87 protein-coding genes and 1 pseudogene (1 of these 88 running past the window's edge) are annotated in these 95,631 nt (G+C 28.7%); 43 read left to right on the top strand and 45 right to left on the bottom strand.

From position 1 onward, the window contains the following. Both DAD81_RS05805 and DAD81_RS05810 read left to right on the top strand, forming a co-directional pair. Positions 1-771: the 3' portion of an aspartate kinase gene (locus DAD81_RS05805; RefSeq protein ID WP_111707287.1), read on the top strand. Its footprint begins 477 nt before the window's first position; 771 of the gene's 1,248 nt are visible here — the last part of the coding sequence; its start codon lies beyond the left edge, outside the window; it ends in the stop codon at positions 769-771. Positions 772-808: 37 nt separating this feature from the next. Next, a complete protein-coding gene (locus tag DAD81_RS05810) occupies positions 809-2,650 on the top strand; it encodes a GNAT family N-acyltransferase (protein WP_111707288.1) in 1,842 nt (613 codons plus the stop codon). Position 2,651: 1 nt separating this feature from the next. On the opposite strand, the gene DAD81_RS05815 is transcribed toward DAD81_RS05810, so the two are convergent. The 4 genes and pseudogenes from DAD81_RS05815 to panB form a co-directional block, all read right to left on the bottom strand. Continuing rightward, positions 2,652-2,939, bottom strand: a complete 288-nt coding sequence (locus tag DAD81_RS05815; protein ID WP_111707289.1) for a TM2 domain-containing protein — start codon at positions 2,937-2,939, stop codon at positions 2,652-2,654. Positions 2,940-2,957: 18 nt separating this feature from the next. Then, positions 2,958-3,401: a VOC family protein gene (locus DAD81_RS21230; protein ID WP_394340154.1), complete on the bottom strand. Its 444-nt coding sequence runs from the start codon at positions 3,399-3,401 to the stop codon at positions 2,958-2,960. Then, positions 3,375-4,307: pseudogene (locus DAD81_RS05820) on the bottom strand (2-hydroxyacid dehydrogenase); the annotation flags it as partial. The pseudogene DAD81_RS05820 and the gene DAD81_RS21230, both read right to left, overlap by 27 nt. After that, positions 4,307-5,125, bottom strand: a complete 819-nt coding sequence (gene panB / locus DAD81_RS05825; RefSeq protein WP_111707291.1) for a 3-methyl-2-oxobutanoate hydroxymethyltransferase — start codon at positions 5,123-5,125, stop codon at positions 4,307-4,309. The pseudogene DAD81_RS05820 and the gene panB, both read right to left, overlap by 1 nt. A 149-nt stretch (positions 5,126-5,274) precedes the next feature. On the opposite strand from panB, the gene DAD81_RS05830 reads away from it, so the two are divergent. The 5 genes from DAD81_RS05830 to DAD81_RS05850 all read left to right on the top strand — a co-directional run bounded on the left by DAD81_RS05830 (position 5,275) and on the right by DAD81_RS05850 (position 11,756). Next, positions 5,275-6,057: a sensor histidine kinase gene (locus DAD81_RS05830; RefSeq protein ID WP_111707292.1), complete on the top strand. Its 783-nt coding sequence runs from the start codon at positions 5,275-5,277 to the stop codon at positions 6,055-6,057. Between the two features lie 86 nt (positions 6,058-6,143). Then, complete coding sequence (locus tag DAD81_RS05835) at positions 6,144-10,184, top strand: PAS domain S-box protein (protein ID WP_111707293.1); 4,041 nt, start codon at positions 6,144-6,146, stop codon at positions 10,182-10,184. A 26-nt stretch (positions 10,185-10,210) separates the two neighbouring features. After that, a complete protein-coding gene (locus DAD81_RS05840; RefSeq protein ID WP_111707294.1) occupies positions 10,211-10,777 on the top strand; it encodes a sigma-70 family RNA polymerase sigma factor in 567 nt (188 codons plus the stop codon). A 12-nt stretch (positions 10,778-10,789) separates the two neighbouring features. Beyond that, complete coding sequence (locus tag DAD81_RS05845) at positions 10,790-11,038, top strand: hypothetical protein (protein WP_111707295.1); 249 nt, start codon at positions 10,790-10,792, stop codon at positions 11,036-11,038. A 76-nt stretch (positions 11,039-11,114) separates the two neighbouring features. Beyond that, on the top strand, positions 11,115-11,756 hold the full coding sequence (locus DAD81_RS05850; RefSeq protein WP_111707296.1) for an O-methyltransferase: 642 nt from the start codon (positions 11,115-11,117) through the stop codon (positions 11,754-11,756). Between the two features lie 2 nt (positions 11,757-11,758). On the opposite strand, the gene DAD81_RS05855 is transcribed toward DAD81_RS05850, so the two are convergent. From DAD81_RS05855 to mutS, 4 genes are all read right to left on the bottom strand, one after another. After that, a complete protein-coding gene (locus tag DAD81_RS05855) occupies positions 11,759-12,319 on the bottom strand; it encodes a phosphatase PAP2 family protein (RefSeq protein ID WP_111707297.1) in 561 nt (186 codons plus the stop codon). A gap of 2 nt (positions 12,320-12,321) precedes the next feature. After that, positions 12,322-12,639, bottom strand: coding sequence for a Sec-independent protein translocase subunit TatA/TatB (locus DAD81_RS05860; protein ID WP_111707298.1), 318 nt, complete (start codon positions 12,637-12,639; stop codon positions 12,322-12,324). A gap of 145 nt (positions 12,640-12,784) precedes the next feature. After that, positions 12,785-13,243: an RNA methyltransferase gene (locus tag DAD81_RS05865; RefSeq protein WP_111707299.1), complete on the bottom strand. Its 459-nt coding sequence runs from the start codon at positions 13,241-13,243 to the stop codon at positions 12,785-12,787. Between the two features lie 125 nt (positions 13,244-13,368). Beyond that, positions 13,369-15,978, bottom strand: a complete 2,610-nt coding sequence (gene mutS / locus DAD81_RS05870; RefSeq protein ID WP_218939668.1) for a DNA mismatch repair protein MutS — start codon at positions 15,976-15,978, stop codon at positions 13,369-13,371. Positions 15,979-16,235: 257 nt separating this feature from the next. Between mutS and DAD81_RS05875 the strand changes: the two genes are divergently transcribed. Next, on the top strand, positions 16,236-16,772 hold the full coding sequence (locus DAD81_RS05875) for an RNA methyltransferase (protein WP_111707300.1): 537 nt from the start codon (positions 16,236-16,238) through the stop codon (positions 16,770-16,772). On the opposite strand, the gene mgtE is transcribed toward DAD81_RS05875, so the two are convergent. The 4 genes from mgtE to DAD81_RS05895 are packed head-to-tail and all read right to left on the bottom strand — an operon-like array spanning position 16,773 to position 21,054. Continuing rightward, positions 16,773-18,125, bottom strand: a complete 1,353-nt coding sequence (gene mgtE, locus DAD81_RS05880; protein ID WP_111707301.1) for a magnesium transporter — start codon at positions 18,123-18,125, stop codon at positions 16,773-16,775. Next, a complete protein-coding gene (gene rsmA / locus DAD81_RS05885; RefSeq protein WP_111707302.1) occupies positions 18,115-18,891 on the bottom strand; it encodes a 16S rRNA (adenine(1518)-N(6)/adenine(1519)-N(6))-dimethyltransferase RsmA in 777 nt (258 codons plus the stop codon). The genes mgtE and rsmA overlap by 11 nt, the downstream gene beginning before the upstream one ends. A 4-nt stretch (positions 18,892-18,895) precedes the next feature. Next, a complete protein-coding gene (locus tag DAD81_RS05890; protein WP_111707303.1) occupies positions 18,896-19,228 on the bottom strand; it encodes a DUF4286 family protein in 333 nt (110 codons plus the stop codon). A 50-nt stretch (positions 19,229-19,278) separates the two neighbouring features. Further along, positions 19,279-21,054, bottom strand: a complete 1,776-nt coding sequence (locus DAD81_RS05895) for a tetratricopeptide repeat protein (RefSeq protein ID WP_111707304.1) — start codon at positions 21,052-21,054, stop codon at positions 19,279-19,281. 136 nt (positions 21,055-21,190) lie between these two features. On the opposite strand from DAD81_RS05895, the gene DAD81_RS20805 reads away from it, so the two are divergent. After that, complete coding sequence (locus DAD81_RS20805) at positions 21,191-21,331, top strand: hypothetical protein (protein WP_179950028.1); 141 nt, start codon at positions 21,191-21,193, stop codon at positions 21,329-21,331. Here the strand turns inward: DAD81_RS20805 and serS are convergent. The 3 genes from serS to DAD81_RS05910 form a co-directional block, all read right to left on the bottom strand. Next, positions 21,324-22,598 carry a serine--tRNA ligase gene (serS, locus tag DAD81_RS05900; RefSeq protein ID WP_111707305.1) on the bottom strand — a complete coding sequence of 425 codons (1,275 nt, stop codon included), beginning with the start codon at positions 22,596-22,598 and terminating at the stop codon, positions 21,324-21,326. The two genes, DAD81_RS20805 and serS, sit on opposite strands and share 8 nt — an antisense overlap. A 61-nt stretch (positions 22,599-22,659) precedes the next feature. Next, positions 22,660-23,181 carry a hypothetical protein gene (locus DAD81_RS05905; protein WP_157961085.1) on the bottom strand — a complete coding sequence of 174 codons (522 nt, stop codon included), beginning with the start codon at positions 23,179-23,181 and terminating at the stop codon, positions 22,660-22,662. Between the two features lie 9 nt (positions 23,182-23,190). Then, positions 23,191-24,138, bottom strand: coding sequence for a bifunctional riboflavin kinase/FAD synthetase (locus tag DAD81_RS05910; RefSeq protein WP_111707307.1), 948 nt, complete (start codon positions 24,136-24,138; stop codon positions 23,191-23,193). 154 nt (positions 24,139-24,292) lie between these two features. Between DAD81_RS05910 and DAD81_RS05915 the strand changes: the two genes are divergently transcribed. From DAD81_RS05915 to DAD81_RS05995, 16 genes are all read left to right on the top strand, one after another. Beyond that, positions 24,293-28,114 carry a reprolysin-like metallopeptidase gene (locus DAD81_RS05915; RefSeq protein ID WP_111707308.1) on the top strand — a complete coding sequence of 1,274 codons (3,822 nt, stop codon included), beginning with the start codon at positions 24,293-24,295 and terminating at the stop codon, positions 28,112-28,114. A gap of 78 nt (positions 28,115-28,192) precedes the next feature. Next, the gene (locus DAD81_RS05920) at positions 28,193-29,296 is read left to right on the top strand and encodes a CNNM domain-containing protein (RefSeq protein ID WP_111707309.1); all 1,104 of its coding nucleotides are present in this window, start codon (positions 28,193-28,195) and stop codon (positions 29,294-29,296) included. 170 nt (positions 29,297-29,466) lie between these two features. Then, positions 29,467-29,682 (top strand): 4Fe-4S dicluster domain-containing protein, encoded by a 216-nt coding sequence (locus DAD81_RS05925; RefSeq protein WP_111707310.1) that lies wholly within the window; start codon positions 29,467-29,469, stop codon positions 29,680-29,682. A 15-nt stretch (positions 29,683-29,697) separates the two neighbouring features. Beyond that, entirely contained in the window at positions 29,698-30,327 is a 630-nt protein-coding gene (locus DAD81_RS05930) for a ferric reductase-like transmembrane domain-containing protein (RefSeq protein ID WP_111707311.1), read from the top strand. Further along, on the top strand, positions 30,324-32,093 hold the full coding sequence (locus DAD81_RS05935; RefSeq protein WP_111707312.1) for an FAD-dependent oxidoreductase: 1,770 nt from the start codon (positions 30,324-30,326) through the stop codon (positions 32,091-32,093). Before DAD81_RS05930 ends, DAD81_RS05935 begins: the two co-directional genes overlap by 4 nt. Before the next feature lie 240 nt (positions 32,094-32,333). Then, positions 32,334-33,629 (top strand): Lcl C-terminal domain-containing protein, encoded by a 1,296-nt coding sequence (locus DAD81_RS05940; protein WP_218939669.1) that lies wholly within the window; start codon positions 32,334-32,336, stop codon positions 33,627-33,629. Positions 33,630-33,832: 203 nt separating this feature from the next. Continuing rightward, complete coding sequence (locus DAD81_RS05945; protein ID WP_111707314.1) at positions 33,833-34,240, top strand: hypothetical protein; 408 nt, start codon at positions 33,833-33,835, stop codon at positions 34,238-34,240. 441 nt (positions 34,241-34,681) lie between these two features. Then, complete coding sequence (locus tag DAD81_RS05950) at positions 34,682-35,953, top strand: Lcl C-terminal domain-containing protein (protein ID WP_111707315.1); 1,272 nt, start codon at positions 34,682-34,684, stop codon at positions 35,951-35,953. 176 nt (positions 35,954-36,129) lie between these two features. Next, positions 36,130-36,879: a polyphosphate polymerase domain-containing protein gene (locus DAD81_RS05955; RefSeq protein ID WP_111707316.1), complete on the top strand. Its 750-nt coding sequence runs from the start codon at positions 36,130-36,132 to the stop codon at positions 36,877-36,879. 54 nt (positions 36,880-36,933) lie between these two features. Continuing rightward, positions 36,934-37,488 (top strand): DUF4956 domain-containing protein, encoded by a 555-nt coding sequence (locus DAD81_RS05960; protein WP_245949184.1) that lies wholly within the window; start codon positions 36,934-36,936, stop codon positions 37,486-37,488. A gap of 118 nt (positions 37,489-37,606) precedes the next feature. Beyond that, positions 37,607-38,323, top strand: coding sequence for a DUF2490 domain-containing protein (locus tag DAD81_RS05965; protein WP_111707318.1), 717 nt, complete (start codon positions 37,607-37,609; stop codon positions 38,321-38,323). A gap of 459 nt (positions 38,324-38,782) precedes the next feature. Further along, on the top strand, positions 38,783-39,283 hold the full coding sequence (locus DAD81_RS05975) for a pyridoxamine 5'-phosphate oxidase family protein (protein ID WP_111707320.1): 501 nt from the start codon (positions 38,783-38,785) through the stop codon (positions 39,281-39,283). Between the two features lie 87 nt (positions 39,284-39,370). Then, the gene (locus DAD81_RS05980; protein WP_111707321.1) at positions 39,371-41,074 is read left to right on the top strand and encodes a carbohydrate-binding domain-containing protein; all 1,704 of its coding nucleotides are present in this window, start codon (positions 39,371-39,373) and stop codon (positions 41,072-41,074) included. A 191-nt stretch (positions 41,075-41,265) separates the two neighbouring features. Further along, positions 41,266-42,738: a CotH kinase family protein gene (locus tag DAD81_RS05985; RefSeq protein ID WP_111707322.1), complete on the top strand. Its 1,473-nt coding sequence runs from the start codon at positions 41,266-41,268 to the stop codon at positions 42,736-42,738. A gap of 95 nt (positions 42,739-42,833) precedes the next feature. Then, positions 42,834-43,940 (top strand): sensor histidine kinase, encoded by a 1,107-nt coding sequence (locus tag DAD81_RS05990; RefSeq protein ID WP_157961086.1) that lies wholly within the window; start codon positions 42,834-42,836, stop codon positions 43,938-43,940. Then, complete coding sequence (locus DAD81_RS05995; protein WP_111707324.1) at positions 43,937-44,650, top strand: LytR/AlgR family response regulator transcription factor; 714 nt, start codon at positions 43,937-43,939, stop codon at positions 44,648-44,650. The genes DAD81_RS05990 and DAD81_RS05995 overlap by 4 nt, the downstream gene beginning before the upstream one ends. 98 nt (positions 44,651-44,748) lie before the next feature. On the opposite strand, the gene hflX is transcribed toward DAD81_RS05995, so the two are convergent. Together hflX and DAD81_RS06005 are read right to left on the bottom strand one after the other, a co-directional pair. After that, entirely contained in the window at positions 44,749-45,972 is a 1,224-nt protein-coding gene (hflX, locus tag DAD81_RS06000) for a GTPase HflX (RefSeq protein WP_111707325.1), read from the bottom strand. 49 nt (positions 45,973-46,021) lie between these two features. After that, positions 46,022-48,055, bottom strand: coding sequence for a tetratricopeptide repeat protein (locus DAD81_RS06005; RefSeq protein ID WP_111707326.1), 2,034 nt, complete (start codon positions 48,053-48,055; stop codon positions 46,022-46,024). A gap of 164 nt (positions 48,056-48,219) precedes the next feature. Between DAD81_RS06005 and DAD81_RS06010 the strand changes: the two genes are divergently transcribed. Next, positions 48,220-49,194, top strand: a complete 975-nt coding sequence (locus DAD81_RS06010) for an endonuclease/exonuclease/phosphatase family protein (protein WP_111707395.1) — start codon at positions 48,220-48,222, stop codon at positions 49,192-49,194. Positions 49,195-49,451: 257 nt separating this feature from the next. After that, on the top strand, positions 49,452-52,157 hold the full coding sequence (locus DAD81_RS06015) for an endonuclease (RefSeq protein ID WP_157961087.1): 2,706 nt from the start codon (positions 49,452-49,454) through the stop codon (positions 52,155-52,157). 405 nt (positions 52,158-52,562) lie between these two features. On the opposite strand, the gene DAD81_RS06020 is transcribed toward DAD81_RS06015, so the two are convergent. The 10 genes from DAD81_RS06020 to DAD81_RS06065 form a co-directional block, all read right to left on the bottom strand. After that, complete coding sequence (locus DAD81_RS06020) at positions 52,563-54,182, bottom strand: hypothetical protein (RefSeq protein ID WP_111707328.1); 1,620 nt, start codon at positions 54,180-54,182, stop codon at positions 52,563-52,565. A gap of 12 nt (positions 54,183-54,194) precedes the next feature. Next, on the bottom strand, positions 54,195-56,738 hold the full coding sequence (locus DAD81_RS06025; RefSeq protein ID WP_245949178.1) for a TonB-dependent receptor: 2,544 nt from the start codon (positions 56,736-56,738) through the stop codon (positions 54,195-54,197). Positions 56,739-56,973: 235 nt separating this feature from the next. Continuing rightward, entirely contained in the window at positions 56,974-58,542 is a 1,569-nt protein-coding gene (pgi, locus tag DAD81_RS06030) for a glucose-6-phosphate isomerase (RefSeq protein WP_245949179.1), read from the bottom strand. Positions 58,543-58,568: 26 nt separating this feature from the next. Continuing rightward, on the bottom strand, positions 58,569-59,828 hold the full coding sequence (locus DAD81_RS06035; protein WP_111707331.1) for a peptidoglycan DD-metalloendopeptidase family protein: 1,260 nt from the start codon (positions 59,826-59,828) through the stop codon (positions 58,569-58,571). A gap of 54 nt (positions 59,829-59,882) precedes the next feature. After that, positions 59,883-60,686 (bottom strand): DUF3108 domain-containing protein, encoded by an 804-nt coding sequence (locus tag DAD81_RS06040; RefSeq protein ID WP_111707332.1) that lies wholly within the window; start codon positions 60,684-60,686, stop codon positions 59,883-59,885. 113 nt (positions 60,687-60,799) lie between these two features. After that, positions 60,800-61,048 (bottom strand): NifU family protein, encoded by a 249-nt coding sequence (locus tag DAD81_RS06045; RefSeq protein ID WP_111707333.1) that lies wholly within the window; start codon positions 61,046-61,048, stop codon positions 60,800-60,802. A 3-nt stretch (positions 61,049-61,051) separates the two neighbouring features. Then, positions 61,052-62,176, bottom strand: coding sequence for an Mrp/NBP35 family ATP-binding protein (locus tag DAD81_RS06050; protein WP_111707334.1), 1,125 nt, complete (start codon positions 62,174-62,176; stop codon positions 61,052-61,054). Positions 62,177-62,284: 108 nt separating this feature from the next. Next, positions 62,285-62,620 carry an MGMT family protein gene (locus DAD81_RS06055; RefSeq protein ID WP_111707335.1) on the bottom strand — a complete coding sequence of 112 codons (336 nt, stop codon included), beginning with the start codon at positions 62,618-62,620 and terminating at the stop codon, positions 62,285-62,287. Between the two features lie 10 nt (positions 62,621-62,630). Continuing rightward, positions 62,631-63,302: a tRNA (guanosine(46)-N7)-methyltransferase TrmB gene (trmB, locus tag DAD81_RS06060; protein WP_111707336.1), complete on the bottom strand. Its 672-nt coding sequence runs from the start codon at positions 63,300-63,302 to the stop codon at positions 62,631-62,633. A 47-nt stretch (positions 63,303-63,349) separates the two neighbouring features. Then, positions 63,350-63,547: a DUF6341 family protein gene (locus DAD81_RS06065; RefSeq protein WP_111707337.1), complete on the bottom strand. Its 198-nt coding sequence runs from the start codon at positions 63,545-63,547 to the stop codon at positions 63,350-63,352. Between the two features lie 40 nt (positions 63,548-63,587). Between DAD81_RS06065 and DAD81_RS06070 the strand changes: the two genes are divergently transcribed. Next, complete coding sequence (locus DAD81_RS06070; protein ID WP_111707338.1) at positions 63,588-64,511, top strand: hypothetical protein; 924 nt, start codon at positions 63,588-63,590, stop codon at positions 64,509-64,511. Here the strand turns inward: DAD81_RS06070 and upp are convergent. Beyond that, positions 64,506-65,156 carry a uracil phosphoribosyltransferase gene (gene upp / locus DAD81_RS06075; protein ID WP_111707339.1) on the bottom strand — a complete coding sequence of 217 codons (651 nt, stop codon included), beginning with the start codon at positions 65,154-65,156 and terminating at the stop codon, positions 64,506-64,508. The two genes, DAD81_RS06070 and upp, sit on opposite strands and share 6 nt — an antisense overlap. Before the next feature lie 124 nt (positions 65,157-65,280). Here upp and lysM point away from each other — a divergent pair, with 124 nt between their 5' ends. The 7 genes from lysM (at position 65,281) to DAD81_RS06110 (ending at position 71,090) form a co-directional block, all read left to right on the top strand. Next, on the top strand, positions 65,281-65,766 hold the full coding sequence (gene lysM / locus DAD81_RS06080) for a peptidoglycan-binding protein LysM (RefSeq protein ID WP_111707340.1): 486 nt from the start codon (positions 65,281-65,283) through the stop codon (positions 65,764-65,766). A 201-nt stretch (positions 65,767-65,967) separates the two neighbouring features. Then, the gene (locus DAD81_RS06085; protein WP_111707341.1) at positions 65,968-66,825 is read left to right on the top strand and encodes a YicC/YloC family endoribonuclease; all 858 of its coding nucleotides are present in this window, start codon (positions 65,968-65,970) and stop codon (positions 66,823-66,825) included. Beyond that, entirely contained in the window at positions 66,826-67,401 is a 576-nt protein-coding gene (gene gmk / locus DAD81_RS06090; protein WP_111707342.1) for a guanylate kinase, read from the top strand. Continuing rightward, positions 67,402-67,980: a nicotinate (nicotinamide) nucleotide adenylyltransferase gene (gene nadD, locus DAD81_RS06095; protein WP_111707343.1), complete on the top strand. Its 579-nt coding sequence runs from the start codon at positions 67,402-67,404 to the stop codon at positions 67,978-67,980. 88 nt (positions 67,981-68,068) lie between these two features. Next, positions 68,069-68,938, top strand: a complete 870-nt coding sequence (locus DAD81_RS06100; RefSeq protein ID WP_111707344.1) for a M23 family metallopeptidase — start codon at positions 68,069-68,071, stop codon at positions 68,936-68,938. A gap of 2 nt (positions 68,939-68,940) precedes the next feature. Beyond that, positions 68,941-70,434, top strand: coding sequence for a GH3 auxin-responsive promoter family protein (locus DAD81_RS06105; RefSeq protein ID WP_111707345.1), 1,494 nt, complete (start codon positions 68,941-68,943; stop codon positions 70,432-70,434). Between the two features lie 110 nt (positions 70,435-70,544). Beyond that, the gene (locus DAD81_RS06110; RefSeq protein WP_111707346.1) at positions 70,545-71,090 is read left to right on the top strand and encodes an MOSC domain-containing protein; all 546 of its coding nucleotides are present in this window, start codon (positions 70,545-70,547) and stop codon (positions 71,088-71,090) included. Between the two features lie 72 nt (positions 71,091-71,162). Here the strand turns inward: DAD81_RS06110 and mscL are convergent, their stop codons facing one another. Genes mscL through DAD81_RS06125 form a run of 3 tightly spaced genes read right to left on the bottom strand, consistent with a single transcriptional unit; the run spans position 71,163 to position 73,339 of the window. Then, positions 71,163-71,567, bottom strand: a complete 405-nt coding sequence (gene mscL, locus DAD81_RS06115; RefSeq protein WP_218939675.1) for a large conductance mechanosensitive channel protein MscL — start codon at positions 71,565-71,567, stop codon at positions 71,163-71,165. A gap of 58 nt (positions 71,568-71,625) precedes the next feature. Then, on the bottom strand, positions 71,626-72,735 hold the full coding sequence (gene alr, locus DAD81_RS06120) for an alanine racemase (protein WP_111707348.1): 1,110 nt from the start codon (positions 72,733-72,735) through the stop codon (positions 71,626-71,628). After that, entirely contained in the window at positions 72,725-73,339 is a 615-nt protein-coding gene (locus DAD81_RS06125; protein WP_111707349.1) for a thymidine kinase, read from the bottom strand. The genes alr and DAD81_RS06125 overlap by 11 nt, the downstream gene beginning before the upstream one ends. 172 nt (positions 73,340-73,511) lie before the next feature. Here DAD81_RS06125 and DAD81_RS06130 point away from each other — a divergent pair, with 172 nt between their 5' ends. Genes DAD81_RS06130 through DAD81_RS06145 form a run of 4 tightly spaced genes read left to right on the top strand, consistent with a single transcriptional unit; the run spans position 73,512 to position 76,752 of the window. Continuing rightward, a complete protein-coding gene (locus tag DAD81_RS06130; protein WP_111707350.1) occupies positions 73,512-74,357 on the top strand; it encodes a hypothetical protein in 846 nt (281 codons plus the stop codon). Between the two features lie 5 nt (positions 74,358-74,362). Continuing rightward, the gene (locus DAD81_RS06135) at positions 74,363-74,998 is read left to right on the top strand and encodes a hypothetical protein (protein WP_111707351.1); all 636 of its coding nucleotides are present in this window, start codon (positions 74,363-74,365) and stop codon (positions 74,996-74,998) included. 16 nt (positions 74,999-75,014) lie between these two features. Further along, positions 75,015-76,016: a DNA adenine methylase gene (locus DAD81_RS06140; protein ID WP_111707352.1), complete on the top strand. Its 1,002-nt coding sequence runs from the start codon at positions 75,015-75,017 to the stop codon at positions 76,014-76,016. Continuing rightward, entirely contained in the window at positions 76,009-76,752 is a 744-nt protein-coding gene (locus DAD81_RS06145; protein WP_111707353.1) for a glycosyltransferase, read from the top strand. Before DAD81_RS06140 ends, DAD81_RS06145 begins: the two co-directional genes overlap by 8 nt. Before the next feature lie 61 nt (positions 76,753-76,813). Here the strand turns inward: DAD81_RS06145 and DAD81_RS06150 are convergent, their stop codons facing one another. Together DAD81_RS06150 and DAD81_RS06155 are read right to left on the bottom strand one after the other, a co-directional pair. Beyond that, entirely contained in the window at positions 76,814-78,355 is a 1,542-nt protein-coding gene (locus tag DAD81_RS06150; RefSeq protein WP_111707354.1) for a glycine--tRNA ligase, read from the bottom strand. Positions 78,356-78,462: 107 nt separating this feature from the next. Beyond that, positions 78,463-79,350 (bottom strand): hypothetical protein, encoded by an 888-nt coding sequence (locus tag DAD81_RS06155; RefSeq protein WP_111707355.1) that lies wholly within the window; start codon positions 79,348-79,350, stop codon positions 78,463-78,465. Positions 79,351-79,536: 186 nt separating this feature from the next. Between DAD81_RS06155 and DAD81_RS06160 the strand changes: the two genes are divergently transcribed. Continuing rightward, the gene (locus tag DAD81_RS06160) at positions 79,537-80,223 is read left to right on the top strand and encodes a ComF family protein (protein WP_111707356.1); all 687 of its coding nucleotides are present in this window, start codon (positions 79,537-79,539) and stop codon (positions 80,221-80,223) included. 82 nt (positions 80,224-80,305) lie between these two features. Further along, complete coding sequence (locus DAD81_RS06165; RefSeq protein ID WP_111707357.1) at positions 80,306-81,907, top strand: Ig-like domain-containing protein; 1,602 nt, start codon at positions 80,306-80,308, stop codon at positions 81,905-81,907. A 105-nt stretch (positions 81,908-82,012) separates the two neighbouring features. Here DAD81_RS06165 and DAD81_RS06170 read toward each other — a convergent pair whose 3' ends face one another. Next, the gene (locus DAD81_RS06170; protein ID WP_111707358.1) at positions 82,013-83,248 is read right to left on the bottom strand and encodes a cation:proton antiporter; all 1,236 of its coding nucleotides are present in this window, start codon (positions 83,246-83,248) and stop codon (positions 82,013-82,015) included. Positions 83,249-83,252: 4 nt separating this feature from the next. Next, positions 83,253-83,708 (bottom strand): DinB family protein, encoded by a 456-nt coding sequence (locus DAD81_RS06175; RefSeq protein WP_111707359.1) that lies wholly within the window; start codon positions 83,706-83,708, stop codon positions 83,253-83,255. 76 nt (positions 83,709-83,784) lie between these two features. Here DAD81_RS06175 and DAD81_RS06180 point away from each other — a divergent pair, with 76 nt between their 5' ends. Together DAD81_RS06180 and DAD81_RS06185 are read left to right on the top strand one after the other, a co-directional pair. After that, entirely contained in the window at positions 83,785-84,120 is a 336-nt protein-coding gene (locus DAD81_RS06180) for an arsenate reductase family protein (RefSeq protein WP_111707360.1), read from the top strand. A 115-nt stretch (positions 84,121-84,235) separates the two neighbouring features. Then, complete coding sequence (locus DAD81_RS06185) at positions 84,236-85,117, top strand: outer membrane beta-barrel protein (protein WP_111707361.1); 882 nt, start codon at positions 84,236-84,238, stop codon at positions 85,115-85,117. A 71-nt stretch (positions 85,118-85,188) separates the two neighbouring features. Here the strand turns inward: DAD81_RS06185 and DAD81_RS06190 are convergent, their stop codons facing one another. The 10 genes from DAD81_RS06190 to DAD81_RS06235 all read right to left on the bottom strand — a co-directional run bounded on the left by DAD81_RS06190 (position 85,189) and on the right by DAD81_RS06235 (position 95,289). Beyond that, complete coding sequence (locus DAD81_RS06190; RefSeq protein ID WP_111707362.1) at positions 85,189-85,797, bottom strand: hypothetical protein; 609 nt, start codon at positions 85,795-85,797, stop codon at positions 85,189-85,191. A gap of 234 nt (positions 85,798-86,031) precedes the next feature. Continuing rightward, entirely contained in the window at positions 86,032-86,607 is a 576-nt protein-coding gene (locus tag DAD81_RS06195) for a hypothetical protein (RefSeq protein ID WP_111707363.1), read from the bottom strand. Between the two features lie 21 nt (positions 86,608-86,628). After that, the gene (locus DAD81_RS06200) at positions 86,629-87,357 is read right to left on the bottom strand and encodes a LytR/AlgR family response regulator transcription factor (RefSeq protein ID WP_111707364.1); all 729 of its coding nucleotides are present in this window, start codon (positions 87,355-87,357) and stop codon (positions 86,629-86,631) included. A gap of 2 nt (positions 87,358-87,359) precedes the next feature. Next, positions 87,360-87,995 (bottom strand): hypothetical protein, encoded by a 636-nt coding sequence (locus DAD81_RS06205; RefSeq protein ID WP_111707365.1) that lies wholly within the window; start codon positions 87,993-87,995, stop codon positions 87,360-87,362. A 67-nt stretch (positions 87,996-88,062) separates the two neighbouring features. Next, positions 88,063-88,533, bottom strand: coding sequence for a hypothetical protein (locus tag DAD81_RS06210; protein ID WP_111707366.1), 471 nt, complete (start codon positions 88,531-88,533; stop codon positions 88,063-88,065). Beyond that, a complete protein-coding gene (locus DAD81_RS06215; protein WP_111707367.1) occupies positions 88,533-89,072 on the bottom strand; it encodes a hypothetical protein in 540 nt (179 codons plus the stop codon). The genes DAD81_RS06210 and DAD81_RS06215 overlap by 1 nt, the downstream gene beginning before the upstream one ends. Beyond that, positions 89,069-91,783, bottom strand: coding sequence for a carboxypeptidase regulatory-like domain-containing protein (locus DAD81_RS06220; protein ID WP_111707368.1), 2,715 nt, complete (start codon positions 91,781-91,783; stop codon positions 89,069-89,071). Before DAD81_RS06220 ends, DAD81_RS06215 begins: the two co-directional genes overlap by 4 nt. A gap of 39 nt (positions 91,784-91,822) precedes the next feature. Further along, entirely contained in the window at positions 91,823-92,605 is a 783-nt protein-coding gene (locus DAD81_RS06225; RefSeq protein ID WP_111707369.1) for a hypothetical protein, read from the bottom strand. Positions 92,606-92,649: 44 nt separating this feature from the next. Next, positions 92,650-94,554 (bottom strand): PAS domain-containing hybrid sensor histidine kinase/response regulator, encoded by a 1,905-nt coding sequence (locus DAD81_RS06230; RefSeq protein WP_111707370.1) that lies wholly within the window; start codon positions 94,552-94,554, stop codon positions 92,650-92,652. 165 nt (positions 94,555-94,719) lie between these two features. Continuing rightward, positions 94,720-95,289, bottom strand: coding sequence for a hypothetical protein (locus DAD81_RS06235; RefSeq protein ID WP_111707371.1), 570 nt, complete (start codon positions 95,287-95,289; stop codon positions 94,720-94,722). Positions 95,290-95,631: the final 342 nt, after the last annotated feature.

The following is a 95,631-nucleotide window of genomic DNA, read 5'->3' on the forward strand; positions in this document are numbered from 1 at the left end:
AATTGGGAGGAAACAGCCTTAAAAATTAGTGAAATCAATGCTTCAGAATTAATAATAACACAAGGCTTTTTAGGTGCAAATTCTAACGGGATAACTACCACTTTAGGAAGAGAAGGTTCAGATTATTCCGCAGCAATATTTGCATATTGTTTAGATGCTGAAAGCGTAACAATTTGGAAAGATGTTGAGGGTGTATTAAATTCGGATCCGCGTAGCTTTGAAAATTCAATTTTATTGGAACAAATTTCATATAATGAAGCTATAGAAATGGCTTTTTATGGGGCTTCAGTAATTCATCCTAAAACTTTAAAACCTCTTGAAAATAAGAAAATACCATTGTTTGTACGTTCTTTTTATAATTTATCTAAAAAAGGAACTATTGTAAAATCTGGACTTAATTTATTTCCTGAAGTTCCCTGTTTTATTTTAAAAAAACAACAGATTTTAATAGCTATTTCAGCGCAAGATTTTTCATTTATGGTAGAGCATAATTTGAGTGATATTTTTAAAATTCTTCATAATTATAAATTAAAGGTAAATCTTATTCAAAATTCGGCTTTAAGTTTTTCTGTATGTGTTGAAGATAAGTTTAATAATTTTAAGTTATTTTTAAACGATCTAACAGTAAATTATTCAGTGAATTACGTTGAAAATGTGTCGCTTTATACAGTAAGACATGCCACTGAAAATGCCATTAAATTAGTTGAAGGAAAAGGTAAAATTCTTTTAAAGCAGGTTTCAAAGGGCACAGTACAACTAGTAATGCAATAATTTTATGTATTTTTGTAGTTACTTTAATTAAAAATGAATGGGTTTAGTAACGCCGAAGGAAATTTCGAAAGCTATAAAGCTTGATAAGTATGGATTTATAGGTACTTTTTTTGGGTGGGTATTGATGAAAATTCTTAGAATTTCTACTCTAAATAAAATTTATAATAGGCACAAACATTTAAAAGATTTAGAGTTTTTTAATGGACTATTAGAAGATCTTGATATAAAATTTGAAATTCCAGAAGAAGATTTAAAAAGAATACCAAAAGATGGTGCTTTTATAACAGTATCAAACCATCCTCTTGGAGGAATAGATGGAATTTTATTGTTAAAATTATTAATTGAAAAGAGACCAGATTATAAAATAATTGCAAATTTTCTATTGCATAGAATAGAACCTATGAAGCCGTTTATTATGCCTGTAAATCCTTTTGAAGACAGAAAGGATGCTAAGTCTAGTTTAGCAGGAATAAAAGGAGCTCTATCTCATATTAAAGAAGGTTTTCCGTTAGGTATTTTTCCTGCTGGAGAAGTTTCTACATGTAAAGAAGGAAAATTGATTGTTGACAGGCCTTGGGAAATAGGTGCTATTAAATTTATTCAAAAAGCCGAAGTACCAGTTATTCCTATTTATTTTCATGGAAAAAATACAAGACTATTTTATTTTCTATCAAAATTAAATTCTACTTTAAGAACGGCAAAATTACCTTCAGAGTTATTAACTCAAAAAGAAAGAACTATTAAAGTTAGAATTGGAAAACCTATTTCTGTTGCAAACCAAAAAGAGTATAAAGATCCTAAAGATTTTTGCGATTTTATTCGTAGAAAAACATACATGTTATCTAACCCTTTTGCAAAGAAGAATAAAACTTTAAGTGCACAATCTTTAAAATTAAATAAACTTCCTAAAGAAATTGTTGGACAAAAAAATCTTGATAAAATTATTGAAGAGGTTAATTCCTTAAGAGAGCAAAATGGAAGATTGCTCATAAGTAAAAATTATGAAGTATTTTTTGCTCCAAGCAAGAATATACCAAACATAAAATTTGAAATTGGAAGACTAAGAGAAATAACTTTTAGGGAAGTTGGAGAGGGAACCAATGAATCTCTTGATTTAGATACATTTGACAGTTATTATCATCATTTATTTTTATGGGATAAAGAGAAGGAGAAAGTAGTAGGTGCTTATAGAATGGGGCTTGGGAAGGATATTTATAAAGATCATGGTATTGAAGGGTTCTATATCCATACCTTATTTAAGTTTGAGCCAGAATTGTATTCAATGATGGAGAACTCAATTGAAATGGGTAGAGCCTTTATTGTAAAAGAATATCAACAACGCCCAATGCCATTATTTTTATTGTGGAAGGGAATTGTTCACGTTACGCTTAGATATCCAGAATATAAATACTTAATTGGGGGAGTGAGTATTAGTAATCAGTTTTCTAATTTTTCAAAATCATTAATGATTGAGTTTATGAAATCTCATTATTACGATCCATATATAGCGCAATATATCTATCCTAAAAAAGAGTATAAGGTTAAGTTAAGTGATGCTGATAAAGATTTTGTTTTTGATGCTACAAAAGCCGATATGAACAAATTTGATAAAGTTATTGATGAGATTGAACCAGGAGCGCTTCGTATGCCAGTACTTATTAAAAAGTATGTAAAACAAAACGCAAGACTTATTGCGTTTAATGTTGATCCTAAATTTAACGATGCCGTTGATGGTTTAATGTATATTAGGGTTTCAGATATCCCAGATAGTACAGTGAAACCTGTAATGGAAGAGTTTCAGGCAGAGTTGGAGAGTAGGTTAGATAATGAAAATATTGAAGATGAGGTTGAATCAACATCATCTTCAAATAAAATTTAATTTAGAACCACTCTTTTTTATTGGTTTGGTATAGGTATGTAAACTCTTCATCTGATTTTGTTAGATAAATTATTCCTTCAATTAAACCTATTATGTAAGTTATTGAAGCGCCTATACCACAAGTTAAAATTGTAATGGCAAGTAAAATTAGACCTTGAGTTGTGTAACCAAGTATAAATTTGTGAACACCAAAAGGCCCTAATAGAATAGCTAAAATACCAGCTAAAACTCTTTTACTTTCTTCAGATTGTTTAGGAATTACGTTTCCTTTTTCGTCAATTACATCCATAATAATTTGTTGTTTTATTTATAATAATTTAGAGTCAATTGGTTCCCAAAGTTCAATTTTATTTCCTTCAGGGTCTAATATCCATCCAAATTTTCCGTATTCAAATTCTTCAATTTCGCCTACAATGGTTACTTTTTCTTCTTTAAGTTTTTTTAATAATTCAACTAAATTATCTACCCTGTAATTAAACATATAGTCTTTAGTTGACGGTGAAAAATAAGTTGTTTCATTTTCAAATGGACTCCATTGAGTACTCGCAGGTTTTCCATTTTTAGTTTTCCACCAAAAAGTAGAACCCCAATCATCAACATTAAAACCTAAATGAGATTTATACCAGTCTTTAAGTTTGTTGGGATTTGATGTCTTAAAAAATATTCCACCAATACCTGTTACTCTTTTAAATTCAACGTTTTTATTTTCTTTTTTGTTTGAAAAAAAAAGTAAGTCAACTTTATCTACAATTGTTTGTGCTAATTTTATTTTAGATTCAACAGTCCACCCTGCAATATGTGGTGTTAACAATACATTTTCATTGTGAATTAAATAACTAAAAGCTTCTGGTAGATTATCATTTTCAAATAAATTTTCAAATGATAATTTTTCATATTCTAACACATCTAAACAGGCGCCTAAAACTTGTTTGTTTTTAAGTCCTTCAACCAAATCGTCTGTTACTACAGCAGAACCTCTTGCGGTATTAATTAAGTAAAATGGTTTTTTAAAGTTATTGATAAAATTATGGTTAACCATTTTGTGAGATAGCTCATTAAATGGAGTATGTAAACTTAAGACATCTGTTTTTTCTTGTAGTTCTTTTAAAGAAACTTGTTTGCAGTTTTCATCTTCAACACCTTCTTTAATATCGTAACAAATTAATTCAACATTAAAACCTTTCAGCTTTTTTGCAAAAGCTTTACCCATATTTCCGTAGCCAATTAAACCAATAGTTTTACCTTCTAATTCAAGACCTCTGTTTGCTTCTCTAAGCCATTTGCCATTTCTAATTTCTAAATCTGCTTTTTTTAAATTGTTAAAAAGAGATAAAATCATACCTAAAGCATGTTCTCCTACAGCGTTTCTATTACCTTCGGGAGCGGAAATTAGTTTAATATTTTTGCTTTCAGCATATTCAACATCAATGCTTTCAAGACCAGCACCTACACGTGCTATAAATTTTAAATTGGTAGCTTTATCTATAAAATGTTTATCTATATTAAATCTGCTTCTAATAACAATACCATTGTATTCGCTAATTTTTTCTTCAATTTTAATTTTGGATGATTTGTAATCTTCATCACAAACACAACCTAATTTTTCTAATCCTTTTTGAAGTAAAGGATGGTTTGTATCTATAAAAAGAACTTTCATTAATATTGTTCATTATCATTAGGGAAATCTTCACTTTTTACATCAGAAATGTAATTTTCAAAGGCGCCTTTCATTTCACTAAATAAATCTAAATATCGTCTTAAAAATCTTGGGTGAAACTCATGTGTCATTCCAAGCATATCGTGAGTAACTAATACTTGGCCATCAACTCCGTTTCCGGCACCAATACCAATAACAGGAATTGTTAAACTTTTAGCAACTTCTTTAGCTAATTTTGCGGGTACTTTTTCTAAAACTAAAGCAAAACATCCTAAGCTTTCTAGTAACAAGGCATCTTCTTTTAATTTGTCTGCTTCCTCTTCTTCTTTAGCTCTAACAGTATAAGTTCCAAATTTGTAAATAGATTGTGGCGTTAGGCCTAAATGTCCCATAACAGGAATTCCAGCTGTTAAAATTCTTGTAATTGAAGTTTCAATTTCGCTTCCACCTTCCATCTTTACAGCATGGCCACCTGTTTCTTTCATTATTTTAATTGCAGATTCTAAGGCGTTTCTGGAGTTGCCTTGATAACTACCAAAAGGTAAATCTACAACTACCAAACATCGTTCAATAGCTCTTATAACAGAGCTAGCGTGATAAATCATTTGATCTAAGGTGATTGGTAAAGTTGTTTCATGTCCTGCCATTACATTTGAGGCAGAATCTCCAACCAATATTACATCTATACCTGCATTATCAACAATTTTAGCCATTGTGTAATCGTAAGCGGTTAGCATTGCGATTTTTTCACCGTTCTTTTTCATTTCTACCAAAGTTTTGGTAGTAATTCTTTTATATTCTTTTTTTGCTGTAGACATTATTTCTAAATTTAATCTTAAAAAGGTAAAAGTAGTGAAAATAGAAATTGCATAAAAAAATATGATTCATTTTTAGATATCGTAAATCTTATCCTAAAAATTAGGATTTTATATTTAAATTTACCCCGAAAATGATTTAAGTGAAAAAGATGGGTCAAACAGAAAATGATTATATAGAAGTTTTAGAAGAGAAAATAGTTGAATTAAGTTTAAAACTTAAGGGTTGTACAAACAATAAAAATGAAGAAATTCTGGCATATGAAAATTTAGTTTCTAAATTATTACATGATGTTAAAAACCCAATTGGAGTTGTATATTCATTTTCAGAAATGATTTTGAATTCTGATGAGCAAATGGATCCTGATAAATTAAAACGCTACATTGGAATTGTAAATGAATCAGCTGGTTATTCTATAAAGATTCTAAACAGTTTTGCGACCTATAAACAAGTGCATTCAGTTAATTTTAAACTTAACTTAGAAAAATGTAATTATATAGAGCTGTTAAATGAGGTTATAGATAGTTTTAAAGAAATAGCCTCTAATAAAGGTATTTTGATAAAAAATTGTATAGCAGAGAATAATATATTTTTAAATATTGATAAAAATTATTTAAAAATTGCATTGTCTAATATATTAAACAATTCAATTCGTTATTCTAATGAAAATTCAGAAGTAAATATTGAAGTTGCTAAAAATAATGGAAATATTGAAACAATTATTTCCGATTTAGGAGTTGGTATTTCAGAAGAATGTGTTAATATGGTATTTGAACCCTTTTTTACTGAGAATACAAAATCTAATAATAATGAAAAATGTACAGGTCTTGGATTACCAGTTGCTCAGAAAATAATAAAATTACATAATGCAAAGGTGTCAATCATTAGCGAGAAGGATAAAGGAACCCAGGTGAAAGTAGTTTTTAGAGAATAAAAAGAGTGATTTTAGATTATCAAATTAAAAGTTTATAAAATTGCTTATATTTATATGTTTTCTAATCTACAATGAAAATAGAATAAATGGCTAAAAAAGATTTACCAAATAAAAAAGAGAACTATTTTAATAGTAGAGAATCGAATATTGACTTCGATAAATATTTTACATTTTTTGAAAATGCTCCAGTTTCATTGTGGATAGAGGACTTTTCAAAAGCAAAATTATATATAGATTCTTTAATAAAGGATTGCAAAACTGATATTAAAACTTATATAAATAATAATCCTCAAGTAATTTCTAAAATTGTTTCTTTAGTCAGCATAAATGAGGTGAATAAGATTACGCTTAAATTGTATAAAGCAGAAAGTAAAGAGCAGCTTTTAGATAATTTGAATATAGTTTTTACAGAAAAATCAAACGAAGGTTTTTCAAAGCTTTTGGTAGATATTTTACTAGGTAAAAAAGAAACCACAATAGAAACTGTAAATAAAACATTAAAAGGGGATGAATTTAATGTGCTTGTTAATTTTAAGGTTGCGGATGGAAGTGAAGAAACATTAGATAAGGTTATAGTTTCAGTTGAAGACGTTACAGAAAGACTGCAAATTAGAAACGCCTTAGCTGAAAGTGAAAGTAGATACAAAGAGTCACAATCAATAGCAAAAATTGGAAGTTGGTATTATAATTTTAAAGAAAAAAAATTAAACTGGTCTGATGAACTTTTTTATATGCTTGGGTTAGAAGCGCAATCTCAAACACCAAGTTTAGAGTATTACCTTTCAATAATTCATAAAGAAGATTTAAATTTAGTTAATAATTTTCAGGTTGAATATTTACTTAATAATCCTATAAAAATTATTAAATATAGAATTAAAACTAAAAAAGGTGAGCTTAAATATGTTTATGAGAAGAGAACTGTAATTATTGAAAACGGAAAAATTGTAAGAATTATAGGAATATGTCAGGATATAACTGAAAATGTAATTTCAGAAAAAAAATTAAACACTACAAAAAATTTATTATCAAATACCTTATCAAGTATTAAAGACGGATTTGTGATACTTGATCATAATTCTAATTATTTATATTTAAATAAAGAAGCCGCAGATATTTTAGGGAAACCAGTTGAGAGCTTAATAGGAAATAATATATGGGCTGAGTTTCCAGAAAAAGAGGGAGATGTATTTTTTGATGAATATCAGAAAGCTTTTAAGAGTAGAAAACCTGTAACTTTTGAAAATTATTTTTCACCTTGGGGAAGATGGTTTGAAAATAGAATGATACCATCAAAAGATGGGATGCTTATACTATTTAATGAAATAACACATGAAAAAATTTCAGAATTTAAAATAAGAGAAGCCTATAATATTATAAATAAAAGTTCTTCCGTGGCAATTTTATGCGAAAATGCCAAAAATTTTCCAGTTGTATTTGCATCAGAAAATGCTATTGATTTATTTGGTTATACTCATATTGAACTTTTAAATGGAAAAGTTAAAATTCATGAATTAGTTCATCCCGATGATTTGTTAGAAATGAGAATGAAGTTTTTTGAATTTAGAAAAGAATCTAATTCGGAAAGATTTAAAGCAAACCCGATTAGAATTTTAACTAAATCTGGGGAAATTAAGTGGGTAGAAGTAAACTATGATATAAATAAAAACGAGAAAGGTAAAACCACTCATATTCAAGGAGTTATTCAGGATGTTACAGGTAAGAAAAAAGCACAAGATTTATTTTTTGAGAGTAATCAAAGATTAGAAGATCAATTTAGAAACACTCCTTTGGCTTCAATTATTTGGGACCCTCAAATGAAGGTTTTAGAATGGAATAATTCGGCACAAAGAATTTTTGGTTATTCAGCTGAAGAAATTAAAGGAAAAAATGGTCTCGAATTAATTGTTCCAGAGAATATAAGACCAAATGTAAATTGCGTTGCAAAGAATTTGCTTGATGAAAAAGGCGGGTATAGAAATACAAATGATAATATTACAAAAAATGGAGATATTATTACCTGTGATTGGTATAATGTAGCTTTAAAAGATGCAGAAGGAAATTCTATAGGAATAGCATCATTGGCCGAAGACATAACGGAAAAATTAAATTCTAAAAAATTACTTGAAAAATCAGAAAAAAAATATAGAGATATTTTTGAAAAGTCTATAGATTCTGTAATGATTTTGAAAGATGGTTTTTTTGAAGATTGTAATGAATCTACTTTAAGAATATTTGGTTATGAGGATAAAAATTTATTGATTAAACTGCACCTTTCTCAACTATCTCCGGATTTTCAACCAGATGGAACTAGCTCTTTTTTAAAGGCCGAAGAACTTATTAAAATTGCGATAGAAAAGGGAAGTAATAGATTTAGGTGGTATCATAAAAGAAAAAACGGACAAGTATTTCCGGCTGAGGTTTCTTTAACTAAAATTGAAGAAAATGATGATAAAATTGCAATTCATGCAGTAATTAGAGATATAACAGAACGTGTAAAAAATGAGGAGCTAGAAGGTGTAATTTATAACATTTCAAAGGCTGCTTTAACAATAAATAACTTTCATGAGTTTGGTGAGTTTATAAAAAATGAATTACATAAGATTATAGATACCAATAATTTTTACATTGCTCTTTATAATGAAGAAAATGATACAATTAGCGCACCTTTTATTATTGATGAGTATCAATTTGAAGTACAAGATATTCCCGCAGAAAAAACCTTAACCGGTTATGTAATTAAAACGCAAAAACCTTTAAAAGTTAATACTTCAGAACATGAAAAATTAATAAAAGAAGGAAAAGTAGATATGGTTGGGCCAAAATCTAAAGTATGGATTGGCGCTCCATTAAAAACGCAAGAAAAAGTTTTTGGGGCAATAGTAGTTCAAAGTTATTTAAGTGAGGATTCATATTCTGAAAGCGATGTACAATTGTTAGAGTTTGTTGCAAATCAAATTAGTAGTTCTATTCAAATTAGAAATTCTCAGGCAGAGCTTAAAAATGCATTATTTAAAGCACAAGAATCAGATAGACTAAAATCTGCTTTTTTAGCAAATATGAGTCACGAGATTAGAACTCCAATGAATGGAATTATTGGGTTTTCAGAATTATTTTTAGATTCTAACTTAGCCGATAATGATAGGAGAGAGTATGCTAAAATTGTTATAAATAGTAGCAAGCAATTACTATCTATTGTTAATGATGTTTTAGATATTTCAAAAATTGAAGCTGGAGCAGTTCAACTTTACTATAGCAATGTAAATATTAATAAATTATTAGAAGATTTATTACAATTCTACAGTCCTATTGCAAAAGATAATAATCTTCAAATAAATTATAAAAAAGCACTTAGTGATGAGGATAGTATTATAAGCATAGATAAAACAAAATTAAATCAAGTACTTACAAATTTACTGTCAAATGCTTTTAAATTCACTGAAAAAGGTGGTGTGGAATTTGGATATGAATTTCATGATACTGAACTTAAATTTTATGTAAAAGACTCAGGAATTGGAATTGATAAGAAATTACAAGATAGGATATTTGATAGGTTTATTCAAGCAGAAGTAGAGTTGAATAGGCAAAATAAAGGAACTGGATTAGGTTTGTCTATATCTAAAAAATTTATTGAATTATTTAAAGGAAAAATGTGGATTGAATCTGATAAAAAAGGAACTACAGTATTTTTTACAATTCCATTTATAAAGGTGAAATCACTTAAGGTTAGAAAAAGAAAAAAAGAAAAAATAGAAATGAAATCGAAAAAAGATGTTATAATTTTAGTAGCTGAGGATGAAGAATATAATATGATTTATATTAATGAATTATTTTCAAATTCATGTTATAAAATTATTGCTGCAGAAAACGGTGCGAAAGCTGTTGATTTAGCACTAAATAATAATGAAATTGACATTGTTTTTATGGATATTAAAATGCCCGTAATGAATGGAAATGATGCAATGCAAAAAATTAAAGAAGTAAAGCCAAATTTACCTATTATTGCCCTCTCCGCATTTGCAATGGAGTCGGATAAAGAAAAAGCGTTAAGTAAAGGTTTTGATTCCTACTTAACTAAGCCTATTGATAAAGAAGAACTATTTAATTTGATTGATAAATATTTAAATTAATTTAGCTATTCATTATATAAAAATAAATGACACAAAAGATACATAAACTTAGTCCAAATGACTGGATTAAACTGCATGCGGATTACCTTTTTAATTATACAATTAGTAGGGTTAATAATCATGAGGTTGCAAAAGATTTAGTTCAAGAGACTTTTTTTGCAGGACTTAAAGCTAAGGATAATTTTCAGGGAAAAGCAAGTGAAAGAACCTGGTTAATTTCCATTTTAAAAAGGAAAATTATTGATCATTATAGAAAAATAAATTCAGCTAAAGCAAAGGCAGAAGTGAAAATGAATTTTTATTCAGACGGGGAAAGAGAAGGAGAATGGATTGAAGAGCGTGTTCCTAGTTCTTGGGTTAATAATATTGAAAAATCTATTGAAAATGAAGAGTTAAGTGTTGCTTTAGAAAAATGTATTGGTAATTTACCAAAAAAGTATGCTATGGTGTTTAGAATGAAAACAATTCAAGATTTTGGAACGGAAGAAATATGTAAGGAATTAAATATTACATCGTCAAATCTATGGGTTATTATTCATAGGGCAAGAACTCAACTAAGAAAATGTATGGAAGTAAATTGGTTTAATAATTAAAGAAACGAAATAATGAAATTAACATGTGACGAAGCAACAACAATTTGTGACAAAAGCCAATATGGGGAAGCATCATTATGGGACAAAATAAAACTTAATATTCATATTTTTTTGTGTAAAAATTGTGGTACATATTCTAAACAAAATGTAGTAATGACTAAGTGTTTTAATAAACATAAAGAAGTTATAAAAAAAGAAGAAAGATGTTTGGGCGATGAAGAGAAAAAAACAATGGAGCAAGAAGTATTAGAAAAGTTATAATAAACAGAATTAAAAAAGTAATATTAAACGGAACCTTAAAAACGTTCCGTTTTTTTGTAATATCAAAAAAAATACAATGGGTTTTTTACCAGACGAAATAGATAACTATGTAGTAGATCATTCTCAAAATGAGCCAGAACTATTAAAAGAATTGAATAAAGAAACTTGGCAAAAAATATTAAATCCACGTATGCTAAGTGGTAATTTTCAAGGAAGAGTTTTGTCTATGTTATCTAAATTAATAGCTCCTATGAACATATTAGAAATAGGGACTTACACAGGGTACTCTGCATTATGTTTAGCTGAAGGAATTAAAAAAGAAGGGAAACTTATTACTATTGATAAAAATGAAGAGTTAGAGGATTTTGCAAAAAAGTACTTTAATAAATCATTGTATAAAAATAATATAAGTCAGTTAATTGGTAATGCAATTGAAATTATACCAACATTAAATGACAAATTTGATTTGGTATTTATTGATGCAGACAAATCTAATTACATTAACTATTTCAATTTAATAATTGATAAAATGAATTCAGGAGGGGTAATTTTATCTGATAATGTTTTGTGGAACGGTAAGGTTGTTAAAGAAGTTGAAAAAAAAGATGTTGATACTAAAATACTTATAGAGTATAATAAGTTGTTGAATACAGATACTAGAATAGAAACAGTTTTACTACCTATTAGAGATGGTTTAACAATTAGTAGAGTAAAATAGTTTTACATTTTACAAAGAAAATAATAAACAATTTTATAATATATAACAGCTATAAAATATCCTAAAATTGCTCCAAATAAAATATCTAATGGAAAATGAGCAGCTAAATAAATGCGGCTATAAGCAAATAGAATTGGGAATAGAAAAATCAAATAAGATAATTTGTAATACTTCTTTAAAATCCAAAAAGATAAAAATGCAATTGTAAATGAAACGGTTGAATGCCCAGAAACAAAACTAAAGTCATTAGCCTCTATTAGTATTCTAAAATTTTTATTAATTGAAGTGTCATTAATAGGTCTTAATCTTTGAATATTGTTTTTAATGAGGTTTACTATTGCAAATGAACTAATTGCACTTAACATTGTAAAAAATGTTGTTAAACAGGCCTTTTTAAGTCCGAAGGCTTTATATCCTAGATAAAATAATATAAAAAATAAAGGAATCCAATAAAATGGATTTGTAATAAAAAGCCAAAATTTATCCCAAAAAATTGTTCCTTGAGAATGCAAATAAATTAGAAGTTGTTTGTCGTATTCTATAAGTGAATTGAGTAATTCCACCTTTATTTAGTTCGTTTAATAGGCCCCGTTATTTCATCAATAACATTGTCTTTTATTTTTTTTACAGGACTACTAAAATCTTCAATATTATCAGTTACTTTACTAATTTCTTTTTTAACATTAGTAACAATATCAAGGTTAATATCGTTCTTTTCGGCACTATTTTTTATTTCTCGTTTAATATCATTGGTGGCGTCTTTTACCTGTCTCATACCTTTTCCAAGTCCACGAGCAATTTCGGGTAATTTATCTGCACCAAAAAGCATTACTACAATAACTAGTATTACAAAAATTTCAGCTCCACTTATAAATAAAAACATTCAAATTATTTTTTACAAAAGTACGTGATTTTTTTTATTTGAAATTTTTTTAAAACAAATAAAAAAATGATGTATTAACTATGTGAACATAAATTTTGTGTTTTTTTAAGAAGATTCATGTTTTTACAGAGAAAAGATACTACAATTAACTAAAGTTTAGTTTCATTTGTCTATCATACATTATAATACTACCTGCAACAGACACATTTAAACTCAGTGTAGATTTAAATTTCACTAAAAAATGTGATTTTTCAATAGCAGCGTTAGACAATCCGTGATCTTCAGCTCCTAATAGATATACACAACGTCTTGGATGTGTAAATGTTTCAAGATGCACTGCTTTTTCGTCTAATTCTACACCAACTAATTGTGCTCCTTTAGGCAGGTTTTTGTAGAAATCTTGAAAATTTTCATAATGAAAATAAGGCATTGCGCCAACAGCTTTATGCGTGTCGCAAGCTTGTTTTGCATACCTATTTCCAATAGTAAATATAAAACTAGCTCCCATATTTTGAGCAGAACGCCATAAAACACCTAAGTTTTCAGGAGTTTTACCATTTTGAATACCAATACCAAAAAAGCCCTGTTCTAAATTATTTACCATTATACTTTTACTATTTTTTTTTTAAATTCGTCAACCTGAACTTGTTTCAGGTTCTCATAATTATTAACGATTATATAATGAGATTCTGATTTAAGTTGAGAATTACGGAGTTTACTTAATTAATTCTATTTTTTCTTAATAAGCATTCGTTTAATTTCATTCAATTTCATTAATGCTTCAATAGGTGTTAAAGTATCAATATTTGTTGAAAGAATCTCCTCTTTAATATCTTCTAACAATGGATCATCCAATTGAAAAAAGCTTAATTGCATATCATCTTCAGAAGCATTTTTAAGTGTTTCCTTAACATCATCATTTGTGTGATTTTTCTCTAATTGTTTTAGCATTTTAGTAGCTCTATGAATTACAGCCGTTGGCATTCCAGCTAGTTTTGCAACGTAAATACCAAAACTATGTTCGCTTCCTCCTGAAACTAATTTACGCAAGAAAATTACTTTATCTTTTAACTCTTTAACTGATACATTAAAGTTTTTCACACGGTTAAATGTATTAGTCATATCATTTAACTCGTGATAATGTGTAGCAAATAATGTTTTTGCTTTTGAAGGATGTTCGTGTAAGTATTCAGCAATTGCCCAAGCAATTGAAATTCCGTCATAGGTACTTGTTCCTCGTCCAATTTCATCTAATAACACTAAACTACGTTCCGAAATATTGTTTAAAATACTTGCAGTTTCATTCATTTCTACCATAAAAGTAGATTCGCCCATTGAAATGTTATCACTGGCACCAACACGAGTAAAAATCTTATCTACAATACCAATTCTAGCATTTTGTGCAGGTACATAGCTTCCCATTTGAGCTAACAAAACAATTAATGCTGTTTGACGTAAAATTGCCGATTTACCAGACATATTAGGACCGGTAATCATAATTATTTGCTGTTGAGTTCTGTTTAAAACAACATCATTTGCAATATACTCTTCGCCAATTGGTAATTGTTTTTCTATAACAGGATGACGTCCGTTTTTAATTTCTAAATCTGAAGATTCATCAATTTGTGGACGAACATAATTATTATATTTAGCTAATTCAGCAAAAGACAACAAACAATCTATTTGTCCAATTAACTGCGCATTTAACTGTATTGGTTGAATATAATCTAACAAATTACTAATTAATTCAGCAAAAAGGTCGTGTTCTAGTTTACCAATTTTTTCTTCGGCTCCTAAGATTTTGGTTTCGTATTCTTTTAATTCTTCAGTAATATAACGCTCTGCATTTACCAAGGTTTGTTTACGAATCCATTCTTCAGGAACTTTATCTTTATGTGAGTTTCTAACTTCAATATAATATCCAAAAACATTATTAAATGCTATTTTTAATGAAGTAATTCCAGTGCGTTCAATTTCACGCGCCAACATTGCATCTAAATAATCCTTTCCAGATGTTGAAATTGCTCTTAATTCATCTAATTCTTTTGAAATTCCACTTGCAATGGCATTTCCTTTATTAATATTTACCGGAGCATCTTCGTTTAATGTTTTGGTAATTTTTTCGCGAAGCGTATTGCAATTTTGTAATTGTTCTCCAATAATTTTTAACGATTCATTTTTACTCTTTTCAGCAGCTTCTTTTATAGGAATTATAGCGTTTAAAGAGTTTTTTAACAAAACAACTTCACGCGGATTTACTTTCCCAGTTGCAACTTTTGAAACCAAACGTTCAATATCACTAATTTGCTTAATTTGGTAAGTTGCTAAATCTAAAAAAGCATCAGTATCAATTAAATATTTTACAATATCGTGCCGTTTTTTTATTCTGTTAATATCCTTTAAAGGCAGTGCCAACCAACGTTTTAATAACCTTCCACCCATTGGCGAAATAGTTTTATCAATAACATCTAACAATGTTACTGCATTTACCGAAGTAGAATTGTATAACTCTAAATTTCTGATGGTAAAACGATCCATCCAAACATAGTTGTCTTCAGAAATTCGGTTAATTACCGTAATATGATCTAATTTGTTATGTTGGGTTTCGCTTAAATAATAAAGTACAGCACCCGAAGAAATAATACCTTCATGTAAATCGTCAACACCAAAACCTTTTAATGTTTTTACTTTAAAATGATTGGTTAATGTTTCAAGCGCATATTCAGTCTGAAAAATCCAATCTTCTAAATAAAATGTATAAAATCGATCACCAAAAAGTTCTAAAAACTTATTTTTATGTTGTTTTTGAACCAAAACTTCACTTGGATTAAAGTTTTGCAACAATTTATCTATATATTCACTATTGCCCTGAGCTGTTAAAAATTCACCGGTAGAAACATCTAAAAAAGAAACTCCAATTTGTTTTTTTCCGAAGTGAATAGCAGCTAAAAAATTATTTGTTTTAGACTGTAAAACTTCATCGTTTAATGCTACACCAGGAGTTACTAGCTCGGTTACACCACGTTTTACTATGGTTTTTGTCATTTTTGGATCTTCTAACTGATCACAAATTGCAACACGCATTCCTGCCTTTACCAGCTTAGGTAAATAAGTGTTTAATGAGTGGTGTGGAAAACCTGCAAGTGCCGTTTCGGTAGCGCTACCAGCACCTCGCTTGGTTAAAATGATTCCTAAAACATGCGCTGCTTTTTTGGCATCCTCTCCAAAGGTTTCATAAAAATCTCCAACTCTAAATAGTAACATTGCATCAGGATATTTCACCTTAATTGCATTGTATTGTTTCATTAAAGGGGTTACTTTCTTTGGTTTTGCTGCCAATTTTTTAGGAAATTAAGTTAGTTTTGCGAAGTTACATTTTATATTGAAAGATTGAAAAATTTAATGATTGAAAAGAATCACATAATTCAATTGATAAGTAGAATACCAATAAATTAATAACAAGAATTTAATTATCGTTATGCTGAATTTTTTTTAGCATTTCATAACATAAGAATCAACACTTTAATTAATGCGACCCTGAAACAAGTTCAGAGTGACGTTTATGTTACATTTCATTACATATATATTAAAAAATTATGAGAAAATTAAAAAATAGCGAACTGGGAAGGCTAAATGTTGAAGACTTTAAAAAAACGGCTAAAATTCCTTTAATAGTGGTGTTAGATAACATAAGAAGTTTAAACAATATTGGATCCGTTTTTAGAACAAGTGATGCTTTTTTAATTGAAAAAATTTATTTGTGCGGTATTACAGCTCAACCACCACATAAAGAAATTCATAAAACGGCATTAGGGGCAACAGAATCTGTAGCTTGGGAATATATTGAAGACACACTTTCTTTAGTTCAAAAATTAAAAGAAGAAAATGTAAAAGTAGCTTCTATAGAGCAGGCTGAGAATAGTACAATGCTACAAGATTTTAATATTGACCCCAACCAAAAGTACGCAATTGTAATGGGGAATGAAGTAAAAGGAGTGCAACAAGAAGTTGTTTCTGCAAGTAATTATTGTATTGAAATTCCACAATTTGGCACGAAGCATTCTTTAAATATTTCGGTAAGTTGCGGTGTTGTACTTTGGGATTTATTTAAGAAGTTTCAGTTTAAGAATTAGTTAAAAGCCTAAAATAGTTTTAGCGATTAAGAAGTAAATTAATATTCCTAAAATATCATTACTAGTAGTTATAAAAGGTCCAGTAGCTAGGGCTGGATCTATATTTCTTTTATCTAAAATAATTGGAACAAAAGTCCCTATAATTGAAGCAATAATTATAACAGAAATTAATGAAATAGCAACTGTTAATCCAACTTTAAATTGAAATCCTAAAAAGAACATTCCGGCAGACATTAATAGTAAAGCAAGAATTAATCCATTTAAAAAACTAAGAGTTACTTCTTTAATAAGTCTTTTCCATAAAGAACCTCTTAAACTATCATTTGCTAAACCTTGTACAACAATTGCAGAAGATTGTACACCAACATTTCCTGCCATTGCAGCAATTAAAGGTGTGAAGAAAAATAACTCAGGGAATTGTTTCATTGCATCTCCAAAACCACCTAATACAGATACACTTATAAAACCTCCAAACAAGGCTAAAATTAACCAAGGTAAACGTGCTTTTGTAAGTTCCCAAATGGTATCGTCGGCTTCAACATCTTGTGAAATACCTGCAGCCATTTGGTAATCTTTTTCTGCTTCTTCTATAATTACATCAACAATATCATCAACAGTAATTCTACCTACTAAACGTCCCATCTCATCAACTACAGGAATGGCTTCTAAATCATATTTTTGTACAATACGTGCAACATCTTCAGCTTTTTCATGAACATTTACAGAATCTACTTTATTAATGTAAACATCTTTAATAGCTGTTTTTGTTGAAGTGGTTAATAAATCTTTTAAAGATAAACGCCCTTTTAAAACATCATTATCATCTACAACATAAATTGAATGAACTTTAGAAACTTCTTCGGCTTGTGCTCGCATTTCCTTAACGCAAGTAAGTACATTCCAATTTTCATTTACTTTTACTAATTCTTTTGCCATTAAACCACCGGCAGTATCTTCATCATAACGTAAAAGTTCAACAATTTCTTTGGCGTGTTCTAAATCATCAATATGAGAAATTACCTCTTCTTTTTGTTGGTCAGAAAGTTCCGAGAAAATATCGGCAGCATCATCGGTATCTAATTCATTAAGTTCTTCCGCAATTTCTTTTGAAGAAAGTCCTTTTAATATTTGTTCACGATCATCTTCGTCTAATTCGGCAATTACTTCAGCCGTTACATCACTATCTAATAATTTTATTAAATAAATGGCTTCTTCGGTATCAAGTTCTTCAATTAATTCTGCAATATCAGCATAATGAAATTCTTCTAAATTACTTAGAAGTGTTTTATTATTCTTTTCAGCAATTAGTTGTTGAATTTCTTCTATGTATTCTGTTGTAATTTCAAACGGCATCTTTTTCTATTTTAGAAGTAAGATTAATGAATTCTTGAACAGATAATTGCTCAGGACGTTGATTAAAGATAGGGTCTTCTCTTAAACTATCTGATAAATTCATTGTTTTTAAACTATTTCGAAGTGTTTTTCTTCTTTGTTGAAAAGCTGTTTTTACAACTCTAAAAAATAATTTTTCATCAACAGGTAACTCGTAATTTTCTTTCCTAGTAAGTTTTATAACTCCAGAATCTACTTTTGGAGGAGGATTAAATACTGTTGGTGGAACGGTAAATAAATATTCAACATCGTAAAAAGCTTGTGTTAGAACTGATAAAATTCCGTAAACTTTACTTCCTGCTGTTTCTGCAATACGCTTGGCTACTTCTTTTTGAAACATACCAGCAAATTCTGGAATTTGATCTCTGTTTTCAAGTGTTTTAAAAACTATTTGTGTTGAGATATTATATGGAAAATTACCAATAATGGCAACTTGTTCGTCTCTAAAAAATTCTTTTAAATCAACTTTTAGAAAATCTTTTTCAATAATTCTATTGGCTAAGTTTAAGTAGTGTGCCTGTAAATATTCAACCGATTCTGTATCTATTTCAATAACGTGGGTTGTAAATGGTTTTTTGAGCAAGTATTTTGTTAAAACACCCATTCCAGGACCAATTTCTAATACGTTTTTATATGCGTTTCCAGTTAAACTATCAGCAATTTGTTGTGCTATTAGTTCATCTTTTAAAAAATGTTGACCTAAGTGTTTTTTTGCTCTTACACTCATAAAATTAATTTTTTAAACTCATACTATATTGTTCATTAATAAGCTTTAGTTCTGTTCTAAATGAAACTAATTTATCTTTAAATAAATGCATTGCCTCATTTCTTAATTTGGTAGCATTTTCATTATAATATGCTTCCAGAGTTTCAGCGCTGTCTGTGGTATATTGTACAGAATATGTTACGCCACCCATTTCTTCTTCAACCAATACTTGAACCATTTTTGCTTTTGAAAACTTTCCTGTTGCCAGCATTGCCGGAATATGGGTTTGTTTCATCCAAGTAAGCCATTCTTTATGAATTGCTTCGCTAACGTTGGTTGTAACATTATATATATACATAGTTTTTTTTTAAGGTGGTTTACTATTCAAAGGTACAAAGATTCTAGGTTTCAGTTAATATTGTCTCCTCTAAGTTTTCTATACTTTTTTCGAGCATCAACTAGATAAATGCTTGAGGGATATTCAAAAACAATTTTTTTGTAGTAATTTTTAGCGTTTTCAATGTCGTTCATTTTATTTAAATACAATTCGGCTAAATTAAAAGTTGCGTCATCAGCTAAAATATCATCTTTGTTTAACGCTATTATTTTCAAATAATTTAAAATTGCTTTATCAAAATCATTGGTTTTTTCAAATAATTGAGCTTGTTTAAATAATGCTTCGTCTTCTATTGGATGGCCTTTAAAGTTATTTAAAACAATATTTAAAGAATCTATAGCCTGTCTGTTTTTATTTTGATAAGACAGTAAATCTGCATACGCATATTTCTTTAATGCTACTTTTAAACTGTCTTTAAAGGCGTTATCGGTTATTAATAAATTTAAATCTAAAGCATCATTAGAAATTAGTTGAGATGTGGAGTTTTTTAATACTTTAAGCTGTGATTGTGCCCATTCAAAATCTCCTTTGAAATAAGATGTTTGTGCAATTTTAAATCGTGCACTTTGTCCTATTTCATGATTTTTTAATTTATTTTGTACTTGTGTATAAAGAATTAGAGCAGTACTAAATTTATTTGTTAATAAATAAATGTCTGCTAATTTTGTTTTTGTTTGCCCTTGTTGAAATTCATTTAAGGGTAGTTTTAAGGCTTTCTTAAGAACTGTAATAGCTTCTGAAGGGTGGTTTTTTTTGAATGCTAAAAATTCTGCAAATTTTAACTGAATGTTTAAAGTGTTTATATTTTTACCATATTCATTAAAAATTTGGTTGAATTGATTTTCAATCTCAGTAATTGGTGCATTCAATTCCAGATCCGATTGCAATAAATATAATTTAGAAGTTATCTGCTCTTCTTTAGTTGTGGTGTTTTCTAAAACATATGTAAAACAGTTTTTAGAAATTATGTATTGTTTATTTTCAAAAGCTATGGAACCTAAATCAATAATGCTTTTTAAATTTGTAGGGTTTCTTTTAAATAATGCTTTTTCTTGAATTAAAGCTTTTCCATAATCCTTTTGCTGCATAAATAACCAGCTTAATAATTGATTCCAACTATTTTGAGGGTTGTTTTGCATTCGTTGAATTAATAATTTTTTTAAGTGCTTATTCGATTCATTTTCAGGATCATCAGTAATATATTTACTAATATATATTTTAGCTGAAGACAAATAATTGGGATTAGATTCAACAAGGTTTAGATATGTTTTAAACATGTTTTCTAAATCAGCTTTTTCACCATAAATTGAAGCTATTTGAAGGTTGTAATTTGCAGAAGGATTTAATTCCATTGCTTTTTGATAGGAAGTAAGAGCATAATCTAATAAATAATTTCCTTGAAAAGTTCTACCTATTAAATATCCCTGATTACTAGATTTTTCAATAGAGTTTATTGCTTTTTTATAATAAACTTCAGCACTATCTTGTTTATGTTGCAGTTGATAATTATAACCTAGTTCAACCCATAAATAGTGTTGATTTGGAATTTTACTAAGTTGGGTATTTAAGAGCGATTTTACTTTATTAAAATCTTCTGTTTGTTGATAGCAATCCACTAAATAGTTTAAGTAACTAGTATTTATTGGGTTTTTTTCATGCAATGTTTTGTACAAAGATGCAGCTTTCTCGTATTCTCCATTTCTAAAATAAAGATAAGCAAGCGATGCATCTTGCGCCTTTATTTGTAGGGAATAACAACAGATAAGTAAGAAAATAATTTTGCGCATTTAAGTGTTTTAATTCATTCAAAGATAATTAAAGAAGTGTTAAAATTTTTATAAATACTTCCTATTTTGAGAAAATGCTGTAACAATTTGGCATAGATATTGTCTTAATAATACAAACAAACTAAATTTTTACATTATGAAAGAATTAATCAAACAATACGAAACAGCTAAAAAGAATGCAGTGAAATTCATGAAAAAAGGTCAATTACATAAATATTTTGATGCCTTAATTGAAATGAATCACTACAAAAAATTGATTACTGTACGTGCTAATTAATTAGCTCAAAACCACAATATGGGACCAATACTTTAGGGATTTTAATTCCTTCAGGAGTTTGACAATTTTCTAATAAGCCGGCTAGAACTCTTGGTAAAGCTAATGAACTACCATTTAATGTGTGTGCTAATTCGCTTTTTCCATTGCTATTTTTAAAACGTAGTTTTAATCTATTTGCTTGGAAATTTTCAAAATTAGAAACAGAACTTACTTCTAACCAACGATCTTGAGCTGTTGAAAAAACTTCAAAATCAAATGTTAATGCTGAGGTAAAACCTATATCGCCACCACATAATTTTAAAATTCTGTAGGGAAGGTTTAATTCTTGTAAAATACTTTTTACGTGGTTTACCATGCTATCCAAAGCTTCGTAAGATTTTGTAGGATGCTCAACACGAACAATTTCAACTTTATCAAATTGGTGTAACCTATTTAATCCACGAACATGCGCTCCGTAAGAACCAGCTTCGCGTCTAAAACAAGGAGTATAAGCTGTTTTGCAAATAGGAAAATCTTCTTCTTTTAAAATAACGTCTCTAAATATATTTGTGACAGGAACTTCAGCCGTTGGAATTAAATATAAATTATCTTGCGCATCATGATACATTTGCCCTTCTTTATCGGGTAATTGACCAGTTGCAATTCCAGAAGCTTCATTTACTAAATGAGGAACTTGAACTTCATCATAACCTGCTTCAGAATTTTTATCTAAAAAGTAGTTGATTATTGCACGTTGTAATTTTGCTCCTTTTCCTTTATATACAGGAAATCCGGCACCAGCTATTTTGTTTCCAAGTTCAAAATCTATGATATCATATTTTTTTGCTAGTTCCCAATGTGGCAATGCATCTTTATGAAGAACAGGAATTTCACCTTCTTCAAAAATAGTTTCATTATCATCTTCAGTAGATCCGGCAGGAACTATTTCGTTAGGAATATTAGGAATTAAATACAATAAGTCTTGAAGTTCTATAGCTTTATTCTGAAGTTTTTCAGTTAAATCTTTAGACTGCTCTTTTAATAAAACAGTTTTTTGTTTTAAAATTTCAGCTTTTTGACGCTCTCCTGATTTAAAAAGTAATCCAATGTCTTTGGATAATTTATTTGATTCAGCTAAAACAGTGTCTAATTCTGTTTGAATTGTTCTTCTTTCTTCATCAGCCAAAATAGTATTATCTACTAATTCTTCAGCGTTTTTTAGATTTCTCTTTGCTAAACCTTTTAAAACAGCTTCTCTGTTTTCTCTAATAAATCCAACTTGTAACATTGTTCTAAGTTTTAATTGAACGGCAAATTTAATAAATTGCTATGAAAAGAAACCAAATAGTTTAATTTGATTTTAAAGAAATGGTTTCTTCAAAATTAGAAATTATTTGAGGCACTTCAGAAATGCTAAAATTTAAAGCAATTTTTACTTTATCATTTTTGAGGTTTGAAATTTCAAAATCACCTTTTTTAATAGGAAAATAACCCGTAGTTCCTTTACAATAGCATAGTCGTCCGAAATGTAATTTTATAGTTTGAAGGCTCTTGTTTTGTAAAGATTTATTAGAAATAGTTTTATTTAATTCAGCGTAAATAATTTCAGAGTAATTACTGTCTTGTGTATTTTTAATAGGTTTTTTTTGAAATGTATATTTTAATATTACATGTTCTCCGTCAGAAATAACGGGATATAGAATTCCAAAATTATCAGTTTTAAACTCTAAAGATTTATTAGGTATTAACTCAATTGTACAATTACTGTTTTCAGGACAAATAGTAGTTTTTTGATTGATATGTTCAGTTATTTCATGTTTAGATTTACAAGAGACAGTCAATAAAAGAAGCACAATCAACAAATTTTTCATATTACTAATTTAAAAATTTGTTTTAGAATATTCGTTTTTAAGAAAGTTAATTGAATTGAGTTTGTCTTTTTCTAATTGAATTTTTAAGTTTTCTATAGAATCAAATTTGTGCTCGTCTCTTAAAAAACTAATGACTTCAATTTTTATTTTTTTATCGTATAAATTCCCCTTAAAATCAAAAAAGTGAATTTCAATTGTTTGGTTTTTTCCACTCACTGTTGGTCTAAAACCTATATTCATCATTCCAAAATAAAATTTATTACCAAGTTTAGATTTAACTATATAAGCACCCGTTTTTGGAACAAGTTTATAATCTTCACTAATATTTAAATTAGCCGTTGGAAATCCTATTTTTTCACCTAAATTATTTCCGTGAATTACAGTGCCATTTAGCATGAAGTTATAACCTAAATAACTGTTGGCTTTAGCTATTTCGCTGTTTTCAATTGCTTTTCTTATTTTTGTAGAACTTACAGTTATATCTTTAATTTCTTGTTGGGAAATTTTTTTCACTTTAAAATTATAAGTAAAACCATAATCTTGTAATTGTTCAAAATTACCTTCTCTATTTTTTCCAAAATGGTGATCGTAACCAATTACTAATTGAGAAATATTTAATGTATTTACCAATATTTTTCTAACAAAATCTAGAGCAGAATACCTGGAGAACTCTTCGTTAAAAGGATGAATTATTAAAACATCTAAACCTAACTTTTCAAGCAGTTTTGTGCGTTCTTCAATGGTGTTAATTAACTTAATATCAAGGTCCTTTTGAAGAACCATTCTTGGATGAGGAAAAAATGTTAATAATACAGAAGTAGCTTTGTTTTTCTTTGCACTTTTAATCAGCTTTTTAATAACTTTTTTATGTCCAATATGCACTCCGTCAAAGGTGCCTATGGTAACAAAAGTTTTATTTGTTGATTTATAATTAGATAAACTGGTATAAATTTCCAAAGTGTTAAACCTGATTTTAATGATTGTAAAGTAGCAAAAATACTGTATTTAATTAAATTGATGATAGTAAATTCATAAATATGGCATTGAAATTGTGCGCTACTTATAAACCGCCTATATTTGTTGGTTGCATTTTCACAAAAATGAATAAAGAATGAAAAGTTTGAATAAGAATTATATATTTTCGCTGTTTTTTTTAATGCTCTTTCATATCGTTTCTGCTCAGAATATAGATAAATTATGGTCTAAAAAAGCGATATCACAGAAAACTTCTATTGAAAATATTAAAGGATTTTCAAATAAAAATAAATTATCAGAACTCAATCTTAATTTAGAGTCTTTAAAAAAATATCTAAAAAAGGCACCAATAAGAAAAAATAAAATTAGTAGATCAAGTTTAATTTTAAGTTTTCCAAATAGTGATGGTGAATTGGAAAAATTTCAAGTTTATGAAGCTTCAGTTATGGAGGAAAGCCTTCAAAATAAATATCCAAATATTAAAACATATACCGGCAAGGGAATTGATAATCCAAATTTAAGGATACGTTTTAGTTTAACAAATATGGGTTTTCATGGGATGATTCTAGATAACCTTTCGAGTACAACATTTATTGATCCTTTAAAAGAGAGTAATTCTTATTTAGTTTATCGCAAATCTAGTTTGTCTCCTCCCGAAGAAGCATTTCAATGTAAATTTGATGATTTTAATTCACATGCTTCCAAAGCGCCTACTAATGTTTCTGCTAAACAATCAAATGCAGATGATGGTAAATTAAGGACTTTTAGGTTGGCAATTGCTACTACGGGAGAATATTCACAATTTCATTTAGACAATCAAGGAATAAGTGCCTCAGCGACAGATAGCGAGAAAAAAGAGGCCGTATTATCTGCAATTGTAACTACAATTACACGCGTGAATGCAATATTTGAAAGAGATGTTGCTTTAACAATGAAATTAGTAAGTAATAATACAGATATTATTTTTTTAAATTCTGCTAATGATGGTTTTTCAAATGATGATTCTGATAGTTTAATTGATGAAAGTCAACAAAAAATTGACGCTATTATTGGATCGTCAAATTATGATATTGGCCATACTTTTAGTACCGGAGGTGGTGGGTTAGCCCAATTAAATTCTCCTTGTATTCCTGGTCAGAAAGCAAAAGGAATTACAGGTGATGCAAAACCTATTGGCCCTAGTTATGATATTGATTATGTTGCGCATGAAATGGGACATCAATTTGGTGCCCATCATACTTTTAATGCTACGGCTGGTAATTGTGCTGGTAATTCTTATAGAGGTACGGCTGTAGAACCCGGTAGTGGATCAACAATAATGGCATATTCAGGTCTTTGTTCTCCATATAATGTTGAAAATTTTAGTGATGATTATTTTCATTTAGTAAGTATTCGAGAAATTTGGGCGAATATTGAAGAAGGCGCTAGTTCTTGTGGTTCAATATCAACAATAAATAATAGCGCACCAACTATTGAAGTATTACAAAATTATATAATTCCAGTTTCAACACCATTTCAATTAACAGCAAATGCATCAGATGTAAATGGTGATAATTTAACATATACGTGGGAGCAATTAGATACTGAAGTGGCAGCTCATCCTTTAGTAGCAACATCAAATCAGGGGCCTTCATTTAGATCTATACCACCAAGTGATAGTGAAACAAGAGTTTTTCCTAGTATGGAAACAGTGTTAGGAGGAAATACATCTAATGAATGGGAAGTCTTACCTTCAGTTTCAAGAACTATGAAGTTTGGCGTGAATGTAAGAGATAATAATGAAAATGGTGGGCAAAGCGCTAGCAAAGAGTTAAATATAGAGTTTGTGAATACGGCAGGACCTTTTAAAGTTACTTCTCAAACTGAAGAAGAAGAGTGGTCTGCAGGAACGGTTCAAACTGTAAATTGGGATGTTGCCAATACAGATAAAGATCCTATTTATTGTGCTAAAGTAAATATTCTATTTTCAGAGGATGGAGGGGTAACATTTCCAATTACTTTGGCTTCAAATGTGCCAAATAATGGTTCTTATAATATAGTGGCACCTAGTAAAACTACTACTGTTGGAAGAATTAAAATTGAAAGTGTAGGTAATGTGTTCTTTAATACCAATATTAAAAATATTTCTATTGAAACGTCAGAATTTGTTATGGATTTTGATGTTACTTCAAAAATTAGTTGTGCGCCAAATGAAGTGATTTTTAATATGACTTATAAAACTTTTTTAAGCTTTAATGAAGAAACTACTTTTACCGCAACGGATTTACCCGAAGGAGCAACTGTTTCTTTTAATCCTGAATCTGCTTCAGAAAATGATACTTCTGTTGAAATGAAAATTTCAGGAATTGGAGAGGAAGATGATGGAGACTATGGTATTACAGTTAAAGGAACATCTGTAAATGAAGAAAAAAATACTGCAGTATTTTTAAAAGTATTTTCAGATAATATTATTTCTCCAAAGTTAAATTTACCGGAGAACAATTTAGAAAGTGTATTTGAACCTTATTCATTGGACTGGAATTTGAGTGACAATATTGAGGAATACATAATTGAAATAGCCTCAGATATTGATTTTAAGACTATTGTTGAAGCATCAACGTCAACTGTAAATAATTATGAACCAAAGTTACTTGAGTTTAATAAAGATTATTATTGGAGAATAAAAGGAAAGAATAATTGTGGAGAAAGCAGTTTTTCGGAAGTTTTTAAATTCACAACTGCAAATGTTATTTGTAGTTCAAACAGTTCAAAAGATACACCACTTAATATTCCGGATAATTCATCAAGAGGTGTTTCTTCTATAATAACTATTGTAGATAATAAAATTGTAACAGATATAAATGTAACTGTTAATGCACTTCATGAATGGGTTGGAGATTTAACATTAATATTAAAAAGTCCGTCGGGAAAGGAAGTTATATTATCAGAAAATAATGGTGATGAAGGATTAAATTATACAAATACAGTATTTGATGATGAAGCAGATAATTCAATAATCTTTGGAAATTCACCATTTACGGGTAGTTTTATTCCACAAGAAAGTTTGTCTGAGTTTAAAAACGAAGAGTCTTATGGAAATTGGACTTTGAAAGCAATTGATGGTGGCCCAGATGATTATGGATCTATTCAAAACTGGAGTATAGAAATTTGTGGAGAAAATGTAATAGGAAATGATGATGATAAAGATGGTGTAATTAATGATATTGATATTTGTGAATTTACACCACTTGGCAGTGAGGTTGATGATACAGGTTGTTCAATATTTTCGTTGCCAGAAAATAATTTTACAATTGAAGGTATAGGAGAAACTTGTCCAGATACTGGAAATGGACAAATAAATATTTCAACAAAAGAAGCCCATAATTATGCGATTTTTATAGATGGATCTAAGATAGAATTTACCAATTCAGTTGAAATATCTGGGTTTTTACCAAATAGTTATGACTTTTGTATTGAAGTAATTGATGAATCGTTTAGGCAATGTTTTTCGGTTGATATTGCCGAAAGTGATGAAGTATCTGGTAAAACCACTTTAAATTTAGGTAAAGCAACTGTTATACTTGAAAACGGAACAGCTCCTTTTTCAATTTTTGTAAATAATAAGCTTGTTTTGGAAACTGATTCTAATGAGTTTGTAATTGACGTAAAAAATGGTGATTTTGTTGAAGTGAAAACAAAATTAGCTTGTGAAGGGATTTATTCTAAATCCATTATTATATCAAATGATATATTGGCATACCCAAACCCAACAAAAGGAAATTTAAAAATAGCTTTACCAATTACGGAAAAGAGTGTTTTTATTGAGTTGTATAATTTACAATCACAATTATTATCCGCAAAAAAATATCAAGTAATTGACGGTAAAGTTGATTTGGATTTATCAAACAAAGCCACTGGATTGTATTTTGTAAAAGTGAATCTTAACATACCAATGATACTTAAAATTATTAAAGAATAAAAAAGACAGCTTATCCAATGTTTTTTTATTTAATAATGAATATTAATTACCTAATTTAGCCTTAAATAATTTATAACAATGTCATTACTTATATTTTACGCTTCAGTTTCTATATTCTTTTCATTTCTATGTTCAATATTAGAAGCAGTATTACTTAGTGTAACGCCAACTTTTGTTTCCATAAAAAAACAGGAAAATAAGGGTTATGCAGATACCCTTGAAATTTTAAAAAAAGATGTTGATAAACCACTAATAGCCATATTAACTTTAAATACAATAGCACATACTGTTGGTGCAATTTTAGTAGGTGTACAAGCCGAAACTTTAGACTATAAAGTTGATATTTTAGGGTTCAACATTGTTGGAGTTGTTTCTGCGATAATGACGTTATTAATTTTAGTAGTTTCTGAAATAATACCAAAAACTGTTGGTGCTACCTATTGGAAACAATTAGCCAATTTCACGTCTAAAGCATTAGTAGTATTAATGTTTCCATTAAAATGGACAGGTATTTTATGGCTTCTTCAACTAACAACAAAAGTAATTGGAGGGAAAAATGTACATGGGTCTATATTAAGTCGTGAAGATTTTCATGCAATGACGGATATAGCAAAAGAAGAAGGTGTTTTTGAAGAAAATGAAAGTACAATTATAAAAAATCTGTTAACTTTTAAAGAAGTTTTAGCAAAAGATATTATGACTCCTAGAACAGTTATGATATTAGCTTCAGAGGATATTTCTATTCAAACTTTCTTTAATGAACATCCAAAACTTCAATTTTCAAGAATTCCAATTTATAAAGAAAACTCAAATAACATTACGGGTGTTATTTTAAAATACGAGGTTTTACAAGAGATTATAAATGGTAATGGTGAAAAACCTCTTTCTTCTATTAAACGTGAAATTTTAGTAACTAATAGAAATACACCAATTCCAGATTTATTTGAAACATTGGTTTCTAACCGTGAGCATATTGCTTTAGTTGTTGATGAATTTGGAACAACTAGTGGACTTGTTACTATGGAAGATGTTATTGAAACGCTTCTTGGTTATGAGATTATGGATGAAAGCGATAACGTTGCCGATCTTCAACATTTGGCAAGGAAAAATTGGGAATCTAGAGCTAAAAAAATTGGCTTAATTGATGAAAAATCGAATAATTTCAATCACGAAAATAAGTAAAACTTAACTCTTAACTTTATTCTTATTACTTTTTGTATAAATTGATTGGTAGTTAAACCTAGTTAGTTTGTATGGATTTTTACTCCCTTGGTTGAATATATTTTAAATTCAACTATACATACTATTACTTTGTTCTCATATTAGGAAATAAACCTAGAAAACAAAGAATTATGTCTATTAAAAGTATAAATGGTTGCATTGGTTGCGAAGAGTGTATTAAAAGCTGCCCAACCGATGTTATCCGGTTAAATCCTGACTCAAAAAAAGCAGAAATTTTATATCCTGAAGACTGTCAAATATGTCATTTATGTCGTATGTACTGTCCGGTAGATGCTATAACAATTTCTCCAGAAAAAACCATTCCCGTAATTGTATCATGGGGATAAAAATGAATATTAGATATGAAAAAAGAACACTACATATTTAAATTAATAGCATTAATTCTTGCGTTCATAGGAATGCCAGTATTATTATATTTTCAAGGAGATTTTCCTAAAAGAAGTTTCCTTATGCAAACGCTTTCACTAATTACCATTTTAGGTTTTACTTTATTGTTATCTCAATTTTTTACTTCAAGATTGAATAAAACATTGGTTAAAAAAATTAGAATGGTTAATGTTTTAGCTATTCATAAATTTATAGGTTATCTATTTATTTCAATTTTATTATTGCATCCATTTTTTATTATAGTTCCAAAGTTTTTTGATAATGGAGTAACTCCAACCCATGCGTTTATAAGAATAATTACAACATTTAGTAGCTTAGGAATTATACTTGGATTAATAGCTTATACTTCAATGCTAGTACTTTTAATAACGTCCTTTTTTAGGTTTAAACTTCATTTAAAGTATAAAACTTGGAGAAATTTACATGGTTATTTAACCTTGTTATTTGTAGTAGCAGCAACCTGGCACGTTGTAAATATTGGTCGCCATAGCAATACTTCATTTTCAATTTACTATGTGTTAATGGTGGCAAGTGGAATTTATTATTTGCTAAAAACCTATTTATTTAAAACTTCAAAAAAATGAAAAAGCAAAACGAAAAACAGGAAATGTCTAGACGTAAATTTATAAGCTTAGCTGGTGGGGCTGCTGCAAGTTTAGCGGCAATGTCTGCAATGGGAATGCCGTTAGACTGGGCTTTAAATAATACAGGAATTGATGTAGAATCACTAGATGTTAATAAAATTAGTACTGATGTTTTGGTTATTGGAAGTGGAATGGCAGGTTTATTTGCCGCTGTAAAAGCGCATGATGCTGGTGCAAAGGTATTAATGGTTTCCAAAGGAAGATTAGGAGCTTCAGGGCAAACACCTTTTGCTAAAGGAATTTTTGCTTTTGATCCTGAAAAAGAAGATTTAAGTTTAGATGAATTTGTTGTTAAAGTTTCACGTTCCGCATTAGGCACTAATAATAATGCTTACACCAAGCAAATGGCTCAGCATTCTTTGGCTCGTGTAATTGAATTAAAAGAATGGGGTTTTTTCGATTCTTCATTGTATAATAAAAGTTTTAGCAAACCTATTGTAGAAAGAAATATTACTGTTCAAGAAAGAATAACAATAACACATTTAATAAAAGAAAACGATAAGGTTGTTGGTGCTGCAGGTTTTAGTATTGATGAGCAAAAAGTGTTATTTTATGAAGCAAAAAGTGTTATTTTATGTACTGGTGCAGGAGGTTTTAAACCTAATGGATTCCCAATTTGTGATCTTACACACGACGGTACAATAATGGCTTATAATATTGGCGCAAAAGTTACAGGTAAAGAATGGAACGATGGTCACCCTGGAAAATCAGAAAATGTAGCAGCTTGTTATGATGGTTGGGGAGATATGTTTGAACAAAAACCAAGTACTACAGGTGTTGAGATTCGCCATGATTTAGGTGTTGATATGAATTATGTAGCTTATAATAACGGAAGCCCTTTAAAAATGGGCCCTCCAGGATCTGGAGAACAAACTAAAGTTAGCGGAGGTCCTTATACACCAGAAGAGTTTATGCGTCACAATGATACACCACCAGGAGGAAAAGAAGGTGGAAGACCTCCAAAAGGTGGAAAAGGAGGTCCGCCAAAAGGGGGTAAAGGAGAAGGAGCACCTCCAGGAATGGGTGGAAGTATTGTTGGAGGTTCATCTGCTGGTATGTCAATACATAAATCTGAAGGATTAGTTCCAATTAACGATCAATGTGAATCTACTATTCCCGGATTATATGCTGCTGGAGATGCTTTAGGTTCGTATATGGCTGGAGCAATTTATACTCAAATAGGATCATCTTTAGCTGGCTCAGCAGTTCAAGGTGGAGTTGCTGGTGAGGCTGCCGCTAAGTATTGTAAAAACATAAATTCAATTAAAATTTCGACTTCAAAAATGAAAGAAATTGAAGAAGAAATATTAGCGCCATTAAAACTTGAAGCAGGTTATAGTCCGGCTTGGGTAACTCAAACCTTACAAGGTATTATGATTCCTAATTTTATTATTTACATAAAAAAAGAGAACTTATTAAAAGCTGCTTTAGCTTATGTAGAAGAATTAAGAGATCACCATATACCAATGTTAAGAGCTTCAAATATGCACGAGTTACGTTTAGCACATGAAACAAAAAATATGATTATTAGTGCTGAAATGAAACTTAAAGCATCTATTATGCGAACAGAAAGTAGATGCAGCCATTACCGATTAGATTACCCAGAATTGGATAATGAAAACTGGCAAGTTTGGTTAAACATATTTAAAGGTGAAGATGACACCATGCAGTTTGAAAAGCAACCTTTTAATACTTGGCCAGTATAATTTTAAAATATTAAGAAAAACCCCTTTTCATTTTCCCAAAAAGAATCGACACTTTAAATAGTCGGTTCTTTTTTTGTTAGAAGTTTTCCTTACTAATTTGATGATTAAAAATAACCATTATCAAATAAACATCTTTGGTAGACAAAAACCTCCAATACGTTGATTCTAATTTTCATTTAAGACTATCTACTCTTTCTTTGTTTCAACATAAAAAAATAAGTCACCCTAAATTTAATAAATATGAAAACAATGACACTTAAAAAATTAAGTTTACTATGCTTTAGTGTATGCATGGCTTTTACAATAATAGCTTGTGAAGATGACGATGCAATAACTGATACAACCGACGGGACAGAAGAAACTTCAGAAAATTTACCTAATATTTCAGGATTTCCTATTGTTGGAACTAATCAATCAAAATTCTTTAATAATACGACTGAAACTACAACTCAATCTGTAGGTGATGACTTTTATGGGCAAAATGCTAATTACCCAGGTAAAACACCAAGTTATAAAGATAATGGTGATGGTACAGTAACTGATATGGTTACTGGGTTAATGTGGGAACAATCTTTCGATCACAATGGAGACGATAGTATTAATGCTGATGATAAATTATCATATAGCGATATTCTTGAGGTTGTAAATACTACTTCTACTGGTGGTTATACTGATTGGCGTGTGCCTACAATTAAAGAAATGTATTCTCTTATGATGTTTAGTGGCCGTGATATAAGTTCTGTTCAAGGGGATGATACAACAGGTTTAATTCCTTTTATCAATACCAATTACTTCGATTTTGCTTACGGAGATACGAGTGCAAGAGAACGTTTAATTGATGTACAATGCGCTACTACAGCTGTGTATGTAAGTGATGAAGTTCCTGAAACTGTTTTTGGTGTTAACCTTGCTGATGGGCGTATAAAAGGCTATGGAACTGAATTTATGGGAGGAGATAAAATGTATAATTACTTATTGGTTCGTGGTCGTGAAACTTATGGTATAAACCAATATACTGACAATGGTGATGGTACCATATCTGATAATGCAACAGGTTTAATGTGGATGCAAGATGATAGTACTACAAGTATGGTTTGGAAAGATGCCTTAAGTTATGCAGAAAACTTTGAATTTGGCGGATTTAGTGATTGGCGTTTACCTGACGCAAAAGAATTACAAGGAATTGTAGATTACACAAAATCTCCAGCAACAACTAATTCGGCAACTATTGACGACTCCTTTAACAGCACAGTAATTCAGAATGAAGCTGGCGAAGATGATTATCCTTGGTATTGGAGCAGTACAACCCACGAAGCTGAGTCTGACGGCATGGAAGGTGGATGGGGAGTTTATTTAGCATTTGGCCGTTGTATGGGGAATATGGGAACTGATACTTGGACGGATGTTCATGGTGCTGGAGCTCAACGTAGCGATCCAAAAGATGGTGATCCAACTGAATTTGCAGATGGACATGGTCCACAAGGAGATTCCGTTAGAATATTAAATTATGTACGTTTAGTTAGAGATATAAATTAAAAATAATTGTTTGATTAATGTTAAGAGCTTGTTGTTTTCTATGGAAATAACAAGCTTTTTTAATCATATTTTAACTATAAAACTGTATTCATAGATAAAATTAGCCAGTTCATTGATTTTAATTCTTCACACTGCAAAACTTGCGTTCCTTTGAATAAAGATATAGAAATCATTAAAAATTTTAATAATAATAACTTTAAATTATGAAATTAAAAAAGAATAAAATTTGGGCTATAGTTGTTTTAGCATTAGTAATTACAACAACAACTTTTGCACAACAAAGAGGTCCAAGAGGAGGACAACAAGGAGGAAGCCAACAAGGGCCACCAGAAGTTCCAACAACAAAAGAAATTGTAAAAATGGTTGATAAACTTTCTAGCGAAATTTTATTATCAGATGAACAAAAAACAGAAGTTTTAGTATTGTATAAAGAACACTTTGAAAAAGTTGAAAGTAAAACAAGTTCTGGTAGACCAAAAAGAGAAGAAATGGAAACTCTAAAAGAAGATTTTGAAACTGATGTAAAAGCTGTATTAACTAAAGATCAACAAAAATTATATGCTTCGTATCTAAAGAAAAACAGTAAAAAAGAAAGATCACAAAGAAATTAATTAAATTAAAGATAATGAAATCAACCTCAAAATTTTTAAACCTATTTTTAATCGCCTTCTTATTTATTACTGTTAGTTGAGAAGATGATGAAGGTAAAGATTCTCAAGGTGCAGATGCTATAAGATTTGATACAAAAGATGAAGCCGGACCAGGTGGCGAAGATGTCAAATGTTATTTTAACTACTAAGTTTAGTAGGAGATATAGAATAATATTGAATTAATTAATAGTTTGTTTTAAGTTTGAAAAAGGCTTGTTATTTAAATGAAATAACAAGCCTTTTTATATGTACATAACTCTCATATTTAAGTTCGTTGATAAAATAATACAGTTGGTTGATTTTAATTCTTTACACTCCAAAACTTGCGTTCCTTTGAATAAAGAATTAGAAATCATTCAAAATAATAACACAATTAATAAACCCTAATTAAAATTTATAATTATGAAACTAACAACTAAATATTTAAACCTTTTTTTTATAGCTATGCTATTTTTTGCAATAACTAGCTGTGATGATGACGACAATATTGAAACAAATACTGATACTGATTCCGATACTCAATTAATTGTAAATGACTACTTACAAATTGCAACAGGACAAACTACTTTATATGATGGCGATGGAGAAGTTTTAAGTAGTGTTAGTGAAGGAGATGATTATTACGGACAAGATGCAAATTACTTAAAAGGGGTAGCAATGTCTTTTAGTAATTATGATGATGGAATTACAATAGATAATAATACAGGGTTAATGTGGGAACAAATACCTACAACTGATGAGTTTACTTGGGAGGAAGCCAAAGAATATTGCGAAAATCTTGAATTAGGAGGCTATGATGACTGGCGATTACCTAGTTTAAAAGAACTATATTCTGTTGCCGATTTTAATAAAGGCTGGCCGTATATTGATACTGATTATTTTGCATTAGCAAGTGGAGAAGTATCTAAAGACGAACAATTTTGGTCTAGTAATTTATATGTTGGAGTTACTGTTGAAGGTGGATCAAATGCAGCCTTTGGAGTTAATATTGTAACTGGGCATATTAAAGCTTATGCGGCTTCAATGCCAGCAGATGGAGGTGTAGATGGAGGAACTCCACCCGATGGAGGTACTGGAACTCCTCCTCCAGCAGATGGAAATGGTGCTCCAACAGGTAATCCTTTAGCAAAATATGTACGAGCAGTAAGAGGGGATGCTTATGGTGTTAATAATTTTAAAGATAATGGAGATGAAACAATTTCAGATAATTCAACTGGTTTAATGTGGGCAAAAAATGATGATGGTGTAGTATTAGATTGGGAAAATGCACTTGCATACGCAGAAAGTTCTGAATTAGCAGGATATACAGATTGGAGATTACCAAATGTAAAAGAGTTACAGGGAATTGTAGATTATTCCAGATCTCCAACAGCTACAGAAGCTGAAAATGTAGGTCCTGCAATTGATCCGATTTTTAATTGTACACAAATGCAAAGTGAAGCAGGTTATGATGATTATGGATACTATTGGACAAGTACTTCAGCAAACTTTACAAGCGGAGAACCTTATTACTACGCATGGTATGTTGCTTTTGGTAGAGCTGTAAATAGTGAAGGTGAAGATTTTCATGGAGCAGGTGGTGTACGTTTTGACACAAAACACGAAGATGGACCAGCAGGCGAAGATGCTGAACGTTATTATAATTATGTTAGATTAGTAAGAGATATAAATTAAGTTTGGATTAATAATAATAGGTTAAGTTAATTTGGCTCCATTAATTAAGATATTAATTAATGGAGCTTTTTTTATTTAAAAATTAAATACTTAATTAGTATTATTGGTTGATGAAACAAGCCAATTCGTTGATTTTGTTCTTTTGAAGCCTTTATATACAGTTCCTTTGTTGTATAATGAAACAACAAATAGAACATATAGTAAAAGCCATAGAACCTATTTCTTTAAAAGAAATGGATGGTGTTTCTTTAATGAAAAGAACAGACACGAAATTTGTTATTCACGAAAAACACTTGGTTGAAGTTTTAGAAAGCATTAAAGACCAATACAGAGTATTAGAAATAAATGAAAATAGATTGTTACCCTACTCTTCATTGTATTTTGATACACCTACAAAAAAATTCTACCTAGATCACCATAACAGAAAAGTGAATAGGACCAAGGTTAGAATGCGCAAATATGTAGAATCCGATATTTGTTTTCTTGAGATTAAACAAAAAGATGGTAAAGGAAAAACAACAAAATCTAGAATTTCTATTGATGATTTTGAGCCCGAACTTTCAGTTAATTCAGCTGAGTTTATTAAAAAAATAACAAAGCAAAATTTTGATTTAAGACCTATTATTTGGAATAAATTTAACCGAATAACTTTGGTAAATAAAACAGCCAAAGAACGTTTAACAATAGATTTAAATCTTTCTTTTAAAATAAACAATTCCTTTAAAAATTTTGAAAAACTAGTTATAGTTGAATTAAAACAAGAACGTTTTATACGCACTTCTCCTGTAGTTAGAGAATTAAAATTAAAGCAAATAAATCCTTATAGCTTAAGTAAATATTGTATAGGAATGATAAGTGTTTACAAGGGTTTAAAATACAATCGATTCAAGAAAAAATTAATTAAAATAAATAAAATAACAACTTAATAACTTATGGAATTTTTAGATATACCTTTATTCGATGATGATTTTTTTAAAATGATGTTCAGATTCACTCTAAACTTTATATTTTTAACTGTAATCATTAGATTTATATACTACCCTGCTTCAAAAAGGAAAGATTACGTTTTTACTTATTACTTAATTAGCATAATTGTGTTTTTCCTCTGTTTTACATTAAAGAAATATGAAATGGATATTGGAATGGCATTGGGTCTCTTTGCTATTTTTGGGATTATTCGCTATCGAACAAACCCCGTTGATATAAAAGAAATGACTTATTTATTTGTTGTTATTGGAGTTTCAATAATAAACTCATTGGCAAATAAAAAAATGAGCTATGCAGAAATTCTTTCAGCCAATGCTATTATAATTTTTGTCCTTTTATTTATAGAAAAATATTGGGCTTTAAAACAAGTAGTTTCTAAATCTATTATCTACGAAAATATTGAAAACATTAAACCTGAAAATTACGAGATATTAAAAAGTGACCTAGAAAACAGAACAGGTTTAATAATAAACAAAGTAAAAATTAGCGATGTAGATTTTTTAAAGGATACCGCTAAAGTAACCATATTCTATTTTAATAGTAATTAAATATATATGAAACAAGGGCGCTTAAAAGTTTATCACTTAATATAAAAAGACTAATAACTAACAGCATGCTTGTACTGAGCGGAGATGGGATATAACCTTAAAATAATAATATAGATAAATGAAATCAACTATAAACAAACATTCATATTTTATTGCATTAATAGTTTTTACAATGGTAATAACAACCGGGTTTTCACAAACTGAAGATACGAATGATTTAGAAAACTGGAGCTCTATAAATTTAGAATATAAATTAAATAAAAAATGGTCTTTTGTACTTGAAGAGCAATTGCGTTTGGATGAAAATATTTCAGAAATAGGCGAGTACTTTACCCAATTAAATACTGAATATTCACTTTCTAAAAAATTTAAAATAGGTGTTGGTTTACGCTATATTAAAGAGAATGATAACGAAGGAAAAATACAAGGTTATGAGGATCATTTTAGATTTCATTTAGAAACTTCTTATAAACATAAAATAGACAATTTCACTCTAAAATATAGATTGCGTTATCAAAATAAAAATGAATTAGGTGTTAGCAATTCTGAAGGAGATTATGCTAATCAAAATATTCGTTTTAAAACCTCAATTGAGTATAATTTCAAAAAATGGAAACTTGATCCAAAAATTTCAGCAGAAATTTTTAATCACCTTGAAAAAGGAGAAGAAAATGGCTTCAGTAAATATCGTTTATCCATAGGTACAGATTACAAATTAAAAAAGATAGGAACCTTTGGTTTATTTTATGGATTTGAAAAAGAACTAAATGAAACAATTCCTAAAACAAAAAATATAATAGGACTTAAATATACATATACTATAAAGAATAAATAAAATTTGGATTAATAATTTGGTTAAATTAAGCTCTATTAATTAGGTAATAATTAATAGGGCTTTTTTGTTTTTTAAGAATAGAAATGTGATCATAATAATATCAATATTTTTAAGAAGTGATGATTAATATGACCCAGGTCATTTTCTTAATAAGCACTTTTTTCTAATTTTAGAATGTTGTTTAGCTATAACAACAATAACCAATTTATTAGCAAATGGAACTAGAGTTGTTGGTTTGGGAACCATAAAAGCAATGATGTTACCTTTATTTGTAGAGCCAATACAGTGTTGGATAATTTGGTGCTGGTTAAATATACTATTGAAAAATAAATAGAAATACAGAACAGAAGCTAATGTTCTCATTACTGGTAAGTTTAAATCAGAAAACATAGAATCTTATTCAATCAAGATTATGAAAAAATTAATGCCTTAAGTAATAAAATTAAAAAACGAGAAGTTATGATTACAAATTTAAAAAAGTCAGAATGCCTTAAAATACTTAATAATAATTACATAGGTCATTTAGGTTATATATATAAAAATTTGCCGTTTGTAATTCCTATTACTTATAATTATGATAAAAAAAATATTATAATTATTGCTTACACTGGAGAAGGTCATAAAACTCAAGCCCTACGATTAAATAGTTCTGTAGCACTTGAAATTGCTGAAATACAATCTATTGATGAATGGAAATCTATATTAGTTCAGGGTACTTTTGAAGAATTTAAAGGTCCAGATGCGAAATATTATTTACATAAGTTTTCAAATAATGTAAAAAAACTTATCACAGAAAAAGAAAAAAAGGAACTTCATTTTATCCCTCAATTTTCTGATAAAACTCATTTTGAAGCTATACCAATAGTTTACCACATAAATATTCAAAAAATTACAGGTAAGGAAAGAAAATCTAAAAAGTCTCAGAAAAAACACTTATTTAGGGAATCATTAAGTTTGTAGATAAAAAATATGCAAGCGTTGATTTAAATTTTTGAATAGTTAAAAATTTCATTTCTTTATTTTTTAATATTAAAAAAAGAAAAGAAAATGAAATCTCACAATCTTAAAATTTCAACTTTATTTATAGGTCTTGCTCTTACTACGTTTTTATTTATTAGCTGTTCGGATGATGACAATGATTTTGAAGTTGTAGGTACCGAAAATGTTACTAATAACTCTACAGATGAAACTGTATTTTATGAAATTGGAGAAACCCATGAAGCAGCAGATGATTATGTTTGGGACTCTTCTAGCACTGTTAAGATTACATTGAATGGAAGTTTAATAATTGTTGATGGAGATGGAGCAACAGTTAATGGTTCAAAAGTTACAATTAACACAGCTGGAAATTATGAAATTACAGGAACTTTAAATGACGGACAAATAAAAGTAGATACAGGTGATGAAGAAACGGTGCGACTTATTTTAAATGGAATTGATGTAACAAATACTTCAAGCGCACCTTTATATATTTCAAATGCAGAAAAAACTATTATTATCCTGAAAGAAAATACTACCAATTATTTAACAGATACCAATAATTATGTTTTTGAGGAAGGTGAAGATGAACCAAATGCAACACTTTTTAGTGATGATAACTTAACGATTTATGGGGAAGGAACACTAATAATAAATGCCAATTATAACGATGGTATAGCAAGTAAAGATGGTTTGTTAATAGCAAGTGGATTTTTAAATGTTAGTGCCGTTGATGATGGTATTAGAGGTAAAGATTATATGGTTATAAAAGACGGTGATTTTACTGTTAATTCAGTTGGTGATGCTTTTAAATCTGATAATGGGTGGATTCAAATTAAATCGGGAACATATAATATTAACGCTATAGGAGATGGTATTACAGCAGAATCTACTATAGTAATTAATTATGGCGATTTTACAATACAATCTGGAGGAGGAAGTAATAGTTATTTAAGTTCAGATGATTCTGCAAAAGGAATAAAATCTAATTTTGATATTTTAATTGAAGACGGTATTTTCAATATGAATTCTTCCGATGATAATATACATTCAACTTACGATATAACAATAAACACAGGTATATTTACTTTAGCTACAGGAGATGATGCTATTCATTCAGACGATACAATTAATATTAATGGAGGAGAAATAAGTATAACGGATGCTGTTGAAGGAATTGAGAGCCCCAGAATTACAATAAATAATGGAGAAATTTATTTAACTACAAGTGATGATGCTATAAACGCAGCTGGAAATACTAATAATTACCTGTATCTTAATGGAGGTTATATAGTTATAAATGCTTCAGGTGACGGGTTAGATGCTAATGGTGATATAGTTATGACGGCTGGTACGGTAATTATAAATGGTCCAACAGCACAAAATAACAGTCCTGTAGATTATGACGGAACATTTAAATTAGATGGAGGGTTTTTAGTAGCATCAGGATATGCTTCTAATATGGATGAGGCTGGTAGTAGTTCTTCACATCAAAACTCGGTGCTTGTGAAATTATCATCAGCACAACTTGCAGGAAATTTATTTCATATTGAAAATAGTTCGGGTGAAAATATTATGACCTTTCAACCTCAAAAAAAATATAAATCTATAGTGTTTTCTTCTCCTGAACTAAGTTCCGGAGCTTATAAAATATATTTAGGAGGAGGCCATACGGGAACTGAAACAAATGGAATTTATGAAAATGGAACATATTCACCAGGAACTTTATATAAAAGCTTTACAATTTCAAACAAAGTAACTACTGTTAATTAGTTTTGTTAATAAACTTAAAAGGCTACTTTAATTTTAGAGTAGCCTTTTTTATTACAAAAAAATGGATTGTAATTTATTTAAAAAAGCTATTTGGTAGATGAAATCTTCTAGTTGGTTGATTTATTTTTCAAATAAATTGTAAAACCAAGAAATTTGCATCAAAGAAATAATAGCACTAAAACACAAACAATATGAAAACAAAAATTTTACTAACAATAAGCATAATGTTTTTATCAACTTACTTTTTAATTAGTTGTAATGATGATGAAAATGAGGTATTTGCAGAAAATGAAACGGAAGTTGAAGAAAGCACAAATACAGAAGTTCAAATTACGGACCTTGATTTTGATCCAACAGATTGGACAGATGAAACACATAGTAAAAATGTAGACCCAAATTTTAATGAAGTATTTAGTAATACAGAAGTGAAAAGATTTGATTTTGTTATTTCAGAAGAAAATTGGGAGGCAATGTTAAATGACATGACTGATTTATATGGAGCCTTTGGAGGTACAAGTTCTGGTCCTGGAGGAGCGTTTCCTGGTGGAGGAGCCCCTGGAGGAACAACTACAACTTCTACTGATGAAGATCCTATTTTTGTTCCAGGATCGGTAATATATAATGATAAGGAATGGTATAAAGTGGGTTTACGTTTTAAAGGTAATTCTAGTTTACAAAGTGCTTGGCAAGCAGGTATTTTAAAATTGGCATTTAAAATGGATTTTGATGAGTTTGAAGATGATTATCCACAAATAAAAAATCAAAGATTTTATGGTTTCAAAAAATTCAGTTTAAAAAATAATTATGATGACGATTCATTTTTAAGAGAAAAAGTAACTGCTGAAGTTTTTAAAAATGCAGGATTGGCAGTATCAAACACTTCTTTCTATACACTTTATGTAGATCACGGGAATGGACCAGAATATTTTGGACTTTATACTTTAGTTGAAGAAGTTGATGGAACTGTAATTGACACTCAATTTTCTAGCGATGATGGTAATTTATATAAGCCAGAAGATTATGGATCTAGTTTTGCAGAAGGTACTTTTAATGAAGATGGTTTTGAAAAGAAAAATAATGAAGATGAAGCAGATTGGACAGATATTCAAAATTTATTTTCAGCCTTACACGACGATACAAGAACATCGGATGCATCAACATGGAGAACCAATTTAGAAGCTGTTTTAGATGTAGATACTTTTTTAAATTATTTAGCCGTAAATACAGTTGTTCAAAACTGGGATACTTATGGTAGAATGGAACACAATTATTACTTATATAATAACCCAGATAATAATTTACTTACTTGGATTCCTTGGGATAATAATGAGGCTTTACAAGAAGGGAAAATGGGTGGTTCTTTAGATCTTGATTTCTCTGACCTTTCTAGTGGTGACTGGCCTTTAATTGAATATTTATATGAAGATGAGGTTTATAAAGCTAAGTATGATAATTATGTGCAAGCAACAATAAATGGTCCTTTTGAAACAAGTTATATACAAAACGTTTATGACACGTATTCTAATTTAATAGAACCTTATGCAACTTCAGAAATATCAGGTTATACGTTTTTAAATGGAAGTAGTTCTTTTTATTCAGGAATATCAACATTAAAATCACACGCTTCTAGCAGAGCTAGTGCAGTGAATAACTATTTAGATTAGTTTAGTTTTAATATCTTTGTTTGTATTGCCTAATTAGAAGTACAAACAAAGATATTTATTTAGATTTAAGAGAATTAATAAGTACAACTAAAAAAATGAAACTTATACAAAAAAACTACACTTTTAGTTCGTTTGAACCTTTTATAATTATTGCATTTTGGGCATTATTATTTGCGTCACCTTTATTATTTGGTAGGTATGAAAACCAAATAGAATGGGATCAAGTTTATGCGGTTTGGACAAATTATTTACCGCTACTTGCTTTGTTTTTAGTGAATAGGTTTGTACTATTACCAAAGTTATTTTTTAAGAAGAAAAAATCGCTATATTTTATAATTACTTCAATTATAATTTTAGTAATTTCTGTAGCTATTTATAACACAGACAATAGATTAAACGAACCTAATTTTCCGCCACAAAGAGGTGAACAAATAGAAGGGAATAGACCTCAAATGTTTCAGGATCGAAATTTTCCACCACCTAATCAAGGGCCAAATAAAGCTCCAAGACCAATACCTTTATATGCAAACTTCCTAATATTAGCAATTTTAGTAGTTGGTTTTGATACTGGCCTACAAATATCTATGCGATGGGCAAATTTAGAACAAGAAAAAGTAACTATTGAAAAGGAAAGTGTAGAAAACCAATTGGCTTTTTTAAGGAACCAAATTAGTCCACATTTTTTTATGAATACGTTAAACAATATTCACGCATTAGTTGATATTGATACGGAAGAATCTAAAAAAGCGATTATTAAATTATCTAATTTAATGCGTCATTTATTGTATGATTCAGAAGAAAAAACAACTTCAATAAAAAAAGAAATTGAGTTTATTAATAGTTATATTGAATTAATGAAACTACGTTTTTCAAATAAAGTAAAAATTAATGTTGAAATTCCTTCAGAAATACCAGATAAATCAATTCCACCATTGCTATTTACTTCACTATTAGAAAATGCTTTTAAACACGGTATTAGTTATAATAAACCCTCATTTATAAATATTTTAATGAGTTTTACTGAAAATGAACTTCAGTTTTCGGTTGAAAATAGTAATCATCCTAAAAAAGATAGTGAAGATTCAGGTATTGGAGTAGAAAACACTAAAAAAAGATTAGCTTTATTATTTAAAGAGAATTTTAATTTAAATATTTCAGAAACAAAAGAGATTTATAAAGTAAATTTAAATATTCCGTTATGATACAATGCATTGCAATAGATGATGAACCTTTAGCGTTAAGGCAAATTGGGAGTTACGTAGAAAAAACACCTTTTTTAGAGTTAAAAGAAACTTTTGAAAGTCCGTTAGATGCAATAACCTATTTGCAAGAAAATAAGGTAGATTTAATGTTTGTAGATATTAATATGCCAGATTTAAATGGAATGGATTTTGTAAAATCGTTAAACAATCCACCAAAAATAATTTTTACTACGGCATATAGCGAGTATGCGCTTGAAGGTTTTAAAGTTGATGCGTTAGATTATTTATTAAAACCTATAGATTATTTGACGTTCTTAAAAGCTTCAAATAAAGCAAAAACTTGGTTTGATTTGCAAACCTCAAAACCAGAACAAATTAATAGCAATGAAGATTTTTTATTTATAAAATCGGAGTATAAAATAGTACGTGCTAAATTAAACGAGATTAAATATATTGAAGGTATGCGAGAGTATGTGCGTATTCATTTAACCAATGAAAAACCAATTATGACCTTGTTAAGTATGAAAGCAATGGAAAAACAATTGGAAAATAAAGGTTTTATGCGTGTACACCGTTCTTATATTGTTAATTTAAACAAAGTAGGTACAATTGAACGAAACAGAATTGTTTTCGATAAAGTGTACATACCTGTTAGTGAGCAGTATAAAGATAAATTTCACCAATTTATTGATAAGAATTTTTTAACGTAGGGTTAAATATCTTTATCATTTAATCTGTACGGTTAGAAATACTTAAAATACTATACTATTGCTCAGAATGATTCTATTTATGCCTTTATAAGCAAATGTTAAATTTCATCTCCTTCTTCAGTATATTCATCATATAAAAAATTATTATACGGAAAACGTGTAATGTGAATTTTCTTTATTTCTTCGAAAACTTTTTCTTTAAATTCTTCTAAATTTTCTTTATTTAATGCTGAAATAAATAAACAATTATTTTCATCAACTTTATTCATCCAAGTTTTTTCCCAGTCACTTAAAGTATAATGTATTTTGGTTCTTTCAGTAACTAAATCATCTTCATCTATTGTTTCGTTCTCATAAGCATCAATTTTATTGAAAACCATAATAGTTGGTTTATCCGCACTTTGTATTTCTCCTAAAATTTTATTTACGGAAGCAATATGATCTTCAAAATTAGGATGAGATATATCTACAACATGTAACAACAAATCCGCTTCACGAACTTCATCTAATGTAGATTTAAAACTTTCAACCAATTGTGTAGGTAATTTTCTAATAAATCCAACAGTATCGGTTAATAAAAAAGGAATGTTTTTTATTACAACTTTTCTAACAGTAGTATCTAGTGTAGCAAACAATTTATTTTCAGCAAAGACATTACTTTTACTAACTACATTCATTAATGTAGATTTACCAACGTTTGTATAACCTACTAACGCAACACGAACCATTTTACCACGGTTTTTACGTTGCACGGCCATTTGCTTATCTATAATAGTTAACTTCTTTTTAAGCAGGGTAATTTTATCACGGATTATACGTCTATCAGTTTCAATTTCTGTTTCTCCTGGTCCACGCATACCAATTCCCCCTTTTTGGCGCTCAAGGTGAGTCCATAAACGAGTTAAACGCGGCAATAAATATTGGCACTGAGCCAATTCTACCTGTGTTCTGGCGTAACTTGTTTGTGCTCTACTAGCAAAAATATCTAATATTAAATTTGTTCTATCTAATACTTTACAGTCTAAAACTTTTTCAATATTTCTTAATTGAGAAGAAGAAAGTTCATCATCAAAAATAGCAGTTTCAATATGGTGAGCTTCCATATATTCTCTTACGTCTTCTAACTTACCTGCCCCAATAAAAGTTTTAGGGTTTGGCATATCTAACTTTTGTGTAAAGCGTTTTACAGCTTTTCCTCCAGCAGTAGTAGTTAAAAATTCTAACTCATCTAAATATTCATTCGACATGCTCTCATCTTGATGTTGTGTTACAACACCAATTAAAACGGCTTTTTCAGATGTTACTTTTTTCTTATCTATCATTTTACAAATTTACAAATTTGTTTAGTTGCAACCAGAAAATATTTTTTTTTTAATGTGGAAGTGTAAAATAGAATGTTGTGCCTTTTTTTTCCTCAGATTCTAACCAAATTTCACCTTTTAAAAGGGTGATTAATCCCTTACAAATACTAAGTCCTAGACCATTTCCTTCTTTGAAATCATTTTCTCCAGCTTGTGAAAAACGATCAAAAATTAGATTAAATTTATCTTTAGGTATTCCGCAACCACTATCTTTAACATAAAATTCAAAATATTCTATTGAGCGATATTTTTTTAAACTAAAACCAACTTCAATTTTACCATTATCTGTAAATTTTATGGCGTTGTTTATTAAATTATTAAGAATTTGAGTAAATCTATTTTGATCAGTATTTATAAAATATGTTTTAGATAATTTTGGAGTGATTAAGTGAAGGTTAATTTCTTTATTAACTAATTGGATATTAGTTTTCTTTTGAATTTCAATAATTTCTTTCAAAGAATCTTCAATATTAAATTTATTGTTATCAATTTTTAATTGATTTGATTCTATCTTAGAAATATCTATAATATCATTAATTATTGTTAAAAGTCTTTTTCCAGAGATACTTATAATATCAACAAAATGGTTTCTCTTTTCTTCTTTTAGTTGTGGGTTTTTTAGAAAACTAGAAAACCCTAAAATGGCATTCATTGGAGTTCTAATTTCGTGACTCATATTGGCTAAAAAAGCTGATTTTAGACGGTCACTTTCTTCGGCCTTCTCTTTTTCAATAAAAACTAAATCAAGACTTTTTTTATTTTCTTTTCTCTGTTTATTTAAAACATAAATTAAAATTAAGAAGAATACACTAAATAGTGATAATATGTAAATTAGGTTGATATGATTTTTATTTTTAATTAAGTTAATCTCCTTATTTTTAGTGAGTTGTGCTATTTTTGTTTCTTGAGATTCAAGTTTGTATAAAACATCTAATTTAGCAAGTTGTTCCGTTCTTTTTTCATTATAAATACTGTCTGTAAATTTTTTAAATTTTTTATGGGCTTCATAAGCTTTTTTATATGCTCCCGTTTTTTCATAGGCAGTGCTTAAATATAAATGAGCATCAAGATCCATATCTGCAAATGATACATCTTTAACCGATTCAATACTTTTTTTTGCATATTTAATAGCAAAATTAAAGTTATTTGTCTCTAAGTTTATGCGAGCCATATTTGAATAGATCATTGGTAAAAGCGCTTTGTAATTGATCTCCTTTGTAATTTTTAATGACTCCTTTAAAAATTTTTGCGCTATTTTATAGTCTTCCTTAACAATATAGCATTCAGCAATATTGGAATAGTTAATTGCAATTGCTTGTGTATCATTTAGCTCTTTAGAAATTTTTATTGAACTATTGTAAAGATCTATTCCTTCATCAAGCTTTCCTAATTCTGAAATGGCATTTCCTAAATTTATATACCCAGAAACTAAGCCTTCTTTATCATTAGTTTTTTTATAAATATTAAGTGATTTTAAATAGTATTCGTGAGCCTTTGCGTAATGATCTTGATCATAATATAAGTTTCCAAAGCCATCGTAAACATTAGCCATCCCAGAACTATCTTTTAATTTAGAGTAGAGATTTAATGATTTTAAGTAATATTTGATAGAATTGTCAATTGAATTTAAATAAGCGAAACTATAACCAATATAGTTATAGCAATGTGCTAGGCCATCTTGATCATTTATAGATTTATAAAGTTCAATTGCCTTTAAGTAATATTCTAAAGATTCTTTATGTCGGGATTTGTCATCTAAATAATAGCCTATATTTAGTAATGAAAGAGCCTCAAATTTTTTATTTTTTATTTTCTGTGATATTTTTAAACCTTCATTGTAGTATATATATGAAGAATCTGGAAACGTATAATATAAATAGTCACCTTTATCAATAAGTAATTGAACTTGAATGGTGTCTTGCTTTACCTCCTTTAATAGTGATTGTAGGTTTTTGTTTTTTATTTGACCAAATATATTGCCAACAACTATTAGGATTATAAAAATAGAGAACAAACTTTGTTTAAGGTGTTTGCAATATGGCATTTATTAGGTTTAGTGAGAACTATAAGTATTATTCTGTTGATACAAAAATAAGATTTCTATTTATTATTAAAAGTTTTTTTTTATTAAATTGCATTATACGAAACTTTAAACTGTACAAAAATAAAAAGCCTATTTTAGCTTCTGTAAAAATAATCAATTTCTATATGTTTTCATACTTTAAATCGTCTGGTAAAAATAAACAGGCCTATACAATTGCATTTTATAATCTTGAAAATTTGTTTGATATAAAGAACGATCCTAATACATTAGATGATGATTTTACACCAAAAGGAAAGAAAAAATGGAACTATAAAAAATATAAACGAAAGCTTAAAAAGTTAGGGAATGTTATAGCTCAGTTAGGTACAGAAAAGTCGTTTTATGGCCCTGCTATTGTTGGATTGGTTGAAGTAGAGAATCAAAAAGTTGTAGAGGACTTGATTACTTCAAATAATTTAAAAAACGAACATTATGGAATTGTACATTATGATTCTCCTGATGAACGTGGAATTGATGTAGCGCTTTTGTACAAGAAAGAATTATTTGAATTATTAGATTCTGAAACTTTTCCTCTTTATTTGGAAGGAGAAAATGGTGAGCGTGATTATACACGAGATGTTTTATTGGTGAAAGGAAATTTAAATGGTGAACTTGTTTTTGTTTTAGTGAATCATTGGCCTTCAAGAAGAAGTGGTGTGGATATGACAGAGGAAAAGAGAATTAAAGCAGCTGAACTTGTTGTATCTATAGTTGATAAAATTGAGAGCAAAGAAGAAAATCCTAAAATTATAATAATGGGAGATTTTAACGATGATCCAACAAGTAAAAGTATTAAAAATCATTTGGTAACAGAGAACTTTTATAATCCAATGGAACGACTTATTGATACCGGAAATGGGTCCTCTAGTTATAAAAAAGATTGGCATTTATTTGACCAGATTATTTTTTCTAAAAATTTTATAAATGTTGAAAAGAACAAACATTCTTTTAAATATGCTGAGGTTTTTGATCGGTATTTTTTAAAGGAATGGAAAGGGAAATATAAAGGAAATCCGTTTAGAACTTTTGCTGGTAAATGGTATTTAGGAGGTTTTAGTGATCATTTTCCTGTTTATGTTTATCTAAAAAAGAATGACTAAGTTTTCTTTGGTTCAAGATTTATTATTCTTAACTATAATGAAGTACCTCACATTAATAACATATTCAGATGCTGAAATAAGTTCAATATATCAGATGTTTTACAAAAAAGATTCTATACAAATTATTAAATATTCAACTTAATTTAACTCTAAAAGAACCTGATAATTATTTTGTTACGTAAATATGTAATAAATTTGAATTTATTTTAGTGAAATGTCATTTTCATTTAAAGAATCATTATTTTAAAACATTAAACGTGAAAAATTATTTATTATATATACTGTTCGTTTTATTTGCAATTCCTTCTTATTCTCAAATTCAATCCTATTATAATGGGTTAGATTTAACAAAAACTGGAAATGAATTATTCTTAGAACTAGCCAATAGACTTGAAGAAACACATAAAGGTATTCCTTATACAGGTTCTCCCGTAGATGTTTGGGATGCTTGTAAAATTGCAGATGAAGACCCTAATATTAGTTCAAATGTTATATTAATATATGGTTTTAATGATACAGATGGCAATCCAGAAACCGACAGAACAAGAAATGAAAATCTTCAAGATTCTGGACAAAATATTTCAGGAGTTTGGAATAGAGAACATGTTTTTGCAAAATCTATAGCAAATCCTAGTTTTGGAACAGATGAACCTGGTCCTGGAACAGATGTTCATAATTTAAGACCCGCAGACAGAGATAGAAATTCTTCTAGAAGTAATAGAAAGTTTGATTCTGGTAGTGGAAATTCTGAAATTACAAGTACTGGAGGTTGGTACCCGGGTGATGAGTGGAAAGGTGATATAGCTCGTATTGTTATGTATATGTATATGCGTTATCACGGTGATGGTTCAAAAGTTTCAGAGACAAATTGTTTACCAATAAATATAGGTTTTGGAAACAGTTTAACTATTGATCCTAATATGATAGATTTATTTTTAAATTGGAATGTTGAAGATCCTGTTTCTGATTTTGAAATTAATAGAAATAATGAACTTTCACTTATTCAAGAAAACAGAAACCCTTTTATTGATAATCCTTATTTAGCAACCGTAATATGGGGAGGTATAAATGCTGAAGATAAATGGTGGGACAATGCTAGTTCAGATACTGAAGCTCCAAGTAAAGTATTAAATTTAGTAGCAACAGAAACAACGGATAAAACTGTGAATATAAATTGGGAAGCTTCAACAGATAATATTGGAGTTTATGATTATTTAATTTATTTAGATGGTGTTTATTTACAAACTTCAACCATTAATTCTATAGCTATATCTAATTTAAAAGCAGCTACAAATTATGCTATAACAGTTTTAGCAAGAGATGCGGCTTCAAACTATTCAGAAACAAGTGATGAAATAAAATTTAAAACGTTAGAAGGTCCAAAGTATCTATTATTTGAAGATTTTGAGAATTGTAATGAATTAAAATTTATTACTTACAATGAAGCAAGTAATAAAGATTGGGAATGTGAATCTCAATTTGGTGAAAATAATTCGGGGTCTATAGGTATAAATGGCTATCAGCAAAATGTACTAAGCAAAGATTGGTTAATTACAACAAATCCTATAGATTTTGAAAATAGTGAAAATGAAAAATTAAGTTTTTATACTGATGCAGCCTATGGAAATTCAACATTAACATTAGTTTATTCTAACAATTATGATGGAACAGGTAATCCAAGTGATTTTACGTGGTTAAATGTTCCAAATGTTTCTATTCCTACGCATTCGAATGGATCAGGTACAGAAGAGGTATTTAATTTTACCAATATAGATATAAGTTCAATTTCGGGGGATGTTTATGTTGCTTTTAAATATTATTCAAACAATGAACCTACAAGGTGGACTGTTGATAGTTTTGTAATTACTGCTGAAGAATTAAGTGATGATAGTGATAATGATGGAATACTTAATATTAATGATTTATGTAGTAATACGCCAAATGGAGAAGCTGTAAATGAAACAGGTTGTTCAATTGGACAATTAGATGATGATAATGATGGTGTACAAAATAGTATTGATAAATGTGCAAATACACCTAGTGGTGAAGACACAAATGAAGATGGTTGCTCAAGCAGTCAGTTAGATGATGATGAAGACGGAATTATGAATAATATTGATATTTGTGAAAACACTCCAATTGGTGAAAATGTAAATGAGAAAGGTTGTTCAGAAAGCCAATTAGATGACGATAATGATGGAGTAACCAATAATATAGATACTTGTCCTAATACAATTGTTGGGGCATTGGTAAATGCTACTGGATGTTTTATATTAACCTCTGATAATTTTAAAATATCATCAGTTGGTGAAACTTGTCCTGATAAAAATAATGGACAATTAATTATAGCTCCTAAAGAAAATTATAATTACTTAACAACTATTAATGGAGTTGAATATAACTTTACGGATGATTTAGAAATTAATGATTTAGCGCCTAAAGTATATGATTTTTGTATTTCTGTTGTTGGAGAGGATTATAGTCAATGTTTTTCTATAGATGTTAAAGCTGGAAGTTTTATTTCTGGAAAATCAAATGTTAACTCTAATAAAGTTTCTATTGAAATTGAAAAAGGTACAGCACCTTATAACGTATCGGTTAATGGTATTAATATATTAGAAACAGATAGTAATATGTTTAATATTAATGTGAAACAAGGAGATTTAGTTGAAGTAAAAACAGCCGTTGTTTGTGAAGGTGTTTATTCAAAATCTATTAATTTGTTAAATGGAATTACAGCATTTCCAAATCCGAGTAAAGGAATGGTTAATCTCTCTTTTTTATTAGATATTGACCAAGTTGTTATTGAACTGTATTCTATACAATCAAAGTTGATTTCTACTAGAACTTATCCCGTAATTTCAGGTAAAACTCAGTTAAACCTAGGTGCATTGTCTAGCGGTGTTTATATTGCAAAAATACAATTAGATAAACCTGTTATTTTAAAATTAATTAAAGAGTAGTAATTAATATAAAACACTTGAAAACTGCTATTTAATTTGAGGAGATAACAATTATAAGTTGTTTTAAATTTTGGGGACATTAGAAATGTAAGAATACTTACTCTTTATTCTAAATTTAGTTACTTAACCTGCTGTAATTTTATTATTAGGAATTTGAGCGTTTATTATATTAAATTTTTATATTTTTAATGATTAATGCTTTAACAAATTTTACTTTTTAACTACCCAATAATTGGCTTCTAAATGGATTAGAATTATAGGGAGATTAAGGTTTTAAATTTTAAAGAACTCTGCAGTACCTTTTCTAAACTCTATTTTTCACCTTATTTTTAATGATTAAATAATAAAAAGACATAAAAAAACCACGCTTATTAGCGTGGTTTTTTATTAATTATTTATGTGAATTTATTCATTTACAACCCAAGAACCATCTTGTCTTATAAAGTTTGAAATATAATCGTTCTCACCATTATCATAGATAACATAAGTTAAACTATACTTTTGACCTTCTGTTGTATTTGTAGCAATATGATCTAATAAAAGACTTAATGCGTATTCAATCTGAGAAGTACTCCAGTTATAATCAAAATCGCCGTAATTAGCTAAATTCCCTGTTAACCCTGAATATTCAGCACCCGTTAATTGAGAAGCCATATATTCATAATCTGCGTTTCTTATTAATGTATACTTTATAGTATTATCAGGAACCCAAGTAGTACCATCGTGTCCAAATTGTAATGTTGTACTAATTGTAGATTTATAACCTGACCATGCGTTAGCCGCTTTTGTGTATAAATCACCACGAATTTGTGCACCGCTTGAACTAGAATAATAATCATAAACAACTATCATTTCATTTCCTTCTAATGCATAAGGATATTTGATATTTAAAAATGTTGGTAAATAATCTCCAGGAGGTGTTGAACTTCCAAAGTTATTATATCTTCCAGGTTGCCCAGAAGCTTCTCCCATTGAATCAAAATCACCTGATCCAATGAAATATACACCTGATACTTTTTCCCATTTACTACCTGTATAAGAATAATAGTCTCCTCTATCTTCAGTAACAGTAGATGCTTGGTAAACAACATCTTCACCTGGTCCATCTACCAATTCAAATTCTGGATCAGAACCTGAAGCTGTACATTTATAAATTACTGTAGGATAAAGTGTATTTGTACCATCATAAGTTTTATATGTAATAACGTAAAACACAGTTTGTCCATTTACTTCAGGTACTGCATTAGGAAATTTACCTTTTAAAAACCATAGAACACCTTCTTGAACTCTAGCATTAACTAAAGCAATTTTCTCTTCATCAGTTGCAAGAGCATCAAGATCTGCTTGTCCTTCTCTTTTATATAGTCTATTATCAAAATTACCATAATATACACTAGCACCAGTATAAAACTCACTATCACCATAACTACTAACCAAGCTACTTACAGCTGTATCTGAACTGCTAGCAACACCATCTACTATTATTTGATAATCATCATTATTCATAGTATAAATAACAGAAGGGTCAGATGGTTCTTCAGCGTATTTGTATTTAGCTAATATAATATCTCCACTTGTAGGAGCATCAATATTATTTTCTAAAATACTAGGTAAATTTAGACCTGCTGGAGATGCTGCTGTAAAAACACCATAAGCAGCTGCATCAGCACCTGCGTTGGCATAATCTCCTTCATTTAATTCATATTTATCAGCATAAGTATAATCACTTACACCAGGAGCATTTCCAACATACAGATTATAACCAACTAAAACTGAAGAACTTTTTCCCCAAACAGGAAACATATCAGTTAATAATGCTGGAATATCAGATTTTGCGGCATCTTCAGAATTAAAACTCCCAAATGTTAACTCTAAAGTATCATAATCATCATCAGTTAAAGTATATTCTGTATCACCCACAATAGGGTTATCTACAGCATCAATAGCTGAATTAATATCGTCTAGTGGGTCGCAGGCCGTAAATACAACGCCTAAAACCAGTATTAAATAAATTAATTTTTTCATAATTATATATTTTTAAAATTTAATTTTCATTGCAAGACTAAATGTTCTTCCTGCTCCGTAGTATACTCCTGCATTTGTAGAGTTATGTTCAAATACTCCTGCGCTTATCTCTTCCGTTTTATCATATGCATCAGATATATATTCAACATTAAATATATTATTCATTTTACCAGATATAGTAGTATCTAAACCTCCAATAGTGAAGCCATGTCTAAATCCTAAATCGAATAAATGATATGCTGGTAATTTCCAAGTATCTAATCTATCTTCAGTACCTCTACTAAAGTCAAAATTTGCATATAAATCTCCCGCGTAATTATAATCTAAAAATATAGATGAGTTTTCTAGTGCTTTATAGTCTATACCTAAAGCATAAGTAGTTTGTGCAGCATCATTAACTTTTAAATTTTTAGCATCTATAATGATAGATCTATATAATTCTCCGTTATCAAGATATACATCTCCTTGTACGTCACTTTTCCATTCCCAATCTCCTAAAGATAACATTCCATTAACTTTTATTTTATCAGTTAATTTATAAACAAAGTCAATTTCTATACCTTGGTGTAAGGCATCTAATCCTGTTATGTTTGTATTTAAATACTGTCCAACATTATTAGGATCTTGAATTGATGGAGAGATAGATTTATCTAACCAAGAAGTTCTGTAAAGATTTACATTTGCATTAAATTTTTCAGTTCTGTAACCATACCCTATTTCAGCACTAAAAACTTTTTCGTTTGCAGCATCTTCATTAAAATCTACAGATTCTTTATCTACAAATACTCCACCTGTTAAAAATGGCGCATTAGAAAAATAACCAATATTTGCAAACACATTATTTGTATCATCTAAGTTATAGTTTGCTCCACCTTTTGCTCCAAATCCTAAGAAATTAACATCTTTAGAAACATTACCGTTTGGATTTGATGAATCATCTAAAAAACTAGATCTACCATATCTAGTATTAGAAATAGAAGGTGATAAGAATAAAGATAAATCATCTTTACTATATTCTAATTGTGCAAAAGTTCCATATTTTAAAACTCTTCCTTCATAATCTCTATTAAAACGGTCTCCTACTTGCAAAGGTGCATTGTAGTTGTTATCATTTGATTTAGGATTTTGATAAAATTGACCTCCTAATAAATCTGTAATTTCATAATAGTGAGTACCTACATAATATCTACCATCTAAACCAACAGATAAAACTAATTCATCTGATAAATCTGTTTTTAATGTAGATAAAACACCATACCATTCGTGATTATTAACAGAAGCAGCAAAAACATCTGTAGAACCTAATGCTCCATTTGCTTTATTCTCAGCAACTATTCTGTCAAAATCTATCGGTTGGTCTATATCTCCTAATCGATAATCATTATTTGTGAATTTCCCAGAACCATCAGTTCTTCTTCCTCCACCTGTACCAAAAGAAGCATAAACCGCCGTAGTTACATATGTTTTGTCAGAAATAGTCCAATCATGATTTAAAGAAATCTGAGGTTTATGGTAAAAGTTATAAGAAATATTTTCTACTTTTCCATTTCTATAACCCCAATCTGGATTAAATCTTTTACCACCTTGCTCTGTTGCTCTATTTTGAGCAATAGTTCTTGTGTTATATCTTTGTCCGTGAGTTTGTTGAGCTCCAATTACGTTAAAAGATAATTTATGGTCTGCACTAATAATTTTAGATATATTTAAAAAGTAATTAACACCATTAAATTGTGTTCCATCAACATATCCATTCCCAGAAATTTTAGCAGCAGAAGCTGTAATAGCAAGGCCGTTATCCAATAATCCAGTAGATAATGTCATACCATATTTTTGGTAACCATTATTACCTGTAGACATTGTTACATTTCCACCTTTCTCTGCATCTGTAGATTTAGAAATAATATTTATTGTACCACCGATAGAAGGCACAGCTACTTTAGAAGCTCCTAAACCTCTTTGAACTTGCATTGCACTAGTTACATCTGATAAACCAGCCCAGTTACTCCAGTAAATAGCTCCACTTTCCATATCATTAACAGGAATACCGTTAATCATAACTGCAACATTCTCAGAACTAAAACCACGTAAGTTAATTCTAGAATCTCCATATCCACCACCAGATTTAGTAGCATATACACCAGGTGTTGATTTTAGAATCTCAGGAAACTCTTGAGTTCCTAATTTCATTTCAATTGCGTCAGCTTTAATAGTAGAAACAGCAACAGGAGTCTTTCTGTCAATAGCAAAAGAAGTTGCTGTAATAATAATTTCATCTAAACTTTCTGCAGAAGGTTTTAAACTAATAGATCCAAAGTTAGTTGCTCCACTAAATTTTATTGTTTTAGGCTCGAATCCAACAAATGAAACCAAAATTGTACCATTTGAAGTTGCAGCATCGAATGTGAAATTTCCATCAAAATCTGTAGATGCTCCAGAATTTGTTCCTTGAATAACAATTGAAGCGCCAGGTAGAGGCTGGCTCGATTCATCAACTACCTTACCGGTAAGCTTTGTTTGAGCAAAAATGGAAGTTGTAGTGAAAATTACTACTACCATTAGCAAATTTTTAAATTTTCTCATGTTTTTAAATTTGAATTAAATGTTTTGCAAAAATGCATAATTTTGTTCACTCTATCTTTAATTAATTGTTAAAATTTAACAAATAATTAAGACAAATAAATATACGAAAACTTAAAAATTAGGCTGTAAATCAAGTGAATAGATATTAACAATTCTTAAAATAAACATAAAAAATTGTTAATATCTATTGATTTAATAGAGGGAAGGGTGATTATTTTGTTTTTTGTAAATTCTTATTTGCTAGCTCTTTACCTAATTCAACTCCAAATTGATCATAGCTAAAAATATTCCAAATAATACCTTGAACAAAAATTTTATGTTCATAAAACGCTATTAAACTTCCTAAGGTTTTAGGGGTTAATTTATCAATTAAAATGGTTGTACTTGGTTTGTTTCCTTCAAAAACTTTAAATGGTAACAATGTTTCAATTTCATCCATTTTACCTTGAGTTTTCAAATCTAAATGAACTTCTTCTTTTGTTTTTCCTTCAGCTAACGCTTGAGTTTGTGCAAAGAAGTTGGCCATAAGTTTAGTATGGTGATCTAAATCTCCGTATAATGAACTTTTAAAACCAATAAAGTCTGCTGGAATTAATTTTGTTCCTTGGTGCAATAATTGCATAAAAGCATGTTGAGAATTTGAACCTGGAGCTCCCCAAATAATATTTCCTGTTTGGTAATTTATAGGGTTTCCATTTCTATCAACGCTTTTTCCATTACTTTCCATAATGGCTTGCTGTAAATAAGGGGCTAATTTGCTTAAATATTGAGAGTAAGGTAAGATTACTTCAGTTTCACATTTAAAAAAGTTAGTATACCAAATGCCAATTAAACTTAAAATAACTGGTGCATTTTTTTCAAACGGAGTGTTTTTAAAGTGTTCATCCATTTCAAAAGCACCAACCAATAAATTATTAAAGTTGTTAAAACCTACGGCTAAACTTATTGAAAGTCCAACAGCGCTCCAAAGTGAAAAACGACCTCCAACCCAATCCCACATTGGGAAAATGTTATCATTGTCAATTCCAAATTCACTAACATTTTTTAAGTTAGTTGAAACTGCTACAAAATGCTTTGCAACATCATTTGCTGAAGCTGATTGTAAAAACCATTTTTTAATTGTTGTAGCGTTTGTTAATGTTTCTTGTGTTGTAAAAGTTTTAGATACAATTACAAATAAAGTAGTTTCTGGATTTAAATCTTTAATTACTTCTTGTACGTGGTCTCCATCTATGTTAGAAACAAAATGTACGTTTAAATGATTTTTATAGTATTTTAATGATTCAACAACCATATCAGGTCCTAAATCAGATCCTCCAATACCAATATTTACAACATCGGTTATAGATTTGTTTGTGTAACCTTTCCACTCTCCAGATACAACTTTGTTAGTGAAAACTTCAATTTTTTTAAGAGCAGCTTTTATTTCTGGTAAAACATTTTCACCATCAACAATAACTTCATTATTTAATTGAGTACGTAATGCGGTGTGTAAAACAGCCCTTTTTTCAGTTTGATTTATTTTTTCGCCAGAAAAATAAGAATCCATAGCGCTTTTTAAATCAACTTCATTTGCAAGTTCTAATAAAAGACTTATGGTTTCTTCTGAAATTCTATTTTTTGAATAGTCAAATTCAAATTCATCAAAATTGATAGTGAATTTTTCTTTTCTGTCTTCATCTTTATTAAAGAGCGATTTTAATTGTTCGTTTTTAAAACCGTTATAATGGTCTGAAAGCTTTTGCCAAGCATTTGTTTCGGTTGGGTTTACATTTTTCATTTTCAAAAATATTATGATTCTAATTCCTAAGCAGGAATATTTATTTCTTCAGTTATTTTAGGATAGCTAATAGCATCCAAATCATTTTTTAATGATTCTATATATTTAAAATAAGCAGGTTTTATTGCTTCTTTCATTGGTTCTGCGGCTGGTAATTTTTGGTGAAGTGGATCAACTTGAACTCCGTTTTTCCAAAAACGATAACAAACATGAGGGCCTGATGTGTTTCCTGTCATTCCAATATAACCAATAACATCTCCTTGTTTTACAACTTGCCCAACTTTTACTGCACGTTTGCTCATATGTAAGTATTGAGTGCTATAAGTTCCGTTATGTCTAATTTTTACATAATTACCATTTCCACCTTTTCTTCTAGATTCAATTACTGTACCATTTGCGGTAGCCATAATAGGTGTACCTATTGGAGCTGCAAAATCAGTTCCTAAATGAGGTCTTATTTTGTTTCCATAAAAAGCAATTCTTCTTCTTAAATTATAACGAGATGAAATTCTACTAAATTTCACAGGCATTTTTAAAAATTGACGGCGTAAATTTGTTCCTTTCTCATCAAAGTAATCTGGGACTTTTAAGATTGTATCAGCTACATATTTAAATGCGTAGAATTCTTTTCCGCCGTGTTCAAAAAGCGCAGATTTTACTTCGCCAATCCCTACAGGAACAGTATCATTAATATAAAGTTGCTCGTATATAAGTTTAAACCTATCGCCTTTTTGAAGTCTTGAAAAATCAATAGTCCAAGCATAAATATCGTCTGCCATTTTGTAGGTTAGGTAAGGGCTAAATCCTTGGCTTTCTATTGCTTCAGATAAGTTACTGGTTATAACACCAGAAGCGGTTTTTAACTCTGCAGTAACAGGTTTTTTACCTTTGTATGCGGTTATAACAGAATCTTTAAAATTTACTACGGTATATCTTACTTTTGAATGTTTATAAATAAAAATTTCGGCTTTCTCAGTGGAGTCTTTTTTAGCTAAAATTGTATATGGAATACCACTTTTTATTTTTCTAACGTTAAAAGAATCTCTAATTTTATTTACAATTTCAAGAACTTTTGGGTAATCTATATGATTTCTGTCTAAAATTTCACTGAAATTTTCTCCAGATTTTATAGTGTCATTAATTACTTTAAAATTATTTAAATTGAAACCAAATTCATAAACATCTTTAGGTATAACTGGTACTGGCTTTGAAACTGTTGTAATAGGTTTATCTTCTTTACAAGAAATAATTAAGAGGGTGATAAGTAAAAGTGTTAATTTTTTCAAAGGTTTTGTTTTTACGAATTAATGGTTAAAAAAATTAAAACGCAAAAGTACAATTTAATTGTTAAAAATTATGTTAAAAGGATGAGCTAATCCTTTAAAAGCATCTAAATCTGCACGCAAAGATCCAACAGCTAAAGAAGCTTTAATTTTTAGAGGAATTTTATTTTTATCATCACTAACCCAAACTGTTACACTTTCTTGTTTTTTAAAAACTCTTCCAGCTTGTACCATTGGTCTAAACGCAAGTGTATTTATATTGCCAAATTTAGTTTTAATAACTTCTTTCCCTAAAAAATGAAGTTTAAAATTATTTATTTCTTGATCAAAAAACATTTGTAGTTGTATTTCTTGCCCAACTTTTAAATTGCTTAAGTCTTGATTTCGTAAAAAATAAAGAGATGATAATAAATCATGAATCTCATCACTTATTTGATGTTTGCTTTCTGTATTGTGTTTGTGGTTTTTTACTATAGCCTCTTTTTTATCATAATCAAAAAGAATCTCTTTATCTTTTGTGTATCCACCTTCATTTATTTTTCTAATAAAGCGGTAAGGTTTTAAAGATTCTTTATACATATATGTTTGGTAATCATCTTTAACCTTGAAAAACAAACTTATTAACCCTGTAGATTTTCCTTTTCCTGTTATATGAAATGCTTCTTTTCCTTTATTTGAAGTGTCTTTAACTTCTATTGTAGAATAGCCTGCGTTTAAAAAATTACTGTAACTCATTCTAAACTTTAACCATTCGCCACTTTTAAAAGCATTTTTATAAGTGGCATCATTTTCAACTTTTACAGATTGACTGAAAGAAGAAATTGATATTAATAAGAAATATATAAATAAGTACCTTTTCATTTTTTAAGATTCATATGGTTTATTTAAAAAATACAACTATTGTTCCAAAAATAACAAAAGCTTAACAATAATTAGTTAAGCTTTTATTAAATCACGTTAAATTAAAGGGGATATTAAAAATTAATACCGTTAATTTCTATTACTCTTTTAATTTGTGGTGCATATTTTTTAATTGTTGCTTCTACTCCGTTTTTCAAAGTCATTTGATTTACAGAACAACCCAAACAAGCTCCTTCTAATTGCACGCTTACAGTGTCATTAGTAATTTCTACTAATGATATGTTGCCTCCATCTGCTTCTAAAAAAGGTCTTATCTCTTGTAGGGCAGTTTCTACTTTTATTTTAAGTTCTTCTGGATTCATAAATTAGTTTGTGCTACATCCACTCATGGTAGAAATTCTTACAACATCTGTTGGTGGTAAATCTTTATTTCTTTTTACTAATTGTGTTAAAGTATTTTTAGTTATTTCTGAAAAAGCTTTTTCTATTGGCGAATTTTCTTGCAATGCTGCAGGATGACCAACGTCACCTGATTCACGAATACTTTGTACTAACGGAATTTCACCTAAAAATGCTGCTTCAATATCTTCAGCTAAATTTTTAGCTCCATCTTGTCCAAATATATAATATTTATTGTTTGGAAGTTCAGCAGGAGTAAAGTAACTCATGTTTTCAACTATACCAAGAACTGGTACATTAATACTTTCTTGTTTAAACATTGCAACTCCTTTTTTAGCATCGGCTAAAGCTATGTTTTGAGGTGTACTAACAATTACAGCACCAGTTACTGGTACAGATTGTACAATTGATAAGTGAATATCTCCTGTTCCTGGAGGTAAATCAATTAAAAGGAAATCTAATTCTCCCCAATGTGCATCAAAAATCATTTGATTTAATGCTTTTGAAGCCATTGCTCCTCTCCAAATAACGGCTTGATTAGCATCTGTAAAAAATCCTAATGAAAGAATTTTTACACCGTAACTTTCAACTGGTTGCATTTTTGAGCGACCATCAATTTCAATAGATAATGGTTTTGCATTTGCAACATCAAACATTAAATGTGTTGATGGTCCATATACATCGGCATCTAAAATACCAACTTTAAATCCCATTTTTTGCAAAGAAATAGCCATATTTGCTGTTACGGTAGATTTTCCTACCCCACCTTTTCCTGATGCAATTGCAATAATATTTTGAATTCCTGGTACTTTTGGTTTTTCAGGTTTAAAAGGCTCATTTTTAGTTTCAGATGTAACGTTTACTTTTACGTCAGCTTTTTGATCCACATGTTGGTGAATAGCTTTCATAATCTCAACTTCAACCTTCTTCTTAGCTTGTAAACTTGGGTTTGCAATTGTAACATCAACAATTATTTCTTTGTCAAATGTTACTATATTCTTTACAGACTCACTTTCAATTAAACTTTTTCCTTCTCCCGGAGCGGTAATGGATTCAAGTGCTTTTAATATATCATTTTTGTTATAACTCATAATTCTTTATGTAAAATCATTCTAAACAACAAAGATACAGAGTTCTAATGAATATCTAAAAGATAAGATTAAAAAAGAAGTGTTTGCTAAGTTACAGATAAAAGCTAACTAAGTTACAGGTAGTTCTTTATACGGGTCCCAAAACACCTTTTCAAAATTTTGAATTTGATTTTCCTTTACAATAATGCCTTCGTTCTCTAATAATTGTTGCATTAAGTTTGTGCCATCAAAATGCTGTTTACCTGTTAAAAGACCTTTTCTGTTTACAACTCTATGAGCAGGAATTTCTTCCATATTGTGTGAAGAGTTCATAGCCCAACCAACCATTCGAGCAGATTTAGCAGCTCCTAAATATTTGGCAATTGCTCCATAACTAGTTACTCTGCCAAACGGGATTTGTTTGGCAACTTTATAGACCTTTTGAAAAAAATTATCGTTTTCCATTCGTTAAATATTAATAACGAACTCTAAATTTAATGTAAGTTATAGGTTTGTTAACCTCTAAATACTGACTTTCATAAAAAGTTTGTGTTGAGATAACTTCCTCTGGTGAGTGCGCATTTTTATAGATGTCATGATGGGCATATATTACTTCATGTCCAGCTCCGTGCAATAATCCTAAAGTGTACCCATGCATAAACTCGCTATCGGTTTTAAGATTTACAAAACCATCTGGTTTTAACACATGATGGTATTTTTTTAAGAATTCAGCATTTGTCATTCTATGCTTTGTTCTTGTGTATTTTATTTGAGGGTCAGGGAAAGTAATCCAAATTTCATCAATTTCATTTTCTGCAAAAATAAAATCTACCAATTCAATTTGAGTTCGAATAAAAGCAACGTTTGTTAGGTTTTCTTCAATTGCTGTTTTAGCTCCGCGCCAAAATCTAGCACCTTTAATATCAATACCAATATAATTAATATTAGGATTTTTACGAGCTAGCGCAATTGTATATTCACCTTTTCCACACCCAAGTTCTAAAACAATTGGATTGTTATTGTTAAAAAAAGTATTCCATTTTCCTTTTTTTGAAAATCCTTCCAAAACTTCTTCTCGAGTTGGTTGAATTACATTAGGAAAAGTTTCGTTTTCACGAAATCTTTTAAGTTTATTTTTGCTTCCCAAAAGTATTGATTTTTATAAAGGATAAAGAAATGAAAATAGTTTGGAAATTACTCGTTTCCAGCTTTTTTGTATTTTCTAATTTCGCCAATCCAATAAAGCATTGCAATAAAGGCAATTAAAATAAAAACAGCGCTAATACTGTTTTGAATCCACCAATTATCCATAGTTCTTATGTTATGGTAAGGAACGAATAAAACATTTGTGAAAAAATCTCCTATCGCTTTAAAAATATTGTTTGCAATCATTTCTTAGTTATATTTACAGGCAAAAGTATGAAATATAGTAATGATAGCAAATTTTTTTAATAAAACTAAACCAGTAATCGTTGTTAATCTATTAATACTCTTCACAGTATTTTATATTATTTCAACTTTTTTAACGCAATTTGTAGAATTTTCATTAGCCGTAATATCTTCAAAATTTGCATTGTTGGTTGGTTTTATATTTATGTTTTTGGTAATTAATTTTATTTTAAAAAAAAATAGTTTAACAAATGATAATTCTTTTACGTTGCTTATTTTAATACTATTTTTAGTTACATTTTATGAGACTCTAAATTCTGAAAAGTTCTTTTTCTCTAACCTTTTCTTATTATTTGCTTTTAGAAAGGTTTATAGTTTAAATTCTGGTTTTTATACTAACTTAAAATTATTTGATGCAGCATTTTGGATTGGAATTTCATCCTTATTTTATTTTTGGAGTATATTGTTTATACCTTTAATATACTTAGCAATGTTTATTTACCGAAAAGTTAATGTGAAAAAATTATTTATTCCTATAATTGGATGTGCTGCGCCAATATTTGTTTTTTTTACTTACTATTTTTACTTTGATAAGATGGAAGTTTTTTATAGTGCTTTTAATTTCAATTATAACTTGAATTTTGGAAGTTATAATGCGCTAAATCTTTTAATTCCAATTACTTTGTTAATTACTTTGTTAATTTGGTGTGTTGTTTTTTTAGCACCTAAAGTAGCGTTAATGAGTAACCAATTTAAATTGGGTTGGCAGGTGTTAATTGCTCATTTATTAATTTCTATTGCAGTGGTTATTTTATCTCCTATAAAAAATGGTTCCGAAATATGGTTTATGTTGTTACCATCTTCAATTATAATTACCAATTTTTTACAGAAAACAGGATCTGAAACTTTTAAAAATGTGATTTTGTATTTACTGCTGTCAGTATCTGTATTAGTCTATTTTTTATAGTTTTACACCATAAGCTAAATCGCCAGCATCTCCTAAACCAGGAACAATATACCCCTTTTCATTAAGTTTATTATCAACTGTAGCAATCCATAATTTAGTTTCAGCAGGTAAATGTTTTTCAATTAATTTAATACCATCATTTGAGCCAATAACGCAAGCTACATGAATTTCTTTAGGTGTACCATTCTTTTTTAAAGCTTCAAAAACACTCACTAAAGATTGTCCAGTAGCTAACATAGGATCTGCTAAGATTAACGTTTTTCCTTCTAAACTAGGTGAAGCAAAATATTCAACTTTAATTTCAAACTTTTGATCAGATATGTGTTTTCTATATGCAGATATAAATGCATTCTCTGCGTGGTCAAAATAATTAAGTAACCCATTATGTAAAGGTAGTCCAGCTCTTAAAATAGAACATAGAACAATATCTTTTTTTGGTAATTCTATTGTTTTAGTGCCAAGTGGTGTTTTAGTCTCAACTTTTTCATAAATTAAAGTTTGGCTCATTTCATAAGCAATAACTTCACCTATTCTTTCAATATTTCGTCTAAATCGTAACGAATCTTTTTGAATTACTTCATCTCTAATTTCAGAAATAAATTTATTTAGTATAGTTTTTTTTGAGTCTAAAATGTTGACAATCATATTTAAGTATTTTCAGCAAAAATAAAACTTTAATTTGAGATTGTTAATGTATCAATTAATTTAATTTTTGTATATTTCAATCAGAATATTTAAATTGTTTATTAATTAAAAAAAAGAAAAAAGGATGGGATTATTTTCATTTATTAAAAATGCTGGAGCGAAAGTTTTTGGTATTGGAAAAACAACTGAAGAAGAAGCTGCCGAAGCTGCGATGGAAGCGGCTGAATTGGCTAAATTAAAAGCTGGTAAATTATCTGGAGCTGTTGAAGCTTTAGGTTTTGAAGTGTTAGACTTAAACATTGAAGTAGATGGCGACAATGCTATCATTTGGGGGCAAGCTAATTCTCAAGAAACAAAAGAGAAAGTGATTTTAGTTGTTGGTAATACTGAAGGTATTGCAACTGTTGATGATAGAATGTCTGTTGAAGTTGAAGAGCCAGAGGCTCAGTTTCATACTGTTGCTAAAGGTGATTACTTAAGTAAAATTGCAAAAAAATATTATGGAGATGCTATGAAGTATCCTGTGATTTTTGAAGCGAATAAACCAATGCTTACAGATCCAGATAAAATTTATCCAGGGCAAGTATTAAGAATACCTGCTTTAGACTAAATATTAAAAAAAACAAAAGACTGTCTAAAAACAAAAGGCAGTCTTTTTTTTGTTAAAACTTCTAAGATTTAGAATTAATCTTCACTTTCCTGCTTTTTTATTAAAATTGATTTATAAAATTAAACTTATATCCAAACGCAAATGGATAAAATAGTCCTTTTATAATAAAATGCATTAAATTTGCCTAAATTTTCATATTATATGATACAATCAATGACAGGTTACGGCAAGACCGTATTACAATTACCAACAAAAAAAATTACGATTGAACTTAAATCGTTAAATAGCAAAAATTTAGATTTAAATGTCCGCATTCCTCAATATTATAGAGAAAAGGAATTATACATTCGTAAAAAATTAGCATCTTTTTTGGTAAGGGGAAAAGTTGACTTTTCAATTTATATTGAAAATAATGGAGGTGAACTTTCTTCAAATGTAAATGAAACTGTTGTAAAACAATATATGAGTCAATTAAGAAATGTTGTTGATTCAAATGAAGTAGAATTACTAAAAATGGCTATAAAAATGCCAGATTCTTTAAAACAAGAACGTGAAGAATTAGATGAACAAGAATGGCATCAGATAAACAAAACTATAGATGAGACAATTGTAAAAATTAATCAATATAGAATTGATGAAGGTGGAGTTTTACTTGAAGATTTTGAGTTAAGAATTGGCAATATTGAGAAGCTATTAAAAAAAGTAATTGAGATAGATCCAAAAAGAGTAGAGCAGGTTAAAGAAAAACTTAGAAAATCTATTGCAGAGTTAGAAACTAAAATAGATGAAAATAGGTTTGAACAAGAACTTATTTATTATATTGAAAAACTAGATATAACGGAAGAGAAAGTTCGTTTAAAAAATCATTTAGAGTATTTTCTAAAAGAATTAAAATCCTCTGATTCAAATGGGAAAAAACTAGGTTTTATAACTCAAGAAATTGGGAGAGAAATTAATACAATTGGATCTAAATCAAATTTTGCAGAAATGCAAAAGTGTGTAGTTCAGATGAAAGACGAGTTAGAAAAAATAAAAGAACAAAACTTAAACGTATTGTAAATGACGAAAAAGGAAGGGAAACTTATTGTTTTTTCAGCACCTTCAGGTTCAGGTAAAACAACAATTGTACATCATTTGTTAAAGCAAGATGAGCTTAATTTAGATTTTTCTATTTCAGCAACTTCACGAAATAGTAGAGGTGAAGAAATAAATGGAAAAGATTACTATTTTATTTCAGCAGAAGAGTTTAAAAATCATATTGAAAAGGATAATTTTATTGAGTGGGAAGAAGTTTACACGGATAATTTTTACGGTACTTTAAAAAAGGAAGTGGAAAGAATTTGGGAGCTAGGCAAACATGTAATTTTTGATATTGATGTTATTGGAGGTTTAAACATTAAAAATAAATTTTCAGAAAATACACTTGCCATTTTTGTACAGCCACCATCTATTGAAGAAATGGAGCGTAGATTAAGAGGTAGAAAAACTGATAGCGAAGAGAAAATTAAAGAGCGAGTAGCAAAAGCAGAAAAGGAAATGAAATATGCTAAGGATTTTGATGTTGTTTTAGTTAATGATGATTTAGATCTTGCAAAAAAATCTGCTTATAATTTAGTTGAAAAATTCACAAAATAAATGAAGGTAGGCTTATTTTTTGGAACTTTTAATCCAATTCATGTGGGGCATATGATTATAGCAAATTATATGGCTGAATTTTCCGATTTAGATGAAGTATGGTTTGTTATTACGCCTTTAAGTCCTTTTAAAAAGAAAAAGTCTATACTTGATAATATACATAGATTGGCTATTACTAATGTTGCAGTAGAGAATTACAGAAAGTTAAAAACTTCTGATATTGAATTTAAGCTTCCTCAGCCAAATTATACAATAAATACATTAATTCATATAGAAGAAAAATATCCAGAACATCAATTCTGTTTAATTATGGGAGAGGATAATTTAAAAGGTTTTCATAAATGGAAAAATTATAAAACTATTTTAAAAAATTATGAATTGTATGTGTACCCAAGAATTTCAGATGGAAAAACAGAAAGTGAGCTTTTAACGCATCCAAAAGTCCATAGAATAGATGCGCCAATAGTACAAATTTCATCAACTTTTATTAGAAAATCAATAAAAGATAAAAAAGACATAAGTACAATGTTACCAGCTGATGTATGGAAGTATGTTGATGAAATGAACTTCTATAAATAATAATTTTAGCTTACTTTTAACACTAATTGATTTATAGTTAGAAATTATTCTCATAAAAATTCGTTGTATATTTGCTTATTGAGAAAATATGTCAGAAAAACCTAAAAATAAACTAAAATTTCGGCAGAAATTAATTAATAAATACCGGCTTGTAGTTTTAAATGAAGATACTTTTGAAGAGAAATTATCATTTAAATTAACAAGGCTGAATGTGTTTATATTTAGTGGTTTGTTTTCTATTTTACTTGTTGTAGGAACCATTTTTTTGATTGCATTTACGCAACTTCGTGAATATATCCCTGGATATTCCTCAACAGCACTTAAACGAAATGCAACTAACCTTATTTATAAAGTAGATTCACTAGAACAGGTTATAGATGTAAATAATGCCTATTTGCAAAAAGTAAGAGAAGTTTTAACTGGTGATATTTCCGAAGATAAATTTAACAAAGATTCAATTTTAAGTGTAATTCATTATAATAAAGATTCATTAAATTTAAACCCTACTCAAGAGGAAATGGAGTTTAGATTAGATGTTGAAAGTGAAGACAGATACAGTATTTTTGATGAAGCCTCTAAAGGCTCTGAAGTTGTATTCTTTGCTCCTGTTACAGGAACTATAACAGATGGATATAACCAAGAAAATAAACATTTTGCTGTTGATATTGCTGTAGAACTAGGAACACCTGTTAAATCAGTTGCTGATGGTACAGTGTTGTTTGCAGCTTGGACTCCAGATACCGGACATGTTATTATTGTAAAACATGCAGGAGGATTTACCTCTGTTTATAAGCACAATACAGCATTGCATAAAGAACAAGGAGACCTAGTACTCTCAGGAGAAGTTATAGCTTCAGCTGGAAATACAGGCGAATTTAGTACAGGACCTCATTTACATTTTGAACTATGGAATGAAGGATATCCTGTGAACCCAACCAATTATATTGATTTTGAATAAGGATGAATATTAAATCTATATTAGCAAAACCATTTGCAAAAAGAGTTGCATTAAGATTTTTAAAGCAAAGTAAAAATGCTGTAAAAACGCAACAAAAAGTATTTAAAAAAATAATTTCTCAAGCCGAGAGCACTGTTTTTGGTAAAGATCATAATTTTAGTGAAATAAAGTCTTACCAAGATTTTAAAGCACAAGTACCTATTAATGATTATGAAGGATTAAAACCTTATGTAGATAGGGTTGTTAACGGTGAGCCTGATGTGTTGTGGAAAGGAAAACCTTTATATTTTGCAAAAACTTCAGGTACAACTTCAGGTACAAAATATATTCCTTTAACAAAAGAGTCCATGCCTATGCATATTAAAGCTGCTCGTAATGCACTTTTAATGTATATAAATGAGACTAAAAACACCAATTTTTTAAACGGGAAGATGATTTTTTTACAAGGAAGTCCAGAACTTCAGAAAAAAAATGGAATTAACATTGGTCGTTTATCAGGAATCACTGCTCATTATGTACCACAATATTTAACAAAAAACAGATTGCCAAGTTGGGAAACAAATTGTATTGAAGATTGGGAGCAAAAAGTAGAAGCAGTTGTTGATGAAACAATAAATGAAGATATGACACTTATTGGAGGTATTCCTCCCTGGGTACAAATGTATTTTGAGAGAATTGTGGAGCGCACTGGTAAAAAAGTAGGAGAGGTGTTTCCTAACTTTAACTTGTTTGCATACGGAGGTGTTAATTATGAGCCTTATAGAAATAAATTTGAAGAATTGATTGGCCGAAAAGTTGATACTATTGAAATGTATCCTGCTTCAGAAGGTTTTATAGCTTATCAAGATTCGCAAACAGAAAAAGGAATGATGCTTTTAGTTAATAATGGTATTTTTTATGAGTTTATTCCTTCAGAAGAATTTTTTAATGAAAACCCAACAAGAATCTCACTTAAAGATGTAAAAGTTGGTGTTAATTATGTTATTATTTTAAATACAAATGCAGGGCTTTGGGGTTATAATATTGGTGATACTATTGAATTTTTATCTGTAAATCCACCACGAATTGTTGTAACAGGAAGAATTAAACATTTTATTTCAGCATTTGGAGAACATGTTATTGGTAAGGAAGTAGAAGATTCAATTAATTTTAATACCATAAATACTGAAATTAGAGTAAGTGAATTTACAGTTGCTCCACAAATTACACCTAAAGATGGTTTGCCATATCATGAATGGTTTATTGAGTTTAATCAAAAACCTGAAAATATAGATGATTTTGCAAGTAAAATTGATGCTACATTACAACAGCAAAATAGCTATTATTTTGATCTAATTGAAGGGAAAGTTTTGCAACCCTTAAAAATTACAGTGATTAAAAAAGGGGGATTTAATAGTTATATGAAATCGGTTGGTAAATTAGGAGGTCAAAACAAAGTGCCAAGGTTATCTAATGACAGAAAAATTGCAGATGAACTTGTTAAATTTAAAGAATAAATAAACGAGTACGTTAACCTTTTTATCACCTAAGGTTCATTAATTAAGAACACCATGCCTGTGTTGAGCGTAGTTTAAATGAGACTGATAAAAAATAATAAAATAAGCAAATGAAAGTAGTTTCAGTTAATTTAGGAGAAAAAAGAGCCATAAACTATAAAGGGAAAATAGTAGAGACTGGCATATTTAAATATCCTGTTAAAGATTTCATTTTTTTAGGAGAAGAAGATGTAGAGAATGACTCGGTTATTGATAGAAAATATCACGGAGGAATTGAAAAGGCTGTTTATGCTTATTCTGAAAGTCATTATAAATATTGGCAAGAATTGTATCCAGATCTAGATTGGCATTATGGTATATTTGGAGAAAACCTTACAATTACTAATTTAGAAGAAACAAAAATAAAAGCAGGAACACAATATAAAATTGGAAATGCAATTATAGAGGTAACTAAACCACGAGAACCATGTATGAAATTGGGTTTAGTGTTTAAAACTCAAAATGTTTTAAAACAATTTTGGAACTCAACAAAAAGTGGTATTTATTTTAAAGTACTACAAGTAGGAGAAGTAAAAGCTGGTGATGAATTAGTTTTACTTAAAGAAGCAGTTAATACATCTACAATTGCTGAAATATATAACACTAAGAAGTCTTAAATAAAATCTTATAATGTAAAAAGGGTACTGTAAATTACAGTACCCTTTTTTTAATATAAAAGAAAGTTTGGTTTATTTCTTCGATAATAAATCTCTTATTTCAGCTAATAAATCTTCTTGAGAAGGTCCTTTTGGAGCTTCTGGAGCAGGTTCTTCAACTTTTTTCATTTTGTTAACTCCTTTTACAACTAGGAACATTACAAAAGCAACAATAATAAAGTCAATAACATTAGTAATAAAATCACCATAAAGCACAGCAACTTCACCTACAACTTTACCAGCTTCGTCTGCAACTCCATCTTTCACAATGTATTTTAAGTCTTTTAAATCTGAATTAAATATTAATCCGATTAGTGGAGAAACAATTCCTCCTGTAAATGATGTAACTACAGCTTTAAATGCAGCACCCATTACAAAACCTACTGCAATGTCAATAAGGTTACCCTTCATTGCAAAATCTTTAAATTCTTTTAACATTCCCATTTTTTTAAATTTTAATTTCTTTGGCTAATATATTAAAAAAACCCTATACTTTTTAACTTTTTTTTAACACTCTCTTTATACGTTGTGAAATAGCAGTTAATATTTCATAAGAAATAGTATTAGAGGCTTTAGCTAATTCTTCAATATGAAATTGATCTTTATAAACAATTACTTCATCACCTTCTTCACAATCTATATTAGAAATGTTTACCATAATCATATCCATACAGACATTTCCAATAATTACAGCTTTTTTGTTATTTATGTAAACAAAACCTTTACCATTACTTAGCTGTCTTGATATACCATCTGCATGTCCAATAGGTATTGTGGCAGTTTTTACGGTAGTAGCTGCTTTAAATGCGCGGTTATAACCTACTGTCTCACCTTTTTCAATAATATGAATTTGAGAGATTATAGATTTTAATGTATTTACGTTTTTTAGCTCAGCGGTTATATTATGTTCATTTCCAAAACCATGTAAACCAATTCCTAAACGTACCATTTCAAATTGAGCTTCTTTGGCGTAATTAATAATACCAGAAGTATTAAGCATATGTCTAAAAGGCGTATTTGATAATAAAGAAATAAATTTATTAGATAATTCTTTAAAGTTTTTTATTTGTTGAATTGTGAATTTTCTCTCATTTAAATCTTCACTTGCAGCAATATGAGAAAATACAGAAGTTACTTTAACAGCAGTTTGTTCAGATATTATTTTAGCTATTTCAATAATGTTTTTTTCTGAAAACCCTAATCTATTTAAGCCAGTATTAAACTTTATATGAATTGGATAGTTTTCAATATTTAGTTCCTTAGCTTTATCAATAAAGGCTTTTAATATTTTAGTTGAATAAATACTAGGTTCTAAATTATAAGCTATAATTTTTTCAATATTTACTTTTAAAGGGTGCAATACCAGTATTGGTATTTTTATACCAGCTTTACGAAGAGCAATACCTTCATCTAAATAAGCAACAGCAAAATAATTAACCTTATGCTCTAGATGTTTTGCAATTTCAACTGAACTTGATCCATATCCAAATGCTTTAACTACAGCTAAAATTTTTGTCTTTGGATTTAATTTAGATTTAAAAAAATTTAAATTAAAATCTATAGCTTTTAAATCTATTTCAACAAAAGTAACATGATTATTTTCCATCATTCTTTGCTGCTTTATCTTTTTTTTCAGCCTGTATAGCTTTAAAGTAAGCTGCACGGCTTAAAGGTTCATATTCTTGAGTTTCTCCTAATAAAACAAGGTCGTCACTAGCCGCTTTTCTATGACTAAAATGCGCTAAATTTCCTGTTCTTGTACAAACTGCATGAACTTTAGTTACATATTCAGCCGTTGCCATAAGAGCTGGCATTGGTCCAAAAGGATTGCCTTTAAAATCCATGTCTAAACCGGCAACAATTACCCGTATTCCTCTATTAGCTAAATCGTTACAAACAGCAACAATTTCATCGTCAAAAAATTGAGCTTCATCAATACCAACAACTTGAACGTCAGTAGCTAAAAGCCTAATATTTCCAGAAGAAGGAACAGGGGTTGAACGAATTTCATTTGCATCATGCGAAACAACATTATCCTCGTCATAGCGTGTATCTATAGCGGGTTTAAATATTTCGACTTTTTGTTTTGCGAATTTAGCACGTTTTAATCTGCGAATCAGTTCTTCAGTTTTTCCTGAGAACATAGAGCCACAAATAACTTCAATCCAGCCAAATTGTTCAGTATGATTTACAGTATTTTCAAGAAACATTTTGTAATTTCACCATTCAAAGGTTATTTATTAATTTTTTAAAACGAATGCAATAACAAAAATTATATTTTTTCGCATTAAATTCTTAAAATTGTAAAACAGAATTTCTGTTTTCAAATTCTTACAAATTTATTAAAAATAACATACCAAAAATCAATAAATAGATCAACTTATGCACAAAAAAGTAGAAGCCGAATTAGTTAGCTTGGCAAACAGTATTTTACAAATGAAAAATAGAGAAAATGTAAATGAACTGCATAAAAAGTCACTAGAGATTTATGAGAAATTGTCCGTTTTAAAGTTTGTTGATGCTTATATAAATTCTTCATCTGATGAAATTTTAATTAAAAATGAAGAAATTGTTAAAGATGAGCCAAAAATAGTTGAAGAAGTAATTAAAAAAGAAACCCCTATAGTTGAATTAGAAAGTAAAGCAGAAGTAACTTCTGAAGTAATTCCTGAAGTTGCTAAAGAAATAGAACCAGAAGACGTAAAGTTAGAACCTGAGATAGAACCAATTATAGAAGTAGAGGCAGAGGTAGAAGTAGAAATGGAAATAGAAGAGCCTGTAATTAATACTATTGAAAAAATAATTGAAAATGAAGAAAAGGTTTCTATAGAAAATGAAGTTAAAGACTCTCCTATTATACAAGTTTCATTAGAAGAAGAGTTTAAAGATGCCATTTCAGCGGATGTTGCAACAAGTCTTTTTGAAAAAGCAACAGCTGAAAATCCTGTAATTGAAGCTCCAAAAGAAGTGAAAAGTAGATCTTTAAACGATACCTTATTTAAGAATAATTTACAAGTGGGTTTAAATGATAGAATTGCATTTGTAAAATATTTATTTGATGGAAGTCAGGAAGATTTTAATAGAGTTGTTTCACAATTAAATAGTTTTAAGGTAGAGCTAGATGCTAAAAACTTTCTAACAGAATTTGTAAAACCAGATTATGATTGGAGCGGAAAGGAAGAATATGAAGAAAGATTAATAAATTTAATTGAACGGAAATTTATGTAATAGAAATGAATTATAAATTGCTCGAAAAAGAATTAAAAAAAAGAACTAAAATTGAATATGCTTGGGGTAGAAAACAGAATGATTTTTTTGATAGAAATACAAATTTTATTTATAAAATAAGCTCATTTGAGGAACTTCAAAAAAAATTGGAATCAAATTTTCAATCGAAACCTAATTTTATTGAATTTCAAAATTATGCCTTAAACCGCTGGTATAACTTTTGGTCTGCAAAGGCAGTTGAGGCTGCTTTTTGTGAGCATCCAAAAGTTAAACAACACTCTAATTTAAAAGATAAATATGTGGATTTCTATATTTCAGAGATTCCATTTGACCATAAAACAACTGTGTTTCCAAAAGGTTTTAATAAATCTGTACCATATGGGCATTTTCATAAGAGAGAGCTTATTGAATGGTTATATAAAAATCAAAGTCAACAACAACGCAAGCATTTGAAAAATAGAATTTTTATTGTTTTAGTTAATTATGAAAATGATAATAAACATTGGAAACTTAAGGCTGAAATTTTATGGCTACAACAGATAATTTCAAACTATTTAACTACTTTTGATCTTCAAGATTTAGAAACCTTTTATTTTGAAAATAAAGTAGTAAAGTCTGATATAATTTGGGCGGTAAAATAAATTTTAAATTCTTTAAGTGAATTATATAGGTTCAAAAAATAAACTTTCGTCATTTATACTTCAAACTATTTCAGAAACAGTTCAAGAGGATTTGAATTCATTTGTATTTTGTGATTTATTTGCGGGTACTGGGATTGTTGGAAGAACATTTAAAACCTTTGTTAAACAAGTGATTTCTAATGATACAGAATATTATAGTTATGTGTTAAACAGAAACTATATTGGAAATTATAAAGATAAAGATTATTCAGAAATAGTATCAACTCTTAATGAAGTTGAAGGTGTTGAAGGCTTCATCTTTCAAAATTATTGTGAAAATGGAAATGCAGATAGGTTGTATTTCTCTGAAGAAAATGGTAAGAAAATTGATGCCATAAGAATTCAAATTGAATTGTTAAAGAGTAATAATAAAATAGATGAGGATACTTATTATTTTTTATTGTGTTCCTTAATTGAAAGTGCAGATAAAGTAGCAAATACGGCTTCAGTTTACGGTGCTTATTTAAAACAACTTAAAAAGTCAGCTCAAAAACCTTTAATATTTGCTCCAGCTAATTTTATTAAAACCAAAAACCAGCATAAAGTTTTTAATAAAGATGCAAATTCTTTAATTAAAGAAATATATGGTGATATTTTATATTTGGATCCACCATATAATGCACGTCAATATGGTTCAAACTACCATTTATTAACAACAATTGCGAGATATGATACTTTTATTCCGAAGGGAAAAACGGGTTTAAGAGACTATTATAAATCTTCATATTGTAAAAAAAATGAAGTTAAAAATTCTTTCGAAGAGTTGGTTAAAAACGCTAACTTTAAATACATTTTTTTAAGCTATAATAATGAAGGTTTAATGAGTGAAGAAGACGTAAAAAATATTATGTCTAAATATGGGGTTTATAGCTTAGAATCTAAAAAATATCAGCGATTTAAGGCTGATAAAACTGAAAATAGAAATCATAAAGCAACAGAAACAGTTGAATATTTACATATTTTAGAAAAACATGGATAAAAATACAGCTCAACAAAATTATATTTTCTGTATGAAGTGGGGAACTTTATATGGGGCAGAGTACGTAAACAGATTATATTCAATGGTTAAAAATAACCTGACTTACAATTTTAAAATGGTTTGTTTTACCGATGATGAAAAGGGAATAATAGATGAGGTTGATTGTTACCCAATTCCCGAAATTAACTTAGATAATAACCTTCCTGAAAGAATGTGGAAAAAACTAACCACCCTAAAGGAAGATTTATATGGTTTGGAAGGAAGAGCATTATTTTTAGATTTAGATATTGTGATTGTTGATAATATAGATTGCTTTTTTGATATTGAAGGTGAATTTAGAATTATAAAAGATCATAGTTGGAGAAGCTGGAGAATTACGGGGAACTCATCTGTTTACAGATTTGATATTGGTAAACATGGTTATGTTTTTGATGATTTTATTGCAAACTCAGATAAGGCGCTTAAAGAACATAGAAATGAGCAAGAATATTTAACTCATGCAATTAACAATAAAGGTAAATTGCAATATTGGCCAAAAGAATGGTGTCCAAGTTTTAAATATGATTGTTCTTCTCGTTTTCCATTGGCATTTTGGAAAACACCAAAAATAACAGAAGGTTCAAAAATTATTATTTTTCACGGAGAAATTAATCCACATAAAGCAATTAAAGGTGGTTGGGGAAAATGGTATCGTTATGTTCCTGCGGCTCCTTGGGTTGAAAAATATTGGAAATAGTTACTAAAACATAAAAAAGCCTCGCATTGCGAGGCTTTTTTATTAGTTATTTTAATACTAATTACATTTTCATTAACCAGTTTTTTACATCAACTTCTTCTTTTATTAATGCTTTCACTTCAGAAATTTTCACTCGTTGTTGTTCCATAGTATCTCTATGGCGTATTGTAACAGAATCATCATTTAAAGTATCATGATCTACAGTAATACAAAAAGGTGTTCCGTTAGCATCTTGTCTTCTATAACGTCTACCAACCGCATCTTTTTCATCATAAGTAACGTTAAAGTCCCATTTTAAATCTTCAACAATTTTTTTAGCTACTTCAGGTAAACCATCTTTTTTAACTAAAGGTAAAATGGCTGCTTTTGTTGGAGCTAAAACTGCTGGTAATTTTAATACCGTTCTTGTTGTTCCATTTTCTAATTCTTCCTCTTGCAAAGAGTTAGAGAAAACAGCTAAAAACATTCTATCTAAACCAATAGAAGTTTCAACTACATATGGCACATAACGTTCGTTAATTTCAGGATCGAAATATTGTAATTTTTTTCCTGAATGTTCTTGGTGTGCTTTTAAATCGAAATCTGTTCGAGAATGAATTCCTTCTAATTCTTTAAATCCAAAAGGGAAACGGAATTCAATATCAGCTGCAGCATCTGCATAATGAGCTAATTTATCGTGATCGTGAAAACGGTAGTTGTCTTTACCTAATCCTAATGATAAGTGCCATTTTAAACGTGTTTCTTTCCATTGCTCATACCATTCTTTTTGAGTGCCAGGACGTACAAAAAATTGCATTTCCATTTGTTCAAATTCACGCATACGGAATATGAATTGACGTGCAACTATCTCATTTCTAAATGCTTTTCCGGTTTGGGCGATTCCAAAAGGAATTTTCATTCTACCAGTTTTTTGAACATTTAAAAAGTTTACAAATATACCTTGTGCTGTTTCTGGACGTAAATATAAATCCATAGCTGTATCTGCTGAAGCTCCTAATTTGGTACCAAACATTAAGTTAAATTGCTTAACATCTGTCCAGTTTTTAGAACCTGATAGTGGACAACCAATTTCTAATTCTTCAATTAAAGCTTTTACATCAGCTAAATCTTCATTTTCTAAAGATTTACCCATACGTTGTAAAATTGCATCTCCTTTTTCTTTATAACCAACAACACGAGGGTTTGTGGCTAAAAATTGTTCTTTATCAAAAGAATCTCCAAAACGTTTTGCCGCTTTAGCCACTTCTTTTTCAATTTTAGTATCTAATTTACCAACATAGTCTTCAATTAAAACATCTGCTCTATATCTTTTTTTAGAATCTTTATTATCTATTAAAGGATCATTAAAAGCATCTACATGGCCAGAAGCTTTCCAGGTTGTTGGGTGCATAAAAATTGCAGCATCTAAACCAACAATGTTATCATGCATCTGCACCATTGCTTTCCACCAGTAATCTCTAATGTTTTTCTTTAACTCAACACCGTTTTGAGCATAGTCATATACTGCACTCAAACCATCGTAAATTTCACTAGATTGAAATACGTAACCGTATTCTTTTGCGTGTGAAACTACCTTTTTAAATTTATCTTCTTGATTTGCCATCCTGCAAAAATAAGAAAGCTTTTAATACCATAAAATAAAAAAGTGGAAATAGCCTAAACTATTTCCACTCTAATAACATTAAATATACTAATTTGGAGTTACTTGTTCTATTTTAGAGTAATTTGGGTTACTCCTACAATCCTATTTTCTACAAAAATGTTTACAAAGTAAACACCTCTTTCTATTAAGTCTCTATCAACTTCTACTAATGAAACAACATCTATTGCTTCATTTAAATAATTTATTGAAGACATGTCGCTATAACTAATCTGCTTACCATCTAATAGTGTAAGTTCTCCTTTGCTTGCAACAGTATTTCCAGTAGTAACATCCACAATTTGAATATAAACATTACGCTCACCTTGTTTGGTAATCTCATTTTTACCAATAGTGAAGTTAATTCTAAATGCATCTGTATTTCTTGCTCTTGAAGTTTCAGCTAATTTTCCACTTGAACGTTCTCGCATAGCTAAAATCTTAGCTGAATTTACTTTTAGCAAAGATCCAATTGCTACTTTTTCAGATAAATTTACATTTTCCATAGATAATGTATCATTAAAAGCTATTTGTCTAGAAATGTTAGCTCTAGCACTATCTAAATTTACAGTTAACATAGAATTAGCTCCAGTTAAAGAGTCTGTCATAAAAAACAGCCTTCTATTTGTTTCTTCTAATTTAGCAATTTGCTTTTTGTACCTGAAAATTAAATTAAGATTTGAAGATTTCAATCCTTTAATTGAATCTCTTAGAGCAATTATTCTATCTCTTTCAAAAGCCAATTCTTTAGACATTGATGTATTTTCACCAATTGCATTTTCATACTTCACAATCATATTGTCTAAATTCTGTTCAATTTCTTCTTTTTCAACCGTAATGGCATCTGTAAGCTTTTTGTTTTCATTCTTATTATAAAAAGTATAGGCCAGAGCTCCAACCAATAGTAATGCTAGAACTATTACAATTATTTTACTATTTGAACTACTTTTTTTTTCCATTGAATTAAATTTTAGGGGGTTGTTTTTAATAGAACGTAAAACATTCAATTAAATTATTATTAAATTAAAAAAATATGAGGTTTTTATTGAGGCTCGATAAAGTTATCAATTATTCTCCAGAAAACCTATTTTGATAAAACATTTTGATAAAACATTTTTTTATTTTACTTTTCATTTTCTATTGCTATGAAAATTTTATCTGATTTACTTTATCTGTTTTATCCAGAAATATGTTTATGCTGTAAAAATCAGCTTACAACTAATGAAAAATATGTGTGCATTGAATGCAGGCATGATTTACCTGTAACAAATTTCACTAATGAAAATAATAATCTTATAGAAAAGATATTTTATGGTCGTGAAGAAGTAATAGATGGAACAAGTTTATTTTATTTTTTGAAAAAGGGAAAAATTCAGCATTTAATTCATGAATTAAAATATAATAAACAACAACAAGTTGGTGAATTTATAGGGAATTGGTTAGCTGATGAAATTATTGAGTCTGATAGGTTTAAATCTATAGATTGTATAATTCCTGTTCCTTTACATAAGAAAAAATTTAGATCAAGAGGATATAATCAGGTAACTACCTTTGGTAAATGTTTATCCTTAAAGTTAAATATTCCTTTTTATGAAAATATACTAATAAAAACGTCAGCCACTAAAACTCAAACTAAAAAAAACCGTTTTTCAAGATGGAAAAATGCAGAGCATCTTTTTACACTAAAAAATGCAGAACTTCTAGAAGCAAAACATATTTTATTAATTGATGATATTATTACAACAGGAGCAACTCTTGAATCTTGTGCAAAAACACTTAAAGGTGCAAAAAACATTAAACTAAGTATTGCAACAATGGCATATACCAAATAATTTCTGCAAAATTATAATACATAAATATTTAGTGCGTTTTTTAAATAAAATAATTGTTATTTTGCATCAAAATAAATGTAGTATGAGGCTTTATTTAATTAAGTTATTGTGTTTAGTAATGTTTGCCAACCTTCTCTATAGTTGTGCAAGAAGAGGTAATCCAACAGGAGGAGATAAAGATACTATTCCTCCAATTTTAGTTAAATCTATTCCCATAAATAAAAAAGTTAATTTTGACCAAAAGAAAATTAAAATATATTTTGATGAGTACATTAAATTAGATGATGTTAAGAAACAACTAATTATTAGTCCGCCTCAAAAAAACGAACCTGTTATTACGCCTGTAGGAACAGCAAGTAAATATGTTTCTATAACTATTTTAGATACTCTAGACGCAAATACAACATACCAATACAATTTTGGAAATAGCATTGTAGATAATAATGAATCTAACAAGCTTGGTAATTTTAAATATGTTTTTTCTACGGGAAGTTATATAGATTCTCTTATGGTAAAAGGTGAAGTTACGGACCCAGTGGTAAAAGGAACTTCAAAAAATATGGATGTGATGTTGTATGAATATGATAGCACATTTACCGATTCAATTATTTTTAAAAAGAAACCTCGATATATTTCCAACACACTAGATAGTACACTTTTTGAATTAACTAATATTAGAAAAGGAAATTATTTATTAATTGCCTTAAATGATGTTAATGGAAATAAAATGTATGATCCTGATTTTGATAAAATTGGTTTTGTAAAAGATACAGTAACTTTTCCTACAGATAGTTCTTATAAAATTTCTATTTTTAAGGAAGTTCCTAAAATAAAAATTATTAGACCAAAAGAAGTAAGCTCTGGACACTTAATTTTTGGCTATAAAGGTAAGGCTGAAGATTTAAAAATAGAAGTTCTTTCAGAAACTCCATATACTTTTAAATCTGAAATTATTTATGATAAAGATAAGGATACTATTAATTACTGGTATTCTCCATTTAAAGCAGATTCATTGCAATTTTTAGTTTCAAAGGGTGATTATTCTGAGGAATTTACAGTGAAACCAAGAACTAAAAAAAGAGATACGTTGAATATTATTAGCAGTTCATCTAAATTTTTAAATTTAAGAGACACGCTATTTATTTCGAGCAATACTCCAATTGTAAAAATTGATACAACTCGTATATCTATTGTTGATCAAGACACTTTAGCAGTTAGTTTTAAGGCTCAATTTGCAAAATCTAAAAACAAAGTTTATTTAAATTTCGACAAAAAACAGGAATCAAAATATAAATTTGAAATTCTACCGAAAGCGTTTACAGATATTTACAATATCCCAAATGACAGTTTAATGTTTATTGTTGCTACTAAAAAAATTGAAGATTATGGTATTATAAATGTAAATGTTTCAAGCTCTAAAAAGTCTTCTTTTATTGTAGAATTATTAAATAAGGATGATTTAGTAGTAAGAAAGTCTAAAATTAGTAAACCAGAAACAGTTAAATTTCAATTGTTAGATCCTGGAAATTATTTTGTGAGAATTACTACTGATGAGAATAATAATGGTATTTGGGATACAGGAAGTTTTTTAGAAAAACGACAACCAGAAACTATTAAGTTTTTTGATAAAACATTAGAGCTTCGTGCAAATTGGGAACTTGATGAAACTTTTGTTGTTGAATAACTTATTCTAGATGTATTTTTTTTGTTATTCTGAATTCAAAATAAAGAATAGTTTATACAATATTATATAAACTATTCTAAAAAATTTGAGAGCCTAAATTAATAGTTATTTACTTAGCTTTTTTATTAATTTTCCAACCGTTAAACCTTGTACTATTATTGAAAATACTACAATTATATAGGTAATTACCAAAAATAAATCTCTGTGCATTTCGGCTGTTAAACTTAAAGCTAATGCTATTGAAATTCCACCACGTAAACCTCCCCAAGTCATTATTAAATTTGTTTTTGGTACAAAATCTAATTTTTTAGCATACAGTTTTATAGGTAACATTAAAGATAAATAACGTGCTAATAATAATGTAGGAATTAAAAGTAAACCAGCTAAAATATAGTGATTATCAAAAGTAAGAATAAGTATTTCCATACCTATTAAAACAAATAAAATTGTATTTAAAAGTATATCTATTAGCTCCCAAAACTTATCTACATATTGTTCTGTTATTTTACTCATAGATGTTTCTCTTACCGTATCTGTGCCTACTAACAAACCAGCTGTTACCATTGCCAATGGAGCTGATAAATGCAAGTATTGTGCTAAAACTGTACCTCCCATAACGGCTGCAATTGTTATAATTACTTCCACATCATAATCGTCAATAGATTTTAATAATCTATAGGTAATCCAACCTAATAATAAACCAAGAGCAATACCTCCAACAACTTCAACTAAAAACATTTCTGCAATATGCCCAAAAGTAATCTCTTTTCCTCCCTTTGCAATTTGATAAATGGTTAAAAACACCACAACCCCAACTCCGTCATTAAATAAAGATTCTCCTACAATTTTTGTTTCCAGTTTTTTAGGCGCTCCAACTTGCTTTAATATTCCTAAAACAGCAATAGGATCTGTTGGTGAAATTAAGGCTCCAAACAATAAACAATAAATAAAATCAATATCTAGGTTTATTAACTTCAATAAAAAATAGGAAAAAATTCCAACTAAAAAAGTGGAAGTTAATGTACTAAATGTGGCAAAAGCTAAAATTGGCTTTCTTTGAACCTTTAATTGTTGAAAGTTGGTATGCAATGCACCTGCAAAAAGTAAAAAACTTAGCATTACATCTAACAGAACTGTTTCAAAATCTATTTGAGAAATTAATAACTTTTCTTGTTCCAATAAGGTATCATTAAACAAACTAGTTGCTAAAATTAATAATGTAAAAATAATAGTTATTACCATTAAACCAATGGTAGTTGGCAGTTTTAAAAAACGGACATTTAAATAACCAAATAACGCCGAAATAACTATTAATACAGATATTATTGCAAACAAGCTCATACGATTAAATAAATTTTAATAATTGAAGAATAATACCAAGATGAATTCCTTCGTGATACAAATTAAATGAAATTGCATCTTCAACCGAATTTAATGTAACACCAATACTAGTTGGATAAGTGCTGTATTCTTTAAAAACTCCAGCATTATAATCTTCTTCTAATTTTATTGGCAGTTGCATAAAAAGCGCTTTAATTTTCTCAAACTCTTCTGTAGTAACTTCATAACTAGGAGCAGACCCTTTTTGAAAATTTTCAATCATTTCTTTTGAAACCAAACAATCTAAATTAGATAATTTGTAACATAGTAATTGTTGTGTTACCACTAAATGTGTAAAATTCCAAGCTATATTGTTTTTAAACCCTTTTGGGATTTTATTCAGTTGTTCAATTGATAAATTTTCAATTTTACTTTGTAAAAATTTTCTAGTTTGTCGTAAATCAATAAAATTCTTTTGCATTATTCCTTTTTTAAAATTTATTCAAATTTAAAATAAAAACAATGTAAATTTACTTTTACACATTATTTAATAAAAAATGAAAAAAATATACTACTTAAAAACTTGTGATACTTGTAGAAAAATTTTAAAAGAAATGGATACTACAGGTTTTATTTTACAAGAAATTAAAACAGAACCAATAACTGTGGCTCAATTAGAAGAGATGTATGCATTAACTAAGAGTTATGAAGTGTTATTTAGCAGGAGAGCTAAAAAATACAAGCAAATGGACTTAAAGAGTCAAATTCTGTCTGAAACAGACTATAAACAGTTGATTTTAAATGAATATACTTTTTTAAAACGACCAGTGATTATTATAAACAATGAAGTATATGTAGGGAACACTAAAAAAAGAGTGGATATTAATAAATAAACACTTTTTTATTAGTTAAAATATAATAATTTCTCATAACTTTATTATTACAAAAATAGAATATTAATATTTTATTGTTAAAACTAAATTAATACAAGTAAAAAATCAATAAAAAATGAAAAATCAAGTATTATTAGCAATCGCACTTATTGTTACAACAAGTATTTCAGCTCAATTTTATGTTAGTGCCAGTGGAGGGTATGCAATTGGAAGTGCTGGTATTTTAATGGGGACTGAATTAAATTCTAATCAAACAAAAGCGACTAACGAATATGGGAGTTTTGGAGAGGGGTTAAATGCTCAACTTAAAGGGGGGTATTTTTTTAATGAAACATTTGGAGTAGAATTATCATTTGCTTATTTACATGGTTCAGACCAAGTAAAAGATAGTTACGCAATGAGTGGTAGTGAAATTTCGGAAGTTACAGACGCTGTTGCTTATGGTAGAGCTTTTGGATTATCAGCTTCATTAGTATATAATTTTAACGAAAAGGTTTATGGTAGATTTGGTGCAATTACAAAATTAGGAGGTAGAACTGGAGCTGAATTTACTAGAAATAATACAACACCTTTTGGACCAATTGTAACTGTAGGTAAACAAGATTTTCATGGAAGAATTCCTTTAGGGTTTATTGCTGCTTTAGGACATAAATTTAAATTAAATGAGAAAGTTCATTTATTTGCTGAGTTAGAATATTTAGGAATTAATGTAACAAGAGATAACTCTGAATTTACTGAGTTAACTATTAATGCTCCTGCAGTTCCTGCAAATGCTTTAGGTGAAGGGCACCCTGGGATTGCTGCTGCAACTTGGAATTTAGGAGATGCTCCATTAAACCACCCTGTTTATGGAACTCTTTATGCTCCAAGTAAAATCACTTACGAAGATGAATTAAGTACTTCTAATACTGATCCTTCTGTAGCTTTATCAGAAGTTGTTCCTTACTCTTCTTTTGGTATTAATTTTGGTATAACATATACTTTTAACAAAAAATAATTTTATAGCACTTAATAAAAAAAAGCCATTTAGATTAATTTCTAAATGGCTTTTTTATTAGTTAATTTCTATTAGTTATCAGTTAAAGTATAAGTAATAGTTAGAGAGTTATTCTCAGTGTATTTTAAGTTTTCGTAAGCGTCTTTTGTTTGTGTTAGGCTGTAAGTTAAATTATGTCCTTGTTTAGCTCCGTTTCCTGTGTAAGCACTTCCAATACCTTTAATTATAGTTTGCGCTTTATTATCATTCAATTCAATTGCATTCTTATCTACAGTTCCCATTGCTCCTTCACCATTTCCTTCGTATTGAGTAGCAATTACAGATAAATCTACACCTTCAGGTACATCTCCATCAGTAATTTGAACAGTTACGTTTCTAGAAGCGTTTTTTTCAATTATTGAAGAATAATTTAACCATAAATCGCTATTAGTTTGGTTAAATATTACTTTTTCACCAGCTTCTGTAGGTGCTGTTGCTGTTAAAGAAATATTTTTAGAAGTAGAACTTTCTATATCAAGTAAAGCAACTTGAGGAATTTCAATTGTTAATGAATGTGAGTCTTTTTCAGAATCAGAACTTGATCCAACTGCTGTTGCACCACGTCTAATTATTTGTGCTGAGATACTTGTTGATGCTAGTAATACTAAAGCTGCTGCAAATATTAATTTTTGAATTTTCATTATTAAGAGGGTTATAATATTTTTAATTTTGTGTTTAATTATGGTGCAAATATACATTCACATACCTTCTTGTAATTCATTAATTAGACCATTGAGTTTTAACTATAGACGAATGGAATGTATCTAATGGTTAATGGCTTTAAAAAAGGTTAAAGCATTAATAAAACTAATAAATACAAAAAAGCCTTAACTAAATAATAGTTAAGGCTTTTTTGTATTTTATTATTATAAAAATTAATTATCCGATAAGGTATAGGTTAAAGAAATGGTTTGAGATTGGTTAAAGTTGAGTTTGCTATAGGAATCTACTTTATCGTTTAAAACAAGTTCATATTTAATATTGGTACCATTATTAACTCCAACACCAGTATAGCAACTTCCAATATTTTTAATTATTTTTATTGGTGCTTCATCAAGAATTTGGTTAGATTCAATAGGAACTCCCATTTCACCATTACCTTTGCCAGCATCTTTAGAAGCTGTAACTAATAAATTTAGTCCATCGGGTACTTCACCTTCAGAAATTTCAAGGCTTACAAATCTGTGGGATTCATTTTTAGATCCAATAATAGATGAATAGTTTATCCAAGTGCTGTTATCAGGAGAGTTAAAAGTTAATTTTTTACCTGCTTCAGTAATCTCATTTCCTTTTAGGTTTATTGCTGAATTATTATTGTGTACACTTATTAAAGCTACATCAGGAATGGTAATTTGTAGTTGATGGCCATCACTATTGTTATCTTGGCAAAAAGCAAAATTTATTAAGAGTACAAAAATGAAAAACAAATATTGAGGGGGATATTTTTTCATTATTAATTGGTTTTAATATTTCTAATTCAGGATATGTAATTTCTCTTTAAGGAGAATTCTATTTCCTTTGCTTATAGGTATTACTTCTCTATCTATTACAACTGTAGATTCTTCAATATCCACAATTTTGGTTAAGTTAACAATAAAAGATCTATGAACTTGAAAAAATTCTTCTTCAGGTAATTTTTCTTTTAATTTTTTTAATGTAGTATGGATTATTAGATTTTCAGAACCTTGTAATTTCATTAATACATAATCACCTTTTGCCTCCACTACATTAATATCGTTTATATTAATTTTAATAAGTTTTTTATTAATATTAACAAATATGGTACTTAAAGTCATTGTATTGTGGGTTTTACTAATACCGTTAATTAAGTGACTTTCAGTGTTTTGATCTTCTTCTATTTTTTCTTTAACCCTATTAACAGCTTTCATGAAGCGTGTAAAATCAAAAGGTTTTTTTAAGTAATCTGTTACATTATAATCAAAAGCTTGAATAGCATTTGAATCATCAGCAGAAGTAATTACAACATGAGTTTGTGGTTTGTATTTTAAAATATCAAAACCTGTAATATCAGGCATATTAATATCCAAAAATATTAAATCACAATCAGATAGTTTGTCAATTTCTTGCAATGCAAGAACAGAGTCTTTGTAAATTCCTTTAACTTCTAAATTGATTTTTTTACAATAATTTTTTAAAAATTCAATATAAAAACTATCATCATCTATTATAATGCAATTCATAATTAGTTTTTTAATTGTTTAAGTGCAACGGCAATATCAACCAATAAGTTTTCACAATTATTAAGTTGATTTTCAGAGTCATCTAATATTTTTGAGTCAATTTCCTTAGAAGTTTTATAAGATTCGTTCATTTCTAATAAAGAAAATTTACTCGAAATTTGATGAATTTTATGTTTAATGTCTTCCAATCTTTTTTCCAATATTAGTTGAGGTAATTCAATTGAATTTTCTTCAAACTCAACACAAATTTGTTTTTTTAATTCATTTAATATTTCTTCTTCGCCTAAAGCATATTCATTTAATGTATTATATGAAAAATCACTTGTTTCACTTAAAAACGCAAAAATCTTATCATACGTTAAAGGCTGATTTGTAACGTAGAATGATGAATTTTGAATTTCGGAATCGGAAAGAACTAATGTTGGCAAATTAATAACCTCTTGGTATTTTTCTTTCCAAAGTTTATCAACCTTACTATTAATTATTAAATGAGAAAACCTATTAGTAATTAACTTTTTAGGTAATAAATCGAACGAGTTAATAATTTTATGTTGAATTTTTAAATTTTTATTTAAAATTTTCACATACTCCTGAACTTGATTAATATCACTCTCTATGATTAGTATATTGCTTGGCATGGGGTTTGGGGTTTGGGGTTCTGCTCTGCAATTTTGCAAAATGTAATTGTAAATGTATGTAAATATTTTATATATTCAAAACTGTATAAATAATTTCTGTTGAATAATCTTCAGCAGGCAGTGTTACACTTAAGCCTTCTATTCTATATTGTATTGGTATTTTTTTCTGTTCACCTATTGTTTCAAAGAATGAATTTGAATAATTAGTGATTTCTTGATAAATGGTTCCAGTTGAGTTTCCATGACTAGTAGATGATACTTTTGCTAACAATTTTAAATCTTTATCCCAGTTTATATCTTCCTTATTTACATATACTTTAAATCTCATAAATTTTTTATTATACTTACTGCTTGGGACGGGTTTAATATCTATAGTTGTTTCTTTATTTGAGCTTTCATAAAAAGAGTTATAGTCATAGCCAGCCAAGGATATGTCAGACGCTTTAAGGGTTAAAGTCCAACTTCCTTTAACATTAATTTTTTGTGAGAAAATTAAATTTGTAATTAAAAAAAAACTTAATAAAAATAGATGTTTCATTAAAAATCAGTTAAGGTTAAACTTATTGTAAGTGTTTCACTATTGTCCATGTTTAATAGTTTATAGTTGTCAATATCTAATAAATAGGTTAGTTTATATCCATTGTATAAACCATGCCCAGTATAGGCTCCTCCTATATCTGAAACTATGGTTTGGCTTTTTTTACTTAAAGTGATAATATTACTGTTGCTACCTAATTTTCCTTTCCCATTTCCTTGATAGCTGTCTGTTTTTATTTTTAAAAGTATTCCGGGAGGTATTTCACCATCTTCAATTTTTATGGATATATTTCTTGAGGATGATTTATTTGTTAAGGAACTTGTAAAATTTATCCACTTAGTGTTATTTACTGCTTTTGTAGTCATTTTTTCACCTGGTAATTTAGGACTTTCAAGGTTTAAAATCACTGAAGTATTTGATGGTTCAATATTTAAAAGCGCAATTTCCTTTAATTTAAAGGTAGCATATCTGCTTGCTTCGTTTGATTGACCTTTAACAACAAAAACAACCAAGCTCAATAATATGGTTAGTATTTTCATAATTTAAATGTTTTTTTACTTTTTTTCAATCTTCTATTTTTTATTGATGCATTAAATTTTACAAATAAATCTTCATCGGGTTTAATAAATATATTCTTTTTAATTGGAGTAAATGTAAAATCAGAGAGTAAAGGTTTTACTAATAGTTCAACTGTCCATTCTCCAGGTGCCAGTTTTAAGAAATTAAATTCACCTTTTTCATTTGTTTGAGTTAAATATTTGTTGTCTTTATTATAAATTTTAACAATAATACGAGGTAATTTTTTATCAAATTTATTAGATCTTACAGTGTTAAGCTTTTTCAAAATTAATTTACCACTTAAGCTTCCGGTTTTCCCTAAATTAAATTCAATAAATGAATCTTTATTTGGTGCAACGTCTATCGCGTAAGGTGTATTTTCTACTATAATTTTATTATTAGGTAAACTGGATTGTGCAATGTTAATTGAGTGAATTCCAGGAGTTAAGTTGTAAAAAATAAATTCACCTTTTTTATTTGTTACAGAGGCGTTATTTTCTAAAGACACTAGAATTCCTTCTAAATTATCGTTATCTGTAGATGTTATTTTTCCTTTTATTGTTCCTCTAGTTTTATCTTTAGATATTGGAGCATTTATTATAAAAGAGTAAGATGCACTTATAAATAATTCTTTTTTTAAAGCGTTATTTTGTGTTGGCAAACTTGATTGAGATGCTGAAAAACTAAGTTTTTGATTTCTATTGAATTGATAATTTAATTGTGCTTCTAAAAAACTTTGAGCATCTGCCTCTAATTCATCAACTGCATAATCACTTCTATAAAAAAGATTAATACCTAATTTATCTCTTAATTGATATTGTAGGCTTCCGCCATAATAAAGAGAGCTTTGAATTTCACCATCAAATGAGTTTCTATTAGTGTATTCATAATTGGCAAAAGCTCCAATTGAGAAATCTTGAAATAAAGAAACTGAAAGATCTACAGAGCTATAAAAAGCTAGGCTAGGAGAAGAGTTTTCTATAAGAAAGTTTTTAGTAGTCCCATAACTATTATAAATATACAAGCTATATCTATTCATTTTTTGATTTGAATAGTTTAAGTTTAATAGCTTTTCTTCAAAATGAAATTTTTTCGGATATAATCTGTCTTCTTTATTTCTATAAGTTGCACCAAATTTAATTCGATTACTTTTATTTAATTTGAGACTAATTTTCCCTCTATAGCTTGTAAGTAATGGAGATGAATTATAAATTATGTCATCCTGTTCTGGGTTTAATGATTGGTAAGTGGCATTAAGTTGGGTATTTATTTTATTAGATAGTTGATAACTAATATTTGATATTAATTGCCTACTATCCCTTAAATATCCTTTAAAATTTTTATCTGAAAACTGTAATGAATTTCCCCATTGAAATTTATTGTTATTATAGTATGCATCTAATGAGGCTGCAAAACCATTTGTTAATTCGTTTGTTTCAAAAGCAATTTCTCCATTTAATTTAATGTTTTTTAAGTTATTCTCAGTTGCTAGTCTATAAATTTGAGATTGAAGGGATTGTTCATCTTCAAGAATAGACCTGTTAATAAAACCTAACTTAATTAATGATTTTTCTGAAGTGAACCACTGAAAGTCTCCTCCGTATGATGTGGAGATCTTATCTGTAAATCGGGGTTCTAAATAAAAGACAGAAATATTAGATTTTGGAAAATTATATTTAAAAATACCTCCAAGACCATTTCTTGAAGTTTCAGTTAAATTAGATAAAGAATAGGAAATATGACCTGCTAATAATTCAATTTTTTTAGATTTATAAGTAAGGTTATATTGGTCATATTCACCAAATCTGATTAATTCGGGTTGGTTTGGTCCAGAGTAAAGAATACTTAAATAGTTATTTTTTTCTTTATCTAAATAACCGGCTCCAGAAATATTAAATTTAAAAGTATTTACAGTATCTAAACCTTTTAAATTATTGTAAACAGTTGAAACTGAAATGGGGAATCTTTCATATAAATCTGGTTTTTTTTTGCTATTTGGATAAACAGTAACAGGAATCCTATTTGAAAATTGTGCGCCAGAGGAAATTATTTCGGCACTTAAAACATTAAGGGCAATACTTTTGCTAAATGGAGAAAATGGAACAGCTTGTGTTACTTTTATAATAGCTGTAGAATCGGGACTTAATGTTACAATACTGGGCTTAACCGTTAAACTTCTGTAGGATTCTAAATTAATTTTTTCTTTACTGTTTCCTTTATTAATAATTAAATATTCACATGAAAATTCTTTCTCAAACCTTAAATAATTTGGTGATTTTATTGGATTAATGGAGATATTGAAAGTTTTTTCAACTTGAAATTTTAGTTTGTATTTTGCCGTAGTTTGGTTGTTTTTTTTAGCAATAAACTCAATTGAATAGTCTGATGCCTTGCAATATTTACCTACTGAAAAAGTGAACAATACATTCTTTTTTCCAAATGAAGGAATTGTTTTTGTTTTAAATTTTAATATTGGATTGAAATTTTCAGGAAGTATATAATCAAAATCTAATTTAATTGAAGAATTAGAATTGTTTTTAACCTCAAAAAGTATGGTGTAATGTTCTCCTGGTTTTAATATTTTTAATTTAGTTTTAGAATTTATTGTAACTAAATCCGATGTTTGTGAAAAACATATATTAATAAATAATAATATAAAATAGAGGGGCTTTATTTTATTTAAATATTTCAAAGAATAAACAACTACTTTTTTATTGTGGGGTTTATAAAGTTATTTTTCAAATTCTATATCAATGCCGTACATGTCTTCTCCATAATCTGCTACAATTACACCAGTGTATTTTCCTTTTGGTAAATCTGAAATGTCTAATTCAAATAATTTACAGCTTTCAGGGTAAATCTTTTTAAATTTTACTTCTATCTTTTTAGCTTGTTCACCATCTTCATTAAATATTTCTAAAACTAAAGTTGGTTCTACATAAAATTCTCCTAAGTTTTGAGCTTCAACTACAATAGTTTCTGGCTCTTCATTTTTATTCTTTTTAATTTCAACGTTATAAAAATCAAGTTCTGAGCTGGTTTTTTCTTCAAGATCTATTATTACTTGAATACCATATCTAACTTTCGATTTTAATTTTACACTATAATCTAAATCTTCTTCTTTAATTGGTTCTTCAATCTCTACCATAATCACACCGTAGTATGAACCTTTTAATGTTTCGTTTTTAGGAATGTTTAATCTATAAACTAATTCATACTCTTCGTTTCCTTTTAAAACATATTCATTAATATCGGTAGAAATCCAATTTTTTATAGATTTATTATGAGTTTCATTATCTGTTAGAACTGTTTTTTCACCACATTTTTGAAATAAATCATTAAAATAAATGAGAACTCTTTGTTGAGTTTCTTTAGTGTTTTTTAATTTGATTACTCCGGTAACTATACTTCCAGATTTACTTTTGTGAGTATGAGTTAATCCATTTAAAACAATTACGTTAGAAAAAGATAATTGAAAAATAAATAGAAATAGGATGAAAATATATTTCTTCATGGTTTGAGGGGTTTTGGCAAATATATGATTTTTAAAAGTGTTAATTATTTTTTTGCATATTTTACTAGCATTTGATATAAGTCTGTAGGTTTAAAAGGTTTAAATATAAAGTTTTCCATTCCGGAATTTAACATTTTTTCAGTTTCTGAACTTGCGGTATAAGCAGACATACCTAAAATTGGAGTTTTTGAAACTTCTTCTGAAAGATCATTTTTTATAATTTTTGTTGCTTCATAACCATCCATAACGGGCATTTGAACATCCATTAAAATAATATCGTATATTTTTTTTTCAGCTTTCTTTACTCCTTCAAAACCATTTTCGGCTATATCTACATTGCACTTCCATGACTCTAACCTTGTTTTTGCTAATAATTGGTTAGTTTTATTGTCTTCAACTAACAAAATATTATAATTTAAAGCTTCAAATTTAACTATAGGAGCAGGAACATTTGGGGTTTCAATTTGAGATTTTTCAATTTTTATTGGTAATGAGAGTTTAAAATTAGTACCAGAACCAAATATACTTGAAACCGTTATTTGCCCTTTTAATAAATCAACTAGTTTTTTAACAATTGTTAATCCTAAACCTGTTCCTCCATAAATTCTTGAAGTATCTGATTTAGCTTGATTAAAAGCACCAAAAACAGTGTTAATTTTATTAGGTACAATTCCAATTCCGGTATCAATAATTTCAAAGCAAATATTTGGGCCGTTCGCGGCTTTTTCATTCAAAAAGGCTTTTATAGTTACTGATCCGTGATTAGTAAATTTTACAGCATTTCCTATTAAATTTAATAATATTTGTCCAATTTTAGTAGGATCACTTTTTATGAATTTTGGAGTGTCTTTATGAATTTCAAGATTTAATTGAATATGTTTATGCCCAGCTTTAACGTCCATTAAGTTTACAATTTTCTCAATTTGAAGGTGTAAATTAAACGGAATTTCTTCTGCTTCTAATTTTTGAGATTCAAGTTTAGATAAATCAAGAACATCATTAATAATAGAGAGTAATATTTCACCAGAATTATTCATGGTTTTTAAATATTTTCGCTGTTCTTCTGTGATTTCAGTTTCCAATAATAAGTCTGTAAACCCTATAATACCATTTAAAGGTGTTCTAATCTCATGACTCATATTTGCTAAAAACTCATTCTTAACTTTTAAAGATTGTTCGGCGGCTTCTTTTGCTTTATTTAATTCAATTTCTGATAGTATTCTACTTGTAACATCTGTACCTATTGATATAAAAGTATCATTTAAACTTTTAGAGCGAGCCCATTCAATCCATTTGTAGCTACCAGATTTAGTCTTTATTTTTTGCCTGTTTGTATTTGTGTATACTGGTTCAGTTGAAAATAATTCAGTAATAATAGCATCTTTTATTTGTGCTGCTTTACCAGTACTTTCATAAGTTTTTAACCACCAATTATTTCCTATTAATTCTTTATTTGAATAACCTAATATTTTTATAACAGAAGGTGAGACATAAATTACTTCGCCATCTTTTGAACTTACTAATATAATAGAGTTTATGTTTTTTAAAATGACTTCATTTTGTAAATTCTGTTCTTCTTTTCGTTTCCATTCAGTTACATCAATCCCTAAAGATATATATGTGTTGTCTGAGCCGATTGAATCTCTCCATTCAATCCATTTATTTGATCCGTTTTTACATAAAACTTGGCGGTCGTAAGATTGATTATTTACTTTAATAGTTCCTTTTAATGTTTGTTGAATTTTTTCTTTAACTGTTTGACTTTCAATTTCAGATTTATATGTCTTTTCCCACCATTCATTTATTAACTCTTCATTTGAGAATCCCAATAATTTTTCAGTTGCGGGTGACACATAAACTAATTTACCAGATGCATTTGTTACAATAACAATTAAGTTTATATCATTTAATATGATATTTGGAGAGTAAGAAGTTATGTTTTTTTTCAAGTGAAATCTGTTTTTGGAATTTTGATTTTAAAAATACATAATAATAAAGAATCTTCTTTAAGATTTTATAATTTTTTTTAAACACAGAAAAGACTAGCTTAGCTAGTCTTTTCTATTAATCTATATATTTTTCTGTATCTATAACAAAAATAAGATTTTATTCTATTAGTTATCAGTTAAAGTGTAAGTAATAGTAAGATTTGTACTTTCGTCAAAGTTTAGTTTAGCGTATTCCCCTTTAATTTGAGTTAACTTGTAAGTTAAGTTATGTCCTTGAGCACCATTTCCAGTATAAGCACTTCCAATACCTTCAATTAAATTTTGAGCTTTTTTACTACTTAAAATAATACCAGTGTCATTTGCTTTACCCATTGTACCTTCACCGTTTCCTTTAAATTGACTGGCAGCTACAGTTAAATTAGCTCCTGCAGGCACATCTCCATCTGTAATTTGAACAGTAACAGTTCTAGAAGATTTATTACCAACAATAGAAGAGTAGTTTAACCATAAATCACTATTTGATTTATCTAAATTTATTTTTTCACCAGCTTCAGTAGGAGCAGTTGCTTCTAAAGAAATCGCTGTATTATTAGTTGATGATTCAATATCAAGAAGTGCAACTTCAGGAATTGAAATAGATAAAGTATGAGAGTCTTCATTTGTATCATTTTGAGCAAAAGCATTTGAAGAAGCGAATAAGATAAAAGCGGCGAATAATAATTTTTGAATTTTCATAAGTGGGGAATTTATAATTTAATGTTTTTAATTTTTGTGTTTGTTTCTGGTACAAATGTACGTTCAGATTAAAGGTTATTATTGAGTTTTTAGTTGATAACGTTTTAACTGTCGATGAATGGATTGTATCTTTCGGTTAATAAGATTTAATGCCATTTAAAGTTTAAGAAACAGAATAGTATGTTTGTGAAAAAGATTAAACAAAAGCCTCTTAAATTAAAGAGGCTTTATTCAAAAAAATAAGATTTTATTCTATTAGTTATCAGTTAAAGTGTAAGTAATAGTAAGATTTGTACTTTCGTCAAAGTTTAGTTTAGCGTATTCCCCTTTAATTTGAGTTAA

The sequence above is a fragment of the Lutibacter citreus genome (genome assembly GCF_003260195.1).
Classification (GTDB): Bacteria; Bacteroidota; Bacteroidia; order Flavobacteriales; family Flavobacteriaceae; genus Lutibacter; species Lutibacter citreus.

What these genes read in the sequence shown, in the direction of transcription:
- DAD81_RS05920 (WP_111707309.1), top strand. Translation starts at nt 28,193, where the DNA reads ATGTCATTACTTATATTTTACGCTTCAGTTTCTATATTCTTTTCATTT.
- DAD81_RS05935 (WP_111707312.1), top strand. Translation starts at nt 30,324, where the DNA reads ATGAAAAAGCAAAACGAAAAACAGGAAATGTCTAGACGTAAATTTATA.
- DAD81_RS05865 (WP_111707299.1), bottom strand. Translation starts at nt 13,243, where the DNA reads ATGGTAAATAATTTAGAACAGGGCTTTTTTGGTATTGGTATTCAAAAT.
- DAD81_RS05915 (WP_111707308.1), top strand. Translation starts at nt 24,293, where the DNA reads ATGAAAAGTTTGAATAAGAATTATATATTTTCGCTGTTTTTTTTAATG.
- DAD81_RS06200 (WP_111707364.1), bottom strand. Translation starts at nt 87,357, where the DNA reads ATGAATTGCATTATAATAGATGATGATAGTTTTTATATTGAATTTTTA.
- DAD81_RS06205 (WP_111707365.1), bottom strand. Translation starts at nt 87,995, where the DNA reads ATGCCAAGCAATATACTAATCATAGAGAGTGATATTAATCAAGTTCAG.
- DAD81_RS06225 (WP_111707369.1), bottom strand. Translation starts at nt 92,605, where the DNA reads ATGAAGAAATATATTTTCATCCTATTTCTATTTATTTTTCAATTATCT.
- DAD81_RS05835 (WP_111707293.1), top strand. Translation starts at nt 6,144, where the DNA reads ATGGCTAAAAAAGATTTACCAAATAAAAAAGAGAACTATTTTAATAGT.
- alr (WP_111707348.1), bottom strand. Translation starts at nt 72,735, where the DNA reads ATGGAAAATAATCATGTTACTTTTGTTGAAATAGATTTAAAAGCTATA.
- DAD81_RS05860 (WP_111707298.1), bottom strand. Translation starts at nt 12,639, where the DNA reads ATGTTTTTATTTATAAGTGGAGCTGAAATTTTTGTAATACTAGTTATT.
- DAD81_RS06070 (WP_111707338.1), top strand. Translation starts at nt 63,588, where the DNA reads ATGATAGCAAATTTTTTTAATAAAACTAAACCAGTAATCGTTGTTAAT.
- mgtE (WP_111707301.1), bottom strand. Translation starts at nt 18,125, where the DNA reads ATGCCGTTTGAAATTACAACAGAATACATAGAAGAAATTCAACAACTA.
- DAD81_RS05945 (WP_111707314.1), top strand. Translation starts at nt 33,833, where the DNA reads ATGAAATTAAAAAAGAATAAAATTTGGGCTATAGTTGTTTTAGCATTA.
- DAD81_RS05980 (WP_111707321.1), top strand. Translation starts at nt 39,371, where the DNA reads ATGAAATCTCACAATCTTAAAATTTCAACTTTATTTATAGGTCTTGCT.
- DAD81_RS06180 (WP_111707360.1), top strand. Translation starts at nt 83,785, where the DNA reads ATGAAAAAAATATACTACTTAAAAACTTGTGATACTTGTAGAAAAATT.
- DAD81_RS06040 (WP_111707332.1), bottom strand. Translation starts at nt 60,686, where the DNA reads ATGAAAAGGTACTTATTTATATATTTCTTATTAATATCAATTTCTTCT.
- DAD81_RS06145 (WP_111707353.1), top strand. Translation starts at nt 76,009, where the DNA reads ATGGATAAAAATACAGCTCAACAAAATTATATTTTCTGTATGAAGTGG.
- DAD81_RS05975 (WP_111707320.1), top strand. Translation starts at nt 38,783, where the DNA reads ATGATTACAAATTTAAAAAAGTCAGAATGCCTTAAAATACTTAATAAT.
- DAD81_RS06195 (WP_111707363.1), bottom strand. Translation starts at nt 86,607, where the DNA reads ATGAAAAAATATCCCCCTCAATATTTGTTTTTCATTTTTGTACTCTTA.
- pgi (WP_245949179.1), bottom strand. Translation starts at nt 58,542, where the DNA reads ATGAAAAATGTAAACCCAACCGAAACAAATGCTTGGCAAAAGCTTTCA.
- DAD81_RS06170 (WP_111707358.1), bottom strand. Translation starts at nt 83,248, where the DNA reads ATGAGCTTGTTTGCAATAATATCTGTATTAATAGTTATTTCGGCGTTA.
- DAD81_RS05985 (WP_111707322.1), top strand. Translation starts at nt 41,266, where the DNA reads ATGAAAACAAAAATTTTACTAACAATAAGCATAATGTTTTTATCAACT.
- DAD81_RS06025 (WP_245949178.1), bottom strand. Translation starts at nt 56,738, where the DNA reads ATGGTAGTAGTAATTTTCACTACAACTTCCATTTTTGCTCAAACAAAG.
- DAD81_RS20805 (WP_179950028.1), top strand. Translation starts at nt 21,191, where the DNA reads ATGAAAGAATTAATCAAACAATACGAAACAGCTAAAAAGAATGCAGTG.
- hflX (WP_111707325.1), bottom strand. Translation starts at nt 45,972, where the DNA reads ATGATAGATAAGAAAAAAGTAACATCTGAAAAAGCCGTTTTAATTGGT.
- DAD81_RS05840 (WP_111707294.1), top strand. Translation starts at nt 10,211, where the DNA reads ATGACACAAAAGATACATAAACTTAGTCCAAATGACTGGATTAAACTG.
- lysM (WP_111707340.1), top strand. Translation starts at nt 65,281, where the DNA reads ATGGGATTATTTTCATTTATTAAAAATGCTGGAGCGAAAGTTTTTGGT.
- DAD81_RS05965 (WP_111707318.1), top strand. Translation starts at nt 37,607, where the DNA reads ATGAAATCAACTATAAACAAACATTCATATTTTATTGCATTAATAGTT.
- DAD81_RS06110 (WP_111707346.1), top strand. Translation starts at nt 70,545, where the DNA reads ATGAAAGTAGTTTCAGTTAATTTAGGAGAAAAAAGAGCCATAAACTAT.
- gmk (WP_111707342.1), top strand. Translation starts at nt 66,826, where the DNA reads ATGACGAAAAAGGAAGGGAAACTTATTGTTTTTTCAGCACCTTCAGGT.
- DAD81_RS06150 (WP_111707354.1), bottom strand. Translation starts at nt 78,355, where the DNA reads ATGGCAAATCAAGAAGATAAATTTAAAAAGGTAGTTTCACACGCAAAA.
- DAD81_RS05815 (WP_111707289.1), bottom strand. Translation starts at nt 2,939, where the DNA reads ATGGATGTAATTGACGAAAAAGGAAACGTAATTCCTAAACAATCTGAA.
- nadD (WP_111707343.1), top strand. Translation starts at nt 67,402, where the DNA reads ATGAAGGTAGGCTTATTTTTTGGAACTTTTAATCCAATTCATGTGGGG.
- mscL (WP_218939675.1), bottom strand. Translation starts at nt 71,567, where the DNA reads ATGTTAAAAGAATTTAAAGATTTTGCAATGAAGGGTAACCTTATTGAC.
- DAD81_RS05875 (WP_111707300.1), top strand. Translation starts at nt 16,236, where the DNA reads ATGAGAAAATTAAAAAATAGCGAACTGGGAAGGCTAAATGTTGAAGAC.
- DAD81_RS06010 (WP_111707395.1), top strand. Translation starts at nt 48,220, where the DNA reads ATGTTTTCATACTTTAAATCGTCTGGTAAAAATAAACAGGCCTATACA.
- DAD81_RS05990 (WP_157961086.1), top strand. Translation starts at nt 42,834, where the DNA reads ATGAAACTTATACAAAAAAACTACACTTTTAGTTCGTTTGAACCTTTT.
- DAD81_RS05960 (WP_245949184.1), top strand. Translation starts at nt 36,934, where the DNA reads ATGTTCAGATTCACTCTAAACTTTATATTTTTAACTGTAATCATTAGA.
- DAD81_RS05925 (WP_111707310.1), top strand. Translation starts at nt 29,467, where the DNA reads ATGTCTATTAAAAGTATAAATGGTTGCATTGGTTGCGAAGAGTGTATT.
- DAD81_RS06005 (WP_111707326.1), bottom strand. Translation starts at nt 48,055, where the DNA reads ATGCCATATTGCAAACACCTTAAACAAAGTTTGTTCTCTATTTTTATA.
- DAD81_RS06045 (WP_111707333.1), bottom strand. Translation starts at nt 61,048, where the DNA reads ATGAATCCAGAAGAACTTAAAATAAAAGTAGAAACTGCCCTACAAGAG.
- DAD81_RS06190 (WP_111707362.1), bottom strand. Translation starts at nt 85,797, where the DNA reads ATGAAAATTCAAAAATTAATATTTGCAGCAGCTTTAGTATTACTAGCA.
- DAD81_RS06125 (WP_111707349.1), bottom strand. Translation starts at nt 73,339, where the DNA reads ATGTTTCTTGAAAATACTGTAAATCATACTGAACAATTTGGCTGGATT.
- DAD81_RS05895 (WP_111707304.1), bottom strand. Translation starts at nt 21,054, where the DNA reads ATGCGCAAAATTATTTTCTTACTTATCTGTTGTTATTCCCTACAAATA.
- DAD81_RS06175 (WP_111707359.1), bottom strand. Translation starts at nt 83,708, where the DNA reads ATGCAAAAGAATTTTATTGATTTACGACAAACTAGAAAATTTTTACAA.
- DAD81_RS06235 (WP_111707371.1), bottom strand. Translation starts at nt 95,289, where the DNA reads ATGAAAATTCAAAAATTATTATTCGCCGCTTTTATCTTATTCGCTTCT.
- DAD81_RS06105 (WP_111707345.1), top strand. Translation starts at nt 68,941, where the DNA reads ATGAATATTAAATCTATATTAGCAAAACCATTTGCAAAAAGAGTTGCA.
- DAD81_RS05890 (WP_111707303.1), bottom strand. Translation starts at nt 19,228, where the DNA reads ATGTATATATATAATGTTACAACCAACGTTAGCGAAGCAATTCATAAA.
- DAD81_RS05850 (WP_111707296.1), top strand. Translation starts at nt 11,115, where the DNA reads ATGGGTTTTTTACCAGACGAAATAGATAACTATGTAGTAGATCATTCT.
- DAD81_RS05950 (WP_111707315.1), top strand. Translation starts at nt 34,682, where the DNA reads ATGAAACTAACAACTAAATATTTAAACCTTTTTTTTATAGCTATGCTA.
- DAD81_RS06160 (WP_111707356.1), top strand. Translation starts at nt 79,537, where the DNA reads ATGAAAATTTTATCTGATTTACTTTATCTGTTTTATCCAGAAATATGT.
- DAD81_RS06020 (WP_111707328.1), bottom strand. Translation starts at nt 54,182, where the DNA reads ATGAAAAAATTAATTTATTTAATACTGGTTTTAGGCGTTGTATTTACG.
- DAD81_RS05830 (WP_111707292.1), top strand. Translation starts at nt 5,275, where the DNA reads ATGGGTCAAACAGAAAATGATTATATAGAAGTTTTAGAAGAGAAAATA.
- DAD81_RS05930 (WP_111707311.1), top strand. Translation starts at nt 29,698, where the DNA reads ATGAAAAAAGAACACTACATATTTAAATTAATAGCATTAATTCTTGCG.
- DAD81_RS06065 (WP_111707337.1), bottom strand. Translation starts at nt 63,547, where the DNA reads ATGATTGCAAACAATATTTTTAAAGCGATAGGAGATTTTTTCACAAAT.
- DAD81_RS06130 (WP_111707350.1), top strand. Translation starts at nt 73,512, where the DNA reads ATGCACAAAAAAGTAGAAGCCGAATTAGTTAGCTTGGCAAACAGTATT.
- DAD81_RS06055 (WP_111707335.1), bottom strand. Translation starts at nt 62,620, where the DNA reads ATGGAAAACGATAATTTTTTTCAAAAGGTCTATAAAGTTGCCAAACAA.
- DAD81_RS05845 (WP_111707295.1), top strand. Translation starts at nt 10,790, where the DNA reads ATGAAATTAACATGTGACGAAGCAACAACAATTTGTGACAAAAGCCAA.
- DAD81_RS06155 (WP_111707355.1), bottom strand. Translation starts at nt 79,350, where the DNA reads ATGGAAAAAAAAAGTAGTTCAAATAGTAAAATAATTGTAATAGTTCTA.
- DAD81_RS06085 (WP_111707341.1), top strand. Translation starts at nt 65,968, where the DNA reads ATGATACAATCAATGACAGGTTACGGCAAGACCGTATTACAATTACCA.
- DAD81_RS06165 (WP_111707357.1), top strand. Translation starts at nt 80,306, where the DNA reads ATGAGGCTTTATTTAATTAAGTTATTGTGTTTAGTAATGTTTGCCAAC.
- DAD81_RS05995 (WP_111707324.1), top strand. Translation starts at nt 43,937, where the DNA reads ATGATACAATGCATTGCAATAGATGATGAACCTTTAGCGTTAAGGCAA.
- DAD81_RS06050 (WP_111707334.1), bottom strand. Translation starts at nt 62,176, where the DNA reads ATGAGTTATAACAAAAATGATATATTAAAAGCACTTGAATCCATTACC.
- DAD81_RS06185 (WP_111707361.1), top strand. Translation starts at nt 84,236, where the DNA reads ATGAAAAATCAAGTATTATTAGCAATCGCACTTATTGTTACAACAAGT.
- DAD81_RS05905 (WP_157961085.1), bottom strand. Translation starts at nt 23,181, where the DNA reads ATGAAAAATTTGTTGATTGTGCTTCTTTTATTGACTGTCTCTTGTAAA.
- DAD81_RS06100 (WP_111707344.1), top strand. Translation starts at nt 68,069, where the DNA reads ATGTCAGAAAAACCTAAAAATAAACTAAAATTTCGGCAGAAATTAATT.
- DAD81_RS05940 (WP_218939669.1), top strand. Translation starts at nt 32,334, where the DNA reads ATGAAAACAATGACACTTAAAAAATTAAGTTTACTATGCTTTAGTGTA.
- upp (WP_111707339.1), bottom strand. Translation starts at nt 65,156, where the DNA reads ATGATTGTCAACATTTTAGACTCAAAAAAAACTATACTAAATAAATTT.
- DAD81_RS05810 (WP_111707288.1), top strand. Translation starts at nt 809, where the DNA reads ATGGGTTTAGTAACGCCGAAGGAAATTTCGAAAGCTATAAAGCTTGAT.
- DAD81_RS06135 (WP_111707351.1), top strand. Translation starts at nt 74,363, where the DNA reads ATGAATTATAAATTGCTCGAAAAAGAATTAAAAAAAAGAACTAAAATT.
- serS (WP_111707305.1), bottom strand. Translation starts at nt 22,598, where the DNA reads ATGTTACAAGTTGGATTTATTAGAGAAAACAGAGAAGCTGTTTTAAAA.
- rsmA (WP_111707302.1), bottom strand. Translation starts at nt 18,891, where the DNA reads ATGAGTGTAAGAGCAAAAAAACACTTAGGTCAACATTTTTTAAAAGAT.
- panB (WP_111707291.1), bottom strand. Translation starts at nt 5,125, where the DNA reads ATGTCTACAGCAAAAAAAGAATATAAAAGAATTACTACCAAAACTTTG.
- DAD81_RS06210 (WP_111707366.1), bottom strand. Translation starts at nt 88,533, where the DNA reads ATGAAACATCTATTTTTATTAAGTTTTTTTTTAATTACAAATTTAATT.
- DAD81_RS06215 (WP_111707367.1), bottom strand. Translation starts at nt 89,072, where the DNA reads ATGAAAATACTAACCATATTATTGAGCTTGGTTGTTTTTGTTGTTAAA.
- DAD81_RS05955 (WP_111707316.1), top strand. Translation starts at nt 36,130, where the DNA reads ATGAAACAACAAATAGAACATATAGTAAAAGCCATAGAACCTATTTCT.